Annotated in this window: 67 protein-coding genes and 3 tRNA genes (1 of these 70 running past the window's edge); 44 read left to right on the forward strand and 26 right to left on the reverse strand. The window is 69.6% G+C overall.

Annotation, left to right across the window (positions count from 1 at the left end; genetic code table 11):
* Positions 1-485, reverse strand: partial view of a TetR/AcrR family transcriptional regulator gene (locus N5079_RS14175; RefSeq protein WP_261584160.1) — the 5' portion only. Its footprint begins 7 nt before the window's first position; only the first 485 of its 492 coding nucleotides appear in the window; the start codon lies at positions 483-485; its stop codon lies off the left edge, out of view.
* 104 nt (positions 486-589) lie between these two features.
* Here N5079_RS14175 and N5079_RS14180 point away from each other — a divergent pair, with 104 nt between their 5' ends.
* Positions 590-1,744 (forward strand): cysteine desulfurase family protein, encoded by a 1,155-nt coding sequence (locus N5079_RS14180; RefSeq protein ID WP_261584162.1) that lies wholly within the window; start codon positions 590-592, stop codon positions 1,742-1,744.
* Between the two features lie 4 nt (positions 1,745-1,748).
* On the opposite strand, the gene N5079_RS14185 is transcribed toward N5079_RS14180, so the two are convergent.
* Positions 1,749-2,789 carry a DUF695 domain-containing protein gene (locus tag N5079_RS14185; protein WP_261584164.1) on the reverse strand — a complete coding sequence of 347 codons (1,041 nt, stop codon included), beginning with the start codon at positions 2,787-2,789 and terminating at the stop codon, positions 1,749-1,751.
* Between the two features lie 236 nt (positions 2,790-3,025).
* Here N5079_RS14185 and mnmA point away from each other — a divergent pair, with 236 nt between their 5' ends.
* Positions 3,026-4,111, forward strand: a complete 1,086-nt coding sequence (gene mnmA, locus N5079_RS14190) for a tRNA 2-thiouridine(34) synthase MnmA (RefSeq protein WP_261584169.1) — start codon at positions 3,026-3,028, stop codon at positions 4,109-4,111.
* Between the two features lie 48 nt (positions 4,112-4,159).
* Here the strand turns inward: mnmA and N5079_RS14195 are convergent, their stop codons facing one another.
* Positions 4,160-4,792: an MBL fold metallo-hydrolase gene (locus N5079_RS14195; protein WP_261584177.1), complete on the reverse strand. Its 633-nt coding sequence runs from the start codon at positions 4,790-4,792 to the stop codon at positions 4,160-4,162.
* Positions 4,793-4,811: 19 nt separating this feature from the next.
* Here N5079_RS14195 and N5079_RS14200 point away from each other — a divergent pair, with 19 nt between their 5' ends.
* The 9 genes from N5079_RS14200 to N5079_RS14240 all read left to right on the forward strand — a co-directional run bounded on the left by N5079_RS14200 (position 4,812) and on the right by N5079_RS14240 (position 18,817).
* Positions 4,812-5,837, forward strand: a complete 1,026-nt coding sequence (locus N5079_RS14200; protein ID WP_261584178.1) for a methionine synthase — start codon at positions 4,812-4,814, stop codon at positions 5,835-5,837.
* A 608-nt stretch (positions 5,838-6,445) separates the two neighbouring features.
* A complete protein-coding gene (gene ligA / locus N5079_RS14205) occupies positions 6,446-8,635 on the forward strand; it encodes an NAD-dependent DNA ligase LigA (protein ID WP_261584180.1) in 2,190 nt (729 codons plus the stop codon).
* Positions 8,636-8,974: 339 nt separating this feature from the next.
* Positions 8,975-11,059, forward strand: a complete 2,085-nt coding sequence (locus N5079_RS14210) for a putative bifunctional diguanylate cyclase/phosphodiesterase (RefSeq protein WP_261584187.1) — start codon at positions 8,975-8,977, stop codon at positions 11,057-11,059.
* Between the two features lie 129 nt (positions 11,060-11,188).
* Complete coding sequence (gatC, locus tag N5079_RS14215) at positions 11,189-11,488, forward strand: Asp-tRNA(Asn)/Glu-tRNA(Gln) amidotransferase subunit GatC (RefSeq protein WP_261584192.1); 300 nt, start codon at positions 11,189-11,191, stop codon at positions 11,486-11,488.
* Positions 11,489-11,525: 37 nt separating this feature from the next.
* Positions 11,526-13,016: an Asp-tRNA(Asn)/Glu-tRNA(Gln) amidotransferase subunit GatA gene (gene gatA, locus N5079_RS14220; protein WP_261584196.1), complete on the forward strand. Its 1,491-nt coding sequence runs from the start codon at positions 11,526-11,528 to the stop codon at positions 13,014-13,016.
* Between the two features lie 25 nt (positions 13,017-13,041).
* Positions 13,042-14,340: an AAA family ATPase gene (locus N5079_RS14225; protein WP_261584197.1), complete on the forward strand. Its 1,299-nt coding sequence runs from the start codon at positions 13,042-13,044 to the stop codon at positions 14,338-14,340.
* The gene (locus N5079_RS14230; RefSeq protein WP_261584199.1) at positions 14,340-14,990 is read left to right on the forward strand and encodes a DUF4276 family protein; all 651 of its coding nucleotides are present in this window, start codon (positions 14,340-14,342) and stop codon (positions 14,988-14,990) included. Before N5079_RS14225 ends, N5079_RS14230 begins: the two co-directional genes overlap by 1 nt.
* Positions 14,983-16,491, forward strand: coding sequence for an Asp-tRNA(Asn)/Glu-tRNA(Gln) amidotransferase subunit GatB (gatB, locus tag N5079_RS14235; protein WP_261584200.1), 1,509 nt, complete (start codon positions 14,983-14,985; stop codon positions 16,489-16,491). The genes N5079_RS14230 and gatB overlap by 8 nt, the downstream gene beginning before the upstream one ends.
* Before the next feature lie 376 nt (positions 16,492-16,867).
* The gene (locus N5079_RS14240) at positions 16,868-18,817 is read left to right on the forward strand and encodes a VanW family protein (protein WP_261584204.1); all 1,950 of its coding nucleotides are present in this window, start codon (positions 16,868-16,870) and stop codon (positions 18,815-18,817) included.
* Positions 18,818-18,900: 83 nt separating this feature from the next.
* On the opposite strand, the gene N5079_RS14245 is transcribed toward N5079_RS14240, so the two are convergent.
* On the reverse strand, positions 18,901-20,115 hold the full coding sequence (locus tag N5079_RS14245; RefSeq protein ID WP_261584207.1) for a PQQ-dependent sugar dehydrogenase: 1,215 nt from the start codon (positions 20,113-20,115) through the stop codon (positions 18,901-18,903).
* Positions 20,116-20,180: 65 nt separating this feature from the next.
* On the opposite strand from N5079_RS14245, the gene N5079_RS14250 reads away from it, so the two are divergent.
* From N5079_RS14250 to ilvC, 5 genes are all read left to right on the forward strand, one after another.
* On the forward strand, positions 20,181-21,113 hold the full coding sequence (locus N5079_RS14250; RefSeq protein ID WP_261584208.1) for a 2-hydroxyacid dehydrogenase: 933 nt from the start codon (positions 20,181-20,183) through the stop codon (positions 21,111-21,113).
* A gap of 564 nt (positions 21,114-21,677) precedes the next feature.
* Positions 21,678-24,314, forward strand: coding sequence for a putative bifunctional diguanylate cyclase/phosphodiesterase (locus tag N5079_RS14255; protein WP_261584209.1), 2,637 nt, complete (start codon positions 21,678-21,680; stop codon positions 24,312-24,314).
* A gap of 464 nt (positions 24,315-24,778) precedes the next feature.
* Positions 24,779-26,578, forward strand: coding sequence for an acetolactate synthase large subunit (locus tag N5079_RS14260; protein ID WP_261584266.1), 1,800 nt, complete (start codon positions 24,779-24,781; stop codon positions 26,576-26,578).
* A 49-nt stretch (positions 26,579-26,627) separates the two neighbouring features.
* Positions 26,628-27,152: an acetolactate synthase small subunit gene (gene ilvN, locus N5079_RS14265; protein ID WP_261584211.1), complete on the forward strand. Its 525-nt coding sequence runs from the start codon at positions 26,628-26,630 to the stop codon at positions 27,150-27,152.
* Positions 27,153-27,179: 27 nt separating this feature from the next.
* On the forward strand, positions 27,180-28,232 hold the full coding sequence (ilvC, locus tag N5079_RS14270; RefSeq protein WP_261584212.1) for a ketol-acid reductoisomerase: 1,053 nt from the start codon (positions 27,180-27,182) through the stop codon (positions 28,230-28,232).
* A 241-nt stretch (positions 28,233-28,473) separates the two neighbouring features.
* Here ilvC and dacB read toward each other — a convergent pair whose 3' ends face one another.
* From dacB to N5079_RS14285, 3 genes are all read right to left on the reverse strand, one after another.
* Entirely contained in the window at positions 28,474-29,997 is a 1,524-nt protein-coding gene (gene dacB, locus N5079_RS14275) for a D-alanyl-D-alanine carboxypeptidase/D-alanyl-D-alanine-endopeptidase (protein WP_261584214.1), read from the reverse strand.
* A 251-nt stretch (positions 29,998-30,248) separates the two neighbouring features.
* Positions 30,249-30,782 (reverse strand): DUF1707 and FHA domain-containing protein, encoded by a 534-nt coding sequence (locus N5079_RS14280; protein ID WP_261584215.1) that lies wholly within the window; start codon positions 30,780-30,782, stop codon positions 30,249-30,251.
* Between the two features lie 147 nt (positions 30,783-30,929).
* Positions 30,930-31,745, reverse strand: a complete 816-nt coding sequence (locus tag N5079_RS14285) for a CAP domain-containing protein (protein ID WP_261584216.1) — start codon at positions 31,743-31,745, stop codon at positions 30,930-30,932.
* Positions 31,746-31,929: 184 nt separating this feature from the next.
* Between N5079_RS14285 and N5079_RS14290 the strand changes: the two genes are divergently transcribed.
* From N5079_RS14290 to N5079_RS14300, 3 genes are all read left to right on the forward strand, one after another.
* Entirely contained in the window at positions 31,930-32,469 is a 540-nt protein-coding gene (locus N5079_RS14290) for a PadR family transcriptional regulator (protein WP_261584217.1), read from the forward strand.
* Between the two features lie 83 nt (positions 32,470-32,552).
* Positions 32,553-33,278 (forward strand): ABC transporter ATP-binding protein, encoded by a 726-nt coding sequence (locus N5079_RS14295; protein ID WP_261584267.1) that lies wholly within the window; start codon positions 32,553-32,555, stop codon positions 33,276-33,278.
* Entirely contained in the window at positions 33,275-35,896 is a 2,622-nt protein-coding gene (locus tag N5079_RS14300) for an ABC transporter permease (RefSeq protein ID WP_261584218.1), read from the forward strand. Before N5079_RS14295 ends, N5079_RS14300 begins: the two co-directional genes overlap by 4 nt.
* Before the next feature lie 36 nt (positions 35,897-35,932).
* Here N5079_RS14300 and N5079_RS14305 read toward each other — a convergent pair whose 3' ends face one another.
* Positions 35,933-37,351, reverse strand: coding sequence for an MFS transporter (locus N5079_RS14305; protein ID WP_261584219.1), 1,419 nt, complete (start codon positions 37,349-37,351; stop codon positions 35,933-35,935).
* A 77-nt stretch (positions 37,352-37,428) separates the two neighbouring features.
* Positions 37,429-38,307 (reverse strand): hypothetical protein, encoded by an 879-nt coding sequence (locus N5079_RS14310; RefSeq protein WP_261584220.1) that lies wholly within the window; start codon positions 38,305-38,307, stop codon positions 37,429-37,431.
* Positions 38,308-38,598: 291 nt separating this feature from the next.
* Between N5079_RS14310 and serA the strand changes: the two genes are divergently transcribed.
* Together serA and N5079_RS14320 are read left to right on the forward strand one after the other, a co-directional pair.
* Positions 38,599-40,188, forward strand: a complete 1,590-nt coding sequence (gene serA / locus N5079_RS14315; protein WP_261584221.1) for a phosphoglycerate dehydrogenase — start codon at positions 38,599-38,601, stop codon at positions 40,186-40,188.
* Positions 40,189-40,604: 416 nt separating this feature from the next.
* On the forward strand, positions 40,605-40,727 hold the full coding sequence (locus tag N5079_RS14320; protein ID WP_261584222.1) for a hypothetical protein: 123 nt from the start codon (positions 40,605-40,607) through the stop codon (positions 40,725-40,727).
* A gap of 166 nt (positions 40,728-40,893) precedes the next feature.
* On the opposite strand, the gene N5079_RS14325 is transcribed toward N5079_RS14320, so the two are convergent.
* Genes N5079_RS14325 through N5079_RS14340 form a run of 4 tightly spaced genes read right to left on the reverse strand, consistent with a single transcriptional unit; the run spans position 40,894 to position 44,875 of the window.
* A complete protein-coding gene (locus tag N5079_RS14325) occupies positions 40,894-41,871 on the reverse strand; it encodes an ROK family protein (RefSeq protein ID WP_261584223.1) in 978 nt (325 codons plus the stop codon).
* Entirely contained in the window at positions 41,868-43,055 is a 1,188-nt protein-coding gene (locus N5079_RS14330; protein ID WP_261584224.1) for a sugar ABC transporter permease, read from the reverse strand. Before N5079_RS14330 ends, N5079_RS14325 begins: the two co-directional genes overlap by 4 nt.
* The gene (locus N5079_RS14335) at positions 43,055-43,774 is read right to left on the reverse strand and encodes an ATP-binding cassette domain-containing protein (RefSeq protein ID WP_261584226.1); all 720 of its coding nucleotides are present in this window, start codon (positions 43,772-43,774) and stop codon (positions 43,055-43,057) included. The genes N5079_RS14330 and N5079_RS14335 overlap by 1 nt, the downstream gene beginning before the upstream one ends.
* Positions 43,775-44,875, reverse strand: a complete 1,101-nt coding sequence (locus N5079_RS14340; RefSeq protein WP_261584227.1) for a sugar ABC transporter substrate-binding protein — start codon at positions 44,873-44,875, stop codon at positions 43,775-43,777.
* A gap of 450 nt (positions 44,876-45,325) precedes the next feature.
* Here N5079_RS14340 and N5079_RS14345 point away from each other — a divergent pair, with 450 nt between their 5' ends.
* The 3 genes from N5079_RS14345 (at position 45,326) to N5079_RS14355 (ending at position 48,583) form a co-directional block, all read left to right on the forward strand.
* Positions 45,326-46,249, forward strand: coding sequence for an ROK family protein (locus N5079_RS14345; protein WP_410007788.1), 924 nt, complete (start codon positions 45,326-45,328; stop codon positions 46,247-46,249).
* Between the two features lie 45 nt (positions 46,250-46,294).
* Positions 46,295-47,341, forward strand: a complete 1,047-nt coding sequence (locus N5079_RS14350; protein ID WP_261584229.1) for a 3-isopropylmalate dehydrogenase — start codon at positions 46,295-46,297, stop codon at positions 47,339-47,341.
* A gap of 150 nt (positions 47,342-47,491) precedes the next feature.
* Positions 47,492-48,583, forward strand: a complete 1,092-nt coding sequence (locus N5079_RS14355; protein ID WP_261584230.1) for a branched-chain amino acid aminotransferase — start codon at positions 47,492-47,494, stop codon at positions 48,581-48,583.
* An 81-nt stretch (positions 48,584-48,664) separates the two neighbouring features.
* Here N5079_RS14355 and N5079_RS14360 read toward each other — a convergent pair whose 3' ends face one another.
* Together N5079_RS14360 and N5079_RS14365 are read right to left on the reverse strand one after the other, a co-directional pair.
* Entirely contained in the window at positions 48,665-49,243 is a 579-nt protein-coding gene (locus tag N5079_RS14360) for a Uma2 family endonuclease (RefSeq protein ID WP_261584231.1), read from the reverse strand.
* Between the two features lie 105 nt (positions 49,244-49,348).
* Positions 49,349-50,002 (reverse strand): O-methyltransferase, encoded by a 654-nt coding sequence (locus N5079_RS14365; protein WP_261584232.1) that lies wholly within the window; start codon positions 50,000-50,002, stop codon positions 49,349-49,351.
* A 330-nt stretch (positions 50,003-50,332) separates the two neighbouring features.
* Here N5079_RS14365 and cimA point away from each other — a divergent pair, with 330 nt between their 5' ends.
* Complete coding sequence (cimA, locus tag N5079_RS14370) at positions 50,333-51,907, forward strand: citramalate synthase (RefSeq protein WP_261584233.1); 1,575 nt, start codon at positions 50,333-50,335, stop codon at positions 51,905-51,907.
* Between the two features lie 40 nt (positions 51,908-51,947).
* Here the strand turns inward: cimA and N5079_RS14375 are convergent, their stop codons facing one another.
* On the reverse strand, positions 51,948-53,585 hold the full coding sequence (locus N5079_RS14375) for a heparinase II/III family protein (RefSeq protein ID WP_261584234.1): 1,638 nt from the start codon (positions 53,583-53,585) through the stop codon (positions 51,948-51,950).
* Positions 53,586-53,829: 244 nt separating this feature from the next.
* Here N5079_RS14375 and N5079_RS14380 point away from each other — a divergent pair, with 244 nt between their 5' ends.
* Entirely contained in the window at positions 53,830-53,979 is a 150-nt protein-coding gene (locus N5079_RS14380; protein ID WP_261584235.1) for a hypothetical protein, read from the forward strand.
* 25 nt (positions 53,980-54,004) lie between these two features.
* On the opposite strand, the gene N5079_RS14385 is transcribed toward N5079_RS14380, so the two are convergent.
* Together N5079_RS14385 and N5079_RS14390 are read right to left on the reverse strand one after the other, a co-directional pair.
* Complete coding sequence (locus N5079_RS14385) at positions 54,005-54,403, reverse strand: antibiotic biosynthesis monooxygenase family protein (RefSeq protein ID WP_261584237.1); 399 nt, start codon at positions 54,401-54,403, stop codon at positions 54,005-54,007.
* Positions 54,404-54,617: 214 nt separating this feature from the next.
* Positions 54,618-57,941, reverse strand: coding sequence for a YbhB/YbcL family Raf kinase inhibitor-like protein (locus N5079_RS14390; protein WP_261584238.1), 3,324 nt, complete (start codon positions 57,939-57,941; stop codon positions 54,618-54,620).
* A 351-nt stretch (positions 57,942-58,292) separates the two neighbouring features.
* On the opposite strand from N5079_RS14390, the gene N5079_RS14395 reads away from it, so the two are divergent.
* Both N5079_RS14395 and gltX read left to right on the forward strand, forming a co-directional pair.
* Entirely contained in the window at positions 58,293-59,063 is a 771-nt protein-coding gene (locus N5079_RS14395; RefSeq protein ID WP_261584239.1) for a fumarylacetoacetate hydrolase family protein, read from the forward strand.
* Between the two features lie 28 nt (positions 59,064-59,091).
* Positions 59,092-60,423, forward strand: a complete 1,332-nt coding sequence (gene gltX / locus N5079_RS14400) for a glutamate--tRNA ligase (protein ID WP_261584268.1) — start codon at positions 59,092-59,094, stop codon at positions 60,421-60,423.
* Between the two features lie 337 nt (positions 60,424-60,760).
* On the opposite strand, the gene N5079_RS14405 is transcribed toward gltX, so the two are convergent.
* Positions 60,761-62,740: a M3 family metallopeptidase gene (locus tag N5079_RS14405; RefSeq protein ID WP_261584241.1), complete on the reverse strand. Its 1,980-nt coding sequence runs from the start codon at positions 62,738-62,740 to the stop codon at positions 60,761-60,763.
* 172 nt (positions 62,741-62,912) lie between these two features.
* On the opposite strand from N5079_RS14405, the gene N5079_RS14410 reads away from it, so the two are divergent.
* From N5079_RS14410 to N5079_RS14425, 4 genes are all read left to right on the forward strand, one after another.
* Positions 62,913-62,984, forward strand: a tRNA-Gln gene (locus N5079_RS14410).
* Positions 62,985-63,034: 50 nt separating this feature from the next.
* Positions 63,035-63,110 (forward strand) — tRNA-Glu (locus N5079_RS14415).
* 8 nt (positions 63,111-63,118) lie between these two features.
* Positions 63,119-63,191 (forward strand) — tRNA-Glu (locus N5079_RS14420).
* Between the two features lie 373 nt (positions 63,192-63,564).
* Positions 63,565-64,074 (forward strand): PaaI family thioesterase, encoded by a 510-nt coding sequence (locus N5079_RS14425; protein WP_261584242.1) that lies wholly within the window; start codon positions 63,565-63,567, stop codon positions 64,072-64,074.
* On the opposite strand, the gene N5079_RS14430 is transcribed toward N5079_RS14425, so the two are convergent.
* Positions 64,052-65,767 (reverse strand): hypothetical protein, encoded by a 1,716-nt coding sequence (locus N5079_RS14430; protein ID WP_261584243.1) that lies wholly within the window; start codon positions 65,765-65,767, stop codon positions 64,052-64,054. The genes N5079_RS14425 and N5079_RS14430 overlap by 23 nt on opposite strands.
* A 36-nt stretch (positions 65,768-65,803) precedes the next feature.
* Complete coding sequence (locus N5079_RS14435; protein WP_261584244.1) at positions 65,804-66,520, reverse strand: IclR family transcriptional regulator; 717 nt, start codon at positions 66,518-66,520, stop codon at positions 65,804-65,806.
* A 135-nt stretch (positions 66,521-66,655) separates the two neighbouring features.
* On the opposite strand from N5079_RS14435, the gene leuC reads away from it, so the two are divergent.
* Genes leuC through N5079_RS14455 form a run of 4 tightly spaced genes read left to right on the forward strand, consistent with a single transcriptional unit; the run spans position 66,656 to position 69,250 of the window.
* Positions 66,656-68,041: a 3-isopropylmalate dehydratase large subunit gene (gene leuC / locus N5079_RS14440; protein ID WP_261584245.1), complete on the forward strand. Its 1,386-nt coding sequence runs from the start codon at positions 66,656-66,658 to the stop codon at positions 68,039-68,041.
* A 32-nt stretch (positions 68,042-68,073) separates the two neighbouring features.
* Complete coding sequence (leuD, locus tag N5079_RS14445; protein ID WP_261584246.1) at positions 68,074-68,661, forward strand: 3-isopropylmalate dehydratase small subunit; 588 nt, start codon at positions 68,074-68,076, stop codon at positions 68,659-68,661.
* Positions 68,640-68,900: a hypothetical protein gene (locus N5079_RS14450; protein WP_261584247.1), complete on the forward strand. Its 261-nt coding sequence runs from the start codon at positions 68,640-68,642 to the stop codon at positions 68,898-68,900. The genes leuD and N5079_RS14450 overlap by 22 nt, the downstream gene beginning before the upstream one ends.
* A gap of 50 nt (positions 68,901-68,950) precedes the next feature.
* Positions 68,951-69,250: an HU family DNA-binding protein gene (locus N5079_RS14455; RefSeq protein ID WP_261584248.1), complete on the forward strand. Its 300-nt coding sequence runs from the start codon at positions 68,951-68,953 to the stop codon at positions 69,248-69,250.
* 210 nt (positions 69,251-69,460) lie between these two features.
* On the opposite strand, the gene N5079_RS14460 is transcribed toward N5079_RS14455, so the two are convergent.
* Positions 69,461-69,673 carry a hypothetical protein gene (locus tag N5079_RS14460; protein ID WP_261584249.1) on the reverse strand — a complete coding sequence of 71 codons (213 nt, stop codon included), beginning with the start codon at positions 69,671-69,673 and terminating at the stop codon, positions 69,461-69,463.
* A 152-nt stretch (positions 69,674-69,825) separates the two neighbouring features.
* Between N5079_RS14460 and N5079_RS14465 the strand changes: the two genes are divergently transcribed.
* Entirely contained in the window at positions 69,826-71,049 is a 1,224-nt protein-coding gene (locus tag N5079_RS14465; RefSeq protein ID WP_261584250.1) for an MFS transporter, read from the forward strand.
* A gap of 22 nt (positions 71,050-71,071) precedes the next feature.
* On the opposite strand, the gene N5079_RS14470 is transcribed toward N5079_RS14465, so the two are convergent.
* Positions 71,072-71,842, reverse strand: a complete 771-nt coding sequence (locus N5079_RS14470; RefSeq protein WP_261584251.1) for a TetR/AcrR family transcriptional regulator — start codon at positions 71,840-71,842, stop codon at positions 71,072-71,074.
* Between the two features lie 213 nt (positions 71,843-72,055).
* On the opposite strand from N5079_RS14470, the gene N5079_RS14475 reads away from it, so the two are divergent.
* The gene (locus N5079_RS14475; RefSeq protein ID WP_261584252.1) at positions 72,056-73,528 is read left to right on the forward strand and encodes an MFS transporter; all 1,473 of its coding nucleotides are present in this window, start codon (positions 72,056-72,058) and stop codon (positions 73,526-73,528) included.
* Between the two features lie 13 nt (positions 73,529-73,541).
* Here N5079_RS14475 and cofC read toward each other — a convergent pair whose 3' ends face one another.
* Positions 73,542-74,189 carry a 2-phospho-L-lactate guanylyltransferase gene (gene cofC, locus N5079_RS14480; protein WP_261584253.1) on the reverse strand — a complete coding sequence of 216 codons (648 nt, stop codon included), beginning with the start codon at positions 74,187-74,189 and terminating at the stop codon, positions 73,542-73,544.
* 131 nt (positions 74,190-74,320) lie between these two features.
* Here cofC and N5079_RS14485 point away from each other — a divergent pair, with 131 nt between their 5' ends.
* The 4 genes from N5079_RS14485 to N5079_RS14500 all read left to right on the forward strand — a co-directional run bounded on the left by N5079_RS14485 (position 74,321) and on the right by N5079_RS14500 (position 78,572).
* Positions 74,321-75,103: a lysophospholipid acyltransferase family protein gene (locus tag N5079_RS14485; protein ID WP_261584254.1), complete on the forward strand. Its 783-nt coding sequence runs from the start codon at positions 74,321-74,323 to the stop codon at positions 75,101-75,103.
* Positions 75,104-75,173: 70 nt separating this feature from the next.
* A complete protein-coding gene (locus N5079_RS14490; RefSeq protein ID WP_261584255.1) occupies positions 75,174-76,181 on the forward strand; it encodes an NAD(P)H-dependent glycerol-3-phosphate dehydrogenase in 1,008 nt (335 codons plus the stop codon).
* 5 nt (positions 76,182-76,186) lie between these two features.
* Positions 76,187-77,416, forward strand: coding sequence for a trans-sulfuration enzyme family protein (locus tag N5079_RS14495; protein WP_261584256.1), 1,230 nt, complete (start codon positions 76,187-76,189; stop codon positions 77,414-77,416).
* A gap of 40 nt (positions 77,417-77,456) precedes the next feature.
* A complete protein-coding gene (locus tag N5079_RS14500; protein ID WP_261584257.1) occupies positions 77,457-78,572 on the forward strand; it encodes a D-alanine--D-alanine ligase family protein in 1,116 nt (371 codons plus the stop codon).
* Between the two features lie 89 nt (positions 78,573-78,661).
* Here the strand turns inward: N5079_RS14500 and N5079_RS14505 are convergent, their stop codons facing one another.
* Together N5079_RS14505 and N5079_RS14510 are read right to left on the reverse strand one after the other, a co-directional pair.
* A complete protein-coding gene (locus tag N5079_RS14505; RefSeq protein WP_261584258.1) occupies positions 78,662-79,096 on the reverse strand; it encodes a DUF3515 domain-containing protein in 435 nt (144 codons plus the stop codon).
* 68 nt (positions 79,097-79,164) lie between these two features.
* Positions 79,165-79,398, reverse strand: coding sequence for an Lrp/AsnC family transcriptional regulator (locus N5079_RS14510; protein WP_261584269.1), 234 nt, complete (start codon positions 79,396-79,398; stop codon positions 79,165-79,167).
* 47 nt (positions 79,399-79,445) lie between these two features.
* Here N5079_RS14510 and N5079_RS14515 point away from each other — a divergent pair, with 47 nt between their 5' ends.
* Both N5079_RS14515 and N5079_RS14520 read left to right on the forward strand, forming a co-directional pair.
* Positions 79,446-80,462, forward strand: coding sequence for a thiamine-phosphate kinase (locus tag N5079_RS14515; protein WP_261584259.1), 1,017 nt, complete (start codon positions 79,446-79,448; stop codon positions 80,460-80,462).
* Between the two features lie 1,700 nt (positions 80,463-82,162).
* Positions 82,163-82,327, forward strand: coding sequence for a hypothetical protein (locus tag N5079_RS14520; RefSeq protein WP_261584260.1), 165 nt, complete (start codon positions 82,163-82,165; stop codon positions 82,325-82,327).
* Positions 82,328-82,453 lie beyond the last annotated feature (126 nt).

Consider the following 82,453-nt stretch of genomic DNA (forward strand, 5'->3'; position numbering starts at 1 on the left):
AGGTCGAGCAGCCGGCGCCGGACCTCGGCGTAGTCGACGATCGACGAACAGTGAGTGGCGACTTCCCAGACGCCCTCGCACGCCAGGCGGACGATTTGGGACATCGTCGGGTCGGGCTCGTCATCCAGGCCGTGGCGGTGCCATCTGGCCATCGCGTCCCGCAGCGGCACGAGCAGCTCCGGGTCTCCGGCCGCGCCGGTGACCACCGCCCACCGTCGCAGCCGGCCGCTCCCGACGGCCTCGAAGGTCGCCTTGAGGTAGGCCCTCGTATAGGTGCTCTCCCGCTGGGCCTCGATGAGCGCGTCGAACTCTGCGATCAGACGCTCGATCATGGCCCTGATCAGGGCTTCCTTGCTGCTGAAGTGATAGAGGAGGCCACCTTTGCTGACGCCGGCGCGCTGGGCGACCGCGGCCAGGGTCAGACCCTGGGCCCCCTGGTCCTCCAGCAGGCATTCCGCTGCGTCAAGTAGCTCATCCCTCCTCATGGACTTTACTGTACCGTCTGGACGGTTGAGTCGTCCAATCCGGGGATGGCATGGTTCCGCGGCACGGATACGCTTGGTTCGCCGGGCAAAGTCTGGGAGGGGCCGTGGGAACTGCGTATCTGGACCATGCCTCGACCACGCCGATGCTGCCTGAGGCGATCGAGGCCATGACCGCACATCTGGGTCAGGTCGGCAACGCCTCGTCCCTGCACGCGACCGGCCGTCGCACCCGCAGGGTGGTGGAGGAGTCCCGCGAGACCATCGCGTGCGCCCTCGGCGCCCGGCCGAGCGAGGTCGTGTTCACGGCCGGCGGCACCGAAGCCGACAACCTGGCCATCAAGGGCCTGTTCTGGGCGAGGAAGCGGCCGAGGATCCTGATCAGCGCGGTGGAGCACCACGCCGCTCTCGACCCGGCGTACTGGCTGGGGGACCACCACGGCGCGAAGGTCGAGCTCCTGGAGGTGGACGAGCACGGGCGCGTCCACCCCGACACGCTGCGTGCGGCCATCGCCTGCGACCCGGACGACGTCGCGCTCGTCAGCGTGATGTGGGCCAACAACGAGGTCGGGACCGTCCAGCCGGTCCGCGTGCTGGCCGCAATCGCGCACGACCACGGCATCCCGTTCCACACCGACGCCGTGCAGGCCGTCGGCCAGCTCCCGGTGTCGTTCGCGGAGTCGGGCGTCGACGCCATGACCGTCTCCGCGCACAAGGTGGGCGGCCCCATCGGGACCGGGGCGTTGCTGCTGGCCCGCGGAGTGGACCCGGTGCCCGTGCTCCACGGCGGAGGCCAGGAGCGTGACATCAGGTCGGGCACCCTCGACGCGCCGGCCATCGCCGGGTTCGCGGCGGCCGTCCACGCCGCGGTGGAGCGCCGCCCGGCCACCGCCGCGCGGCTGTCCGTGCTGCGCGACGACCTCATCGGCCGCGTACGGCAGGCCGTTCCGGACGTGATCCTCAACGGCCACCCCGTCGAGCGGCTGCCGGGGAACGCGCACTTCTCGTTCCCGGGCTGCGAGGGCGACGCGCTGCTCATGCTGCTGGACGCCAAGGGCGTGGAGTGCTCGACCGGATCCGCCTGCTCGGCCGGCGTGGCGCGGCCGTCCCACGTGTTGCTGGCCATGGGGCAGGACGGGGCGCGGGCCCGCGGTTCGCTGCGTTTCTCCCTGGGCCACACCTCGGCGGAGGCGGACGTCGACCGCGTGGCCGAGGTCATCGGCCACGTCGTCGAGCGCGCCCGCCGCGCGGGCCTCTCTTGAGCCGTTAGGTAAGGAAGGGCGCGACCGCGCTCCAGGACGGGTCGCTCTCCACGTCCACGCGCGGGCGGCCCTCCTGCCAGGTCCCGGCGAGCTCCTTCAGCACGAGCGCGGCGTCGCCCGACGGGTCGGCGTAGACGTGCAGCACCCGGTTGCCCTCTGCGCTGAGATGGGCGGCCAGCACGGCCGAGCCCAGCTTGCCCAGGCGGCCCGCGAGCCGCTCCTCGAAGTCGCGGAGGGTCTGGAGTGAGGCCCCCGAGGGCAGCCCGTCCTCGTCGGAGTGCTCGTACGGCACCGTGATCGTGATGTGCTGGTCGAACAGCGGGTAGTCGACCGGGCGGAGGGGATAGCGCGCGGCGGCGATCAGGCGCCCGCCCGTCGCCGTCTGGCCTTCGAGCAGCGCCCACTGCTCGTCCTTGAAACCGGCGGCCACGTCGGCGACCACGGCCGGCAGGTGGACCGCGGGGATGGCGTCGATGGGCTCGAACTCGGCCGCGACGATGTCGCCCACCCACCGGGCCACCTCGTCCTCCCCGAGCAGCCAGTCGAGGGCCATGAGGGTGGCTTCCATCCGCGTCTCGTCATCGATATCCGGAAATATCGGATGAAAGGCGGAAACGTCCACGCGGGGCGTGCCGGGCGGGACGCGGAGGCCCAGCACCAGCCCCTCCAGCCCGAACTCCCGCCCGCCGACGTCGACCGCGAGCTCGACCGCCTGCGGGTTGGCCTGGCGGGAAGGGTGGAACTCCCAGAGGTCGTCGGCCGTCGGCGCGGCGAGCGCCCACCTGTGGGCGAAGGACCGCAGCTCGGGATCGCCCGAGGCGCTCACCACCAGGGCATGCTGAGCCGTACGGCCCGGCGCGATCTCCCAGACGAGGTTCGGGTGGAGGGCGGTGACGGCGCCGCCGATCAGCTCCGCGAGCGCCTCCGCCTCCTCCGCCTCGACATGCGCGTCGATCCGGGGACGGGTCTCCCGCCACCAGGTCCAGAAGTCGTCGATGGCCTCCGCCGGCTCCACCGGCTCGCTCTTGCGCCCGAACAGTCGCATGACCACGCATCCTCCCAGGCCGCGCCACCCAGTGCCAACGCGACCCGCCCCCGGCGTGATCATGCACACATTCCTGAGAAGCGCTCTGATCGGCCGCTCCTCCTGACGTGATCATGCACATGTTCCCGGCTCGGGTGCGTGAGGAGCGACTACACGCGGCGTGATCATGCGGATGTCCCTGAATGCCTGACGAGGCTGAGCCGCCTTGCCCGCCGTACGGGTAATCTCAAAGGGTTATGAGTCCCACACAGAGGCTTCGCGTGCTCGCCGCCATGTCGGGTGGCGTGGACTCCGCCGTGGCCGCCGCCCGGATCGCCGAGGCGGGTCACGACGTGACCGGCGTTCACCTCGCGCTGTCGTCGAATCCCCAGTCCTACCGCACCGGCGCCCGCGGCTGCTGCACGCTGGAGGACGCCCGCGACGCCCGCAGGGCCGCCGACGTGATCGGCATCCCGTTCTACGTTTGGGACATGGCCGAACGGTTCCACCGCGACGTGGTCGAGGACTTCGTCAGCGAATACGCCGCCGGTCGCACACCCAACCCGTGCCTGCGCTGCAACGAGAAGATCAAGTTCGAGGCGGTGCTCGACCGGGCGCTGGCGCTCGGCTTCGACGCCGTCGCCACCGGACACCACGCCCGGCTCTCCGACGGTGTCCTGCGGCGCAGCGTGGACGAGGGCAAGGACCAGTCGTACGTGCTCGGGGTGCTCACCCGCAAGCAGCTCTCGCACGCGATCTTCCCGCTGGGCGACTCCACGAAGGCGGAGGTGCGCGCCGAGGCCGCCCGCCGTGGGCTGACCGTGGCGGACAAGCCCGACAGTCACGACGTGTGCTTCATCGCGGACGGCGACACGCGGGCGTTCCTCGCGGAGCGGCTCGGGGCCGCCGAGGGGCCGATCGTCGACGCGCTCACCGGGCAGGTCGTCGGCAGCCACGAGGGCGCCTACGGCTTCACGGTCGGGCAGAGGAAGGGCCTGCACATCGACCGTCCGGCCGCCGACGGACGGCCTCGCTACGTGCTGTCGATCGAGCCGGTCTCCAACACGGTCACCGTCGGGCCCCGGACGTCCCTGGAAGTCCTGAGCATCGTGGGTGAGCGGCCCATCTGGAACGGCCCGGTGCGGGAGCCGTACGAGCCGATCACCTGCACGGTGCAGCTGCGCGCGCACGGCGAGGTGTACGGCTGCCGCGCCCAGCTCTCGGGCGACTCGCTGCACATTGAGCTGGACGCCCCCGCCACGGGAGTCGCGGCGGGCCAGGGCGCCGTCCTGTACGACGGCGACACCGTCATCGGCTCCGCCACGATCGCCTCGGCGGCCTGAGCGGTCCTGATCGGTCCTGATCGGTCCTGATCGGGTCCTGATCGGGTCCTACGGGAGCTCGACGGAGTCGCCGACCGGGATGCGGCGCATGTCGGTCTTCTGCTTCTCGGCCTCCATGCCGAGCCAGCTGTCGATTAGCATCAGGCCGATGTCGTTGGCCAGGCCGTCGTGCGTGGAGTACGCGCGGGCCGGGCGGACCTGGCGCAGGTACTCGATCGACTCGGGAAGCTTGAGCCAGGGGGCGGTCGTCGGGACCAGCAGGGTGGGCACCTCCACACCGGGCGGCGTGAACGCGTCGCCGGGGTAGAAGACCTCCTCATCCACCAGGAAGCCCACATTCTGGATGATCGGCGCGTCGGGATAAGTCGGGGCGTGCCACTCGCCGATCACCCTCACGCCGAATCCCGCGGTGGTGAAGGCGTCGCCGTCCCGCACGACCTGGACCTTCGCCGGAATGTCGCCGAGCTGGTCGGCCACGGCCTGGCAGGTCCACACCTCCAGGCCGGAGCTTGCCTTACTCAGCTGCTCGACGTCGACGTGATCGAAGTGCTCGTGCGTGATCAGCACCGCTCGGGCCCCCTCAAGGAGGGACTCCCCGCTGAACTTCCCCGGATCGATGACGAGCGTCGACCCGTCCTTCTCCAGCCGCCAGCACGCGTGCCCGAGTTTGGTGAGTTTCATGTTCCCTAAGCTAGACCTTGTGAATGACTTTCCCTGGGACGGGGCCACGGCCACGGGTGTGGGGTCGTACCCCGGCGAGGACCATCTGGAGGCGCTCCAGGTGGCCTTCGGCGAGCTGCCCATGCCGTACCTTCCGGAGCTTCCGGCCAGGGGAGTCGGCGCGGACATGATCGGCCGGGGCGCGTCGCTGCTGGTGGAGCTGCCCGTCGAGGTCCAGCCCTCCGGATGGCGGCTCACCGACCGGCCGGGCCGCGACGCCAAGCGGGCCTATGACCACCTGCGCCGCGATCTCGACGGCCTGGAGGAGGCCGCCCAGGGGTACGAGGGGCCGCTGAAGATCCAGGCGTGTGGCCCGTGGACGCTCGCCGGGGCGATCGAGCTGCGGTACGGCGACAAGGTGCTCGCGGACGCGGGAGCCGTACGTGACCTGGTGGAGTCCCTGGCTGAAGGGCTGGCCCAGCACGTCGCGGACGTCCGGGGCAGGGTTCCGGGGGCCCGTCTGGTCGTCCAGCTCGACGAGCCGGGGCTGCCGGGAGTGCTCGCGGGGACCGTGCCGACCGCGTCCGGCTTCGGGCGGCTCGCCGCCGTCGAGCCCGCCATCGCGGCGGAACGGCTCCGCACCGTCCTGTCGGCCCTCGCGCCTGCCGCCGCCGCTGAGGCAGGGGTGTTCCCGATCGTGCACTGCTGCGCGCCGGGCGTGCCCTTCCGGGTGCTCCATAGGGCGGGCGCGCGCGGGATCTCCCTCGACGCGTCGCTGCTGCGGCGCGCGGACGAGGACCGGATCGGCGAGGCGATCGAGGCCGGCACGGCGCTGTTCCTCGGAGTGGTGCCGGGCACGGACAGCCGCCTGCCCGACGTCGGAGTGGTCGCCAAGCCCGCGGTCGAGCTGTGGCGGCGGCTCGGGTTCGCTCCCGCGCGGCTCGCCGAGCAGGTCGTGCTCACCCCGGCATGCGGACTCGCCGGGGCCTCTCCGAAGTACGCCCGGGCGGCGCTCGCCGCGTGCCGGGAGGCGGCGCGCGTGCTCCGGGACGACCCACGCGAGTAGGCCGTCCCAGCTCATCCCAAGCGCCCGCACCTGCTCGTGGGCGAAGATCAAGTGGCTGGCGGACCACGGGAAGTACCGGACGGCGACCTTCAGGAACTGCTCGCAGTCGACGCCGCGCGCGTTCCGGGTGAACGCTGGCTACATGCTCTTCGCCAAGGTCAAGGTCTGCCGGGGAACCGCCGCCAAGGTCACCGGCAGGTGCTCGGGATGGGAGGGCGTCTGGTCCCAGGGCGGCTGAGCCCCGCGATCGTTCCCGTTCAGCGGGGATGAAAGCCGGCCGCAAGCGGCCTGCCGTACTCCTGGATCGGATCGCCTCTGATCGCGGGAGCCGCGCATCGTCCTCGGTGCGGCTCCCGCCGGGAGGTGCGGCTCCGCGAGAGGTACGGCTTGCGCCGGGAGGTGCGGCTCCGCGAGAGGTACGGCTTGCGCCGGGAGGCGCGGCTCCGGTCGTTCCTTGGCCCCGCGACGGCCCCGCGACGGCCCCGCGACGGCCCCGCGACTCGGACGGGAAGCCGGGCCGTACAGACCCTTGGCACGATGCGGGAGGGAAGATGTCGGTGGTCGGCGATACGGTTTCTCTGGGTCGTTGACGAGGGGAGACGGGCGACGTGAGCGATCGGCTGAACGAGTTGGAGGGAGCGCCGTCCGCGGCGCGGGAGCGGCACGCGGAGCTGGCGGAGCTGATCGAGGACGCCAACTGGCGCTACCACGTCCTCGACTCGCCGACGGCGAGCGACGCGGAGTACGACACGTGGATGCGGGAGATCCGGGCGCTCGAAGAGGAGCATCCCGGCCTGCGGACTCCCGACTCGCCGACGCAGAAGGTCGGGGCGCCGATCTCGACCGAGTTCGCCGCGGTCAAGCACCTCCAGCGGATGGAGAGTCTCGACAACGCGTTCAACGACGCCGACCTGGCGGGCTGGCAGGCGAGAGCGGAGCGGCTGATCGAAGCCGATCCGGGTCCCTATCTCTGCGAGCTGAAGATCGACGGGCTGGCCGTGGCGCTCGTCTACGAGAAGGGCCGGCTCGTCCGGGCCGCGACGCGGGGTGACGGGCGCACCGGCGAGGACGTCACGCCCAATGTCCGCACCCTGCGTGACGTGCCGCAGCGGCTGACCGGGGACGATGTGCCCGACCTGCTGGAGGTGCGCGGCGAGGTCTTCCTCCCCGTCGAGGGCTTCAAGAGGCTGAACGAGCAGCTCATGGACGCGGGCAGGCAACCGTTCGCGAACCCGCGCAACTCGGCCGCCGGTTCCCTGCGGCAGAAGGACCCGCGGATCACCGCGCAGCGGCCGCTCCGGATGATCGTGCACGGCTTCGGCAAGTGGGAGGGCGCGAAGCCCCCCACGGCCCAGTCGGACACCTACGACCGGCTCGCGGCCTTCGGCCTCCCCGTCAGCGACCGCTACAAGGTCGTCGACACCCTGGACGAGATCCGCGACTTCATCGCCTACTACCGCGAGCACCGCCACGACCCCGAATACGAGATCGACGGCGTGGTGGTCAAGGTCGACCGGATCGCCGTTCAGCGGCAGTTGGGCTCCACGAGCAAGGCGCCCCGCTGGGCGATCGCGTTCAAGTACCCGCCGGAGGAGGTCACCACCAAGCTGCTCGACATCCAGGTCGGCGTGGGGAGGACCGGCCGGGTCACACCGTACGGTGTGATGAAGCCGGTCGTGGTCGCCGGATCGACCGTGGAGCGGGCCACCCTGCACAACGCCTCCGAGGTGGTGCGCAAGGGCGTGCTCATCGGCGACACGGTCGTGTTGCGCAAGGCGGGCGACGTCATCCCGGAGATCGTCGGGCCCGTCGCGGATCTCCGCGACGGACATGAGCGCGAGTTCGTGATGCCGACGCACTGCCCCGAATGCGGCACCGAGCTGGCCTATGAGCGGGAGGGCGACGCCGACCTGCGGTGTCCCAACGCGCGTGCCTGTCCTGCTCAGCTCCGCGAGCGGATCTTCTTCGCGGCCGGGCGCAACGCATTCGACATCGAGGGCCTGGGATACGTGGCGGCCACCGCGCTCACCCAGCCGCTACCGCCGCAGGAGCCGCCGCTCCGCACCGAGGCGGACCTGTTCGACCTCACGGTCGACCGGCTGCTGCCGATCAAGTCGGTCGTGCGTGATCCCGAGACGGGGCTCCCGAAGACCGATCCCGAGACCGGCGAGCCGAAGATCGTGTCGTTCTTCGCCACCATCGCCGGCGTCCCCAGCAAGAACGCCGAGAAGATGCTGGAGGAGCTCGATAAGGCCAAGACTCAGCCGCTCTGGCGGGTGCTGGTCGCGCTGAGCATCCGCCACATCGGTCCGCCGACCGCCCGGGCGCTGGCCGACGAGTTCCGGTCGCTCGACGCCATCGCCGCCGCGTCCGAGGAGGAGTTGGCGGCTGTCGAAGGCATCGGTCCCCGGGTCGCGGCCACGATCAGGGAGTGGTTCGAGGTCGACTGGCACCGCGAGATCGTCGACAAGTGGAGGGCCGCCGGTGTCAAGATGGCGGACGAGCCGCCCGCCGATCAGGGTCCTCGCACGCTGGAGGGCCTCACGTTCGTCGTCACCGGCACGCTGGCTGCCTACAGCCGCGACGAGGCGAGCGAGGCGATCACCAGCCGGGGCGGCAAGGTGACGAGCTCGGTGTCGAAGAAGACCGGCTTCGTGGTCGTCGGGGAGAATCCGGGCTCCAAGTACGACAAGGCGGTCAAGCTCGGCGTCCCCGTCCTCGACGAGCAGGGCTTCCAGACTCTCCTCGACCAGGGCCCGGAAGCCGCCCAAGCCGTAGCCGTCAAGCCCGAGGAATAGCCCGCTCCCAGCTCCCGCTGCCGGGTGGCGGTCCTTCGCCGACCGGGGCTTCCGAGACGCCCGTGGCTCGACGGCGAAGGCGTGAGGACCAGGCGTGATGGCTTCTCATGCCGTCATTTCGTCTTGATATCAGCCGCCATGTCGACTGATCTTTTGAAATCTACCGTAACGGACCGTGCCCAATCGGTTTCGCGAAGTGGCCCAGAGGCCGTACCCTCCCATAGTGACCTCTTGGGGGGTTTCTTACCTATGACGGCTTCTTTTCGCAGTCTCATGCCGGCTTCGGGGATCGGTCTGTCCCGGGGTCTCGTGCCGGCTCCCGAGATTGCTGTGTCCCTCATGTCCCCTTCCGCGACCGCGGGCTCGACCGACACCCGCGACACGGGACCACGCCCGGGGTCGCCCCTGTGGGCCTATCTCGCGGCGGTCATCGCCGTGGGCTTCACCGCGCTCGTCGTCGCGCAGGTACGGCTGGGCCTGGCCGAGCTGGCGGAGATGGGGCGGACGCCGCTGTTCTGGATGCTGGCCGTCCTCGTCGTGCTGGGGGAGCTCCGGCCTGTCATGGTCAGCTCCTCGACGCTGGTCGGCGGCACCCCGATGTCGGCGATGTTCACCTTCGCCGTGCTCATGCACTACGGCCTGCCGACGGCCGCGCTGCTGCAGGCGGTCGCGGTGATCGTGAGCGGCCTGGTCCATCGCAGGTCCTGGCATCGGGTGATGTTCAACATGGGGCAGGTGACGCTGGCCTGCACGGCCGCCGCCGTGGCCCTCGGCGCGTTCGGGATCCATCCGCGGCCCGTCTCGCCCTGGACGCCGGACGGAGTCGACATCCCGGCCATCGTCCTCGCCGGCTCGGCCTACTTCGCGGTCAGGGCGTCGCTGGTCTGCTCCGCGGTGGCGCTGCACGAGCGCAGGCCGGTGCTCCGGGTCGTCAAGGCGTCGATCGGGCCGCAGGCCCTCGTCTATGGCGCGCTCCTCGGCCTCGCGCCCCTGGTCGCCGTCGTGATGGCGCACTCGTCGGCCCTGGTGCCGTTGTTCGTCGCGCCCCTCACGGCGGTCCACTTCACGGCCACGTTGTCGCTGCGCCGTGATCATCAGGCCACCCACGACGGGCTCACCGGCCTGCCCAACCGGAAGATGCTGATCCTCCGGACCGAGGAGGCGCTGGCCGAGGCGAGGCCGAACGAGCGGGTCGGCCTGCTGCTCCTGGACCTCGACCGGTTCAAGGAGGTGAACGACACGCTGGGCCACCCGGTGGGGGACCGGCTGCTCCAGATCGTCGCCCACCGCCTCACCCACAGCGTGCGCCCGGGGGACGTCGTGGCCCGCCTCGGCGGCGACGAGTTCGCCGTGCTCCTGCCGTCCATCAGGGACGCGCACGCGGCCAAGGAGGTCGCCTCCCGGCTGCGGGTGGCGCTCACCGAGCCGGTCCGCCTGGAGGGCATGACGTTCGACCTGGACGCCTCGATCGGCATCGCGCTCTACCCGGACCACGCGCCCGACTTCGAGCTGCTGCTGCAACGTTCCGACGTGGCCATGTATCTCGCCAAGGAGGGTCGTACGGGCGTCGAGTTCTACCTCCCGGGCAAGGACCGCAACTCGCCCGAGCGGCTGAGCCTGCTCGGCGACCTGAGGAGGGCCATCGACGCCGGCGAGCTCGACCTTCACTACCAACCCAAGGTCAGCCTCGGCAACGGCCAGGTCGAGGGGGTGGAGGCGCTCCTGCGATGGTGGCATCCGGTCCGCGGGCCCGTCTCGCCGGTCGAGTTCATCCCGCTCGCCGAGCAGTCCTACCTGATGCGCGAGATCACCCAGCACGTGATCCAGAAGGCGCTCGAGCAGGCGGCCGACTGGTGGCACGCCGGGCTCGCCGTGCCGGTCTCGGTCAACGTGTCGGCCCGCGACCTGCTCGACTCCGGCCTTCCCGACCAGCTCGAAGCCGGGCTGGCGAAGCTCGGAGTGCCCGCGGAGGCCGTCGTCCTGGAGGTCACCGAGCGCATCCTGATGACCGACCAGGCCTACAGCGCGGAGACCATCCGGACGCTTTCCGGGCTGGGCGTCCAGCTCTCGCTCGACGACTTCGGTACCGGATACTCGTCGCTGGTGCGCCTCCAGCGGCTGCCGGTGTCGGAGGTGAAGATCGACGCCTCGTTCATCCGGCGGCTCGGGGAGTCGGCCGACGACGAGCGGATCGTCCGCTCGATCATCGATCTGGTCCGCTCGCTCGGCCTGAGGTCGGTCGCCGAGGGCGTCGAGAACGCGGAGATCGCGACCCGCCTGCGCGACATGGGCTGCCACGCCGGCCAGGGCTGGTGGCTCGCCAAGCCCATGCCCGCCGCCGAGACCACCGTCTGGCTGCGCTCCCGCCTGAGCCCCGCGTTCACCGCCCGCGCGGACGACGACGTACGGCTCGCGCCGCACTGAACGACCCGGCTGGGCGACAGGGCTGAATGACCCGGCTTGGTGACGGGGCCTAATGAGTCGGTCGCGCTCGGAGACGAGCCCTAGGATGGGAAAGTCCAATCTCCATCCACGAAACGGGTTCGACGACTCATGTCCGCCATAACCCGCGACGAGGTCGCTCACCTCGCCCGGCTGTCCCGGCTGGCGCTGGCCGACGAGGAGCTCGACCACTTCGCCGCCCAGCTCGACCAGATCGTCGGCGCGGTCGCCCGCGTCGCGGAGGTCGCGGCCGACGACATCCCGCCGTCCTCGCACGCGCTGCCGCTGACCAACGTGTTCCGTCCCGACGAGGTACGGCCCAGCCTGACGCCGGAGGAGGCCCTTTCGGGCGCCCCGGCCGTCGAGGACGACCGTTTCCGCGTGCCGCGGATCCTCGGGGAGGAAGCATGAGCCACCGAGCCTTCACTCTGATGGGTGAGGAGTCCGCATGAGCCTGATCCACAAGACCGCCGCCGAGCTCGGGAAGCTCATCGCCTCCGGCGAGGCGTCCGCCGTCGAGGTCGCCCAGGCCCACCTGGACCGCATCACCGAGGTCGACTCCAAGGTCAGCGCGTTCCTGCACGTGGACGCCGAGTCGGCGCTCGCGCAGGCCCGCTCGGTCGACGAGCGCATCGCCCGGGGCGAGAAGCTCGGCCCGCTGGCGGGCGTGCCGATCGCGCACAAGGACGTCTTCACGACGTCCGACATGCCGACCACCGCCGGATCGAAGATCCTCGAAGGTTGGCGCCCGCCGTACGACGCGACCGTGACCCGCCGTCTCCGCGAGGCCGGGCTGGTCATCCTGGGCAAGACCAACCTGGACGAGTTCGCGATGGGCTCCTCCACGGAGAACTCGGCCTACGGGCCGACCCACAACCCGTGGGACCTGTCCCGGATCCCCGGTGGCTCGTCGGGCGGCTCGTCGGCCGCCGTCGCCTCTTATGAGGCGCCGCTGTCCACCGGCACCGACACCGGCGGCTCGATCCGCCAGCCGGCCGCGGTCACGGGCATCGTGGGGATGAAGCCGACCTATGGCGGATCGTCCCGCTACGGGCTGATCGCCTTCGCGTCGTCGCTGGACACCCCGGGGCCGTTCGCGCGCAACGTGCTGGACGCGGCGCTGCTCCAGGAGGCGTTCTCCGGGCACGACGCCCTCGACTCGACCTCGATCGACGCGCCGGTGCCGCCGGTGGTCGAGGCCGCCCGCCAGGCCGACGTGGCCGGGCTCCGGGTAGGCGTCGTCAAGGAGTTCGGCGGGGACGGCTACCAGCCGGGCGTGCTCGCCCGGTTCCACGAGGCCGTCGACCTGCTGGAGTCGCTCGGCGCCAAGGTGGTCGAGGTCTCCTGCCCGACGTTCGGCTACGCGCTCCCGGCGTACTACCTGATCGCGCCCTCGGAGTGCTCGTCCAACCTCGCCCGCTTCGACGCCATGCGGTACGGCCTGCGCGTCGGGGACGACGGCACCCGCAGCGCCGAGGAGGTCATGGCGCTCACCCGGGCCGCCGGGTTCGGTCCCGAGGTCAAGCGGCGCATCATGCTCGGCACCTACGCGCTGTCGTCGGGCTACTACGACGCCTACTACGGCCAGGCGCAGAAGGTCCGCACGCTGATCTCCCGTGACTTCGAGGCGGCGTTCCACCAGGTCGACGTGCTGATCTCGCCCACGACGCCGACGACGGCGTTCCCGATCGGTGAGCGTGCCGACGACCCGATGGCGATGTACCTCGCGGACCTGTGCACGATCCCGAGCAACCTCGCGGGCAACGCGGCGATCTCGGTGCCGTGCGGCCTGGCCGACGAGGACGGCCTGCCGGTCGGTCTGCAGATCATGGCCCCGGTCCTCGGCGACGACCGGTGTTACCGCGTGGGCGCGGCCGTCGAGCGGGCCTTCGAGGGCCGCTGGGGTGGCCCGCTGCTCGCCAAGGCCCCGGCCCTGTAGAGCTGTAGAGGGGAGGAACGGCGGCATGATCACCCGCATCGAAATCGACGGTTTCAAGTCCTTCCTGGACTTCGCCCTCGACGTGCCGCCGTTCCTCGCCGTCATCGGGAGGAACGCGAGCGGGAAGTCCAACCTGCTCGACGCGTTGGTGTTCGCGGCGGCGGTGGCCCGAGGGGATCGCCTCCTGGACGCCGTGGTATCGGCACGGGGCGACGCCACATCACTTTTTCACCGCAGGGCCGACGGCACTGTGGTCGATCGGATGCGCTTCGCGCTGGAGTTCTCGCTTTCCCGGGAGGATCTCGACGCCCGGTCGCCAGAGGAGGACGCGGGATACTTCCCGACCTCCTGGCGCTACGAAGTCGAGTTGCGTCTCGTGCCCCAGCCGCGGCGAGAGGTGCTTCGAGTCGTGTCGGAGGTCTTCTCCCCGTTCGGCTCTCCGCGCTTTCCCGAAAACGGGCGTCGATTTCCACCTCCGGCGGTGCAAGTCGCCACCAGATCACGGGACCACCTCCTCATTCCCGACCGTGAGCGTCAGGTAGGCGAGTACGAAGACAACTATCTGGACTGGGTTCCAGGGTCGATCTGTGCTGAAGAGCTCAACTCGGTGATGGTGCTACGGCTGGAGCCGACCGAATTGGCGCGTCCCAGCCCTCTCGGTCACGAGGTCACCCTGTCTCCGGTCGGGGCGGGACTGGCCGGCTACCTCCAGGGCATTGTGGAGGCGACGGTGAGCGAAGATCACCCAGAGGGGGTGCTCCCGCTCATCAAGGCCCGCCTGACCCGTTTGGTGCGGGAGGTCACGGATTTCGATCTGGTCACCGACCCGCACCGGGGTGACGTCCGCCTGCGTTTCGCGTCGCGTCACCACACCGGGTTCGAGGCCGATCAGGCGTCCGACGGAACGCTCCGCATCCTGGCGGTGCTGGCCGCGCTCTACGATCCGCGACGTCGAGGTCTTCTCGCCGTTGAGGAGCCCGAGAACGGTGTGTTCCCGGAGCGGCTTCGCGATCTCATCGAGATCACGCGTCAGGAGGTGCACGACCGCGACTGGCTGCGGTCGTGGCGGGCGCCGAACGACGAGGCTGGGGCTCAGGTCCTCGTGACGAGCCATTCGCCCGTGCTGCTGGACGTCGTTCCTCGTGACGAGATCGTCTTGCTGGACAACGCGACCCGTGTCGGAGGCGGTGTCGCGCCCAGCGCGGTCACCAGACCCCGGCGGTTGGCCGCCGTGGGTGAGGTGCCGCAGCGGGACGCCTCCGGTGTCCCCGTGGTCGCCGAGGCGGAACTCGAACGGTTCCGCGTTGCCGCGCGAGGCGCCTGATGCGTGCGCTGAGCTGCATTCTGGTCAGGGAAGGCATCTCTGACGAGTGGTTCCTGGCGCCGCTGCTCCGCCGGGCGATAGAGCAGTTGTGCGCCGAGGAGTTCGACGGAATCGTCGAGGTACTGCCGGTGTTGTGCCTGAACGCGGACACCCAGCGGCCCTCTACGGCCGTTGAGGCCGCGGCTGGGGTGCGCGGAACGTTCGACGTCCTGTTGCTCCATCGTGACGGCGCTCCGCGGCCGAAGTCGGAGGACGTGATCCAGCGGATGCTGGAGACGTGGCGGCGATCCTCGGCGCCCGAGCCGCTCGTCGCCGTCGTCCCGGTGCGCGAGGCGGAAGCGTGGGCGCTCGCGGATCCCGACGCGCTGAGTCGTGTGCTCGCGCCGCCCTCACGCGTGATGACTGAGATCATGGCCAGCGGACGAGGGTCCGTCGAGGAGCTTCAGGATCCAAAGGATGTCCTCGCCAGGCTGATCGCCGCAGCCTTGGGCACGTACAAGCCGAACCAGCACACAGATTTCCATCAGGATTTCTTCGACCGGCTGGCAGAGCAGATAGAGATCGCCAGGTTGCGGAAGCTGCCCGCTTTCGCCCGCTGGTGGACCGATATGACCAACGCACTGGAGAAGCTAGGTTTCCGATATGGCTGATACCGCGACGCTCATGCCGTACGACGAGGCGCTGGAGCGCTTCGAGCCGGTGCTGGGGCTGGAGACGCACGTCGAGCTCGGCACGACGTCGAAGATGTTCTGCGGCTGCCCGACCACGTTCGGCGGACCGCCGAACACGCACGTGTGCCCCGTCTGCCTGGCGCTGCCCGGCTCGCTGCCGGTGGCCAACGCCCAGGCGATCGAGTCCACGATCAGGATCGGTCTCGCGCTGAACTGCTCGATCGCCGAGTGGTGCCGCTTCGCCCGGAAGAACTACTTCTATCCGGACATGCCGAAGAACTACCAGATCAGCCAGTACGACGAGCCGCTGTGCACCAACGGCTACCTGGACGTCGAGGTGGACGGGAAGACGGTCCGGGTGGAGATCGAGCGGGTCCACCTGGAGGAGGACACCGGCAAGTCCACCCATGTGGGCGGCGCGACCGGCCGCATCCACGGCGCGGACTACTCGATCGTCGACTACAACAGGGCCGGCATCCCGCTCGTCGAGATCGTCACCAAGCCCATCGAGGGCACCGACCGGCTGGCCCCCGAGGTCGCCCGCGCGTACGTCACGGAGCTGCGCGAGCTGATGCGCGCCCTCGGCGTCTCCGACGTCCGAATGGAGGAGGGCTCCCTGCGTTGCGATGTCAACGTCTCCCTGATGGCGCGCGGATCCTCGAAGTGGGGCACCCGCACCGAGACCAAGAACGTCAACTCTCTCCGCAGCGTCGAGCGGGCGGTCCGGGGCGAGATCGAGCGCCAGGCGGCCATCCTCGCCGACGGCGGCCGGATCATCCAGGAGACCCGCCACTTCCACGAGGACACCGGGACGACCACGTCCGGCCGGTCGAAGGAGGAGGCGCAGGACTACCGGTACTTCCCGGAGCCCGACCTGCTGCCGATCGCCCCTGACCGCGAGTGGGTGGCCTCGCTGAAGGCCGCGCTGCCCGAGCTGCCGTCCCTGCGGCGCAGGCGTCTGCAGGCGGAGTGGGGCGTGTCCGACCTCGACATGGCCGCGATGCACAACGCCGACGCGATCTCCCTGGTGGAGGCCACTGTGGCCGCCGGGGCTCCGGCGGCCGACGCCCGCAAGTGGTGGATGGGTGAGCTGGCCCGCCGGGCCAACGAGGCCGGTACGGCTCTCGCGGACCTGCCCATCACGCCCGCTGACGTCGCCCGGGTGACCGAGCTGGTGGCCTCGGGCGCGCTGAACGACAAGCTCGCCCGCCAGGTGCTGGAGGGCGTGCTCGCCGGAGAGGGCACGCCGGACGGCGTCGTGGAGAATCGCGGCCTGCGGATCGTCAATGACGAGGGCGAGCTGTCGGCCATCATCGACCAGGTCCTGGCCGACAACGCCGACGCGGCGGACAAGGTGCGGTCCGGGAAGATCGCCGCCGCGGGCGCTCTCGTGGGCGGAGTGATGAAGGCCAGCCGCGGCAAGGCCGACGCAGGCCGCGCCCGCGCGCTCATCCTCGAGAAGCTCGGCGTGACCGAGTAACTCTCGTAACGGCCGTAACTGCGCCGCTTATGTCCATCAGGTCCGCCTGCGCGTCCGTCACGGTCCCGCGCATGCATGATCACGGCGTCTGTTTCCGCACGCCGTGCGGCATGTGCGGGAACCTGTGCATGATCACGGCCCGCGTTCGCGCACGCCGTGCGGCATGCGCGGGAACCTGTGCATGATCACGCTCGGGGTTGTTGGTGTTCGGGGGATATGGGGCCCGCCGTAGGTGTGAATGTGGTGCGCCCCCTTTGTATTCGGGGGTTCTGCCAGTTCGGATGCTTCTAAAGGTCGTTGTTTTGTGACATATCCAATGGGGGCTGATTTAGGGTTAACTGAACGGAGTTGCCCTTGAGCCGGAGGAGACCGAGGCGTGCGGAACGCCGGAGCGTCCATCGACCCGCCGACGGATCCGTTCGCGGCGGTGCCTCCGCCCGCTCCGCCCAAGAAGCATCCGGTGCGTCCGGGCTCGGCCTCGCTTCCTCGCGGGGTGTCGGCCGACATCTTCGGTGATCGCTCGCCCCAACCGGCGCCCGCCGCGGCGCGCATCCCGCGCCAGAGCAGCCTGCCGCCGCCCCCTCGGCCCGTGGAGCCATGGCCCATGGCGGAGACGACGGTCAAGGACGAGCCGGCCGTCGCCTTCGATCCAGAGCCGGAGCCGAAGAGCCGCACGGGCCGCTACGCCTTGATCGGCCTTTCCGTGCTGCTTCTCGCCCTCTATCTCGTACCCGCCGTCTCCATGGCCGGCCGGGTGCTGTCCGGCACCACGGTCCTCGGCGTCGACATCGGGGGGCAGACCAGAGCAGAGGCGACGCTGACCCTCCGCGAGAGGCTGTACGGCCAGATAAGGGCGCCCATCATCGTGCGGCAGGGCGCTCGGCGGCTGACGGTGAACCCGGAGGACGCCGGCCTGCAACTCGACGTGGAAGCCACCGTACGGCAGGCCTCCAGCGGCTTTCCCAGCCCCGGGGACGTGTGGGCCTCGCTCACCGGCGGCCGTGAGGTCAAACCCGTGATCTCGGTCGATCGGGAGAAGCTCGCGGCGGCCGTGTCCAAGGACGTCGCCGCCTTCCTCGAGAACCCGGCGCAGGAGGGTGGCGTCGCGTTCAAGGGACTGACCCCCGTGCCGATCTATCCGAAGGCGGGACACAGGATCGACCGGGCGGCCGTCGCCCTCGACATCGAGGAGGCGTACCTCAGCCCGGATGTCATGGTCGTGGCCGCGATGGTCAAGGACGCTCCCCAGGTGACCCGGAGCGCGGTGCACCGCGCGCTGGCCCTGGCGAAGGACGCGGTCGCCGGGCCGATCACGCTGACCAATGGCACCAGGTCGGCGCAGATCCCCCCCGCCGTCATCGCGGAGAGCCTCACCTTCGCGCCGGACGACCATGCCCTGCGACCCCACTTCGACGCCGCGAAGGCGGTGGCCGGTCTGGAACGGCAGCTCGTCGATCCCGAGCAGGCGGCACGTGACGCCGGTTTCGCCATCGTGCGCGGCCGGCCCAGCCTGGTCCATGGCAGGCCCGGCAAGCGGGTGGACACCGGCCGGCTGGCCTCGGACGTCCTCGCGGCCGTCGAAGGCCCGAGCCGTACGGTGCCGGTGACCCTGACGGACGGGCAGCCGGCCGTGACCGACGAGGACGCGCTGAAGTTGGGCATCACGGAGGAAGCCGGCCGGTTCACGACGTCCTATGACTGCTGTCTGCCGCGCGTGGCCAACATCCAGGCCGCCGCCCGATCGCTGAACAACCACCTGGTCAAGCCGGGCGAGACGTTCTCGTTCAACGAGGTCGTGGGGAGGCGGGACGCTGCCGCCGGGTTCCCCGGCGGGGTCACCGCCACCATGATCCGGGGGAGGGCCGGGTCCGACGTGGCGGGGATGTCGCAGGTCGCCACGACGATGCTGAACGCCGTGATGCGCGCCGGGCTCGCGGACGTGGAGCACACGGCCCCAGAGGTGTACGCGCCGCAGTATCCGGCGGGCATGGACGCGGCGGTCTCCTATCCCGCACCGGACCTGCGGTGGAAGAACGACTCGCCGTACGGCGTGCTGATCCAGGCCTCCGCCACGGACACCTCGCTCACGGTCGTCCTGTGGAGCACCAAGCGGTACGACGTGGAGCTCCGCGACCCGGTTAAAACCCGGGTGACCCATCTTCCGCCGACGAACGGCGGTGGCAAGGGCTGTGTCCCGGTGCCGGAGGAGCCCGGATTCACCGCCGAGGTGACGCGGGTCCTCCAGGGGGACGGCAAGGTCGTGGACCGCCAGACGTTCACGACCGTGTACCAGCCTCAGGCGGCCGTCGTCTGCTCGGCCAAGTGATCCTCGTCCTCAACGCGCCACGAAGCCCCGAGGCCGGCGCGGTCGCGTGGCCGTACGGCCATGCGGGCCGGAGCGTGGCGCGGTCATGCCGCCGGGCGGGGTGGGACGAGGAGGATGCGGTCGTCGCCCGGGCGGGGTGATCCGCGGCCGTCCCTGTTGCTGGTGCCGACCCACAGCGTCCCGTCGGGAGCCGTGGCGACCGCGCGCAGCCTGCCGTACTGACCGGTGAAGCGGGCGACGGGCCGGCCCACGGCGCCGTCCGGGCTCAGGGGGATCTGCCAGAGTCGCCGGCCGCGCAGCGCCGCGGCCCACAGGGATCCGTCGGCGTACGCGAGCCCGGACGGCGAGGCCTCATCGGTGGACCAGGTGAGCAGCGGGTCGGTGTACCTGCTGTCCCTGCCCATGCCCTCGACCTCCGGCCAGCCGTAGTTGTGGCCCTTCTCGATCAGGTTGATCTCGTCGTATGTGTTCTGGCCGAACTCGGTGGCGTACATGTGACCCCGGCCGTCCCAGGCGAGGCCCTGGACGTTGCGGTGGCCGTAGGTCCATACAAGGGTGCCGAAGGGGTTGCCCGGAGCGGGCTTGCCGTCCACGGTCATCCGAAGAATCTTGCCGCCGAGGGAGTCGCGGTCCTGGGCGAGCTCCTCGCGGCCGGTCTCCCCGGTCGAGGCGTAAAGGAAGCCGTCCGGGCCGAACGCCAGGCGGCCGCCGTTGTGGATGCGTCCCTTGGGGATGCCCCTCACGAGCGGGACGGGGTCGGAGAGCCGGCCGTCGTAGCGGTATCGGACCACCCGGTTGTCGCCGTCCGCCGTGAAATACACGAAGACGTGGTGATCAGTCGTGAACTTCGGGGAGACGGCCACGCCCAGCAGCCCGCCCTCGCCACCAGGGGCGACGCCCTGGATCACACCGGCATCTGAGGCGCGTCCCTGGGGCGTGACGCGCAGCAGCCGCGCCGAGTCCCGCTCCGTCACGAGCGCGTCGCCGCCCGGCAGGAACGCGACGGCCCACGGCACCGCGAGATCCGTCACCAGTGTCCGCGGCCGTCCAGGAGGCTCCGCGGTGATGCTGGGCAGCGGAGCCGGGGTGTCCCCGCCGCCCCGCACGGTCGCGGGAGGGTCTCCGCCGCCCCGCACGGTCGCGGGAGGGTCTCCGCCGCCCCGCACGGTCGCGGGGGTGTTCCCGTCGTTCGTCACGCTCTCCGGGGTGGCCGAGCACGCCGGCACCGCGACCAGGGCGAGCGTGACGGCCGTCACAAGAGCCAGCCCAGAGCGCCCTATTTGGCCTATCTCGACCATGTCCGTGACCTCCTCGTGCTTCTCATACTCGCGTTCGGCCGGGAAGGTTCCCTAGGTTGGTTCTCGTGAAGATCTGGGTCGCCTCGCAGGACATCGCGGACGCACTGTCCGATTTGCCCAAAGAGCTGCCGGACGATGCCCCGGCACTGGAGCTCGCGGTATACGACGGCAAGACGGCGCTGCCCGGCGCTCCCGAGGAGGTCGAGATCTGGGTTCCGCCTCTTCAGCCGGTGCCGGATCTCGGGGCCGTCCTCGGCCGCATGACCGGCTTGCGCCTGCTCCAGACCGTGACCGCGGGCGTGGAGCCGTACCGCCCGCACGTGCCGAAGAACGCGGTGCTCTGCAACGCCCGGGGCGTCCACGACGCGGGCACCGCCGAGTGGGCGGTGGGCGCGATGATCGCCGTGCTGCGGGAGTTCCCCGGCTTCGCCGCCGCTCAGGCGCGCGGCGAGTGGACCTATCACCACACCGGCGTGCTGGCGGATTCCACAGTGCTGATCGTCGGGTACGGCTCGATCGGCGAGGCGGTGGAGCGGCGCCTGGCCGGTTTCGAGGTGGAGATCGTCCGGGTGGCGAGGTCCGCCCGGGGCAACGTGCACGGCCAGGACGAGCTTCCCGAGTTGCTGCCCTCGGCCGACGTGGTCGTCCTGCTCGTTCCGGCCACGGCGGACACCGTGGGCCTGGTGGATGCGAAGTTCCTCGCCGCCATGAAGGACGGCTCCGTGCTCGTGAACGCCGCCCGCGGCTCGATCGTCGACACCGGCGCGCTGGTGGCCGAGCTCCAGAGCGGGCGGCTGCGGGCCGCCCTCGACGTCACCGCGCCGGAGCCGCTGCCGCCGGGCCACCCTCTGTGGACCGCCCCGGGTGTTCTGATCACCCCACATGTCGCCGGCAGCACTCCCGCCTCGTTACGGCGCACCCGCGAGCTCGTCCGTGCACAGATCTTCCGGTACCTGACCGGTCAGCGACTCGCTAACATGATCACCGGCCACTACTGACCGCTCCCGGGCGACGGGCGGCGGCTTGACCGCGGGCCTGACTGCTCCATTAAGGATTCCGGAACGTGGCTGCCCCGTGACCTGGGGTGCGTACGGTGAACCTCATCCGCGCATGGCTGGTTATCAGATCGGTGACGACTCGGCGGTTGTCGCCCTCTCGATCACCGTCTGTGCGCAGACTGGCCATGTGACAGGGAGAGTAAAGCCGAGTCGAGGACGGGAGGGGCCGTGACATCACCCCCTACCGGGCGCGACGACGCTGAGGCGACTCCATGTCCCGGCACGGTTCCGGCAGGCTCCGCCGTACCGGACGGACCGGCATCGGATATATCGGCTCCCGCTATATCCGTAACGGTCCCGGACACGAGCGGCACGCCGGCCACAGAGGCACCGGCCGACATAAGTGCAACCGACATAAGTGCAACCGACACAAGCACAACCGACACAAGCACAACCGACATAAGCACAACCGATACAGCGGCAACGAGCACAGCGACAATCGGGACGGCGGCTCCGGACAGAGCCGCGACGGACGCCGCGGCTCGAGGTACAGAGGCGACACGCGTGAAAGGCAGGCGTGACCCCAGGGTCTCGCTCACCGCCACAGCCGGGCTCGGCGTGGCGGGGGTCCTCGCTGCCCTGATCACCGGAGGCTCGTCCTCCGCGCTCGCGGCCATCGCCGGGGTCGTCACGGGCCTTCTGGCGTCGGTCTCGCTGATCGTGGCGGCATCTCGGATGGTGCCGGGGCACCGGCGGCAGCCTGCCGCCTGGCGATGGCTGGCCGGAGGCTCGCTGACCTGGCTGCTCGGCGTCGGCGTCCGCCCGGTCGCGGACGGCACCCCGTTCGTGCTGACCTTCGCCGACCTGTTGCTGCTCGTCGGCTCCATCCTGCTCGCGATCGGCTGCGGCCTGTCCGTGAAACCCCCGGCGTACAGCCGTGGCGTGTTCCGGCAGGCCACCGACGCCTATGTGGGCGCCGCGTCGATCTTCGCGGTGGCATGGGTGGCCCTGCTTGGGCCGGCCTTCCGGAAGGCGGAGGAGCCCGCCGCCTTCTTCTCCACACTGGCGCTGCCCGTCGTGTGCCTGCTCGCGGCCTGCGCCGTGGCGCCCGCCGTCGCCGCGTCCCGCTCGGGCAGCCGTACGGTCGGCCTGGCCGGTGTGGGTGTGCTCAGCGCGATAACCGTGGCCGAGGTGGCCACGGCGCTCGCCCGGCTCAGTGGCGACACCCCGCCCCTGGCGGCCGTCCTCGTCGCCCCGGCCGCGTTCCTCGTGCTCGCCGTCACGCCGTGGGTCGAGGAGCGCCGCGCCTGGAAGCCGCTGCCGGCGGCCCTCACGGCCGCCACGCCGCTCGTCCTGGCAGCCGTCGCCACGGTGGTCGTGACCCTCCACGCGATCGCCGGGAGCCATGACCCCGCCCTTCCCGTCGTCGCCGCCTCCGTCGTCCTGGTGCTGCTCGGGCGGCTGTTCGTGCTGCTCGTGGAGACCGCCGGGATGCGCCGCCTCGTCGATGTGGGCGAACAACAACTCCGTCAGCTGGCCGAGAACACGGGTGACGTCGTGCTGGTCTGCGACTTCGACGGCGTGATCCGGGAGATCGGCGCGGGTGTCGACGCGACGTACGGCTACCGCCCCGGCGATCTCGCCGGACACCCGATCTTCGACTACATCCACCCGGAGGACGTTCCGGGGATCCATGCGCTGCTGCGCAGGATCGCCGCCGCCGACGACGACGTCTCGCAGATCCACGCGAGTTGCCGGATCGCCTGCCGCGTCCGCGCGGCCGACGGCACATGGCGGCCCACCGAGTCGGTCGCCACCCGCCACGTCCGCGGCGAGGACCTCATCCTCGTCACCGTCCGGGACATGACCGACCAGGTCGCCCTGCGGAACCAGGTCACCCACCTCACCTTCCACGACGGGGTGACCGGGCTGCCCAACCGTGCCTACTTCGAGGAGCGCGCCCGGGAGGTGCTCGCCCGGCGGAGCGCCGGCCGCACCGCCGTGATCTTCCTCGACCTCGACGGCTTCACCGGGGTGAACGACTCGGTCGGCCACGCCAGCGGCGACTACCTGCTCGGTCAGGCCGCCCGCCGGCTGCGCTCCGCCGTACGGGCCGACGACACGCTGGCCCGATGGGGCGGCGACGAGTTCGCGGTGCTGCTGGAGGGCGGCGTGTCCAGCGGTACCGACGCGCAGACCGCCATCGATCTCGCGGAACGGCTGGTCCGCGCGGTGTCGTCCGAGCCGTTCCGCGTCGCCGATCGGGACGTGGCGCTCACGGCCAGCGTCGGCGTGGCCTTCGCGGAGGACGGCCTGCCCGCGGGAGACCTCCTGCGCAACGCCGATGTCGCGATGTCGCGCGCCAAGGAGCTGGGCGGCCGCCGGGTCGAGGTCTTCGCCACGCACATGCACGCCGATGTCGTGCGCCGCCTGGAGATCGCCGCGGACCTGCAGCGGGCGCTGCTGGAGAACCAGTTCACCGTCGAGTATCAGCCCGTGGTCGACCTGGCGACTTCCCGCGTCGCGGCGGTCGAGGCGCTGGTCCGGTGGTGGCGGGGCAGCACGTTCGTGCCTCCGGAACAGTTCCTCGGCCCGGCGGAGGACACGGGGCTGATCGTGCCACTGAGCGAGTGGATCCTCCGGGAGGCGTGCCAGGAGGTGGCCGCCTGGCGGGCCTCGTCATGGGACATCGGCCTGTCGCTCAACCTGTCCGCCCGCCAGATCACCGCGCCCCGGTTCGTCGAGACCGTGTCCGAGGCGCTGGCCGAGAGCGGGCTGCCCGCGAGCGCGCTGACCCTCGAAGTGATCGAGGAGATGCTGGTCGAGGACGCCGATGACACGATCACCAAGCTCTCGGAGCTGCGAGCCCTCGGCGTACGGCTGGCCATCGACGACTTCGGCACCGGCTACGCGTCGCTGGCCTTCCTCCGGCAGCTCCCGGTCGACATGATCAAGATCGACCCGTCGTTCGTCTCCGGACTCGGCCGCGACGAGACTCTCACCCTGCTGACCCGGACGATCGTACGGCTCGGCCACGACCTCGGCCTGATCGTCGTCGCCGAGGGCATCGAGCGTCCCGAGCAACTGGAGCTCCTGCGCGAGATGGGCTGCACGAGGGGCCAGGGCTACCTGGTCGCCCGCCCGATGGCCGCCCGAGGAGTCGACTCCCTCATGCGCACCACCCTCCAGAACACCGCCTAAAACCCCCCGCGTGATCATGCACGGGTTCCGCGACAGGTCGCCTGACGGGGCCCGACTCCGAGCGTGATCATGCAAGGTTTCCCGGGAAGCCCTCAGAGCTGCACCGACGTCCATCGTGATCATGCAGAAGCAACCGGCATGCGAGGGGCGCTGCCGTGTCTGGACTGAGGAGCCGAGTGGGGAGCGAGGAACGAGCGACCCGAGCGACGAGGGCTGTGCTCTGTCGCGCGCCTGCGGCACGACCAACGGCCTCAAAGGCGCCCCGAGCCCGCGCGAGCGGAGCGAGCGCAATGAACGCTGTCCGGATGGTGAGATGGCTGTCCCAGATGATTTGACGCGGAGGCTGTCGATCAGACATGGTGTAGCCATGCATGGCGATGGGATCCTCGTAGTACTTCGCAGGCGCGCAGCCTGACGAAGCACTCGGTCCTGCGCGCGCCCCAGCTCCGCTCAGCGGACGGGGCATTTTTTATGCCAGCAGACACCCAGCAGACAGCTCAGCCACAAGGAACGAGCCGATGACCGAACAGATGACAGGTGCTCAGGCCCTCGTGAGGGCGCTGGAGCACGTCGGGGTCGACACGGTGTTCGGGATCCCGGGCGGCGCGATTCTCCCCGCCTACGATCCCCTCTACGACTCGACCAAGGTCCGGCACGTGCTTGTACGGCACGAGCAGGGCGCCGGCCACGCCGCCGAGGGGTACGCGCAGGCCACGGGCAAGGTCGGGGTGTGCATGGCGACCAGCGGCCCGGGGGCGACGAACCTGGTCACGCCGATCGCGGACGCCTACATGGACTCGGTGCCGATCGTCGCGATCACCGGGCAGGTGTCGACTCCGCTGATCGGGACGGACGCCTTCCAGGAGGCGGACATCTCCGGCATCACGATGCCGATCACCAAGCACAACTTCCTGGTGACCCACGCCGACGACATTCCCCGGATCATCGCCGAGGCGTTTCACATCGCGTCCACGGGCCGCCCCGGCCCTGTGCTGGTGGACATCGCCAAGGACGCGCTCCAGACGATGACCACGTTCTCCTGGCCGCCGGTCATGCAGCTTCCCGGCTACCGGCCGGTGACCCGGCCGCATTCCAAGCAGATCCGCGAGGCCGCCAAGCTGATGATCGAGGCCAAGAGGCCGGTCCTCTACGTCGGCGGCGGCGTGCACAAGGCGCGCGCCTCGTCGGAGCTGCTCGAACTGGCCGAGCTGACGGGCATCCCGGTTGTGACCACGCTGATGGCGCGCGGCACGTTCCCCGACAGCCACCCGCAGCACATGGGCATGCCGGGCATGCACGGCAGCGTCTCGGCGGTCGGGACCCTGCAGCGCTCGGATCTGCTGATCGCGCTCGGCACTCGGTTCGACGACCGCGTGACCGGCCAGCTGTCCAGCTTCGCGCCGAACGCCAAGGTCATCCACGCCGACATCGACCCGGCGGAGATCTCCAAGAACCGCCACGCGGACGTGCCGATCGTGGGCGACTGCCGCGAGGTGCTCGGTGACCTGGTCAACGCGGTGCGCAACGAGCACAACGAGGGCCGCAAGGGCGACTACGCCGACTGGTGGCGGGTCCTCAACGGCTACAAGGAGACCTACCCGCTGGGCTACGACCAGTACGAGGACGGCTCCCTGGCCCCGCAGTACGTCATGGAGCGGCTGAGCGCGCTCGTCGGCCCGGACGCGATCTACACCGCGGGCGTCGGCCAGCACCAGATGTGGGCGGCGCAGTTCATCGGCTATGAGAACCCGGGGACGTTCATCAACTCGGGCGGCGCGGGCACGATGGGCTTCGCCGTCCCGGCCGCCATGGGCGCCAAGATGGGCCGGCCGGACGCCACGGTGTGGTGCATCGACGGCGACGGCTGCTTCCAGATGACCAACCAGGAGCTTGCCACCTGCGCCATCGAGGGCGTGCCCATCAAGGTGGCGGTCATCAACAACGGTAACCTCGGCATGATCAGGCAGTGGCAGACGCTGTTCTACGACGAGCGGTACTCCAACAGCGACCTGAACAGGGTCAAGCGGATTCCGGACTTCGTGAAGCTGGCCGAGGCCTACGGGTGCGTCGGCCTGCGGTGCGAGCGGCCGGAGGACGTCGACGCCACCATCCAGAAGGCCATGGAGATCAACGACGTGCCCGTCGTGATCGACTTCGTCGTCCACCAGGACGCGATGGTCTGGCCGATGGTCGCCGCCGGCACCAGCAACGACGACATCAAGTACGCCCGCGACATGGCGCCGAAGTGGGAGAGCGAAGAATGAGCGACCGGGGCAACGGGACCTGCGCCAAGGGCGCCAAGGGGAGGGCCGCATGAGCCGTCATACGCTGTCCGTTCTGGTGGAGAACAAGCCGGGTGTCCTGGCTCGGGTCGCGGCGCTGTTCAGCCGCCGCGGGTTCAACATCGACTCGCTGGCCGTCGGGCCGACCGAGCACGACGACATCTCGCGGATGACCATCGTGGTCAACGTGGAGGAGCTCCCGCTGGAGCAGGTGACCAAGCAGCTCAACAAGCTCGTCAACGTCCTCAAGATCGTGGAGCTCGACAACAGCCTGTCGGTGCAGCGCGAGCTGATGCTGATCAAGGTCAGGACCGACGCCGAGAGCCGGTCGCACGTCCTGGAGCTGGTCAACCTGTTCCGCGCCCGCTGCGTCGACGTCGCCCCGGACGCGGTGACGATCGAGGTCACCGGCACGACGGACAAGCTGGAGGCGTTCGTCAGGGTGCTGGAGCCGTATGGCATAAAGGAGCTCGTGCAGTCGGGCATGGTGGCCATCGGCCGCGGCGCCCGTTCCATCACCGACCGCTCGCTGCGGGCACTCGACCGCATCGCCTAGCCGTACGGCCCGCATGGGCCGTACACGATGTCGAGCACCCCGAGCGAGCGCGAACAACCGATTCCGAAAGGCAAGCATGTGACTGAGATCTTCTACGACGACGACGCCGACCTGTCGGTCATCCAGGGGCGGCACGTGGCCGTCCTGGGGTACGGCAGCCAGGGGCACGCCCACGCCCTGAGCCTGCGCGACTCCGGCGTGGACGTCCGGGTCGGCCTGCCGGAGGGCTCCAAGAGCAGGGAGAAGGCCGAGGCCGACGGTCTTCGCGTGCTGTCGCCTTCGGAGGCCGTCGAAGAGGCCGACCTGACGATGATCCTCGCGCCGGACCACATCCAGCGGCACCTCTACGCGGAGCACGTCCAGCCGAACCTCGTCGAGGGCGACGCGCTGTTCTTCGGCCACGGCCTCAACATCCGGTACGGCCTGATCGAGGCGCCGGAGGGCGTGGACGTCGCGATGGTGGCGCCCAAGGGCCCCGGCCACCTCGTCCGCCGCCAGTACGCCGCGGGCCGTGGCGTGCCCTGTCTCGTCGCCGTCGAGCGCGACGCCACGGGCAACGCCTGGCCGCTGGTCCTGTCGTACGCCAAGGGCATCGGCGGCACCCGCGCCGGCGCGCTGAAGACGACCTTCACCGAGGAGACCGAGACCGACCTGTTCGGCGAGCAGGCCGTGCTCTGCGGCGGCGTGTCCGAGCTGATCAAGGCCGGGTTCGAGACCCTGATCGAGGCGGGCTACCAGCCCGAGGTCGCCTACTTCGAGTGCCTCCACGAGATGAAGCTGATCGTGGACCTGATGTACGAGGGCGGCATCTCCAAGATGTACTGGTCGGTCTCCGACACCGCCGAGTACGGCGGCTACACCCGCGGCCCGCGCGTCGTCAACGCCGAGACCAAGAAGGAGATGCGCCGCATCCTGGACGAGATCCAGGACGGCCGCTTCGCCCGCGAGCTGGTCGAGGAGTTCGACTCCGGCCAGGGCAACTTCAACAAGTACCGCGAGGAGCTGGCCGGTCACCCGATCGAGCAGACCGGTGCCACGCTCCGCCCGATGATGAGCTGGCTCAAGGGCGAGCAGTCCTGAGGCCCTGAGCCCAGCCGGTTGCGGTCGGTTAGGCCCGGTCCCCGGCCGTTCGCGATTTTAGGCCGGTCCCGGCCTTGCCAACGCGTACGCCGACCGTGATCATGTGGCTTGCATGATCACGGGCGGCGTACGGCCAGGTCGGCACGGCAACCCAAGACCCTGTGCATGATCGCGTGTGGCGTAGGGCCAGGCTGGCACGGCAGGCCGGGACCCTGTGCATGATCACGGGGGGTGGGGTGGCTCAGCAGCCCACGGGTTTGAGCCAGGAGCACTCCAGGTCGCCGGTCGGCGGAGCGCCCATGAGGATCACCGCGGTCCCGTCCACGGGGGCCGACCGCCTGAACTGGGCGAGCCGTACGGCGATCCGGTCCTCGAGGTCCTTGGGCGGATCCTCCGACAGGAAGTTGTTCGCCAGGATCGAGAAGACCAGCGGCTCGCCGTCGGCGCTTCTCACGTAGCCCGACAGCGCGGTGACACCGGTGAGCGTGCCGGTCTTGGCGTGAACATTGCCCGCCGCCGGGGTGCCGCGCATCCTGCTGCGGAGGGTGCCTCCGGTGATCCGGTCGGGGTCGCCCGCGACCGGCAGCGAGCCGTACCACGTCGTGAACCACGGCTTGCTCCGCACGGCGACCAGCAGTGACGTGAGGCCCGCGGGCGTCAGGCCGTCGGCGCGGGAGAGGCCGGAGCCGTCCCGCAGTCGCAGCGTCTCGACGCCGTTGGCCTTGGCGAACGCCTCGGTGACGGCCAGCCCGGCGGCCCAGGTGCCCTGCCCGGAGACCTTGCGCCCCATCGTCTTGGTCAGGATCTCGGCGTGCATGTTGTTGCTCAGCTTCATGAACGGGACCAGAAGGCGGCTCAGCGGGATGGACTCGTGGGTCGCCAGTGCCGTCGCCCCTTCCGGCGCGCCCCCGCGCACGGTCGGACCGAGGACGCGGACGCCGTGGTTCGCCAGGCGCTCGCGGAACAGCGACGCCGCGTAGAGCGTGGGGTCCCACACCGACATCCACTCGTCGTGGCGGTCGGCCACGGTCCCCGTGACCACGATCGTGTTGGTGCCGTGTTCCCGGTTGACCTTCACGTCGGTGCTGGTGCCGGTGACCGCTCTGTTCACGATCTTCACGTAGTCGGTCTCCGGCGTGACGGACACCTTGGCGCGGTCTCCCTGGGCGTCGCCCGGTGTCACCGTGACCTTCACCGATCCGGCGTCGTAGTCCGTGTCGGGTGACGCGGTCAGCGCCGAGATCTGGCCCGCGTAGTTGTACGGCTCGTCGTCCCAGGTCCAGTCGGCGCCGAGCCGTACATCGTCGAACCAGGTGTCGTCGGCGACCAGCCGTCCCCTGACCACGGTGATCCCCTCCGCGGCGACCTTGGCGGCCAGCGCGTCGTAGTCGGCGGCGAGCATGGTCGGATCGCCCGTGCCCTTCAGCACCAGGTCGCCGGTGATCCTCGGCCCCGACCTCGACGTGGCGAGGACCTGGGTGCGGAACCGGTGGTCCAGCCCCAGCGTCTCCACGGCGGCCGCCGAGGTGAGCAGCTTGTTGTTGGAGGCGGGCGTGAACAGCTTGTCCGCGTCCACGGCGTACAGGTCCTCGCCGGTCGCGGCGCTCTTCACGACCACGCCCGCGCGGGCGGCCGTGAGGCGGGGATCGCTGAGGATCTGGTCGATATCGTGGGTGAGGTCGGCGACGCCGGGCGCGGCATCGTGAGCGCTGGCCGGAAGGCCAGGGCCCGCGACTCCCGCCACCAGTGCCGCGCCGGCCAGCATTATCGGAATTCTTCGTGATAACCGCACTGTCGGCTCCCGGATGAGCTTCCGGATGGCATGCCCCGAGCGTGGCTCGCGGCGGCGCATCACAAGAGAGATTTGCGCATCTGTCCGGTATACCCAGAGGAGCCCCGCCTGGCCGCGCGGGGCCCCAGGAGACCGCGCTCCTGCGGAGCCGACATCAGGAGGACCACGGGGCCGCGCTCAGGCGGGGGCCGACACCAGGAACACCCACGAACACGGGGCCGCGCTCAGGCGGGGGCCGACACCAGGAACGCGCAGTCGCCGAAGGCCACCTCGTCACCGGCCCGCACGCGCGCCGGGCCGACCAGGCGCCAGCCGTTCAGCCTGGTCCCGTTCATCGAGCCCAGATCGACGAGCAACCAGGAGTCGTTCTCGCGCCGCAGTTCGGCGTGGACCCTGGAGACCGTGAGGTCCGAGAGCACAAGGTCGCACGCCGAGCCCCGGCCCACGACGTAGCGGATGCGGCTGTCGACCGGCAGCGCCAGCCGGGGGAGGCGCGGCCGGCGCCAGGCGGTCTCGATCCGGCTGGTGAGGTCGGACACCGAGGCGACGGCCTCGGTGATCCGCCTGCGCCAGCGCCCGCGATGCGGGAGATCCGAGATCAGCTCATCCAGCTCGCTGCGGCTACGCGCGCGCAGCGCCATGTCGACTCGGCCGACGAAGGTGTCCATCGACAGGCGTCCCTCGGCGGCGCGGTCGCGGAGCTCGTTGAGGGCGCGCTCGCGATCCCCGTCCGAGGCGCGAACCGGGGGAGAGCTCATGATTGGAGTATCCGACGGAGTAACGCGAGGTGTCCAGAAGACCATCGCATTCCCTCCCTTTTCCGGACCTTGCCGGTCCGGGGAGGGTCCTGCTCTTTAAGATTCTCTGCCCAATCGCGCCGCCGGGCCGCTCCCCACCACGACTTCCTAGTGCTTGCCGAAGTCCTGCGTCCAGTACGGCCCGCCGGCCTTGACGTATCCCACACCGATGTCGGTGTAGTCGCAGTTGAGGATGTTCTGCCGGTGCCCCGGGCTGTTCATCCAGCCCTGGACGACGGAGGCCGCGGTGCCATAGCCCTTGGCGATGTTCTCCCCGAGTGCCTTCCAGGAGGTGTAGCCGGCCGCCTCGATGCGGTCCTTCATCGTGCGGCCATCCGCGGAGGTGTGATCGAAGTAGTTCTTGGCGGACATGTCGGCCGAGTGGCCGTACGCCGCGGCGCGGAGCTTGGCGTCGTGCTTCAGCGGGCCGCAGCCGGCCTTCGCCCGCTCGACGTTGGTGAGGCGCACCACCTCGTTCTCCAGTGCCGTGCCGACGCCGGCACTCGGAGTCGGAGTCGGAGTCGCCGTCGTGCCGCAGGTCAGGCGGATGGCCTTCGACTTCGACATGTGGCCGTGGTAGTCGGTGGCGACGGTGTAGAACGTGCCGCCGGCGCAGCGGAGGTTCAGCGTGACCCGCCCGTTCTGGACCGCCTTGGCGCCGCTCTTCACGACCCGGTCGGGGCCCGGCTGGACCTTCCAGATGCGGACGCGGAACGTCGCCTCGCCGGTGCAGCCTGCCCGGGACCCGGCGGCGGTGATCTTCCCGTCCGAGGCGACGTGCGGCTTGGCCGTGGCCACGCGGCAGACCGCGTTCTGCGTCTTGACCTGGCTCTCGACCTGGCTCTCGGCCTGGGCCGGGACGGTGGGGGCACCGATCGCCGCGAGGCTCCCGAGGCACAGGACAGCTCCGAGCGCTCTGTTCACGATCTCTCCTCCAGTGGGGTTGGGACGCTGGATGGAAATCGTCATTATGGTGCGTCTAGATATCAAATGTCCGAATAAATCACTCTTTGCTCGTAAAGATCTACCTTCACTCCAGGCTCACCAGTCACACCTACACCAGACGTGATGTTGCCTAAGGCATACTGAGTATGCATACTCAGTATCCATGTCCATCCGACACGGCCTGCTCGCCCTCCTGAGTCAGGGCCCGAGGTACGGCTACCAGCTTCGGTCCGAGTTCGAGGCGTCCACAGGGGCGACCTGGCCGCTGAACATCGGCCAGGTCTACACGACGCTGTCGCGCATGGAGCGGGACGGCCTCGTGGCTCCGGGGGAGCAGGACGAGCAGGGCCGTGTTGTGTACGCCATCACTCCCAAGGGCCGGGCCGAGCTCGACCAGTGGTTCGCCACGCCCGTCGCGCAGGCGGACCGGCCACGTGACGAGCTGGTCATCAAGCTGGCGATGGCCGTCACCGCCCCTGGCGTCGACGTCGCCCGCGTCGTCCAGGCGCAGCGCTCCGCCACGATGCGGACCCTGCAGGAACTCACCAGGGTCAAGCGCAGCGTGGACGCCCGGCACGACACGGCCCGGCGACTGGTCCTCGACTCGATGATCTTCCAAGCCGAGGCCGAGCAGCGCTGGCTCGACCACTGCGAAGCCGTCCTCGCCGCGTCATCCCACCCCACCCCCCAGGAGACCAAGTGACCGAGCGCGACCCGTCCGCCCGTCCGGACCCGTCCAGACCGGACGCGTCACCAGCGGCCTCTCCGGAGACCGGAGCGCCCCGGCTGCCTGCGGACTCGTCCGGTACGGCTGACGCGCCCGTCGTCCGCCTGATCGACGTGGCCCGCGTCCATGGGGAGGGCGAGCATGCCGTACACGCGCTGAAGCAGGTGAGCCTGGACGTCGCGGCCGGTGAGCTTGTGGCGGTGATGGGACCGTCAGGGTCCGGCAAGTCCACGCTGCTCAACGTGGCCGGCGGGCTCGATCGGCCGACAAGCGGTTCGGTCCTGGTCGAGGGAACCGCCCTGGGCGACCTGACGCCGAAGCGACTCGCGAGACTGCGGCGCAGGAGCGTGGGCTATGTCTTCCAGGACCTGAACCTGATCCCGTCGCTGACCGTGGCCGAAAACGTCGCCCTGCCGCGTGAGCTGGACGGAGCAGGCGCCCGCGAGGCGCGGAGCGAGGCGGTGGAGGTGCTCGGCGAGGTGGGCCTGACCCAGGTCGCCGACCGCTTTCCCGATGAGATCTCGGGCGGCCAGCAGCAGCGTGTGGCCATCGCCAGGGCCCTGATCGGGGACCGGCGGCTGCTGCTGGCCGACGAGCCCACCGGCGCTCTCGACACCCCCACCGGCGACGGCGTCCTGAGGCTGCTCCGCGAGCGGTGTGACACCGGAATCGCGGTGCTGCTGGTCACTCACGAGCCGCGGTACGCCGCGTACGCCGACCGAGTCGTGTTCCTCCGCGATGGCGGGATCACCGATACGGCCGAGGCGATGGTGACCGCCCGATGAGCGCCATTCGCGCGGCAGTGCGCATTTCCCGGCGCGACGTCTGGCGGGCCAAGGGCCGTAGCGCTCTCATCATGGTCATGATCGGCCTGCCCGTTCTCCTGATCACGGTGGCCGCGACCCTCGTGGCCACGCGAGACCTCGACCCGAGTGAGCGGCTCCCCTTCGAGTTGGGAGCCGCGGACGCCGCGGTGACCGATCTGGGGCTGGCGGCCCCGATCAGGCAGAGCGCTACGGAGCCGGAGTCGTTCAGGACGGATCGGGACGCCGTCAGGCCGCCGCTGACCAGGGCGGAGGTCGAGGCGGTGTTCGGCGCGGGCACGCGAGCGATCCCCACGGTCGAGGACTACGAGGAGTATCGGAGTGCTGACGGCTATGAGGACGTGTCGATAGACGAGATCGACTGCCGTGATCCGATGGCCACGGGCATGTTCCATCTGCGGCAGGGGCGATTTCCGCAAGCCGCCGACGAAGTCGCGGTCAGCGTCCCCGTCGGGGTGGGCGTGGGTGCCGTGCTCCGTGTCACCAGGGACGACACGCCCAAGCGTGTTGTGGGCGTCGTGGCCGCTCCGCCTCCTCTCATGGGCTACGGCCGGCAGATCATCGCGCTCCCCGGAACACTGCTGAAAGGCGCCGGAGCGGGAAACCGGAGAACCACATGGCTGGTCGACGCCCCTGGGCCTGTGACGTGGGAACAGCTGCGTCACGCGAACCGAAGCGGCCTGTCGGTGCTGTCGCGGGCCGTCGTGCAGGATCCGCCACCAGCGGGTGACTCACCGGACGACGCCATCGTCGGGCAGGTCGCACGCCAGGCCTATATCGCGGAAACAGCCGCGCTCACCGCCACGATCCTCACCTTGGAGGTCGTCCTGCTCGCCGGTCCGGCCTTCGCCGTAGGGCTTCGGCGGCGCCGTCGCGAGTTGGCGCTCATCGCCGCCCAGGGGGCCTCCGGAAACCATCTGAAGCTGATCGTGGTCTCCGACGGGCTGGTCCTGGGGGCCGGGGCCGCGGTCCTCGGCGCGACTCTGGGCGTGGGGGTCGCCCGCATCGTCGTCGCCGTTCTCGGCCAGTGGCCCGAGGGCGAGATGGGGCCGTTCGACGTGCCTGCCGGGCAGATCATCACGGTCGTCGCCCTCGGGATCCTGAGCGGTGTGATCGCCGCGGTGGTTCCCGCGATCCAGGCGGCACGCGCTGACGTGGTCGCGGCACTGGCCGGGCGGCGGGGGCAGGTGCGCGACCGGGCGGGGTGGCCCCTGCTCGGGGCGCTTCTAGTGGCCGCGGGCCTCGCGGTCACCGCGTACGGCGCCTGGCACGGGCAGAACGCCATCCTGGGCGGGGCCGTACTCGGGGAACTAGGGCTGGTCGCGCTGACACCGCGGTTGATCAGTGTGATCGGGCTGATGGCGGGGCGGTTCCCGCTGCCGCTCCGGCTGGCCGCCCGCGACGCCTCCCGCAACCGGGGTCGTACGGCCCCCGCGGTCGCGGCCGTCCTGGCGGCCGCGGCGGGGTTCAGCATGGTCGCGGTTGTCACGGCCACCGATCACGCGCGCGATCGGCAGACCTACAAGGCAGCCTTCAGAATGGGCACGACCGCGGTCTACGGTGACGATGTCACCGCCGAGTCGTGGCGGAGGATCCGGCCGATAGTCGACAAGACGCTACCCGGGGTGCCGCTGGTCGAGGTGCGGGCGGCCGTCGACGGCAAGGGCAGGCACCTGGATCTCACTCTGCTGGACGGAAACTGTGAGGGGTGCGTCACCTTCGGCGGCTCCTTCGGCGCTCTCCCGGTAGGTGGTCCGGATCTGCTGCGTTACCTGATCGGGCGTACGGACACCGGGGCTGAGAGGGCACTCGCCGAGGGCAGAGCGGTCATCTTCAATCCCGCCGCGGTGCGGCAGGGCAAAGTGCGACTCCAGCTGACGACCCGAACCACAAGCGACGAGGGCGAACCGCCTTCGGTCTCCCTGCCCGCCGTAGTCGTGACGGTGAGTGGACCCACGGCGGCCGCCGGAGTGGCGCCGTCGTCCGCTTTCACCTCGCTCGGCTACTCGCTCAAGCTGACCCATCTCATCGTGGATCCGGCGGTCAAGCGGCTGACCCCGGCGGATGAACAGCGGCTCAGCGGGCCGGTGCGGGCCGTCACACCCAAGGTCGCGGTGACGCTGGAGCGCGGATACCGTGAGGACGGCAGCTGGACGCTGCTGGTCTTCTTGATCGCGGCATCGGTGATCGTGCTCGGTGCGACCTTCACCGCCACCGGCCTGGCGGCGGCCGATTACCGGCCAGATCTGGAGACGTTGTCCGCCATCGGGGCACAGCCCCGGACCCGCCGGCTTGTGGTCGCCGGCCAGGCGGCGGTCATAACCGGCGTGGGAGTCCCGCTCGGTCTGGCCGCCGGGCTGGTGCCCGGCGCCGCCCTGGCCGTGGAGACGACGATCCGCTTCCGTTCGTTCATCCCGGATACGGCGCTGAACGGCTTCCGCTACCCGTCGCTCACCGTCGAGCTGGGCATACCGTGGCCACTGCTCGGAGCGGTGGCCCTGGGCCTGCCGCTGCTGGCCGCGCTGGTCTGCGGGGCGGTCACCAGGTCACGCCTCCCCGCGCCACGCCGTCTCGTGTGACCCGCCCCCAGGCGGAGCAGTTCAGGTGAGGGCGGCTCAGCGCTCCGGCAGGGCGGCGCCGGGGGTCGCCGCGTCGGGGGCCTTCTCTCCCGGGGCAGTGCCCTCGGCCAGGCGGCCGGCGGTGAGGTCGTACTTCAGCGTCATCAGGATGCCCGCGATGGTGATCAGAGCGGGGACGACGGTGAGCCCGATGATGACGGCGGTGTACGCGCTGTCCGGCTGGGTCACGGGGTGCTCCGGGTCGGAGGAGACGAACCCGCCCAGGGCGAGCACCGCGCCGTAGATGGTCGCGCCGAAGGCCGCCACCGCGCTCTCGGCCGCCGTCCAGAGGCCGGTGAAGACGCCGCCGCGGCGCTCGCCGCTCAGGGCTCCGTCATGGGCGATCACGTCGGCCAGCATGGAGAACTGGAGGAGTTGCTGGCCCGCGTACCCGATCCCGACCACCATCACGGCGACATGGGCGTAGAGCGAGCCGAGCGCGGGGGTCGCGAGGGCCAGCACGGCGCCGGCCGTGAACAGCGCCCCGGAGAGGATCATCGCCCCGCGCTTGTCGATCATGCGGGCCAGCCACACCCACAGCGGCATGGTGACGAGCATGGGCCCGACGAGGGCGGCGAAGAGGGTGCTCGTGGCCTTGGTGTCATTCAGCGTGTAGGCGGCGAAATAGGGCGCACCCGCCAGCATCACGCCGGCGGCGAGGGTCTGGGCCGTGCTGAGGCCGAGGAGCCACATGAACGGCCTGCTCGTCCGGGCCGCCACGAGCTGCGACCGCAGGGTCCCCTCGGACTGGTTCTGGCCGGTGAACGGCGCCCGGGCCGTGCCGAAGAAGGAGCCCAGCATGGCGGCGAGGAGGATGGCGGCGAAGATGAGACCCATCTGGCGGTAGCCGTCCACCGAGTTGCCCGCGATGGCCGGGGCGGCGATCCCGCTCATCGCCACCGCAATCGCGATGAAGATCATCCGCCACTGGAGGAGCGAGGTCCGCTCGTGATAGTCGGTGGTCATCTCGGCCGGCATGGCCTTGTACGGCACCTCGTACAGGGCGTATCCGGTGGCCGCCGCCAGGAACGTCACGCCCACGAAGACGGCGGCGGGGACGCCCTTGAGCGGCGGCCCGACGAACATCAGGGCGAACGACACGGGCAGCACGACGGCCCCCGCCAGCAACCACGGGCGGCGCGGCCCCCAGCGAGATGTGGTCCGGTCCGACCACTGTCCGACCAGGGGGTTGATGATCAGGTCCCACGCCTTGGGGAAGAACAGCACGACCCCCGCGAGCCCGGCGGGCACGGCCAGGACGTTCGTCATGTAGTAGAGCAGCAGCAGGCCCGGGATGGCCGAGAAGTTGGCGGTGCAGAAGGAGCCGACGGCGTATCCGAGGCGCGTGCCAAGGGACACAGGGGAGGGGTGTGGCGTCGCCGCCGCGGAGACCATGGCGACATTCAAGCCGAGCAAGCGCCCGACCGGAAGCCTTCCCGTCCGCCGGATCCGCCACCGCCTCGCCGTACGTCGCCGCCGGCCGCGGCCTCGTGTTAGTCCGTCACGTCGGCGCAGACGACGTGGGCGCCGAGCTCGATCATCCGGCGTTCCGTGTGGGCATCGGCCACCCGCGCCATGAGGACCGGAGCCTCGCTCGCCGCGAGCTGCGGCAGCCGGGCCCGGACCCCGCGGTGCAGGTCCCTCACGATGTCCTCGGCGGCGGGGGTGTGGACCTTGACGTGCAGCATGATCCCGGACGACCCCGAGACGGTGCGCGCCTCGGAGATCCACACATGGTGCACGAGAGGAAGGCTGCGCAGCAGTTCGCCGATCGCCACCCGGAGGGCGGGGAGGATCGGGTGGTTCGTCCTGCGGTAGCCGGGATCGACCACCTGCATGGCGCCGGACAGGTGCTGCCGTGGCGCGGGAATCCATGGGGGCGAGACCGGGGCCGGAGCGGGCGTGGGGGCCGGGACGGGCGCGCTCTGCGCCACGTGATGCGTGCGGGTCACGGTCGCCATCGCGCCCGTGGCGTACGCCGAGGGCACAGCGGATCCCATGGCCGACAGCGCGGGCGTGGGGCCGCTGCGCGTCGACTGGAGGTAGCGCTGGAGGTCTTCGATCGGTACGGCTGCCGCGGCCGGACCGGCCGCGTCGATGACGATCTCACGGACGCCGGTGACGCGCTGGATGTCCAGGATCGTGTCGGCGTCGCAGACCGACAGAGAGTGGCTGCCGCGGTGCCGCGCGTAGGTGGCGGGGCCCGTGTACCCGAGAAGCACGCGCTCGCCGCTCTGGGTCGTGCCGAGCACGACGGAGCGGTCGGGCCGGACGGCGACCAGGATTCCCCACTCCGCGAGAGCCGCGAGTAGTTGCTGGGGGCCGCCGTGCCGCGCGAGCACTTCGCCGAGAGAGGGGTTCCCGATGCTCATAGGCTGAACGATAGGTAGAAAACCATGGCTTAAACAGGCTAATCGTGAAGATTAGGTGCGATCAATACCAAGATGGCGGCTGTGCGGATGGGACCGGTCCAGGTTGGGTAAACGGACCCCCTAGTGCCCGCAAGTCAGCCGGCCTCATGCCTCCCCTCTGTCACAGCGGCAACACCATCCGTGGATTCGGTGCGGGTTCCGTCTCGGATGGCGGATCGCTCGTGAGGGCTTTCACAAGGGCCGGATAGACTCGCGCCTGTCCGTGCGTCGCACATCTCGAAGGACTGACCAGTGACCAAGCCCGTCGTACTTGTCGCAGAAGAGCTTTCCGATGCGGGTCTCGCCGTGCTCGGCGCGGACTTCGAGGTCCGCCACACCGACGGCGCCGACCGGTCCCAGCTGCTGCCGGCACTCGCCGACGTGGACGCCCTGATCGTCCGCAGTGCCACCCAGGTGGACGCCGAGGCCGTCGCCGCCGCGCCGAAGCTGCGCGTCGTCGCCCGCGCGGGCGTCGGGCTCGACAACGTCGACGTGGAGGCCGCCACCAAGGCCGGCGTCATGGTCGTGAACGCCCCGACCTCGAACATCACCAGCGCCGCCGAGCACACCGTCGCCCTCATCCTGGCCAGTGCCCGCAACGTGGCCCAGGGCCACGCCGCGCTCAAGGGCGGCGAGTGGAAGCGCTCGAAGTACACGGGCGTCGAGCTCGACGAGAAGGTCGTCGGCATCCTCGGCCTCGGCAAGATCGGCCAGCTCGTGGCCCAGCGGCTCCAGCCGTTCGGTGTCGAGCTCATCGCCTACGACCCCTACCTGCAGCCGGCGCGCGCCGCCCAGATGGGTGTGAAGCTCGTCTCGCTGGAGGAGGTCCTCCAGCAGGCCGACTTCATCACGGTCCACCTGCCGAAGTCGAAGGAGACCATCGGTCTCATCGGCGACCGCGAGCTCCACATGGTCAAGCCGTCCGTCCGGCTGATCAACGTCGCCCGCGGCGGCATCATCGACGAGAACGCGCTCTACTCCGCCCTCAAGGAGGGCCGCGTCGCGGGCGCCGGCATCGACGTGTTCGCCAAGGAGCCGTGCACCGACAGCCCGCTGTTCGAGCTCGACCAGGTCGTGGTGACGCCGCACCTCGGCGCCTCGACGCACGAGGCCCAGGAGAAGGCCGGCACCCAGGTCGCCCGCAGCGTGAAGCTGGCGCTCGCCGGCGAGTTCGTGCCCGACGCCGTGAACGTACAGGGCGGCGCGGTCGCCGAGGACGTCAAGCCGGGCCTGCCGCTCACGGAGAAGCTCGGCCGCATCTTCACCGCGCTCGCGGGCGAGGTCGCCACCCGCCTGGACGTGGACGTCCGCGGCGAGATCGCCTCCCAGGACGTGCGGGTGCTGGAGCTGGCCGCGCTCAAGGGCGTCTTCACCGACGTCGTCGAGGACGCGGTGACTTACGTCAACGCCCCGCTGCTCGCCAAGGACCGTGGCACCGTGGTCGAGCTGGTGACCAGCTCGGACAGCCCGGACTGGCGCAACGTCATCACGGTCCGCGGCGTCCTGGCCGACGGCCGCACGGTCTCGGTCTCGGGCACGCTGTCCGGCCCCCGGCAGATCATGAAGATCGTCGAGGTCAACGGCTTCGCGATGGAGATCGAGCCCACCGACCACCTGGCGTTCTTCACCTACACCGACCGTCCCGGCATCGTCGGCATCGTCGGCCGCCTGCTGGGCGAGCACAGCGTGAACATCGCGTCCATGCAGGTCTCCCGGAACGTGAAGGGCGGCAAGGCCCTCATCGCGCTCACCGTTGACTCGGCCATCACGAGCGACATCATCGAGCAGATCGCCGGGGAGATCGGCGCCGACAGCGGCCGTACGGTCGACCTGGAGGACTGAGTCCCGGGATCGGCCCCTGGTTTCCGGCCCGGGTCGGCGCGCGTCCGCGCCGGCCCGGGCTTTCGTATATGTACGGCCCTCGGCCGGTTAATTGATCATGACGATAGTGCTGTCGGAAACGGCGTTCGACAGCACTATCGTCATGATCGACTGCTGCCCCGTCTCAGGCTTTGAGATATTAGGTCGTCCTACGAGATCCTGGGGTAATGTGGGCGAATGACGACGCGCCAGGTAGCCGCACTCCTTGCCTGCCGCGGCGGGGCCTGATCAGGGTAGGGCGGCCGCCCGCCGCGGAGAGCGGCACCACTGACGGCCGTTGACTCCGTCGCCCCGCGACGCGCGATCCGCGTCCCGGCCCGGGAGTCGCCAGTTTCCGGATTCGCCCAGGATCCGCCTCTAGCAATGCTCTGCCGGAAATGAGATCCGCCATGTACGAGATGTATCCCTGGAACAGCCCCGAAGAGGCCGAGGACGAGGCCACCGTCGCGTTGCAGACCGCCCTCGACCGCCGCGACAACGGCGGCTCACCCCAGCGCTGACGCGTCAACAGGGCTTCATGCATGATCACGATGCTGATCGGGGCGGGCCTGCGCGCTTCCCGGGAATATGCGCATGATCACGATATGACGCCGCGACCGCCGTGGCGCGGGGTGAATCGCGCCGCCGGCGGTCGTAACGTCGTTCGATCTTGCGGACGAGATGTCGTCAGGCAGACGTCCCGTCCAGTGAGTCCCCGTCCAGCGCCAGGGCGAGGGCTCCGTAGAGCGGGGCGTCGTCCACGAACCGCGCCGCCACGATCTCCGGCGGGTACGGCACGGCCTGCCGTACGGCCTCGCGCAGGTGGGGCACGATGAGCTGGGCCGCGCCCATCATGCCGCCGCCGATGACCACACGGGACGGGTCGAGCGCGACGCAGAGGTTCGCCATGGCGAGCGCCAGCGCGTCGAGCGCGTCGTCCAGCAGGATCCTGACCCGGGGGTCGTGGCCGCGGTCGAACAGGTCGGCGGCGGTCACGGGAGTGCCCAGCAGCTCGCTGCCCCGCTCCGCGAGCGCGATGCCCGATACGTACTCCTCCAGGGGCGCCCGAGTCACGGCCGGCCCGAGCCCGTCGGCCACGGGAGCGGCCGGTTGGAGGATACGCAGGTCGTCCGCGTGGCGAGCCAGGTAGGCGATCTCGCCGGCCGCGCCGTGCGCGCCGTTCACCACGTGGCCGTTGACCACGAACCCGGCCGCGAGTCCGGTGCCCAGGTTCAGGTAGATCCCGTCTTTGACTCCTTTCAGGCTGCCCCAGCGCAGCTCGGCGGCCGTGGCCGCCTTGACGTCGTTGGCGACGCGCACCGGGGTCCTGCCGAACTCCTCGCGCAGCAGGCCCGGCAGCGGCAGGCCGTCCCACCCCGGCACGTTGGGCGCGAGCCGTACGACACCGTCGCGGACGATGCCGAAGGTGGAGACGCCGACCGCGGCCAGCTCGCCGGGGTGGCCGGCCACCAGGGTCTGGCACGCGGCCACGGTGCGGCGCACCACCTCGGGTGCCCCCTCGAACCCGCGGGTCTCGATCCGGGTCACGGACAGGGGCATCCGGGGGGCGGCCCCAAGGGGCGCTGTGGCCAGCGCGACCTTGGTGCCGCCGAAGTCGACGCCCAGGACGTAACGGGGGGACCCCTGCGTCCGATCGGCGCTCACGTGGTGCTGCCGCGTCGGCCAAGGGAGTCGATCGCCACGGCCAGAGCGAGGACCGCCCCGGTGACCATGAGCCGCACCGAGGAGTCCACGCTGAGCAGGAACATGCCGTTGCCGATCGCCTGGATGACCAGGACGCCGAGCAGCGCGTGGTAGGCGCGTCCCCGTCCGCCGAACAGCGATGTGCCGCCGATGACCGCCGCGGCGATCGCCATGAGCAGGGTGTCGCTTCCGCCGGAGCCCTGGTTGACGGCCGCCAGGCGGCTGGCCGCCAGGATGCCGCCGAAGGCCGCCAGTGTGGACGACAGCACGAACGCCAGGACACGGATCCGCGTCACGCTGATGCCCGCCCGGCGGGCCGCCTCCGCGTTGCCGCCCACGGCGTACATGTACCGCCCGAACGCCGTGTGCCGCAGGATCAGGTCGAAGACCACGACGAGCGTGCCGAAGATGACCAGCAGGAGCGGCACGCCGCGATCCGCCGACATGATGATCACGGCCGCCGCCAGCACGACCGCGAGGCCCGCGACCTTGACGATCAGCCACCACGACGCCGTGACGGGAAGCTCCGCCGCGACCCTCAGCCGCCGGCTGATCAACCCGGACGCCCCGAAGACGGCCACCAGCGCGGTGATGGCCACCCACGCCAGCCAGTTCGGCAACCAGGTGTCGCTCAGTTTGGCGATGAAGCCGTCGAAGGGCAGGTTGATGATGCCGCCCGAGCCCAGCAGGTAGAGCAGCAGACCCTGCCAGCTCATGAGACCGGCCAGGGTCACGACGAACGACGGCATCCGGAGCCGGGTGAACATCAGGCCGTGCAGCAGCCCGACCAGCGCCCCCGCCGCCAGGGCGACGACGACTGCCAGCAACGGATTCCAGCCCTGGCGTACGGCCAGGATCGCCATGACCGCCGCGCACAGGCCGCTGACGGATCCGGCGGACAGGTCGATCTCGCCCAGCAGCAGCACCATGATGATGCCGAGCGAGATCGTCCCCGTGGCCGCCATCTGCATGACCAGGTTGGTGAGGTTCTCCGGGGAGAGGAAGTGCTCGTTGAGCGATTGGAAGACGATCGCGATCACGATCAGTCCGCCGACCACCGGCCACGCGCCGAGGTCCCCGTGCCGCAGCCGCTCGACAGCCTCCTTGGGCGTGTACGGCTTGCGCACCACAGTGGCAGCGTTCATCATGCGGCGGCTCCAGTGATCGCGGCCACGATCGACTCCTGAGAGGCGTCAGCCGTACGGAACTCGCCGGCGTTGCGGCCCAGGCGCAGGACCACGACGCGGTCGCTGACCGCGCGCACGTCGGCGAGGTTGTGGGAAATGAGCAGCACCGCCAGGCCGCGCTCGCGCAGCCGCCTGATGAGGTCGAGGACCTGGGCGGTCTGCTCGACGCCCAGTGCGGCGGTCGGCTCGTCGAGGATGACGAGCCGGGGCTCGCCGATCAGCGCGCGCGCGATGGCCACCGACTGCCGCTGGCCGCCGGAGAGCATCGCCACGGGCACCCTGATGTCCCGGATGCGCACGTCGAGTGACGTGAGCAGGTCGCGCGCGGAGCGTTCCATACGGATATGGCTGAGAATTGACCACTTCCGCCGTTCGGCTCCGAGGAAAAGGTTGGCCACGACATCGAGGTTCTCGCACAACGCGAGATCCTGGTAGACCGTCGAGATGCCGAGCCGCTGAGCGTCATGAGGGGTGCTGATGTGCACCCGCTCGCCGTCGATCACGAGGCCCCCCTCGTCGGGGCTGACGGCGCCTGCGATGACCTTGACCAGGGTTGATTTCCCCGCGCCATTGTCCCCGACCAGCGCGACCACCTCGCCGGGACGGAGGTCCAGGCTCACCCCTTGGAGAGCCTGGACCGCGCCGTATCGCTTCGATACGTCTGTCGCCGAAATCATTTACTGGATGCCCGCCTTAGCGCACGCGTCCTTGAGCTCGGGCGTGCAAACGTCGGACGCCTTGTAGAAGCCGTCCTTGATGATGGTGCTGGCGATGTTGTCCTTGGTCACCGCGATCGGGTCGAGCAGGAACGACGCGATGTCCGCGGTGCCGTTGTTGGCCTTGTCAGGTGCCGTGGGCTTCTCCCCCTTGGTCAGCGCGACCGCGATCTCGGCGGACTTCTCCGCCTCGGACCGGATGTTCAGGTAGATCGTCATGTACTGCTCGCCGCCCAGGATCCGCTGGATGGCCGCGAGCTCGGAGTCCTGCCCGGTGATCGGGGGGATGGTCTTGTAGCCGGCCCGCTTCATGGCAGCGATCGCGCCGCTGGCCATGCCGTCGTTCGCGGACACGACGCCCACGATGTTGTCGCGGCCGAGCGCCGTGATGGCCTGCTCCATCTCCTGCTGTGCCTTGTCGGGGCTCCAGTCGGGAGTGTCGAACTCGCGACCGATCTTGACCTTGCCGTCGAGGACGTTGTGCGCGCCCTTCTTGTAGTCGGCCGAGCTGGGGTCGGTGGGCGAGCCGTGGATCATCACGATCTGGCCCTTGGCCGCCGTGCCGGCCGCGTTGAGCGCGTCCAGGAGGCCCTGCCCCTGCATCTCGCCCACGCGGACGTTGTTGAACGACACGTAGTAGTCGTAGTCGATGCCGGAGATCAGCCGGTCGTAGGCGATCACCGGGACCTTCTTCTGCTTGGCCTGGTTGACCAGCGGCGCGACGGCCGCGGCGTCCACGGCGTCGAGCACGAGCACGTTGGCGCCCTGGGTGAGGGCGGCCTCGACCTGCTGCTGCTGCTTGGCGGCGTCCTGGTCGGCGTTGAAGTAGAGCAGCTTGCAGTCCGGGCAGAGGCTCTTGGCCTTGGCCTCGAACAGCGGGCGGTCGAAGGCCTCATAGCGGGTGGTCTTCGACTCGGGAAGGAAGAGCGCGATGGTCTTCCCGCCACCACCGCCGCCCTCCGCCTTGGTCTCGGACGGCTTCGCGCCCGAGTCTGAACTATTGCCGCACGCGGCGCTGAGCATGAGCGCCGCGGCGGAGATGGCCAGCAATCCTCGACGCATTGGCATGCGAATCCTTTCTCATGACCCCGAGGGTTGATAAGAAAGGTAATTTACTATCAGCTGTATGACTAGGGGTTAGACGAGATCACATGCACGGAGGGCTGGATGGTGCAGGGCGATCCACTAGTGATCAACTGGCCCGCCTTCCGTGGTGGGTATGCCAATCTTGGGAATGTGGTGAGTATCGGCGGCGGGACCGCCAACACGACCAGCCTGCTCCGCGTGATGAATGAGCGAGCCGTTTTCGCGGAGATCTTCCGCCTCGGCAAGGTCTCCCGGCCGGAGCTGGCGCAGGCCACCGGCTTGTCCAAGCCGACGATCTCGGTCGCCCTGGCGGATCTGGAGCGTGCCAGACTGGTCCGCCCGGTCGGGCTGCGCACCGGCAACGCGGGCCGCGCCGCGCTGCTCTACGAGATCCGCCCGCAGGCAGGCTGGGTCCTGGCCGTCGACATCGGGCGCGCGTACGTCAGGCTCGCGCTGGCCGACCTCGTCGGCGAGATCGTCGCGCGCAGGGACGAGCCGTCCCGGGCCGGGAGCTATGACGCGGTGCTCGACCAGCTCTCCGGGATAGCCGCCGAGCTGACCACGGAGGCCGGTCTCGCGCCCGGCGACATCACGCTGACCGTTTTCGGGACACCTGGCATCCACGACAAGGAGACGGGCGCTCTGCGGGTCGCCCCCAACCTCCCCGGCTGGGAGCAGGCCGGCGCGGTCGAACGGCTCGCCGACGTCATCGGGTCGCCGTACGTGCTGGAGAACGACGTCGACCTGGCCGCGGTGGGCGAGGGGGCGTACGGCCTCGGCCAGGGCGTCTCCCACTTCGTCTTCGTGTCCATCGGGACCGGCATCGGCATGGGCGTCGTCATCGACGGCAAGCTCTACCGGGGCTCGCAGGGGGCGGCGGGAGAGATCTCCTACATGCCCGTCGGCGAGGGCGACCCGCTGATCAACCCGGGGCGCGGCATGTTCGAGTCGGTCGCGTCCGCGGACGGGGTCGTCGCCACGGCCGAACGGCTCGGCATGGCGGCCTCCACCGCCAAGGACGTCTTCGACGCGGCCAGGGCGGGGAGCGAGACCGCCAAGCGGGTCGTCGCCGCCGAGGCGGACCACGTCGCCCACGCGCTGGCAGGGGTGACCGCCGTTCTCGACCCCGAGCTGGTTGTGCTGGGCGGCGGCATCGGCGCGCAGGCGGGCGACCTGCTGATCGGCCCGGTGTCCGAGCGGCTGGGGTCGCTCGTGGCGCTCCGCCCGCCCCGGATCGAGGCGTCCACGCTCGGCGCCGACGCCGTGCTCCTCGGCGCGCTCGCCTTCGGCCTGACGACGGCGCGGGACCTCGTCTTCGAGCGCGCGGTGGCGATGACGCCGCTCGGATGATGAGACCGGTGTTTCGATCTTCGAGACAACCGGTAAGGTACACGCATGGAGTCGAGCAACATCCGTCTGGCAGTCATCCCGGGAGACGGGATCGGCGTCGAAGTCGTCGCCGAAGGCCTCAAAGTCCTCGACGCCGTGGGCGTCAAGGCCGAGACGGCCGAATACGATCTCGGCGCGAAGCGCTACAACGCGACCGGCGAGACCCTGCCGGACACGGTGCTCGACGAGCTGCGCGGCTACGACGCGATCCTGCTCGGCGCGGTGGGGGACCCCAGCGTACCGCCGGGCATCCTGGAGCGTGACCTGCTCCTCAAGCTGCGCTTCGAGCTCGACCACTACGTCAACCTCCGCCCGGTCAAGCTCTTCCCCGGCGTGGAGACCCCGCTGGGCGGTGTCCGTCCCGAGGACATCGACATGATCGTCGTCCGCGAGGGCACCGAGGGCCCCTACGCCGGAGCCGGTGGCGTGATGCGCCGCGGCACGCCGCAGGAGATCGCCACCCAGGAGTCGCTGAACACGGCCTTCGGCGTCGAGCGCGTCGTCCGCTACGCCTTCGAGAAGGCCCAGGCGCGTCCGCGCCGCAAGCTGACGCTCGTCCACAAGACCAACGTGCTCACCTACGCGGGCGACCTCTGGGCCCGTACGGTCGACCGTGTCAGCCTGGAGTTCCCCGAGGTCGAGACCGACTACTGCCACGTGGACGCGGCGTCGATGTTCTTCGTCAGCCAGCCGCAGCGGTTCGACGTGATCGTCACCGACAACCTGTTCGGCGACATCCTCACCGACATCGGCGCGGCCGTCGCCGGCGGCATCGGCCTAGCGGCCAGCGGAAACGTCAACCCGGCCCGCACGGCGCCCTCGATGTTCGAGCCGGTCCACGGCAGCGCGCCCGACATCGCGGGCAAGGGCAAGGCCGACCCGACCGCCACGATCCTGTCGGTCGCCATGCTCCTCGACCACCTGGGCCTCGCCGACGTGGCGGCCCGCGTCGAGCAGGCCGTCGCCGACGACCTCGTCGAGCGCCAGGGCGCCTGGACCGGCAGGAAGACCCGCGAGATCGGCGACGACATCGCCGCCCGAGTAGCCGGCTAAGCCGGGCCGCTCACCCCGTCCACAGCGCATGGCGGCCCGGTTCGGGCCGCCATGCGCTTTTTCATACCTTCCAGATGCCCTAGGTTTCCCTTAGCCGCCTCGTCGCACAATGACTGTGACGACGACGTAGAGAGAAGAAGGATCTTCGCCATGACCACCCACCTCAGCTTCGATGTGCAGCTCAACCAGCAGGCCCGCACCGTGGCCGAGCGCGAGCAGGTACTGGCGAGCCCCGGCTTCGGGCAGACCTTCACCGACCACATGGTCTCGATCGACTACACCGAGGGTCGCGGCTGGCACGACGCCAGGCTTCAGCCGTACGGCCCGCTCCTCCTCGACCCCGCCACCTCGGTCTTCCACTACGCTCAGGAGCTGTTCGAGGGCCTCAAGGCGTACCGGCAGTCGAACGGGTCGATCGTCACCTTCCGGCCGTACGCCAACGCGGCTCGGTTCAACCAGTCCGCGCTCCGCATGGCCATGCCGGAGCTTCCGGAGGAGACGTTCGTCCAGTCGCTGGAGCTGCTGGTGCAGAACGACCGGGACTGGGTGCCGACCACCGAGGGGCACAGCCTCTACCTGCGCCCCTTCATGATCGCCACGCAGCCCGCTCTCGGGGTGAACCACCCGTCGGGCAGCTACAAGTACATGGTGATCGCCTCACCGGCGGCCTCGTACTTCTCCGGCGGCGTCAAGCCGGTCTCCGTGTGGCTGTCCACCGAGTACACCCGGGCGGCCCCCGGGGGCACCGGCTTCGCCAAGTGCGGCGGCAACTACGCGGCGGCCTTCGTCGCCCAGCGCCAGGCGGTCGAGGAGGGCTGCGACCAGGTGGTCTGGCTCGACGCCTTCGAGCACCGCTGGGTCGAGGAGATGGGCGGGATGAACCTGTTCTTCGTCTTCGGCGACCGCCTCGTCACCCCTGCTCTCACCGGCACGCTGCTGCCCGGCATCACCCGTGACTCGATCCTTACCATGGCGGGCGAGCTGGGCTTCAAGGCCGAGGAGGGCAAGATCTCAATCGAGGAGTGGCAGGCCGGCTGCGAGTCCGGCGAGCTCACCGAGGTCTTCGCCTGCGGCACCGCCGCGGTCGTGACTCCCGTGGGCTCCGTCAAGGGCGCCGACCGCGGCTGGACCGTCGGCGACGGCACCCCCGGCCCCGTGACCCTGAAGATCCGCGAAGAGCTCATGGGCATCCAGTACGGCTCCCACCCCGACACCCACCACTGGATCCACAAGATCTGCTAACCCACGACCGGCCGCGCTGCCGGCCGGCGGGACGGGTGAAGCCCGGCTGGATGTGTCCAGCCGGGCTTCGTTCCGTACGGCTTACGCCTCGACGAGCTTGCCCGTGTCGATCGTCAGCCCCCACGGCTCAGGCAGTTGTAGCGGCTCGCCCAGGGATATTTGTTCCTCCTTGGCGTAGGACCCGCCGTCCGGCCGGCTCAGCAACCTGGCCGTGCCCTTGAAGGTGTCGATGACCAGATAGAGCGGCACTCCGGCTACGGCGCAGCTCTCCGGCTTGACGACGTGGTCGTCCCGGACGCTGCTCTTGGAGACGACTTCCACGACGAGCACCGTGCTGTCGCCGTAGACCTCGTCCTCGCCCCACATCCGGCGGTTGCGGGGCACGATCGTCAGGTCGGGGATGTAGCGGTCGATCTGCGGGCCGAGAAAAAGCTTGATGTTGGTCCACAGACCCCACTCTCGGCTCGCGACAAGGGCGACTATCTGGAGGATCAGGCGGGATACGACATCGTTGTGCTCTCCGGTGGACACCTCCCTCACCACGATCCGGCCGTCGATGAGCTCGACCCTGGAATCGGGGAAGAGATCGCACGCTTCGCGGTAGCGGCGTTGAAGCTCCGCGCGTTTCGTCTCCGCCGGTGTCGCAGGTCGGTCCAGCACCTTTCCCATGATTCCACATCCCCTCCAGGCGGGCGGGCGCAACGTGATTGACGCGATACGCAATGTAATCGCAAAGACGCCCTGGTCGTGGAGGGTTGTCGAAAGTCAGTTCTTACGGACGAGAGTGAGGCCGTCGGCGAACGGGAGGAGGACGCTGGTGACCCGGGAGTCGGCCGCGACCAGGTCGTTGAACTCGCGCATCGCCGGAACGGTGCCTCCGGCGGAGGGGTCGGTGATCTCCCCGTGCTGCAGGGTGTTGTCCACGGCGATCAGGCCGCCGGGTGCCAGCCGTACCAGGATCTCCTCGTAGTAGACGGGGTAGCCGGCCTTGTCGGCGTCGATGAAGGCGAAGTCGATCCACTCCTCCTGGGGGAGGGCCTTCAGTGTGTCGGCGCCGGGGCCGAGGCGCAGCTCGATCTTCTCGGACACGCCGGCCTTCTCCCAGTAGCGCCGGGCGACCGAGGTCCACTCCTCGCTGACGTCGCAGGCGATGAGCCGGCCGTCGGCGGGCAGGCCCCTGGCGATGCAGATCGAGGAGTAGCCGGTGAAAGTGCCCACCTCGACAGCCCGGCGAGCCCCGGTGAGCTGGACGAGCATGGTCAGGAGGGTCCCCTGCTCGTGGGCGATCTGCATGATCGCCCTGTCGCCGGTGAGCTTGATGGTCTCCTCGGCCAGACCGAGCAGCAGGTCGTCGGGCGGGCTCGTGTGCGAGGCGGCGTAGTGGGCGACGGCGGGTTGAATGAAATTGTCAGCCTTCATGTTCCCCACCTTAAGTTGCGGGGGAGCGGAGCAGTGCGGGACGACGTGGCAGTCGCCGTTCGCGGTCTCCCGGTGGGGTCGCTGACCGCTCAGCAGGTCTTCTAGCAGGGCGTATGCCGAAATCATCTCGTAATATGAGATCGACGTGCCAGATGGTGAGGACGTGTGGCAGACTCCTAGGCACCATGTACTACGGTCTGCTCATTATCAGCAGGCGCGCTGGCTAAAAAGGACAACGCCAGCGCGCAGACCTCTCACGTCCGTGAGGGGTCTTTTTGTTTGGGCTGAAGAGCGCGCGGCGAGATCGACATCCCGCGAAGGAGACATGAAATGGCCGACGACGGCTTCCACGTGTACGACACCACGCTGCGCGACGGCGCGCAGCAGGAGGGACTGAACCTCACGGTGGCCGACAAGCTGGCCATCGCGCGTCACCTGGACGGTCTCGGCGTCGGCTTCATCGAGGGCGGTTGGCCGGGAGCCAACCCCAAGGACACGGAGTTCTTCCGGCGCGCTCGCACCGAGCTCGACCTGAAGCACGCGCAGCTCGCCGCGTTCGGCGCGACCCGCCGGGCCGGAGTGAAGGCCGCCGACGACCCACTGGTGGCCGCCCTGCGCGAATCCGGTGCACCGATCGTGACCCTTGTCGCCAAGAGCCACGACCGGCACGTGGAGCTGGCCCTCCGCACGACACTCCAGGAGAACCTCGCGATGATCCGCGACACGGTCTCCCACCTTCATGCGGAGGGCCAGCGCGTCTTCCTCGACGCCGAGCACTTCTTCGACGGCTACCAGTCCAACCCCGCGTACGCGCTGGAGGTGCTCCGCACGGCCGCCGAGGCCGGGGCGTCGGTCATCGCGCTCTGCGACACCAACGGCGGCATGCTGCCGGACGAGCTGGCCGACGTCGTCCACGAGGCGGTCGGCACGGGGGCACGGGTGGGCATCCACTGCCACGACGACACCGGCTGCGCGGTGGCCAACACCCTCGCCGCGGTCCGGGCGGGCGCGACCCATGTGCAGGGCTGCGCCAACGGGTACGGCGAGCGCTCCGGCAACGCCAACCTGTTCACGGTGGTGGCGAACCTCCAGCTCAAGAAGGGGTTCGACCTCGTTCCGCCGGAATCGCTGCGGGACATGACCCGCATCGCCCACGCGATCACCGAGGTCACCAACGTCACGCCGAACTCGCACCAGCCCTACGTCGGGACGTCGGCGTTCGCGCACAAGGCGGGGCTCCACGCGTCCGCGATCAAGGTGGACCCCAACCTCTACCAGCACATCGACCCCGAGCGCGTCGGCAACGACATGCGCATGCTCGTCTCCGACATGGCCGGACGGGCGTCGGTCGAGCTCAAGGGCCGCGAGCTCGGGTACCAGCTCACGGGCGACCAGTCCCGGGAGCTCGTCGACCGCGTCAAGGAGCTGGAGTCGCGCGGCCACACGTTCGAGGCCGCCGACGCGTCGTTCGAGCTCCTCCTGCGCGACACCGTCACCGGTGAGCGTAAGCGCTACTTCTCGGTCGAGTCGTGGCGCGTCATCGTCGAGCGCCGCCCCGCCGGTGACGTCGTCAGCGAGGCCACCGTCAAACTGCACGCCAAGGGCGAGCGCATCATCGCGACCGGCGAGGGCAACGGCCCCGTCAACGCGCTCGACAAGGCCGTACGGCTGGGCCTGGAGAAGCTCTACCCGGAGCTCGCCGAGGTGGAGCTCATCGACTTCAAGGTCCGCATCCTGGAGGGCACCCACGGCACGGACGCCGTCACCCGGGTTCTGATCACCTCCAGTGACGCCACCGGTGAATGGGCCACCGTCGGCGTCGACGAGAACATCATCGAGGCGTCCTGGCAGGCCCTGGAGCAGGCCGTCACCTACGGCCTCCTCCGCGCCGGCCACGGCGCCTGATTCACGCCCGCGCCCCCAGGTCAAACCAGGTCAAACCAGGTCAAACCAGATCGGAGCCGGAGATCTTGAAGGTGACGGGACCCGCCGGGGCGTGGACGATGACGGTACGGCCGGAGCAGGTCACCGCGGGCTTGTCCGTGCCGGGCACGACGACGGTCAGCAGCGAGCGGGCGGAGGGCGAGATCACCACGGAGCCGGGGACCTTCCGCATGTATCCGGGGGAGATCCAGCCCTGGTAGGGCTGGGTCTGCCCGCGCACGATCCGCTGTCCCTCGATCGGCGTGCAGGACGGCAGGGCCAGTTGCACCAGCGTGGCGCGCCATGCGCCGTCGGCCACGACGACCTGGCCCTTGCTGGAGGACACCACCTTCAGCGAGGGGTCCAGGTGCCACAGGTTCCGCAGGTCCGACTTGGCCGTGTCGAGGACGGCCATGACGTCCTGGTGGTGGTTGACCAGCACCGCCCGGGTACGGCTCACGCCGTACGCCCGGTCGGTCAGCGTGAAGGACTGCCGCTCCTTGCCGATGGAGCGGCGCGTGAGCGCCGTCGGGGTGTGCCCGCGGAGCTTCCTGCCCACGATGACCGGGACGTTGTGCGCCTCCGGGGTGAGCGTCCAGCGCCGGTACGGCGTGTTCTCGTAGGAGTGGAACCCCGCCTCGGTGAGGATGCTCCGGCCCTGGGCGAAGTAGGTCACGCCCAGGTGGTCCTCGTGCCCGTGGAACTTGAGGCCCGGCCCGAACCTGATCGAGTAGTAGGCCGACTGCGGGTCTCCCCAGGTGGTGCGGCCGAAGACGTACCCCGCCTTGAAGACCTGCACCGTCTCGTCGGCGTGGTCGAACCCCGCCGGCTGGACGTCGGCCGGGCCGTCCCCGATGGGGACCATGTAGCCGTTGGGTTGCGTGGCGGCGCTGATGTGCCGGGGCAGGCCCTCCCATCGGGTGGCCAGCGCGGCCGGCACCTTGAGCTTGCAGTCGCCGATCGTGTCGACCGCCACCCTGAGCCGGTCGTAGACGTAGAGGGCGTAGCGGGGCGCCTGCTCCCTCAGCGCCCCTTGGGAGTCGATGTCGAGCTCCATCGAGCCCACCATGCGCTTGAGCGCGAGGTCCCGCCAGGCCTTGTTGCCGTAGCGGCAGCCGATCCGCAGGAGGCCGATGTCCTGGTCGAGCCCGTGGTTGTGGCCCTTCTCGTAGTGCCGCGGGTCGGCCAGCTTGTGGGCGTGCACGGCCAGGCTCTCCGTTAGCCAGGCGGCGGAGACGTGCCGGCTGAGGCAGACCAGGGCCGGGGCGCGCAGCGCGATGGGGTGCTCCGCCCAGGCGTACTTGCTGGTCCCGCTGCCGCCAGGCGGGTTGTCCTGGACCCAGTCCTTGGCGATCTCGACCGCCCGGCTGAGGTACGCCTCCTTGCCCGTCGCCTCGTAATCCGCGACCAGGCGTCCCATCCACCGCAGGGATTGGAACACCATCTGCCAGGACCTGTTCTTGTACGGGTCGAGGTGCCAGTTGACGTCCTTGCCCACGGTCACGGCCGGGAGGTCGAGGAACTCCAACTGCCCGTTCATGATGTCCGGCGAGGTCGGCGTGGCGGGGAGCCAGTCGCCCTGGCACTCCACCGTCCGCTGAACGCCCGGGGCGGCCTGAGCGGGGGCGGCGAGCCCGCAGCTCAGGAGCAGGGCGGCCAACAGACCTAGGGTTCGACTGCGGCCGCGCACGCCGGTTCCTTCCGACCATATTGAGGGGGCGGCACATGCTCCACGAATCCCGGCCCGCCGGTCAAGACACGTCAGTCACATCGTTAACAACACGATGCGCATCCGATGAGAGCCCCTGGCCGGACTTCACTGATCCATGGCCTGAGGACGGCTCGCGGCGTCAGCAGCCCTTTGGGAGCGGCCGGAGGAGTTCCCGCAGGAGGCCAGGCGAGACGTGATCGGTCGCTACCCGAGGCTCGGGTTCGGCGAGGAGTTCCTGTCCTCCTTCGAGGAGCAGGCGAGGCGGAAGCCGTACAGCGCCGCGAGCGAGGGGGTCGGCGGCGGGATCGGCGCGCGGATCGCAGCGAACCCGCTCGACGCCTGACCGGCGCTTCGCGCCCCCCGAGGCGTCAGGGTTGCTTGGGGGCGGCGGTTTCGACGACCTCGAACGTCCACAGCTCAGACCCCGAGGCGGCCGGGCCCTGCCCATGCCCGTGCCCCTGCGCCTGTCCTTGCGTCTGGCCCTGCCCATGTCCGTGCCCGTGGCCGTGACCCTGGGCTTCGGCCGCGGCCTGGGCGTGGCCGGCCTGGAACGCCTGGCTCTGCTGCCAGCGCTGGAAGTCCTCCTCGCTCCGCCAGCGGGTGTAGACGAGGTAGCGGTCCGTTCCCTCGACGGGCCGCAGGAGCTCGAACCACTCGAACCCGTCGGACGACTCGACCATCCCGGCGCGGTTGGCGAACCGCTTCTCCAGCTCCTGGCGCATCTCTCCGGGCACCGACAGCACGTTGATCTTCACGACCGAAGGCACATGGACTCCCGAACGACTCGTTCCTCGACGTGGCCCGTGATCGGCCCACCAGGACCACCATACGGGGGCCGTCCGGTGCCACCGCGCGCGGCGCGGCCGTACGCACGTGAGTCAAAAGCCGTGCTGAACACGCCCCCTGAGAACGGCTCGGCCGGGTCGGGGAGAACCCGACCCGGCCGACCGTATTCAGTTGTGGTTCAGTTGTTCAGTACCGTCAGACGGCCGCGGACGAGTTGCCCGCCAGCTTCACGCTGGCGATGTCGTTGGCCAGGAGCGCGGTCTCCACCGCGGCCACCGACGAGCTGGAGCTGACACCCGGCAACGTCGCGACGTTGAGGGCGTACAGCGTGAACTCGTACTTGTGCGAGGAGCCGCCCGGGCAGGGCCCGAAGTACTGGAGCGACTTGTCCCCGGTGCTCATCGCCTTCTGCTTGGCGGGCGACTGGTTCGGCACGTTGTAGCCGAGACCGAGGCCTTCGGGCAGAGACGACTTGCTGGCCGGGATGTCCCAGATGACCCAGTGCTTGTTGCTGTTGGCGGTGTCAACCAGCTCGATGGCGTAGCTCTGGGTGCCCGCCGGAGGGTTGGCCCAGGCCAGCGGGGGCGAGATGTCGTTACCCGCCACGTGGTCCTGCTGGCAGGTGTACTTGATCGGGATGGTGCCGTTGTTGGCGAACGCCGTGCTGGTCAGCGACAACGCCGGCGGCGGGAACTTCAGCCGCACGATGACATTGTCGAGGGTCGACGGAGTGCCGCCGCTCTTGTCGTTGTTGGTGCTGGTCAGCCAGAGACCACCGTCGGGGGTCTTGGTGACCGTGCGGAGGCGGCCCCACCGGCTGCTGAAGAAGGCGCGCGGCGTGTCGGTGGTGTTGCCGTTGATGTGCATGACCCAGAGGCGCTCACCGCGGACCGCCGCCATGTAGATCCAGTCATTCACGATCTCGATGCCGCTCGGCGACGCGGAGGCCACGTCCCACTGCTGGACCGGGTTGACGTAGGCGGAGTTGGTGCACTTGCCTTCGCAGTTCGGCCAGCCGTAGTTCTTGCCCGGCTGGATCAGGTTGAGCTCGTCCCACGTGCTGTCACCGAACTCGGCCTCCCACAGGCGGCCCTGGGAGTCCCAGGCGATGCCCTGCGGGTTGCGGTGGCCGAGGGAGTAGACGCGCGGCGCGCTCGGGAACGGGTTGCCGGGGGCGCCGGCGCCCGTCGTGGTGACGCGGAGGATCTTGCCGTTGAGCGAGTTGAGGTCCTGCGCCCGGTTGCCGTCCTGGCCGTCACCGGTGGTGATGTACAGGTAGCCGTCGGGGCCGAACTTGATGCGCCCACCGTTGTGGTACTTGTTCTTGGCGATGCCGGTGACGAGCGGCTCACGGGCGCCGATGGCACCGTTCTCGTACTTGAAGCGGACGACACGGTTGTCGCTGGCGGCCGTGTGGAAGGCGTAGATGTAGTGGTCGGTCGCGAAGTTCGGCGAGGCCGCGAGGCCGAGGAGGCCGCCCTCACCGGTCGTCGTCACCGCTTCGGTGATCTTGCCCACGACCGTCCGCTGCCCGCTCAGGGTGACGCGGGTGATCTCGAATCGGTCGCGCTCGGCCACCAGCGCACTGCCGTCGGGGAGCCAGGTGATGCCCCACGGCAGGTCCATCGCCGTGTTGACGTCCTTGTCGTAGATCGGGTCACCGCCGCCGGCGCTGCCGCCCGGGGTTCCGGGAACGTTGGCGCTACGCGGGGAGACGTTGTTGTTGGCGTCGAACGCCTCGACCGAGAACTGGTAGGTCGTTCCGCTGGTCAGGCCGTCGACGGTCGCGGTCGTGTCGGGCACGGTCGCGAACTTGGCGCCGTCCTTGTAGACGTTGTAGCCGGTCACACCGATGTTGTCGGTGGAGGCGTTCCACTGCAGGGTGATGGTGTTCGCCGTGGTGTTGGTCACGCGCAGGTTGGCCGGCGTGCTCGGCGGCGTGGTGTCGTTGCTCGGCGGGGTGGTGATGTTCACCGGGTTGCTGGCCTGCGACGGGTTGCCCGCGGCGTCGTACGCGAGGACCGTGATGATGTACTGCGTGTTGGCCGTCAGGTTCGGCACCGTGGTGCTGGTGACGTTGCCGCCCACGGTGGCGAGCACGTTGCCGCCGTTGTAGACCTTGTACAGGGAGACGCCCACGTTGTCGGTGGACGGGTCCCAGGCGAGGTCGACCGCGTTGGGCCGCACGTCACCCACGACGTGCAGGTTCGACGGAGGCGTCGGCGACTCGCTGTCAGCCGGGGCCGAGGTGCTCAGCTTGTCGAGGTTCGGGTTGCCGTTCACGGTCGTGGACGTGATCCGAACCAGGTTGGATCCCGCGGTCAGGCCCGCGGTGATGGTCTTGTCCACCCAGGTGTCCCAGTTGGTGGTGCTGGGGAACGACACGTTGCTGGCGACCGCGGTGCCGTTCACCGTGATGGTGCCGGGCCGGTCGATCGTGGTGCCGTTGGAGTAGCGGAACACCAGGCTGTAGTTGCCGGCGGTCGCCGCGGTCACGTTGAACTCGGTGTACGAGCCCGCCACGTTGTCGCCGTTGACGAAGCCGGTGCCGGTGAAGCCGAGGTGGTTCGACTCCACGACGCCCTGGGAGATCGTGGCGTCCTCGGCCTGGTACTCATTGCTCGGCGGAGGCGGGGTGACGGCGTTGGCCGTGAGCTTGTCGAGGTTGGGGTTGCCGTTCACCGTCGTCGAGGTGATACGCACCAGGTTGGACCCGGCCGCCAGGTTGGCGGTGATGGTCTTGTCCACCCAGGTGTCCCAGTCCACGGTGCTCGGGAACGACACGTTGCTGGCGACCGCGGTGCCGTTCACCGTGATGGTGCCGGGCCGGTCGGTCGTTGTGCCGTTGGAGTAACGGAAGACCAGGTCGTACTTGCCGGCGGTCGCCGCGTTCACGTTGAACTCGGTGTACGAGCCCGTCACGTTGTCGCCGTTGACGAAGCCGGTGCCGGTGAAGCCGAGGTGGTTCGACTCCACGACGCCCTGGGAGATCGTGGCGTTCTCGGCCTGGTACTCGTTGCCCGAGGGAGGCGGAGGCGTGGCGGCGACGTCGACGTCGATGTAGTCGAGGTTCGGGTTGCCGTTCGCGCTGGTCGCCGTGAGCCGGATCGTGTTGGACCCGGCGTTGACCGGGGCCGTCAGCGTGGAGTTCGCCCACGTGTCCCAGTTCGTGGTGCTGTCGAACGGCCGGTTCGCCGACGCGACGGTGCCGTTGACGGCGACGTCCGCGGGCCGGCCGAGCGTCGTGCCGTTGGAGTACCGGATCACGATGGTCGCTGTTCCGGCGGCGGCGGCGTTGATCGTAAACTCGGTGTAGCTACCGGCGATGTTGTCGCCGTTGACGTAGGCGGTGCCGGAGAAGCCGGTGTGGGTCGTCTCCAGGATTCCCTGGGAGATGGTGGCGTTCTCAGCTTCGTACCTCGTGGGGGCGGCCGACGCGGGGACGGCGGCCAGCATGCTGAGCATCAACGTGCCCGCGAGCGCGCCGACGAGTGTCCGCGCTCGGGTGGGAGATCTCACGGAGCCTCCTGCTGTTGGATCTGTGGGGGGAGAGGGGGCAGGGGAGAGCATAGTTAGGAAGGGTTCCTAACATTTGATTTGATTGATGGGATCACTTGTGACGGGCGGTGTCAAGGGGACCTTGCGTCCAACAGAGAAACACGTCGGAAATATGGCACGATGTGACGGCTTTCCCTGGTAGAGGACTGATGGAGCCTTCCGTAGGCATTTGGGCGGTCCGTAAAGGCGTAGGGAGGGATAGCAAGAAGGTCGGATCTATGATCGTTTGCTGTAAGTTCGCTGAAGATGGCAGCTCAGTGGGCCGGTCGGTCGGCGAACGTGTCACCGGGGGATCGGCACTAGGCTCGTGACGTGCGTATCGCGAGGTTCTCCACAGGCGACGGGGTCGCGTTCGGAGTGGTGGAAGAGGGCGAGCAGGTCATCGCCAGAATCGACGGACACCCATTCGGCGGGGTCCAGCTCACGGGGGAGCGGTATCCGCTCGCCGAGGTCCGGGTGGTCGCGCCCATGTTGCCGAGCAAGGTGATCGCGATCGGGCGGAACTACGCCGACCACGCCAAAGAGATGGGCGCCGAGCCTCCGGACGAGCCTGTTCTCTTCCTCAAGCCCAGCACGTCCGTGATCGGCCCGGGGGAGTCCATCGCGTACCCGGAGAAGCTGTCGCGGCGTGTCGACTACGAGGGAGAGCTGGCCGTGGTCATCGGACGACTCTGCCGTGAGGTGCCGGCCGAGCGCGCCAATGACGTGATCTTCGGCTACACCTGCGCCAACGACGTGACCGCTCGCGACCTGCAGTCGAAGGACGGGCAGTGGGCGCGGGCCAAGGGCTTCGACACGTTCTGCCCGCTCGGCCCGTGGATCGAGACCTCGCTCGACGCCGGCGACCTCGCGCTCACCACGACCGTGAACGGCGAGCTGAAGCAGAGCGGCCGCACGTCGTGGCTGCTGCACGACATCCCGGCGCTCATCGCCCATGTGAGCGCGGTCATGACCCTCCTCCCGGGCGACGTCATCCTGACCGGCACGCCCGCCGGGGTCGGCCCGCTGGCCGTCGGCGACGAGGTCAGCGTCGGCATCGAAGGAATCGGAACTCTAACTAACCGGGTGATCTCACGTGATTAGGGTGCGCTTCGCCCCTTCGCCCACCGGCATGTTCCACGTCGGCGGCGCCCGTTCGGCGCTGTTCAACTGGGCCCTGGCCGAGCAGTCCGGCGGCACGTTCGTGCTCCGCATCGAGGACACCGACGCGGCGCGTAACCGGCCGGAATGGACCGAAGGCATCATCTCCGCCCTTGCCTGGATCGGCATCCACGGCGACTCGCCGCACTTCGAGGGGCCCTACTTCCAGTCGGCCTACGAGCAGCAGCACCGCGAGGCGGCGGCCAAGCTGCTCAAGGACGGCAGGGCCTACCACTGCACGTGCACGCGCGACGACGTCAAGGCCAGGACCGGCTCCGAGCACCAGGGGTACGACGGCTTCTGCCGCGACCGCGGCCTGACCGAGGGCGCCGTGCGGTTCCGCACGCCGGACGAGGGCGTCACCGTGGTCGACGACAAGGTCCGCGGGCGGGTGGAGTTTCCGAACTCGGCGATGGAAGACTTCGTCATCGTGCGCGGCGACGGCTCGCCGCTGTTCATCCTCGCCAACGTGGTCGACGACATGGAGATGCGGATCAGCCACGTCGTCCGGGCCGAGGAGCACCTGTCCAACACGCCGAAGCAGCAACTCCTGTGGGAGGCACTGGGCACGGAGCCTCCGGTCTGGGCGCACATCCCGGTCATCGTCAACGAGAAGCGGCAGAAGCTCTCCAAGCGGCGCGACAAGGTCGCCCTGGAGTCCTACCGCGACGAGGGGTACCTCGCGGAGGCGATGGTCAACTACCTCATGCTGCTCGGCTGGGGCCCCGGTGACGACCGGGAGATCATGCCCTGGTCGGAGATGATGCCCCTGTTCCGGCTGGAGGACGTCAACCAGTCCCCGGCGTTCTTCGACGAGAAGAAGTTGCGGGCCTTCAACGGCGAGTACATCCGGGCGCTGCCGCTTGAGGTGTTCACCGCGCGCTGCGAGCCGTGGCTGGACCCGTCGTGGGACCGCGAGGTGTTCGCCAAGGTCGCGGGGCTGGCCCAGACCAGGGTGGCCGTGCTCTCCGAGATCACCGCCAACGTGGACTTCTTGTTCCTGGACCAGCCCGTCTTCGACCAGGCCTCCTGGGATAAGGCGATGAAGCCCGGCGCGGCCGAGATCCTGTCCGGGTACGCCGAGCGGCTGGAGTTGATCACCTGGCATGCGGAGTGGCTGAAGGAGGCGCTGGAGGAGGTCGGCGCCGCCCACGGTCTCAAGCTGGGCAAGGCCCAGGCCCCCGTCCGCGTGGCGATCACGGGCCGGACGGTGGGCCTGCCGCTGTTCGAGTCGATCGAGGTTCTTGGCCGCGAGCGGTCCCTCGACCGAATCCGCACGGCTCTCACCACCCTCTCGGCGTGATCATGCACGGGTTCCCGGAAGGGGCCCGTGAGCTGCCGCGCCCCGTCCCGTGATCATGCACGAGGTCCTGGAAGGTGCCCGTGAGCTGCCGCGCCCCGTCCCGTGATCATGCACGAGGTCCTGGGCGTACCTCCTGGGCAGATAAAACGCTTTCGCTGATCATGCACGGCCTGGCGTGCATGATCACGGACTGCGTCATTGCAGGTCGGAGGCGCAATGCGGGAACTTGTGCATGATCACGACACGGGAGTGGGCTGGCCGGCCGCCCTCCGGCGGAAAGTGTGCATGATCACGCGCAGGGGGCGGTCCGCCACCTCATCGCGCTGGTGCAAGGGGGTTAGAGGAGGCCGCGGCGGGTGAGTAGGGGGGTGATCTCCGGCTCCCTGCCGCGGAAGCTCCGGAAGGCGGTCATCGCGTCCACGCTGCCGCCCCTGGACAGCAGCTCCCGGCGGAACCGGTCGCCGTTCTCGCGCCGCAGCCCGCCGTTCTCCGTGAACCACTCCACCGTGTCCGCGTCCAGCACCTCGCTCCAGATGTAGGAGTAGTAGCCCGCGCTGTAGCCGCCCGCCCAGATGTGGGCGAAGTATGTGCTGCGGTAGCGGGGCGGCACGGCCGGGAGATCCACTCCGGCGCTCCGTAGCGCCTCGGCCTCGAACGCCTCCGCGTCGCCGCCCGTATAGGCCGTGTGCCAGGCCCAGTCGAGCAACGTGGCGGCCAGATACTCGACCGTCGCGTACCCCTGGTTGAACTTCTGCGTCTCCAGCATCCGCTCGACCAACTCCCGCGGCATCGGCTCGCCGGTCTCGTGGTGCTTCGCGTAGTTCGCCAGGATCTCGGGATCGGTCGCCCACATCTCGTTCACCTGCGACGGATACTCCACGAAGTCACGCGGCACCGCCGTACCCGAGAAGCGCGGGAACCGCACGTCCGAGAACAGCGCGTGCAACGCGTGCCCGAACTCGTGGAACATCGTGTTGACCTCGTCGAACGTCATCAGGGTCGGCTCGCCCTTGACGATGTTCAGGTTGTTGACCACGACCGGCCGGGAGCCTTCCAGGGCCGACTGCTTGACCAGGCTGTTCATCCACGCGCCGCCTCGCTTGGAGGCCCGCGCGTGGAAGTCGCCGAGGAACAGGCCGATCGGCGCGCCGTCCTCGTCGAAGACCTCGAAGACCCGCACCTCGGGGTGGTAACCGTGCAGGTCCTCCCGCTCGGTGAAGGTGACGCCGTACAGGCGCGTGGCGGCGTAGAACACGCCCTTCTCCAGGACCGTGTTCAGCTCGAAGTAGGGCCGCATCCGGGCGCTGTCGATGTCGTAGCGCGCCTTGCGCACCTTCTCGGCGTAGAAGGACCAGTCCCACGGCTGTACGGCATGCCCGGCGAGCTCTTCGAGGTCGGACTGCTCCTTGCGGGCGTTGGCCACCGCCGGCGGGACGAGCCTGTCCAGCATGTCGGTGACGGCCTGAGTGGTCCCCGCGGTCTGGTCGGCCAGGACGTACTCCGCGTGGTTCCCGTAGCCGAGCAGCCTGGCCCGTTCGCGGCGGAGCGCGGCCATCTCGGTGATCAGCTCGGCGTTCTCCGCGCCCCGGCCGACGGACGCCTCGTGGACGCGCTCGCGCAGCGACCGGTTCGTCAGCTCGGAGAGGGCCGGCTGGCCGGTCGGCAGGACGAGCGTGATGAGGTGCCTGCCGTCGAGCCCGCGCTCCTTGGCGGTCTCCCGGAGCCCCTCGATCGCGTCCGCCGAGAGGCCGTCCAGCTCCGCCACGTCGTCCACCACGACGGCGCGTGCGTTGGTGTCGGCGAGCAGGTTCTGCTGGAACGTCGTCCCCAGCGTGGACAGCCGCTCGTTGAGCTCCCTGAGCCGCTCCTGGTCCACGGGATCGAGTACGGCTCCCGCCCGCGTGAAGTCCGTCAGGTAGCGATCGAGCAGCCACCGCTGCTCGTCGTCGGCCGCCTCGACCGCCCGGATGCGGGCGAAGAGCCTGGCGTTGAGGTGGACGGCGTCGGCGTGCTTGGCCAGCTTGGGCGTGACGTCCTTCTGGATCTCCTGGACGCCCGGTGTCGTGTCGGAGGACGCCTGGTTGAAGAACACCGCGGAGACCCGGTCGAGTAGCCGCCCGGACCGCTCCAGTGCCTCGATCGTGTTCTCGAACGTCGGCGGCTCCGGGTTGTCCGCGATCGCCGCGACCTCGGCGAGGTGCTCCGCCATGCCCTGCTCGAACGCCGGCCCGTAGTGCTCCTCCCTGATCTCCTGGAAGGGAGGCAGCTGGTAGGGCAGGGTGCTGGGGCTCAGAAAGGGGTTCGCGGCCGAGGTCATCTCTGGCGGCTCCTCACGTGGTGCTGGCGCGGTGATGGCGTGTGTCCCCAGCCTTACACAGAGGAGCCCGGAGACGAGATCGCGGGGCACGCCGCAATCGTTTTGGTAGTGGGTCCCAAGCTGGGCTATTCTTTCGGAGTCGCAAGCGGGGCCCACGGGTTCCGCGAGCAGATGGGGTATGGGGTAATTGGCAGCCCGGCTGATTCTGGTTCAGCTAGTCTAGGTTCGAGTCCTGGTACCCCAGCTGGATCCCCCCACAAGGGATTCTGCTGGATAGAAAACAGCGCAGTGCAAGGTCCCGTCGTCTAGTGGCCCAGGACGCCGCCCTCTCAAGGCGGTAGCGGCGGTTCGAATCCGCTCGGGACTACCACACTGCAAGGCTCCGTCGTCTAGTGGCCTAGGACGCCGCCCTCTCAAGGCGGTAGCGCCGGTTCGAATCCGGTCGGGGCTACCTCAAGAACCCTCGGCATCCTTTTGCCGGGGGTTCTCGCCGTTACGGGACGCCGCGCCCTGTTCATGGCCCGCTGCGCGGGCGCGAATCCGGTGCTACCTCAAGGACCCTCGGCATCCTTTTGCCGGGGGTTCTCGCCGTTACGGGACGCCGCGCCCTGTTCATGGCCCGCTGCGCGGGCGCGAATCCGGTCGCTACCTCAAGAACCCTCGGCATCCTTTGCCGGGGGTTCTCGCCGTTACGGGACGCCGCGCCCTGTTCATGGCCCGCTGCGCGGGCGCGAATCCGGTCGCTACCTCAAGGACCCTCGGCACTCGCTGCCGGGGGTTCTCGCGTTTGCGGTCGGGGCGTGCTGGGTTCCAAAATCAGACCCATGACGCCGACCGTTAAGACGACGACCCTGAACTCGCGTACCCATACCTGGGCGACGCCGACGACGCCTCCCGCGGACCTGAGCGGGCTGGAGTTCCTCCAGGCCCTCATGGACGGCACGATCCCGCCGCCCCCGATCGCGGGCACTCTCGGCTTCACACTCGTCCACGTGGAGCCGGGGGTCGCGATCTTCGAAGGGGAGACCGGCGAGCACCAGTACAACCCGCTGGGCTCCATCCACGGCGGCTACTACGCCACCCTGCTCGACTCGGCCCTCGGCTGCGCGGTCATGTCCCGCCTGCCCGCAGGGCGGGCTTACACGACCACCCAGCTGGGAGTCCACATGGTGCGGCCGGCCTTCGCCCACACCGGGGTTCTGCGGTGCGAGGCGAAAGCCGTACACGTGGGAAGGACCGTCGCGACCGCGGAGGCGCGGCTCGTGGGCGCGAACGACGGCAAGCTCTACGCCCACGGCACGACGACCTGCGCTATTTTCTCGATCGCGCCTTGAACAGCGCCCGCTTGGCGGCCTTGCCCACCTGCCTGTCCGGGTGGGCGTCGCCGACCGCCTCCAGCAGCTCCTCCAGATGCGGGTGAGGGACCTTCCAGATCACGTCGAGGAGCTCGATGAGCCGCTGGGCGGGCCCGATGTCGTCCAGGCTGCTCACGAACTCGGGCCGTCCCAGACCGGCCGAGATGGTCCACATGTCGAGGATCAGCCAGTGGGTGTCCGCCTGGGTCGGCTCGGGGGCGTCCTCGACGTCGAGCTGGGTCAGGTGGGTCGCGGCGTACGGCCGGAGCGACGGCTCCTTGAGCGCCTCCAGCCAGGCCGGTATGGCGACCTCGCCGAGTGAGCCCACGAGACTGGCGGCCTGGACCCGGACGAGGGCGTCGGCCTCGTCCTCCGCGGCGGCCGCCAGCAGCTCGGAGGCGGCCTGAGCGGGCTCCCGGAGGGCCAGCCACGCGGCGAACTCGGCGTCGGCCTCCTCCTCGGACATGTCGGCGCTGAACGACAACAGGTCGAGGGCCGTCATGGCGTCGATGGCGGGACGCGCGTCGACCTCGATGTCCGCGTCGTCCACGAGGTGCACGACGCCCTCGGTGCCGAGCGGCGTCAGCGTCACGACCCCGCCCTCAGCGCCGTCCTCGACCGTGACCATGCCGTAGCCGGTCAGCCAGGCGAGGACGGGCGCGAGCGGGTCGCCGGCGGCGGACCAGGCGTCCGGACCGAGGTCGTCGTACTCGGCCACGGCCTCGGCCAGCTCGTCCCGGAGCTCGGCCAGCGACCGGGAGCCGCCGTTGACGAGGACCCGGGCCAGCAGGGCTCGAGTCAGCCCGGACAGCGCCAGCGTCAAATCGTCGTCGTCGAGCTCGGGGTCGCCGTAGTCGATCGAGTGGAGGCCGAGCATCCAGGCGTCCAGCACATCCTCGTCGTCCTCGAACGGCCAGGCGGCGGTGTCGGAGTCGACGCTGACCGTGTCGTCGCCGTCGGGGGCGAGGAACTCCAGGTCGATGGCGAGGTTCCAGATGTTCCACAGGGCCTGCGGCTCGGACAGCCCGAGGGCCGTGACGGCCTCCCGCACCGCTTCGTCGGACAGGAGCGTCTCCTCGCCGACCTTGCGGCCGGTGCCGACCCAGAGGGCCAGGTCGCGGGCCTGGGCGATGAGGGGGGCCTGGCGGGCCGCCTCGGCGAGCTCGACGTCCGGCCGGAGCCGGATTGTCGGGAGGTCGGCGATCTCGTCGGCGAACGGCTCGAAGTCGCCGAGGCTCTCGTCCTCGTCGCCCTCTTCGAGCTCGTCCTCCTCCTCGTCCCAGTCCCGCTCGGCGATGGCGTCCTCCATCGCGTCGACGAAGTCGTCCTCCACCTCGTCCAGCTCCGCGAGGAGCGTGTCCAGCGAGTCGGAGCCGGGCGTCAGCCGGCCCGTCGAGGACAGGAAGGTCAGGTACGACCGGAGCGCCGGCACCATGCCGTCGGCGGCGGCGTCGGGGTCCTCGACAACCTGAGGCATGCGTTCGAGCAACACAGTGCGCAGATCGCCACGCTTCCACAACCCGACGTCGTCGCGGACGATCAACCGGTGCCACAGGACGGCCGGCCCCACGAGGTCGGGATCACTGCCGGGTGCGTTGGCGGGCGCCCAGAGGATGAATTCTTGGAGCAGGGGACGCAGTTCAGCGGCGGCTGCCTCAATGCGATCTGTCACCCCGCCAGCCTAGGGCTAACGGCGGCCGCTCTCTAATCAGTTAGCCCGCCGCATCGCCTCTGTGATCCTTTCGGCGGCGGACACGACGGGGGCGGCGTGCATGCGGCCCGGGGTCCGGGTGAGGCGTTCGATCGGCCCGGAGACGGAGACGGCGGCGATGACCTTGCCGCCGATGCCGCGGATCGGGGCGGAGACGCTGGCCACGCCCTGCTCGCGCTCTCCGATGCTGTGGGCCCAGCCGCGCCTGCGCACGCTGGCGAGGGTGGCGGCGGTGAACTTGGCGCCCCGCAGGCCCCTGTGCAGCCGGTCGGGCTCCTCCCAGGCGAGCAGGATCTGCGCCGCCGACCCCGCAGTCATGGGGAGGGCCGCTCCCACGGGCACGGTGTCCCGCAGGCCGCTGGCACGCTCGGCGGCGGCCACGCAGACGCGCTCGTCGCCCTGGCGGCGGTAGAGCTGGGCGCTCTCCCCGGTGAGGTCGCGGAGCTGGGTGAGCACCGGCCCGGCGACCGCCAGCAGCCGGTCCTCACCGGCCGCGGTGGACAACTCGGACAGCCGGGGGCCCAGAATGAAACGTCCCTGCGTGTCGCGGGAGACGATGCGGTGATGCTCAAGCGCGACCGCGAGCCTGTGCGCCGTGGGCCTGGCGAGGCCGGTCGCCTGGACGAGTTGTGCCAGGGAAGCGGGGCCCGCCTCCAAAGCGTTGAGTACGAGAACTGCCTTGTCGAGTACTCCGACCCCGCTAGAGTTGTCCATACCCCGATACTGCCGTCTCGCTATCCGAGATGCAAACGCGATATCGGGATTCACCCGATAGAGTGTCCATATCCCGATATTCCCGTCTCATCATAAGAGACGTCCGGGGGTTCGAACGCAAGGAGGCGTCACACCATGGGTCGCACACTGGCCGAGAAGGTCTGGGAGCAGCACGTCGTCCGCCGTGCCGAGGGTGAGCCCGACCTGCTCTACATCGACCTGCACCTCATCCACGAGGTGACCAGCCCGCAGGCGTTCGATGGTCTGCGTCTCAGCGGCCGGACGGTGCGCCGCCCCGAGCTCACCATCGCCACCGAGGACCACAACGTCCCGACCGTGCTCGGCCCGATCTCGGACCCGGTCTCGCGGACCCAGGTGGAGACGCTGCGGAAGAACACCGCCGAATTCGGGATCCGGCTGCACCCGATGGGCGACGCCGGTCAGGGGGTCGTGCACATCATCGGCCCGCAGTTCGGCCTGACGCAGCCCGGCATGACGATCGTCTGCGGCGACTCCCACACCTCCACGCACGGCGCCTTCGGCGGCATCGCGTTCGGCATCGGCACCTCCGAGGTCGAGCACGTGCTGGCGACCCAGACGCTGCCCGCCTACCGGCCCAAGACGATGGCCATCGAGGTCAAGGGCGAGTTGCCGGTCGGCGTGACGGCCAAGGACCTGATCCTCGCCATCATCGCCAAGATCGGCACGGGCGGCGGCCAGGGCTACATCGTCGAGTACCGCGGCGAGGCCGTCCGCAAGCTCTCCATGGAGGGCCGGATGACGATCTGCAACATGTCGATCGAGGCCGGTGCCAGGGCGGGAATGATCGCGCCGGACGAGACGACGTTCGAATACCTCCGCGGGCGGCCCCACGCGCCGGCCGGAGCCGCGTGGGACGAGGCCGTCGCCTACTGGAAGACCCTTCGCACCGACGACGACGCCGAGTTCGACAAGGTCGTGGAGATCGACGCCTCGACGCTGACGCCGTTCGTGACCTGGGGCACGAACCCGGGCCAGGGCGCTCCGCTCGGCTCCGCCGTACCGTCCCCGGAGGACTTCGCGGACCCCGTGCAGCGGTCGGCGGCCGAGCGGGCCCTGGAGTACATGGGCCTGACGGCGGGCACGCCGCTGCGGGACGTCCAGGTGGACACCGTCTTCGTCGGCTCCTGCACCAACGGCCGCCTCGAGGACCTGCGCGCCGCCGCCGACGTCCTGCGCGGCCGTACGGTCGTCACGCGCACGCTGATCGTCCCCGGCTCGATGCAGGTCAAGAAGGCCGCCGAGGAGGAGGGCCTGGACCAGGTGTTCAAGGCCGCCGGAGCGGAGTGGCGCGAGGCCGGCTGCTCGATGTGCCTGGGCATGAACCCGGACACGCTCAAGCCGGGCGAGCGCAGCGCCTCGACCTCCAACCGCAACTTCGAGGGCCGCCAGGGCAAGGGTGGCCGCACCCACCTGGTGTCGCCGCAGGTCGCCGCCGCGACCGCCGTCACCGGCCGGCTCACCGCGCCCGCCGACCTCTGACCCGGCCGTTCCGTCCCTAGGAAAGATCAATCATGGATGCCTTCACCACCCACACCGGCCGGGCCGTGCCGCTGCGCCGCAGCAACGTCGACACCGACCAGATCATCCCGGCCGTCTGGCTCAAGCAGGTCAGCCGTACCGGCTTCGAGAAGGGCCTGTTCGCCGCCTGGCGGGAGGACCCGTCCTTCGTCCTGAACGACCCGGCCTACGCCGGCGCGTCGATCCTCGTCTCGGGGCCGGACTTCGGCACCGGGTCCTCCCGGGAGCACGCGGTCTGGGCGCTCCAGCAGTACGGCTTCCGCGTCGTGATCTCCTCCCGGTTCGGCGACATCTTCCGGAACAACTCCACCAAGATGGGCCTGCTGCCGGTCGTGCTGCCCGAGGAGGTCGTCGAGCGTCTCCAGGCCGAGGTCGAGGCCGACCCGGCCAAGGAGATCACCGTCGATCTGGACGCCAAGGAGGTCCGTTTCGGCGACGTGGCCGTGCCGTTCGAGATTGACGACTACACACGGTGGCGGCTCATTGAGGGCCTGGACGACATCGGCCTGACCCTGCGTCACGCCGATGACATCCAGGAGTACGAGAATGGACGGCAGCCATGGCTGCCGACGACCGTCTGAACGATCTTCAGAGTCCGGATGACCTGCTGGCGCGGCGACTGCGTGATGCGCATCGCCGCGTCAGGGCGTTAGCCTTACCACAGGAGGACCGGGCACGCCTGACGCGTCGGCTGCTCGCAATCTGTGACGTGGCAAAACGGGACATAGCCCATGCGGCCGCCCGGCTGGACGCCTTCATCGCCTACCTGGACGGCACATTCGACACGCCGAGCAGGCGAAACATGCCCCCCGGTGATTGAGTCCCGCGCCCTCGTCCCCTAATTTCAAGCGCGTAAGGGGGAGGAACCAAATGAACAAGAAGGAACTCGTCGACGCGATCGCTGACCGCGTCGGTGACAGGAAGACGGCCACCGAGGCGGTCAACGCGGTGCTCGACGCCATTCAGAACGCCGTCGCCAGTGGTGACAAGGTCTCGATCACCGGCTTCGGCGCCTTTGAGATGGTGCACAAGCCCGCCCGTACGGCTCGCAACCCCTCGACCGGCGACCCGATCAAGGTGGCGGAGAGCTGGGCCCCGAAGTTCCGCCCGGGCGCCGATTTCAGGGACCAGGTGAACGCCGGAGGGAAGGCGTCCGCCAAGAAGAAGTAGGCGGCCAATCAGAGCCATGAACGGCGTCCGGTCTCGACCGGGCGCCGTTCGTCATTTCCGCCCGCCGATCAGGCGGGTGAGCCCGGGGCCGCCGGGCGCGCTGGGCTGTCGAGCGCGTGAGCCCGGCGCGTCAGGCGGGAGCCTCCTGGCCCGGAGCGCGGTAGCCCAGGCTGTGCGGTAGCCCAGGCTGCGCGGTGCCTCGGTCCGGCGTCAGGCGCCTGTCTGGGGAAGCGGGAACGTGGAGAGCGTGACGTAGGTGACGCGCCCTCCGGCCATGACGATGTTGACGCGCTGGCCCGAGCGCAGGTGCCGCAGCGGCCCGGCGTCGAAGGCGCCGGCGTCGAACGGGATCTCCGTCCCGTCGTCGAGGAACACCGAGCCCGAGCGGGTCTCGCCGTCGAAGGTCTTCACCGTCGCCTGCACGCGGCCAGCCTAACTCGCGGCGACTCTCTGCCCTCTCCCTCAGCCCCCTCCATAAGCCCGCTCCATAAGCCCGCTCCATGAGCCTCCCGGACGCCTCCCGGCTATGGATATGCCTTTGACCGGAGAAACCATGACTGGAATGATGACGCGGCATGACTGTCGGGGAGCGGGCGCGCAACCTGTGGCGGGCGCGGTCGTTCCGGCGGTACGCGGGCGCCGACGCGATCAGCAAGCTCGGCAGCCAGGTCACTCTGGTCGCCCTGCCGCTGACGGCGGCGATCACGCTGCGCGCCAGTCCTTTCCAGGTGGGGCTGCTCACCGCCGCCGAGATGGTGGCGTTCCTGCTGATCGGCCTGCCGGCGGGGGCCTGGGTCGACAGGATGCGGCGTCGGCCCATCCTCGTCGCCACCGACGCGATCCGGGCGGTGGCGCTGCTCTCCATCCCGGTCACGGCCCAGCTCGGCACGCTCTCCCTGCCTCAGCTGTACGGCGTGGCGCTGGTTAGCGGGGTCTGCACGGTCTTCTTCGACGTGGCGCACCAGAGCTACCTTCCGTCGATCGTGGACAAGGACGACCTGACGAGGGGACACGGCGTCCTGGCGGCCAACTTCTCGGTGGCGGAGCTGGCCGGCCCGGGTGTCGGGGGCTGGCTCGTCCAGCTTCTCAGCGCTCCGCTCGCGCTCCTGGCCGACGCGGCGAGCTATCTCGGCTCCGCCGTACTGCTCCTTGGCGTCCGGAGCGAGGAGCGGCGGGCGGAGGGGAGGGGGGTGAGCCTCCGGTCCGAGATCGCCGAGGGGCTGCGCTTCGTCACACGGCATCCGGTTCTCCGCGTGATCGCCCTCACCGGCGCGCTGACGATGTTCTCCTTCGGTCTCTGGGCGGCCGCGGTTCCGCTCTTCCTGGTCCGCGAGCTCCGTGTGAGTCCCGGGGCGTACGGCATGCTGCTGTCGGCGGGTGCGCTGGGCGGCGTGGCGGGCGCGTGGCTCGCCCCGCGCGTCGCCAGGCGTTTCGGGGCCGGACGCACGATGTACGGCTCGGCGTCAATTGCCACTTTGGCCTCGCTGCCGGTCGCGGCGACCGCCCCCGGCTGGCGATTGCTGATCTTTCCGGTCGCTCTTGCCGCGAGCGGTGTCGCGAGCACGATCTTCGGCGTCACGCAGGGGGCCTACCGCCAGTCGATCTGTCCCGAGCGCCTGCTCGGCCGACTGAGCGCCACCATGCGCTTCCTGATGTGGGGCGGCACTCCCCTCGGTGGACTGCTGGGAGGCACACTCGGACAGGTGGCCGGGGTCCGGGTCGCCTTCTGGGCGGCCAGCGCCGGCTATGCCCTCGCCCACCTGCCGGTGGTGCTCTCCCCCCGGATTCGCGGGGTGTAGGAGGTCGCGGCGGTGATGTGGGTCAGGTCTGTGGCTCCGCCGGTTTCTCTTGTTGCCCCGGGTGCCCCGGGTGCTCCGGCTTTTCGGCGTAGGAGGCGAGGCCGCGGATGATGATGTCGAGGCCCAGCTCGAACCGGTAGTCGTTCGACTCGTCCACCATCAGCTCGGCTATGGAGACGAGGTTCGGGAAGCGGTCCGGCGGGAGCGAGGAGAAGTACTTCTGGATCTCGTCCCGGATGGTCTCCCAGGACCCGGCGTCCATTTCCCGGTAGCGCTCCGCCCACATGCTCTCCTCCATGGTGAAGCCCTCCATGTAGGTCGAGAGCAGATCACCCGCGATCGCCATGACCGGGGCCGGCAGGCCGCCCGCCCGGAAGAGGGCGAGCAGCTTCTCCACGTGGGGGAGCAGCTCCGGCGTGAAGGGGACGTGGCCCATGGAGACCCTGGCCATGTCGCGATGGGCCAGCAGCCGCCGGCGGCCGGCTCGGGCGAAGTCCTTGACCTGGTCCTGCCAGTTCGCGGGGTCGGGCTCCGGCAGCTCGACGTCGTCGAACAGCGTGTTGTACATCAGCTCCAGCAGCTCGTCCTTGTTGTTCACATGGACGTACAGCGCGGAGACGACGACGCCCAGCTCGGCGGCCACCTGGCGCATGCTCAGCCGCTCGTAGCCGTCCCTGTCGAGGACGACGAAGGCGGCGTCGACGATGCGGTCCCTCGTCAGGGGGACTCTGGTCGGCGCCGGACGCTTACGCGGACGCTCCCACGGCGGTGTGGGCATGTCCGGCTGACTCACGAGGACCTCCCACGCTATCCCGCTCACGCTTTCCGCTCATCGTAGTGAACGGCGCTCGGACCCAGAGAACGCCGCTCCTGTCTTGAGATATATCTTGTCGATCCCGGAGAGGCGATATATCTTGAGAACGCTGCACTTGTGACTGAACACTGCTCAATGATAGAACAGCGCTCGCATCCATGTGAACAGTGTTCATAGAACCCAGGAGGACTGATGAGCAATCCCGTCAGCGTGACGGCGTCCACGGCGCCGGCCGACGAGGCACCGCCGTACAGGTGGCGCTGGGCGGCACTTTTCGTGATTCTCGCCGCTGAGGTCATGGACCTTCTCGACGCGGTGGTGACGAACATCGCGGCACCGACCATGCGGGCCGACCTCGGCGGCACGGGGGCGACGATCCAGTGGCTCGGCGCCGCGTACACGCTCTCGATGGCCGTGGGCCTCATCACCGGCGGCCGCCTCGGTGACATCTTGGGGCGCAAGCGGATGTTCCTGATCGGAGCCCTCGGCTTCACGGTGGGCTCCCTGCTCTGCGCCGTGGCGCAGTCGCCCGAGATGCTGATCGGCTCCCGGGTCATCCAGGGCCTGTTCGGCGCGGTGATGCTGCCGCAGGGCCTCGGCATGATCAAGGAGATGTTCCCGCCAAAGGAGATGCAGACGGCGTTCGGCCTGTTCGGGCCCATCATGGGCCTGTCCGCGGTCGGCGGGCCGATTCTCGCCGGATGGCTGGTCGGGGCCGACTACTTCGGCACCGGGTGGCGCATGATCTTCCTGGTCAACCTGCCGCTCGGTCTCGCGGCGGTCATCGCCGGACTGCGTTTCCTGCCGGAGTCGAGGTCGCCGCACCCGCTGAAGCTGGACCTCCCCGGTGTCATCCTGGCCTCGCTCGGCGGATTCCTGGTGATCTACCCGCTGGTCCAGGGGCGCGAGCACGACTGGCCGGCCTGGACGTTCGTCATGCTGGCGGCCTCGGCCGTGGTCTTCGCGGCCTTCGGCTGGTTCGAGTCGCGCAAGAGCCGCTGGGGCGGTGACCCGCTGATCGTGCCCAGCCTGTTCCACAAGCGGGCCTTCACCGGGGGCCTGCTCACCGGGACGGTCTTCTTCTCCGGCATGGCCGGGTTCATCCTGGTCTTCAACCTCTACACCCAGATGGGGCTCGGCTACTCGGCGCTGAAGGCGGGCCTCGCGATGGTGCCCTGGTCGGCCGGCATGATCGTCGGATTCGGCATGGCCCAGGCGGTGCAGAAGTTCGGCCGGAAGGTGCTCCTGACCGGCACCTTGATCATGACTGTGGGCGTGCTCGGCGTGCTGCTGACCCTCGACATGAACGGCATGCGGGTCACCCCGTGGCAGCTCACGCCCGCCCTCGTGGTGTGCGGCATCGGCATGGGCCTGCTGATGGCGCCGTTCTTCGACATCGTGCTCGCCGGTGTGGAGCAGCACGAGACCGGTTCCGCGTCGGGCACGCTGACGGCGGTCCAGCAACTCGGCAACGCGCTGGGCGTGGCCCTGCTCGGCACCGTGTTCTTCGATCTGCTGGGCGGGGTCCCGACCGGCGCGAGCTTCGAGGACGCCATGAAGACCACCCTCTGGGTCGTGACCGGAATGCTCGTCCTCACCTTCGTGGTGGCGTTTCTCCTGCCCAAGCACGCCCGCGAGCCCGAGGAGGCCCCCGCCCCGGCATGATCATGCAGGGTCGTTACCCGGGGCCCAGATGCGGGAGGCCGGTCGTGATCACCCTAAGGGTGGCGGGGCCGACACCGAGGGCCAGGGCCTGTCTCAGGTCGTCGACCGTGTCGACGTCCAGGCGGACCGAGGAGATGCCGTCCAAGGCAAGCTCCTTGGCGCCGCCCGACAGGTGCCTGGCCCTCGACTCGCCCCCGAACCCCGGCCGGAAGGGGACGCCCGGCCGTACGCCGTAGAACGTCGTCCCCACGTCGGCGGCGTCCGGGACGAAGCACTCGTCGAACTCCAGCGCCGCCGACAGCACCTTCTCCAGTTCGGCCGCCCGCAGCGCCGGCAGGTCGGCCTGGAGCGCCCCCACCGCGTCGCCCGGCGCCAGCCGCGCCGCCTCCGCCGCGCCGAACCGGAGCGCCGCGTTGAGCCCCTTGTCCGGATCGGTCACCACGTGCGCCCCCAGGGCCGCCAGCCGTTCCGCCGGGACGGGGTCCGCCGTCACCACCACCACCCGGGCCACCAGCGCGCAGCTCAGCGCCGCCGCCACCGTGTCGCAGGCGACCGCCACCGCCAGATCGGTCCGGTACGGCCCCGCCGCCCCGGCGAGCCGGGTCTTCGCCCGTATAAGTGTCTTGACCGGCACCACCATGGACCATCGCGCGAGCTGCATAACCTTAAGCATCCCGCCTCGACATTCCGCCGAGCCAGCCGGGAGACTTGAGCGCATTCCGTGTGACCAGTCCGTGTGACCAGTCCGTGTGACCAGTCCGCGTGGCCATCCCCTGTTGACTTGGAGGCAGAGTGAGTCAGCCCAGTGAGCGACCCAACGAGGTCGAGCCCCCCGGCACAGCCCAACCGGCGGGGCGTAAACGGGCCGGGCGTCCGCCCCGCTTGTGGGAGCTCCTTGCCGTCGTGATCGTCAAGCCGCTCTCGCTCTTCCTCATCAAGCGGAGGTGGCGCGGGGGCGAGCAGGTGCCCCGCAAGGGCGGCCTGATCATCGCGGCGAACCATCTGTCCTGGTCGGACCCGGTCCTGCTGTCGCATTTCCTCTACAACAACGGACGCTGGCCGGTAATCCTCGCCAAGGCCGGGCTGTTCAAGGTGCCCTTCCTCGGCCACGTCATTGCCAAGCTGCAGGCCGTACCGGTCGCGCGGGGGAGCACGGAGGCCACCCAGTCCCTCAAGATCGCCGAGCAGCGGCTCAGGGACGGCGCGTGCGTCCTGTTCTACCCGGAGGGCACGATCACCCGCGATCCCGACATGTGGCCCATGATCGGCAAGACGGGGGCGGCCCGGCTGGCCCTCGCCACGGGTGTGCCCGTCATTCCGGTCGCCCACTGGGGGGCCCAGGAGCTTCTGCCGTACGGGGAGAAGAAGCCTCGGCTGTTCCCGCGCAAGAGGTTCCGCGTGCAGGCCGGACCGCCCGTCGACCTGTCGAAGTACGCCGGTCTGCCGATGCGCGGATCGGTCCTGCGGGAGGCGACCGCCGACATCATGGCGGCCATCACCGCCCAGCTCGCCGAGATCCGTGACGAGAAGGCCCCTGAAGTCCCGTATGACCCGAAGAACGCTGCCAACGGCTGACTACGGCGTACGGTGAGGGGATGGCCCGTGACGGCGAGCCTGGCGGCAGTGGAGGAGTGGTGAGCGACCAGTGACCAAGGCGGTCGTGTTCGGTACGGGCTCGTGGGGCACGATGTTCGCGATGATCCTCGCCGAGGCGGGCACCCGGACGACGCTCTGGGGCAGGCGGGCGGAGATCGTCGAGGCGATCAACGACAAGCACGAGAACCCCGACTACCTGCCGGGACTCCGGCTTCCCGAGACGCTGCGCGCGACCACCGACCCGGCCGAGGCCATGGACGGCGCCGACTTCGTCATCCTCGCCGTTCCCTCCCAGACCCTCCGGGGCAACCTGGCGGCCTGGAAGCCGGCGATCCCGCCGGACGCGGTCCTGGTGAGCCTCATGAAGGGCGTCGAGCTTGGCACGTGCAAGCGGATGAGCGAGGTCATCGGCGAGGTGGCCGAGGTCCCGCAGAGCCGGGTGGCCGTGGTCTCCGGCCCCAACCTGGTCCCCGAGTTGGCGAAGCTGCAGCCCGCCGCGGCGGTCGTGGCCTGTACGGACGAAGAGGTGGCCGGCCGGCTCCAGGAGGCCTGCCACCTGCCGTGGTTCCGCACCTACACGAACCCCGACGTCGTGGGCGTCGAGCTCGGCGGGGCGGTGAAGAACGTCATCGCCCTGGCGGTCGGGGTGGCGGCCGGGATGGGCCTCGGGGACAACGTCCGGGCGACCCTCATGACCCGCGGCCTGGCGGAGATCGGGCGGCTCGGGGCCGCCCTCGGGGCCGACCAGCACACGTTCGCCGGCCTCGCGGGCATGGGCGACCTCGTAGCGACCTGTACGTCCCCATTGTCGCGGAACCGTACCTTCGGCGAGAATCTGGGACGCGGGATGACTCTCGCCGAGGTGGTCGCCGCGACGAAGCAGACCGCCGAGGGGGTCAAATCCTGCGAGTCGGTGCTCGACCTCGCGAGGAAGCACGATGTGGAGATGCCCATCACCGAAGTGGTCGTCGGCGTCGTCCATGACGGCATGACCCCCGCAGAGGCCGCCATGCTGCTGATGTCCCGCACTCCCAAGCCGGAACGCTACGGCGTGTGAGCTCGATGCGGCGCAGTCGAAGGAAGCTCGGGGAGAACACCCGGGCCGTCCACCTTCCGTCCCCTCCGCTGCCTCGCCAGGTCCCGATCGGCCTTCCCGTATGGCGGACGGCCGCGTGGAGCTTCGAGAGCTCGGGCGAGTACGCCGACGTGCTGGCCGACCGCATGCCGGGCTTCGCCTACAGCCGGATCGACAATCCCACCGTCGCGGCGTTCGCCGCCGCCGTCGCGGCGCTGGAGGGGGCGGCCGCGCCGGAGGACGTGTCGGCCCAGGCCTTCTCGTCGGGGATGGCCGCGATCAACGCCGTCTTCATGGCGTTCCTCCGCTCGGGGTCGCACGTGGTGGCCCCGAAGCCCGTCCACGGCGGCACCTACTCGCTGCTGACCAACGTGCTCTCCCGGTTCGGGGTGTCGGTGGACTTCGTCGACTACTCCGACCTGCGGCGGGTCCACGCCGCGGTCCGCTCGACCACGAAGATCGTCTATGCGGAGACCCTGGCCCACCCCACGATGATGGTGACCGACATCCGGGGGCTCTACCGCATCGCCCGTGACGCGGGAGCGCTGCTCGTGATCGACTCCTCCACCGCCACGCCGATCGTGTGCCGGCCCCTGGAGCACGGCGCCGACCTCGTGGTCCACTCGGCGACCAAGTACATCGGCGGGCACGACGACTGCACCGGGGGAGTCGTGGTGGGCCGGCCCGACCTCATGAGCCAGATCCGCGAGGTGCGGGTCGACACCGGCGCCTCGCTCTCCCCGGACGACGCGTTCCTCCTGCGCCGCGGGCTGGAGACGCTGACGCTCCGCGTGCGCCGCATGTGCTCGACCGCCATGGAGTTCGCGGCGTCGGTGGCGAAGCATCCGGTGGTGCGCCGCGTCGACTACCCGGGCCTGCCCAACCACCCTGGCCACCAGCTCGCCCGGCACCTGTTCGACTCCGGCCCCGAGGGAACCCGTTTCGGCGCCTGCGTGACCGTGATCCCACACGGCGGCTACGAGGCCGGGATGGCGCTCGCGGACGCGCTGCGGCTGACCGGCATCGCGTCGTCCCTCGGCGGGACCCACACCAAGGTCACGCACCTCGCTTCGGTGCTCCGCTCCGACGAGGCCCTTTCGGGCGTGGACGCGGGAGCCGTACGGTTCTCGATCGGACTGGAGGACGCCGAAGACCTCATCATGGACGTCACCCAGGCCCTCGACACGCTGCGTTCCACCAGTCCGACGCGGGGCTGACAAGCCGTTTTGACGGCCAGACGCGGTAGATTCGGGCATCATGAACGAGGATCGCGAGTCCCAGCCGCGCGTGCGCGTGGCAGTCGTCTTCGGAGGCCGCAACTCCGAGCACGCCGTGTCCCTCATGGGAGCCGGGAGCGTGCTGGAGGCCATCGACCAGTCCAAATACGAGGTCGTCCCCATCGGAATCGCCCAGGACGGGCGCTGGGTGCTGGCCTCTGGCAGCCAGACCTACGCGATCGAGTCGGGCCGCCTTCCGGTCGTCGACGAATCCGGTACGGCTCTCGCGCTTCCCTCCGAGTCAGGCTCTCTCGTGGCTCTCCAGCCCGGTGAGATCCCGCGTTCCCTCGGCCAGGTCGACGTGGTGTTCCCGGTCATGCATGGCCCCTTCGGGGAGGACGGCACGATCCAGGGCCTCCTGGAGATGGCCGGCGTCCGCTATGTCGGCTCCGGCGTGCTGGCCAGCGCGGTCGGCATGGACAAGGCGTACATGAAGGCCCTGCTGAAGGCCGCCGGGCTGCCCGTCGGGCCGTTCGTTGTCGTCCGGGACCGCGACTGGCGCACCGACCGCGCCAGGGTCCTCAAGGAGGTCGAGGAGCTCGGCTGGCCGGTGTTCGTCAAGCCCGCCCGGGCGGGGTCCTCCCAGGGCATCTCCAAGGCCCACGACCTGGAGTCGCTTGAGGCCGCGGTGGAGTATGCCCGCGAGCACGACCCGAAGGTGCTGGTGGAGGCCGCCATCCTCGGCCGTGAGATCGAGTGCGCGGTGCTGGAGTCACTCGGCGACGCTCCGCCGGAGGCGAGCGTTCCGGGTGAGGTGCTGGTCCAGGGCGACCACGATTTCTTTGACTTCGAGGCGAAGTACTACCCCGACCAGATGGCGCTCGACGTGCCCGCCGGCATCCCGGCCGAGACGGCGGAGGCTCTGCGGGCCATGGCCGTCCGGGCGTTCGAGGCGCTCGGTTGCGAAGGGCTGTCCCGGGTCGACTTCTTCTACACCCCTTCGGGTGAGCTGATCGTCAACGAGATCAACACGATGCCCGGCTTCACCTCGCTGTCGGTCGCCCCGCAGCTCTGGGCCGCCACCGGCCTGCCGTACGACCGGCTCGTGGACCGCCTGATCCAGCTCGCGCTCAACCGCCCCGTGGGCCTGCGTTAGCGATCTGTCCGGGCATCCTGTCCGCACATCGCTCCCGCTGAAAGCCGCCTCACGCTGTGAAGCCGGGCGGGGTTCCGTGACCTGCGTTTTCAGTGCGGGATGGTCGCCTTGATGGGGCTGGAGAGGTCGACCAGGACAGTCCCGGAGGAGTGCTCCCTCGAGATCGTCACCTCGACGTACGCCTCGCGGTTGATGGCGGTGAACAGCGGCTTGCGTGGATCGGCGAACCAGGCGATGCCGTTGATGTCCGACACCTCGGCGGTGGGGGCCATCGCGGCGGGCCGCTCGACGCCGCAGCGGAGCGCGATCTCCCCGGCCCCCCAGACGGCGACGTACGGCGAGGCGGGCTCGGACGCGACGCGATCGAGCCCGTCGAGCCGGTGGGGCAGCGCCGTGTCGAGCCTCCGGCACGCGGCCGCCGCCGCGCCCGTGGGCGTGGGTGGTTCCACCCGCACCGTCGTGGAGCATCCCGTCACGGCGGCCAGCACGGCCGCCGCCACTGCGAGAAGGGCTGGTGTGCGCATCGGTTTCCAGAGCGGCCGAGGAGCCGGTCCGAGCAGGCGCCCGGAGGGCCTTCCGGATAGATTTGCGGCTAGATATGGACGATCGGACACGTAAGGGTACGAGTGATTCCCTCCACGGCCTGGATCTGGGCGACTACGAGCTTGCCGAGCTCGTCGACGTTGCGGGCCTCAGCCCGGACGATCACGTCGTAGGGGCCGGTGACATCCTCGGCCTGGGTGACGCCCGTGATCCCCGCTATCTCGCCGGCCACGCTGGCCGCCTTGCCGACCTCGGTCTGGATAAGGATGTAGGCCTGCACCATCACGTCCTCCGGATAGAGATCAGTGCCGGAGCGTAACCGTACCTCGAATGCACAAGGGGTGTGTCATCACAGTCGGAGATCTCGGCGAATTCCGTGTAATTAGGCGTATTTCCGGACGCTTGCCGCAGGGTGCGGCCGTGCTCCTGGGTCCCGGCGACGATGCCGCGATCCTGAAGGCGCCCGACGGGCGGGTCGTTGTCAGTACCGATCTTCTGATTGAGGGTAGGCACTTCCGCCGGGATTGGTCCAGTGGGTACGACATCGGGCGTAAAGCCGCTGCACAGAATCTTTCCGACATCGTGGCCATGGGAGCCGATCCCACGGCCATAGTGGTCGGTCTCGGGCTTCCCGGCGACGCGCCCACCGACTGGCTCGACGCGCTCACCGACGGCTTCCGGGATGAATGTGCCCTGGTGGAGGCCACCGTGGCAGGCGGGGACATCGCCCGCTCGGACATAGTCGTCCTCGGCGTGACCGCTCTCGGAGACCTTGGCGGCCGAGCGCCGGTGACCCGTTCCGGCGCGCGTCCCGGCCAGATCGTGGCCATCGCCGGGCGCCTCGGCCACGCGGCCGCCGGGCTCGCCCTCCTACAGGCGGGCCGAACAGAGCCAGGTCGGGCGGATACCGGCCAGGTGGAGCCGGGCCGGGCCGAGTCCAGCCGGGAGTATGTCGGCCGCCTCGTGGATGCCCATCGCAGGCCCGAGCCGCCGTACGCCTGCGGGCCCCAGGCGGCCCGGCTGGGCGCCACGGCCATGCTCGACGTCAGCGACGGTCTGATTCAGGATGTCGGCCACATCGCCGCAGCCAGTGGCGTTCGCATCTCGCTCGATCCCGACGCGCTGCCGGTCCCCGCGATCCTCGCCGAGGCCGCGGCGGAGCTGGGCGCCGACCCGCTGGAGTGGGTCCTGACCGGCGGCGACGATCATGCGCTTGCCGCGACCTTCCCCGATGACGTACGGCTCCCGCCTCCCTGGCGGATCGTCGGCAGGGTGACGGAGGGAGAGGGAGTGCAGGTCACGGGCCGTTCCGAGACCATGGGTGGCTGGGACCACTTCAGGGAATGAAGTGAAATTTGTGACAAAGGCGTATTAGATCTGTTATGAAGTATGGCGGTCGCCAACAGGAAGGGCCGCCAATGGGCCGTCACACGCCAGGACGACACTCCGGGGAGGGGCAGCCATCCTCTTCGGCGTCCGCTCCGGACGATCGGTCGAGGACGGGTCGCGCGCGCGGCGACTTCACCTTCCGCTGGCCGGACCCGCCCACTGACAGTGCCGGGACAGCCTCTTCGGGCGACGCCGATACGGTCGTGTGGCGCTCCAACGCCATCACCGACCTGGGATTCTCCGCACTTTCCCCCGAAAGCCTGGCATCCGAGGACAGCGCTTCCCTTACCTCAGCCCCCATCCCCGAAGTCCCCGCTCCGGGCAACTCCACCTCGCACGGCCCGGCTTTCGGCAGCCGTGGTCTCGGCAGCCGTGGTCTCGACAGCGCCTCTCCCGAGAGGCATGCTCCCGGCGGGCCCGCTTCCGGCTGTCCCTCTGACAACGGACTGGCTCCTGGCCGCACGGGCGGCAGTACTGGTGCCGTCGGCGGTCCTGGCTCCGACAGCCCTGGCCTCGACAGCCCTGGCCTCGACAGCCTAGGTCTCGGCAGACCCTTTCTGGACAGGCCCTTTCTGGACAGGCCTCTTCTCGACCGGCTCGCCACTGACGGGCTTTCTGCCGCGCTCCTCGCCGGAGGCGCAGCGTCGGAGCGGTTTGCCTCCGAAACGCTCGAAACCGGACGGCTGTGGCACGAAGGCCCCGAAGCCGACAGTCTCGATCCCGACAGCCTCACCTTCGTCAGTCCCGCAACCCACAGCGCTGCGCTCGGCAGCCATGGACAGAAAATCTCGGACCCTCGAGACCCTGAGGTCGGAACGCTGACGGCCGGAGGAATCACACCGGAGCAATCTGGGGCCTACACGCTCTCCGATGAGGGTGGCGGCGGTCGGGGTGGGTTTCTCGGCTCGGGATGGGACGGCGAGCCAACGCCCCCGCGACGCCTTCGCCGGATGGCGCTCGTATCGGGAGTTTCCGTACTCCTGGCCATAGGAGTGACGTTCGGCGGAGTCCGGCTGGTCGCCGGGCGTACCGCGCTCACCATCGATCCCTCCGGCGCGACCTGTGCTTCCGCCAGCCGCTGCGGGGCAGCCTCGGCGGCAGATGCACTCACCGCCACGGGCCTGACTCCCGGGGCCACGCCCGGTTCAACGACGCCCTCCAGTGCGACTGCCCCAGGCTCCGGCCTACCTTCCGGTGACGCCTCCACAACCCAGCCCGGTACGGCGACGCCTTCGACCCCTGCGACCGCTGGATCCCCCTCTCTCGCCACACCGGCTCCTGCTTCAGCGCTGGCTCCCACGGCGAATCCCAGCATCCCGAGTGCCGGCCGTACGGGACCAACAAGGGACCCACAGGCCGCGAAGACCCATAAGCCAGGCGCTTCCGGCGACTCCGAGCGTCCTCCGGCCGGCACCGGCGATTCGACCGGCGACTCGGCAGCCGACTCGGACACCACGCAAGGCGCCGCACCCTTCGCCGGAACGGGCGCTGGCGAGTGGAACGCCACTCCGGCTGCGGACACCGCCAGTGTCGGCCTGGCTTTCGAGGTCACGCGGCAGGACGAGGACGGCTACAGCGCACGCCTGGCCGTCCGCAACGAAGCCGCGGACCTCTCGTCCTGGACGATTGAGCTTCCCATCGGGGGCCAGGTCGTCTCAGTGGACGGTTTCCAGTGGGAGCAGCACGGCGACACCTTGTCCATCACCTCCGATGAGCCGCTCGCCGCGGGCGACAAGTTGACGATCACGCTCGACGCCCAGGGTACGGCTGAGCCCCCTGGCGACTGCACGCTGACAGACGGCGATTGCGGCGTCTCCAATTGAGCCCGCCGAGCGTCCTGTGGCGCTCACAGGAAACGCTGACGTGGAGATCCCGCTGGGCCACGCGGGCATCTGAACCAGGCGCGGGCCTTCACAACCGCAGCGACTGGTTTGTCCTCCTTACTCAGG

The sequence above is a fragment of the Planotetraspora sp. A-T 1434 genome (assembly GCF_025420585.1).
GTDB lineage: Bacteria > Actinomycetota > Actinomycetes > Streptosporangiales > Streptosporangiaceae > JAOEGB01.

Excerpts from the sequence above, each read along its gene's own strand:
- N5079_RS14185 (WP_261584164.1), bottom strand. The coding sequence starts at position 2,789 with ATGCGACTGTTCGGGCGCAAGAGCGAGCCGGTGGAGCCGGCGGAGGCC.
- mnmA (WP_261584169.1), top strand. The coding sequence starts at position 3,026 with ATGAGTCCCACACAGAGGCTTCGCGTGCTCGCCGCCATGTCGGGTGGC.
- N5079_RS14195 (WP_261584177.1), bottom strand. The coding sequence starts at position 4,792 with ATGAAACTCACCAAACTCGGGCACGCGTGCTGGCGGCTGGAGAAGGAC.
- N5079_RS14210 (WP_261584187.1), top strand. The coding sequence starts at position 8,975 with ATGTCCCCTTCCGCGACCGCGGGCTCGACCGACACCCGCGACACGGGA.
- gatC (WP_261584192.1), top strand. The coding sequence starts at position 11,189 with ATGTCCGCCATAACCCGCGACGAGGTCGCTCACCTCGCCCGGCTGTCC.
- gatA (WP_261584196.1), top strand. The coding sequence starts at position 11,526 with ATGAGCCTGATCCACAAGACCGCCGCCGAGCTCGGGAAGCTCATCGCC.
- N5079_RS14225 (WP_261584197.1), top strand. The coding sequence starts at position 13,042 with ATGATCACCCGCATCGAAATCGACGGTTTCAAGTCCTTCCTGGACTTC.
- N5079_RS14230 (WP_261584199.1), top strand. The coding sequence starts at position 14,340 with ATGCGTGCGCTGAGCTGCATTCTGGTCAGGGAAGGCATCTCTGACGAG.
- gatB (WP_261584200.1), top strand. The coding sequence starts at position 14,983 with ATGGCTGATACCGCGACGCTCATGCCGTACGACGAGGCGCTGGAGCGC.
- N5079_RS14245 (WP_261584207.1), bottom strand. The coding sequence starts at position 20,115 with ATGGTCGAGATAGGCCAAATAGGGCGCTCTGGGCTGGCTCTTGTGACG.
- ilvN (WP_261584211.1), top strand. The coding sequence starts at position 26,628 with ATGAGCCGTCATACGCTGTCCGTTCTGGTGGAGAACAAGCCGGGTGTC.
- ilvC (WP_261584212.1), top strand. The coding sequence starts at position 27,180 with ATGTCGAGCACCCCGAGCGAGCGCGAACAACCGATTCCGAAAGGCAAG.
- dacB (WP_261584214.1), bottom strand. The coding sequence starts at position 29,997 with ATGCTGGCCGGCGCGGCACTGGTGGCGGGAGTCGCGGGCCCTGGCCTT.
- N5079_RS14280 (WP_261584215.1), bottom strand. The coding sequence starts at position 30,782 with ATGAGCTCTCCCCCGGTTCGCGCCTCGGACGGGGATCGCGAGCGCGCC.
- N5079_RS14290 (WP_261584217.1), top strand. The coding sequence starts at position 31,930 with ATGTCCATCCGACACGGCCTGCTCGCCCTCCTGAGTCAGGGCCCGAGG.
- N5079_RS14300 (WP_261584218.1), top strand. The coding sequence starts at position 33,275 with ATGAGCGCCATTCGCGCGGCAGTGCGCATTTCCCGGCGCGACGTCTGG.
- N5079_RS14310 (WP_261584220.1), bottom strand. The coding sequence starts at position 38,307 with ATGAGCATCGGGAACCCCTCTCTCGGCGAAGTGCTCGCGCGGCACGGC.
- N5079_RS14320 (WP_261584222.1), top strand. The coding sequence starts at position 40,605 with ATGAGATCCGCCATGTACGAGATGTATCCCTGGAACAGCCCCGAAGAG.
- N5079_RS14330 (WP_261584224.1), bottom strand. The coding sequence starts at position 43,055 with ATGAACGCTGCCACTGTGGTGCGCAAGCCGTACACGCCCAAGGAGGCT.
- N5079_RS14335 (WP_261584226.1), bottom strand. The coding sequence starts at position 43,774 with ATGATTTCGGCGACAGACGTATCGAAGCGATACGGCGCGGTCCAGGCT.
- N5079_RS14340 (WP_261584227.1), bottom strand. The coding sequence starts at position 44,875 with ATGCGTCGAGGATTGCTGGCCATCTCCGCCGCGGCGCTCATGCTCAGC.
- N5079_RS14350 (WP_261584229.1), top strand. The coding sequence starts at position 46,295 with ATGGAGTCGAGCAACATCCGTCTGGCAGTCATCCCGGGAGACGGGATC.
- N5079_RS14355 (WP_261584230.1), top strand. The coding sequence starts at position 47,492 with ATGACCACCCACCTCAGCTTCGATGTGCAGCTCAACCAGCAGGCCCGC.
- N5079_RS14365 (WP_261584232.1), bottom strand. The coding sequence starts at position 50,002 with ATGAAGGCTGACAATTTCATTCAACCCGCCGTCGCCCACTACGCCGCC.
- cimA (WP_261584233.1), top strand. The coding sequence starts at position 50,333 with ATGGCCGACGACGGCTTCCACGTGTACGACACCACGCTGCGCGACGGC.
- gltX (WP_261584268.1), top strand. The coding sequence starts at position 59,092 with ATGTTCCACGTCGGCGGCGCCCGTTCGGCGCTGTTCAACTGGGCCCTG.
- N5079_RS14405 (WP_261584241.1), bottom strand. The coding sequence starts at position 62,740 with ATGACCTCGGCCGCGAACCCCTTTCTGAGCCCCAGCACCCTGCCCTAC.
- N5079_RS14425 (WP_261584242.1), top strand. The coding sequence starts at position 63,565 with ATGACGCCGACCGTTAAGACGACGACCCTGAACTCGCGTACCCATACC.
- N5079_RS14435 (WP_261584244.1), bottom strand. The coding sequence starts at position 66,520 with ATGGACAACTCTAGCGGGGTCGGAGTACTCGACAAGGCAGTTCTCGTA.
- leuC (WP_261584245.1), top strand. The coding sequence starts at position 66,656 with ATGGGTCGCACACTGGCCGAGAAGGTCTGGGAGCAGCACGTCGTCCGC.
- leuD (WP_261584246.1), top strand. The coding sequence starts at position 68,074 with ATGGATGCCTTCACCACCCACACCGGCCGGGCCGTGCCGCTGCGCCGC.
- N5079_RS14450 (WP_261584247.1), top strand. The coding sequence starts at position 68,640 with ATGGCTGCCGACGACCGTCTGAACGATCTTCAGAGTCCGGATGACCTG.
- N5079_RS14455 (WP_261584248.1), top strand. The coding sequence starts at position 68,951 with ATGAACAAGAAGGAACTCGTCGACGCGATCGCTGACCGCGTCGGTGAC.
- N5079_RS14465 (WP_261584250.1), top strand. The coding sequence starts at position 69,826 with ATGACTGTCGGGGAGCGGGCGCGCAACCTGTGGCGGGCGCGGTCGTTC.
- N5079_RS14475 (WP_261584252.1), top strand. The coding sequence starts at position 72,056 with ATGAGCAATCCCGTCAGCGTGACGGCGTCCACGGCGCCGGCCGACGAG.
- cofC (WP_261584253.1), bottom strand. The coding sequence starts at position 74,189 with ATGCAGCTCGCGCGATGGTCCATGGTGGTGCCGGTCAAGACACTTATA.
- N5079_RS14495 (WP_261584256.1), top strand. The coding sequence starts at position 76,187 with ATGCGGCGCAGTCGAAGGAAGCTCGGGGAGAACACCCGGGCCGTCCAC.
- N5079_RS14500 (WP_261584257.1), top strand. The coding sequence starts at position 77,457 with ATGAACGAGGATCGCGAGTCCCAGCCGCGCGTGCGCGTGGCAGTCGTC.
- N5079_RS14505 (WP_261584258.1), bottom strand. The coding sequence starts at position 79,096 with ATGCGCACACCAGCCCTTCTCGCAGTGGCGGCGGCCGTGCTGGCCGCC.
- N5079_RS14510 (WP_261584269.1), bottom strand. The coding sequence starts at position 79,398 with ATGGTGCAGGCCTACATCCTTATCCAGACCGAGGTCGGCAAGGCGGCC.
- N5079_RS14515 (WP_261584259.1), top strand. The coding sequence starts at position 79,446 with ATGCACAAGGGGTGTGTCATCACAGTCGGAGATCTCGGCGAATTCCGT.